The organism is Nocardioides sp. AN3, from assembly GCF_054653495.1.
The window spans coordinates 1-114879 of the sequence record NZ_BAAIGC010000016.1 but is presented as its reverse complement, the minus strand read 5'-3'; the positions used below and the strand labels follow the sequence as shown (position 1 = coordinate 114879).

The window sequence follows — 114879 nt, the reverse complement described above, 5'->3', positions numbered from 1 at the left end:
ATCGACCACATCGAGCCCTACGACCACGGCGCAGGCAAAGACGGGATCAAGCACACGGACAAGGACGACGGCACGGGCGGCACTCGCCGCACAGGCACTGACCGGCCACACTCGCCCGACCACGCCGACGCACAGACCTCCACCGACAACCTCGCACCGTTATGCAGACGCCACCACCGAGCGAAGACCTTCGGCCACTGGAACTACGTCCGACTGAGCCCAGGCGAATACCTCTGGACCAGCAGACACCGCTACCAGTGGATCACCGACACCGACGGCACCCGAGCGGTCACCACGAGAGGCCGCTCCGAACAGCCCTCGGCTCCGCCACCGGAACCATCCGGGTGAGCTGGTACCGGTGCAGCCCAGGCGCGCCCACACTCACCGCACAGGCGCGCGAAGCGACAGCTGGGCGCCAACGGGCGTGCCGGCGACGTCGACGGTCCACGATGCCGCAGCGAGGGACTCGGCGGTGACAGGCCACGCCAACACATAACCGAGGCCGACAGCGGCTCCGACGGTGGCTCCCCACGCGCCTGAGGTGACCTGACCGGCGGGGCGGTCGTCGGCCAGCAGCAGCTCGCCGCCCCACAGCATCACGTCGGGATCCTCGGCGATGACCGACAGGTAGCGTCGAGCCGGAGCACGTCCTGTCTCCCCGAAAGCGGCCGGACGACCGAGGAAGTCCTTCGTCTTCGACAGAGCGAAGGCGAGCCCGGCCTCACGGGGCGTCACGTCAGGGGTCAGCTCCCGCCCGAACACGCGGCGCCCGAGCTCGATGCGCAGCGCATCGATCGTGTTGTAGCCAGCGTCGACGACACCGGCGGCCGATACCTTCTCGTACACGGCCACAGCATCGGCGACCGGCACGAACACCTCCCAGCCGACGGGATGGCTATAGGCCGAGCGCAGGACGATCGTGCCGTCGGGCAGCCCCGCAGGCACGGCCGCTTCGGGTCCGAACACGCCGATGACGGCGTAGTCATCGGTGGCGTCACGCACCACCACGCCGTGCGGGAGGTGACGGTGGAGATGATCGAGGTCACGGTAGGTCGTCGCGGCGGACGAGACGACGAGGAACTGCTCTGCCCCGAGGCGGGTGACCGTCACGTCGGCCTCATAGCCGCCGCGGCCGTTGAGCCAGGGCGTGTAGACCGACGTGCCAGGAGCGACGTCGACGTCGTTCGCGCACACCCACTCCAGGCCGGTGAGGGCGCGTGGACCTGAGACGACGTACTTGCTGAAGGAGGTCTCGTCGAACACCGCGGCCCGAGCGCGACACGCCTGCTGCTCGTCGACACACGCGGCCAGCCACGCGGGCTTGCCCCAGGCGTAGTCGAGTGACGCCGGCCCGAAGACGAGCGGCCGCTCCCAGCCGTTGCGGGAGCCGAACAGCGCCCCCTTCGCGGCCAAGGTGGCGTGCAGCGGCGAGACTCTCTGGGGCCGTGCCGTCTCGAGCTCTCGGTTCGGCCAGGGGATGGCGTAGTGCAACCCGAGCGTCTCGACGACCCGACGCCGCAGGAACGAGACGTCGTTCTGCCAGGGGCCGAACCGGCGTACGTCGACGGCGACCAGGTCCTGCTGAGGCGACCCGGAGACGATCCACTCGGCCAGGGCCTTGCCAGCGCCGCCGGCCGACGCGACGCCGACGGAGTTGAAGCCACAGCCGACGAACAACCCACCGACCTCGGGCGTCTCGCCGAGCAGGAACTGGTTGTCGGGGGTGAACGACTCGGGTCCGTTGTAGAGCTTGCGGATCCCGGTGTGCCCCAGCGCCGGGACGCGCAGCAGAGCCTGCTCCATCAGGACCGAGAAGTGCCCCCAGTCCTCGTCGAGGAGCTGGAACTCGAAGGGGTACGGGATCTGGTCGGGCGAGACCCATGGCTTCGCGTCCGGCTCGAACCCACCGACCACCAACCCGCCGACCTCTTCCTTGAAGTAGGTCCACCCGTCCTGGTCGCGCATGATCGGCAGGTCGGGATGGGTGCCGGCGACCGGATCGGTCACGACGTAGAAGTGCTCGGCCGAGTGCAGCGGCACCACCGTGCCCGCCCTGTCCCCCAGCGCCTTCGACCACTGGCCCGCGCACAGCACGACGACCTCGGCCCGCACCTCGCCTGCATCGGTGTGCACCCCGCTCACACGGCGCCCTGCAGGTGAGTCCTCCACCACCAGGTCGAGGACCCGCACCTTCTCCTCGATCCGTGCGCCCCGCATGCGCGCGCCCTTCGCCAGCGACTGGGTGACGTCGGTGGGGTTGACCTTGCCGTCACCGGGAAGCCAGAGCGCTCCGAGGACGTCGTCCACCTGCATGGGGGGCCACAGCTCGTGGGCCCGGGCAGGCGAGACCAGCTCGGCCTCCAGGCCGTACGCCGCCCCGTTCGCCGCCGTCCGCGCCAGCTGCACCATGCGGTCGGGCGTGCGGGCGAGCACGAGGCCGCCGACGTTGCGGTAGCCCGTCGCGAGCCCCGTCTCGGCCTCGAGCGACGCATAGAGCTCGGCGGAGTAGCGCACCATCGCCGTGCCGCTCTCGCTCGCGCGGAGTGGGCCGACCAGTCCCGCGGCGTGCCACGTCGTCCCGGAGGAGAGCCGACCCTGCTCGAGCAGCAGCACGTCGGTCCACCCGAGGCCGGTGAGGTGGTAGGCCACCGAGCAGCCGACGATGCCGCCTCCGATGACGACGACCCGAGCCCGCTCGGGAAGCTCCGCGGTCACGACGCCACCCGCGCCAGCAGCCGATCGAAGTCGGCCGACCCGAAGATCGCCGCAGCCTTCTCATAGCGCTCCATCCCCCACTCCCAGAAGTCGAACTCGATCGGCGAGGCCGCGGCCTGGATGAAGCCCCACAGCGACCAGCCGTAGCAGCTGCACAGCGCCTGCAGCCGCACCCGGGCCAGGTCGGCGGGAGTCGGGGAGCCGGCGTACGCCTCGACCCACGCGTCGGTCTGCTCCGGCGAGAAGCCGCACTCCGTGGAGGTGTTGCCGAGCTCGAAGAACGCGTCGTTGTTGCCCGAGTACTCGTAGTCGATGATCCACACGCGCTCGCCGTCGTCGAGGAAGTTCGCGGCGAGGAGGTCGTTGTTGCACGGCACTGGGGCTCGCGGGCGCACGGCGAGGGCGCGCCGCACCTCCCCCCACGAGTCGAGATAGGACTCATAGCCGTCCGGCAGCGCGAACCCACGTTGCCGGATCGTCGAGAGGTACGTCGCCTGCCGGGTGAACATGTCGAAGTCTCCGGTGAACCTCGGCCCGGCGTGCAGCGCTCGCACGGCGAGGGCTGCGCGGGTCAGCACGTCCGCGTCGCCGAACGAGTCGTCGCTCAGCGGCTCGGCGTGGAGGTAGGCGATGACCAGCATGCCGAGGTCGGGCCGGTACTCGACGACCGGCGCTGCGACGCCTGCCGCGGCGGCGGCTGTGGTGTTGGCGCACTCCGCGTCACGGTCGATCCCGAGCAGCTCGGCACCGGCCTGCGAGCAGCGCACGACGAGGTCCAGCTCGGGCTCGCGGCCGTCGTCGGAGGTCACCCTCAGGTTCGTGTTCGTCAGTCCGCCCGGCAGCGGTGCGACGCGCCAGGACCGCCCCGCCAGCACGGCGAGACGGTCCAGCGGCTGCAGCATGGAGGGGCCCGGGATCCGGCGTCCAGCGTCAGACAGCGGGCTCGGCGGTGAGCGGCGGTCCGGTCGGCGGCTCAGGCTCGTCGATGGTGTGGATCGGGCCCTTGAACCAGTTCTTGACCGAGGCGTACCACCAGATCGTCAGCAGGAGCAGGGCTCCGAGCGTGACGATCGGCGCGTAGTTGACGAACTTCCACGCGAACGCACTGTTGCCCGGCACGCCGCCCGGCACCGTCGGAAGCATCAGGTAGACCGAGACGACGATGATCTCGACGACCGCGACGATGTTCATCCACTTGTACTTGCGGCCGTTGTTCCAGGCTCCGACCTCGAAGGAGTCACCGTGGCGCCACCGCAGGAAGATGGGGATGGCGAAGGACAGGTAGAGGCCCTGCACCGCGATCGAGGTGACGGCGAAGAAGGCCGTCGGCACGATGATCGGCGCATCCGCGGTGCCGATGTTGACCTTGATGAGCGCCGGAAGCGTCACGAGTGCGGCGAGCACCGCCACCGTGATCACCGCGTTCGCCGGGACCCGCGAGGGCGTCAGCCTGCGCAGGAACCCCGATGCCGGGAGCGCACGGTCGCGGCTGAATGCGAACGTCATGCGGGAGGCCGACGTCAGGCAGGAGGTCGCGCAGAAGAACTGCGCCGACGCGGAGATGAACAGGACGATGCCGGCCCAGTGGCTGTTCATCGCGTGGTTGAACAGGTAGCCGACGCCGCCCCCGCCGACGCCCGCATAGTCCGGGTTTCCCTTGGAGTCGTTGGGGATGGCGAAGGTGACGGCCAGCAGCAGGATGTAGCCGCCGACGGCAGAGTAGAAGATCGACTGCCAGATCCCCTTGGCCGCGCCCATCGCCGCTCCGGCGGTCTCCTCGGAGAGGTGGGCGGAGGCGTCGAAGCCGGTGATCGTGTACTGCGTGAGCAGGAACGAGAGCGGCAGGATGATGAACCAGAAGACCCCACCGGTCGTGCCGCCGTTGTTGAAGCCGGAGTTGTTGAAGCGGTCGGTGAACACCTGGCTGACGCTCATGTGGTGGTCCGGGACGAAGATGAGGATCAGCACGATCGCCGTCGCGCCGACCACGTGCCACCAGACCGAGACGTTGTTCATGATCGCCATGAGGTGGCCGCTGAAGATGTTGAGCACGGCGGTCGCGACCAAGATGATGAGGAACGTGATGAAGACGCGCGTGAGCGAGTAGTTCGCGGCGTACGACGACGAGAACGTGCTGATCGTCAGGTCGATGAAGGTCGCACAGCCGTAGGCGACGCCCGCCGTGACCGCGACCAGGCCGATCCAGTTGAGCCAGCCGGTGTAGAACCCGGCGCGCGCACCCCCGAGCTTCGAGGCCCACCAGTAGATGCCGCCCGAGGTGGGGAACGCCGAGACCAGCTCGGACATCGTGAAGCCGACGATGAGGATGAAGACGCTGAGGATCGGCCACGTCCAGGCGACGGCCGACGGGCCGCCGTTGTTGATCGCCGCCGTGTAGTTCGTCAGACACCCGGCCAGGATCGAGATGATCGAGAACGAGATCGCGAAGTTGGAGAAGCCTGACCACGAACGGGACAGCTCCTGCTTGTAGCCCAGTCTGGCGAGGTGGGCCTCGTCCTCGAGCGAGACGGTTTCATGTCCTTCAGGCATGGTGATCTCCTGCAAGTCGATGGGGTCACACCGAGTTGTCATCGGACGCTAGACCTGCGACGGGTGGGTGTAAACAGGTCGCCTCGAATTTGGTATGAACTCAGACCATTTGACCTCGTCGACGCGTTGACGGGGCCGTCGCCAGAGAACAGACTGACGGCCATGACCCCCGCCCGTCAGGTGAACCCGACGGCGCTGCCGGCGACGTTGCTGCGACCGGTGCGGGGGCACCACGCCTTCGAGGCGTGCGTCGAGCAGCTCGCCACCGCGATCCGGCTGGGGGTCTACCCGCTCGGCAGCACGCTTCCCCCTGAGCGCGACCTCGCGGACCAGCTCGGCGTCTCCCGGGCGACCCTGCGCGAGGCGATGGCGGCGCTCCGGCAGGCGGGGCTCGTCCAGACCACCCGGGGTCGAGGTGGAGGCACGGAGGTCACCCTCAAGCCGCCGACGCCGTCGGCGCGTGCCGCCGCTCGGACGACCCCCGAGCAGCGTGCGGACTGGCTCGACTCGCTGGCGTTTCGACGCATCATCGAGCCCGGCGCTGCCGCGATGGTCGCCGAGGCGGGGCTCGACGACAAGGGCCGCGCCCAGCTGGAGGCGGCCCATGAGGAGGTGGCGGCGGCGACCAAGCCGGCGCGCTATCGGCAGTCGGACTCCCGGTTCCACCTGACGATCGCTGCTCTGACCGGGTCCCACCGGGTCATCGAGGCGGTCACCTCTGTCCAGGCGATGCTGCACGAGATGCTCCTGGCGATCCCGCAGCTCGACACCAACATCGCCCACTCCGACGTCCAGCATGCGGCCGTCGTGCGGGCCATCCTCGACGAGCGGCCCGACCGCGCCCGTCGTGCCATGGAGCAGCACTGCGACGACACGGCCGCGCTCCTGCGCGGCCTCATCACCTGAGGAGAGCCGTGGCCACACTGCGCAACGACCGGCACCTGTCGATGAGCGAGCTGCTCACCGATATCTCGACCGGCGCGATCGACACGGTCGTCGTCGCCTTCACCGACATGCAGGGGCGGCTGCAGGGCAAGCGCCTACATGGGCGCTACTTCGCCGACGTCGTGGTCGAGCACGGCACCGAGGGGTGCAACTACCTGCTCGCCGTGGACGTCGACATGAACACCGTCGACGGCTATGCCATCTCGTCGTGGGACCGGGGGTATGGCGACATGGAGTTCGTCCTCGACGAGCGGACGATCCGCCGTCTCACCCACCTGCCGGGCACGGCGATGGTCCAGTGCGACCTGGTGTGGCCCTCCCCGGATGGAGCACCGCACTCCCCTGTGCTGCAGTCGCCACGGGGCATTCTCCAGCGTCAGCTCCAGCGGGTGGCCGAGCGCGGCTGGACGGCCCTGGCCGGGACGGAGCTGGAGTTCATCGCCTTCGAGGACACCTACGAGCAGGCGTGGGCCTCGGGCTACCGCGACCTCACCCCGGTGAACAGGTACAACGTCGACTACTCCATCCTCGGCACCAGCAGGGTGGAGCCGCTGCTCAGGTCGATCCGCAACCACATGTACGACGCAGGTCTCGACGTCGAGAGCGCGAAGGGCGAGTGCAACCCGGGGCAGCACGAGATCGGGTTCCTCTACGCCGACGCCCTGACCACAGCCGACAACCACGTGGTCTACAAGAACACGGCCAAGGAGATCGCCGCCCAGCAGGGCAAGTCGATCACCTTCATGGCCAAGTACAACCAGCGCGAGGGCAGCTCGTGTCACATCCACCTCTCGCTGCGCGGCGCGGACGGCTCCCTGCTCTTCTGGGACGATGGCAGGCGCAGTGCCACCTACGACCACTTCGTCGCCGGAGTCCTGGCCACCATGGCGGACTTCACGCTCCTCTACGCGCCCAACGTGAACTCCTACAAGCGCTTCGCCGACGGCTCCTTCGCGCCCACGACGATCGCCTGGGGTGAGGACAACCGGACCTGCGCGGTCCGGCTCGTGGGCCACGGTGCGAGCGCGCGCATGGAGAACCGCGTCCCAGGTGCCGACGTCAACCCGTATCTCGCGCTCGCGGCCATGCTGGCCGGGGGCCTGCACGGGATCGAGTCAGAGCTGCCGCTGCAGGATGCCCTGGTCGGGAATGCCTACGCCCTCAGCCACGAGCAGGGACTGCCGACAGTGCCGAACACGCTCCACGCCGCCCGCGAGCTGTTCGCAGCCTCGGAGGTCGCCCGCAAGACCTTCGGCGACGAGATCGTCGACCACTACGTGAACATGGCCGACGTCGAGCTGGCCGCCTACCACGCCGCGGTCACCGACTGGGAGCTGCGGCGCGGCTTCGAAAGGATGTAGATGGCTTCGACGAGCTCGACCAGCGATACGGCGCATTCGACCAGCGACACGCACACGGTCTTCAATCCCGCGACGGCGCAGCCGGTCGTCGAGGTGGCGCTGGCCTCGGCCGAGGACACCGATGCCGCGATCGTCGCCGCCCACGCGGCGTTCGGCCGTTGGAAGGGCGTCGCTCCGGGCGAGCGGGCGAGACTGTTGCGTCGATTCGCGTCGGTCGTCGACGCTCACATCGACGAGCTCGCCGAGCTGGAGGTCCGCAACTCGGGCCACACCTGGGGCAACGCCCGGTGGGAGGCGGGCAACGTCCGAGACCTGCTCAACTACTACAGCGGCGCGCCCGAGCGGATGACCGGCAAGCAGATCCCGGTGCCGGGCGGCGTCGACGTGACCTTCCACGAGCCGCTCGGCGTGGTGGGCATCATCGTGCCCTGGAACTTCCCGATGCCCATCGCGGCCTGGGGGTTCGCTCCGGCGCTGGCCGCCGGCAACACCGTCGTCCTGAAGCCCGCCGAGCTCACCCCACTCACGGCGGTCCGGATCGGCGAGCTCGCGCTGGAGGCCGGCCTGCCCGAGCACGTCCTCACCATCGTCCCCGGTGCCGGCACGGTTGTCGGCGAGCGCTTCGTGACCCATCCTCTGGTGCGCAAGGTCTGCTTCACCGGGTCGACCGAGGTCGGCAAGCGCATCATGGCCGGCTGCGCCGAGCAGGTGAAGAACGTGACCCTCGAACTCGGGGGGAAGTCCTCCAACATCATCTTCGCCGACGCCGACCTCGCTGCGGCGGCCGCTGCGGCGCCGTACGCCGTCTTCGACAACGCCGGGCAGGACTGCTGCGCACGCTCCCGCATCCTGGTGGAGCGCAGCGCGTACGACGACTTCCTCGCACTCCTGGAGCCCGCCGTGTCCGGGCTGCGTGTGCTCGACCCGTCGGATGAGTCCAGCGAGATGGGCCCGCTGATCTCGGCGTCCCAGAAGGACCGGGTCACCGCCTATCTCGACGGCATCGAGGCGATCATCACCGGCTCGGCGCCGGAGGGCCCCGGGTTCTGGGTGCCCCCGACCGTCGTGGCGCTCGACGACACGGACGCTCCGATCTGGCGTGAGGAGGTCTTCGGACCGGTCGTCGCCGTGATGGCCTTCGACGACGAGGCCGATGCGATCGCGAAGGCCAACGACACCGAGTTCGGCCTGTCCGGCTCGATCTTCACCCACGACCTCGGCAAGGGACTCCGTGTCGCGCGGGGCGTCGAGGCGGGCAACCTCAGCGTGAACTCGAACTCCTCGGTGCGCTACTGGACGCCGTTCGGCGGCTACAAGCAGTCCGGGCTCGGCCGTGAGCTCGGACCCGAGGCGCCGTACGCCTTCACCGAGGAGAAGAACGTCTTCATTGCCCATTAGGCACCGCTACGGCCAACGAAAAGAGAGAGCAATGGCAGGACGCATCCAGGACAGGGTCGCGGTCGTCACGGGCGGATGCTCAGGCATCGGCCTGGCCACCGCGCGGCGGTTCGTGGCCGAGGGCGCGAAGGTCGTCGTGGGCGACATCGCGGATGACGCGGGCAAGGCGCTGGTCGACGAGCTTGGCGAGTCGGCGGGCGGCGAGCCGCGCGTCACCTACGTCCACGTCGACGTGACGAGCAAGGAGGAGGTCGACGCGCTGTTCAGGCACGCGAAGGACACCTACGGCTCGGTCGACATCGCGTTCAACAACGCCGGCATCAGCCCGCCCGACGACGACTCGATCCTCACCACCGAGCTCGACGCGTGGCGCCGCGTCCAGGAGGTCAACCTGACGAGCGTCTACCTGTGCTGCAAGGCGGCGCTGCCCTACATGATCGAGCAGCGCCGGGGCTCGATCATCAACACCGCCTCCTTCGTGGCGGTCATGGGCGCAGCCACCTCGCAAGTCTCCTACTCCGCCTCGAAGGGCGGTGTGCTCTCGATGACGCGGGAGCTCGGGGTGCAGTTCGCCCGCGACGGGATCCGGGTCAACGCGCTGTGCCCGGGACCGGTCAACACGCCGCTGCTGCAGGAGCTCTTCGCGAAGGACCCCGATCGCGCGGCCCGTCGCCTCGTCCACATCCCGATGGGGCGCTTCGGCGAGCCCGAGGAGATGGCCTCGGCCGTGTTGTTCCTGGCCTCCGACGACTCGTCCTTCATGACGGCGAACACGTTCCTGGTCGACGGGGGGATCTCCGGCGCCTACGTCACTCCGCTGTGATGCCCTCCGTCGCCCAGGTCGGCGCCGGCCCCCTGATCGGCCTGACGACCTATCGCGAGCAGGCCGTGTGGGGGGTGTGGCACCAGCGCGCCGACCTGCTTCCCTCGCAGTACGCCGGGGCGGTCGAGGCGGTGGGCGGCGTGCCCCTGCTGCTGCCTCCCGTCGCGTCGGAGCACGCCGCCGAGGCCGTCGTCGCGCGCTTGGACGGCCTTGTCATCTCCGGCGGCGCGGACGTCGACCCATCCCGTTACGGCGCGCAGCCGCATCCGCGCACGTCCGGGTGGCGAGTGGACCGGGATGCCTGGGAGCTGGCGCTCCTCGACGCTGCGCAGGCCGTCGGCCTGCCGTTGCTGGGAGTGTGCCGGGGCATGCAGCTCATGGCGGTCCACGCGGGCGGCACGCTCGAGCAGCACACGCCCGACGTCGTCGGGCACGACGAGCACTCCCCCGGCGGTGACGCGTTCGGCACCACGCGCGTGGCGACGCAGGCCGGCAGCAGGTTGGCCGGCCTCGTCGGCGACAAGCTCACCGTCTCCTGCCACCACCACCAGTCCGTCCGCGACGCCCCGGGCTTCCATGCGGTCGCGACCGCCGCCGACGGGTCGCTGGAGGCGATCGAGGCCCCCACCGACAGGTTCTGCGTGGGGGTGCAGTGGCACCCGGAGACGCTTGCCGATGTCGGCCTGCTGGCCGGGCTCGTCGAGGCGGCCCGGGCATACTCTGCCCGGTGAGCCGTCGTGTGCCCCGTCGCGTCCTGATCAGCGCCCACCGCGGCGGCGCGGGATATGAGTCGGCGAACGAGAACACGCTGGCGGCGGTGGAGAAGGCGGTCGCCGAGGGCGTCGAGTACGTCGAGATCGACGTACGCCGTCGACCCGACGGCACGGTCATCGTCCTCCACGACGACCCCGACTCCGGGACGATGACCGTCGACCCGGTGCACTACGACGACCTCCTGCCGGCCCTGCGCCCGGCGTGTGCCCATCTCGATCTCAAGGCTGCCAGCCGCGACGGTCGCGCGGAGATCGACGTCGTACGCCGCGCGCTGGCGGTCCTGGGGCCAGGACCGCATGTGGCGACGACGGGCCGGGTGAGCACCGCCAGGGCCCTGCGGGCGTGGGCGGATGCCGAGCGGGTGGACCTCAAGATCGGTCTGTCGATCGGGGGCACGTTCCCCGGTCGGCCGTGGCGCGAGCAGGTCCGGCGCCACTGGGACCAGCTGTTCCCTTCACCGCGGCTGGAGGAGTCCGGCGCCGACGTGATCGCCGCGCACCACGCACTCGCGTTCATCACCCTGCGGCGGCTGGCGCGGCGCCGTGGCCTCGAGCTCCTCGTCTGGACACCCGACAACCCGGCGCTCCTGTGGTATTGGCTGCGCCCGGGCCGCGCCTGGCTGGTCACGACCAACCACCCCGCCCGGGCCATCGCGATCCGGGCGCGACGGGAGGCTGGCAGAATCGGGACCAGAAAGGGGACGGCATGAGCACGACGCACGGCGCTGAGGCGGTCGAGGACATCCTCGGTGCGCCGTACACCGCCGAGACCATCGCCCTGACGGACGACGACGAGGGGCGCGTCGTCGCCACGCTCGTCAAGCGCCCGGCGGTCCAGGCCACGACGCGCGCGGTGCTCCACGTCCACGGGTTCTCCGACTACTTCTTCCAGACGGGGTTCGCCGAGTGGTGGACCGAGCGGGGCTATGACTTCTACGCCCTCGACCTGCGCAAGTACGGCCGCTCCCTGCTCGAGCACCAGACACCGAACTACGTGACCGATCTGGCGACCTACCACGAGGAGCTCGACGCCGCATGGGAGCGGATCACCGAGCGCGACGGCCACGACCACGTCGTCCTCACCGCGCACTCGACCGGCGGTCTCACGACGCCACTGTGGGCGCACGCCCGACGGCCTCCCGCGCTGGCGGGGATGGTGCTCAACTCGCCCTGGTTCGACCTGCAGGGCTCCACCTTGCTGCGCGTCGTGGGCACACCGGTCATCAACCGGCTGGGCGCCCGGGCACCGAAGCTCCACATCAAGCGGCATGTCAGCGGCGTCTACGCCCGCAGCCTGCACCGCGACCACGCCGGTGAGTGGGACTTCGACCTCGAGCTGAAGCCGTTGAGCTCGTTCCCGGTGTATGCCGGCTGGCTGCGCGCCATCCGCAACGGCCACGCTCTCCTGCACGCGGGGCTGGACGTGCCGGCTCCCGTGCTCGTCCTCTCCTCCGACCGGACGCGGTGGACCGCCCACCTCACCGAGGCCGCCCACACCGCCGACCTCGTGCTGGACGTCAAGCAGATCCGGCAATGGGCGACGTCAGTCGGCAAGCACGTCACCTACATCGCGATCCCCGGCGCCCGTCACGACGTGGTGCTCTCGCGTCCCGACGTGCGCGAGCACGCCTATCGCGAGATCGAGACGTGGAGGGGCGCCTACGTCAGGTGACGCGCTGCGTCACTTGGCCAGCATCGTCACCAGCGCGACGACGCCGACGACCACGATCACCCCGCGCAGCACGTTCGCCGGGAGGCGCCGACCGATCGAGGCGCCGAGCAGACCGCCCATGATCGAGCCGGCCGCGATCAGGCCGACGACGGCCCAGTCCACGTCGGCCACGAACGCGAAGATGAGGCCGGCGACGGCGTTGACGATGGCGGCCAGGACGTTCTTCGTCCCGTTGAGGCGCTGCAGCGTGTCGGCCACGCCGATCCCGAGCACCGCCATGAGCAGGACGCCCTGCGCAGCGCCGAAGTAGCCGCCGTACACCCCCGTGGCGAACACGGCGGCCCAGACCCACCAGTGCTCGCCGCCGGCGTCGCCGTGGTGCGCGGCGACCCAGCGGGAGATGCGCGGGCCGAAGATGACCAGGAGGACGCCGAGCGCGATGAGGGCCGGGACGATGGCCTTGAACGCCTCCGCCGGCAGCACGAGCAGCAAGAGCCCGCCGAGTGCGCCGCCGAGCAGCGAGGCGGTGCCGAGCCGCAGCACCCGCGAGCGTTGCCCGGCGAGCTCACGGCGGTAGCCCCACGCGCCGGCCACCGAGCCGGGCACGAGGCCGATCGTGTTCGACACGTTGGCCACCACCGGCGGGTAGCCGAACGCGAGCAGCGTGGGGAAGGTCAGCAGCGTCCCGGACCCGACGACTGCGTTGATCGTCCCAGCGCCGACCCCCGCGAGCAGGATCGCGGCAGCTTGGAGCGGCGCCACTCAGGCGTCGGCGGACGGATCGGCGGAGGCGCCTTCGTCCGGGTCCGGCACGCGCGCGCCGTTCACGCTGGCGTTCGCCTCGGCGATGGCCTCCTGCACGGCGGCGTCGGCCTCGGAGAGCGCGCGGTCGGGCACGTCGACCGGGGTGGCCGGAGGGCCGAGGTCGACGCGCGTCGCGGGGCCGCCGCTGTTGGCCGGGATGCCCTTCAGGTCCGACAGCGTCGAGCCCAGCCCTTCCAAGGCCTTGCCGATCTCGCTGGGCACGATCCACAGCTTGTTGGAGTCGCCCTCGGCGATCTTGGGCAGCATCTGCAGGTACTGGTAGGCCAGCAGCGACTGGTCCGGCCCACCGTCGTGGATCGCCTGGAAGACCGTCTGAATGGCCTGGCCCTCACCCTGGGCCCGCAGGATCGAGGACTCGCGGTCGGCCTGCGCGCGGAGGATCTGCGCCTCGCGGGCGCCCTCGGCGTTGAGGATGGCGGACTGCTTGTTGCCCTCGGCGGTCAGGATCGCGGACTGCCGCTGACCCTCGGCGGTGAGGATCAGCGCGCGCTTGTCGCGGTCGGCACGCATCTGCTTCTCCATCGCGTCCTTGATGGACACCGGCGGGTCGATGCTCTTGATCTCGACGCGCTTGACCTTGATGCCCCAGCGACCGGTCGCCTCGTCGAGCACGGCAGCGAGGCCGGAGTTGATCTGCTCGCGGCTGGTGAGTGTCTCCTCGAGGTCCATGCCGCCGACGATGTTGCGCAGCGTCGTCATCGTCAGCTGCTCGACCGCCTGGATGTAGTTGGCGATCTCATACGTCGCCGCGATCGGGTCGTTGACCTGGAAGTAGATGACGGTGTCGATCGAGACCGTCAGGTTGTCCTCGGTGATGACCGGCTGGGGCGGGAAGGTGACCACCTGCTCGCGCAGGTCGATCATGTAGCGCACCTTGTCGACGAACGGCATGACGATGTTGAGGCCGGGCGCCAGGGTGCCCTTGTACTTGCCGAAGCGCTCCACGATGCCGGCGCGCGCCTGCGGGATGATCTTGACCGTCTTGGCCAGCAGCACGATCACGAACAGGAAGACCAGCACTGGCACGATCCAGATGGCCACGGTTGCTCCTCAGCTCTCCAGGGTAGGGACGGGGTGCACGTAGGCCGTCGCACCCTTGATCATGAGCACCTCGACGACCTCGCCCGGCTCGATGACGAGCGTCTCGTCGTATGGCTTGGCGGTCCACAGCTCCCCGTCGATCTTGAGCTGGCCCCCTTGGTGGGCGGTGAGCCGGACAGGCGTGATCGCCTGCTTGCCGATCAGCGTCGCGCTGCCCAGCACCAGGTCGGGCCCGCTCTGGAGATGCTTGACGATCTCCGGGCGCACCAGAGCGAGCATCGCGATCGATGCGGCTGCCGCGACGAGGATCTGGACGGCGACGGCGCCCACGAAGACGGACGTCACCATGCCGGCCAGCGCGCCGACCGCGAGCATCGCGAGGACGAGGTCCAGGCTGGCGAGCTCGGCGGTGCCGAGCAGCACCGCGAGGGCCAACCAGGCCGCCCACGGATTCTCACCCAGCCACTGCATACCTCGACCCTAGCGCGGCCGCGCCGCCTCCGTTCGTCCGTTCGAATGCGGCGATCAGGTGTGTCGCCCGGGCCCGTCGCGGTTGCGCGAGCAGAGCGAGCGCGGTCCTACAGAGCGTGACGGGTCCGCCGGCGCGCCGTCCAACGGCCGTCCTCATGGCCCAGCACGAGCGGCATCCCGAACGTCGCCGACAGGTTCGCCTCGGTCAGCTGCTCCTCGAGCAGACCGGCGGCGACGACCCGTCCCTGGCGGAGCATGAGCACGTGGCTGAAGCCCGGCGGGATCTCCTCGACGTGATGGGACACCAGCACCGTGGCCGGAGAGACGGGGTCGTAGGCGAGCGTCGAGAGCGTCGAGACGAGGTCCTCGCGCCCGCCCAGGTCGAGACCGGCGGCCGGCTCGTCGAGCAGCAGGACCTCGGGGTCCACCATCAGCGCCCGCGCGATCTGGACGCGCTTGCGCTCACCCTCGGACAGCGTGCCGAACGTGCGGTCGCCCAGGTGCGGGATCCCGATCTCGACGAGCAGGTCCTGCGCACGGTCGTGGTCGAGGCCGTCGTACTCCTCGCGCCAGCGGCCGAGGACGCCGTAGGACGCCGAGACGACGACGTCGCGCACCGCCTCCGACCTCGGGATCCGCTCGGCGAGAGCGGCGCTGGTCAGCCCGATCCGTGGGCGGAGCTCGAAGACGTCGACGCGGCCCAGTCGCTCGCCGAGGACCTCGACGATGCCTGCCGTCGGGTGCATGAGCGTCGAGGCGAGCTGCATCAGCGTGGTCTTGCCGGCGCCGTTGGGGCCGAGGACGACCCAGCGCTCGTCCTCCTCGACGACCCAGTCGACGCCGTCGAGCAGCACCGCCTGTCCTCGACGGACCGTGACGTCGCGGAACTCGAGGACGGCAGCCATGGGCGGCAGCCTAGCGAGCGCCGGAGCGCTCTCCCCGCAGGACCCACCTACACTCGCTGACCGTGACGGATCGTCGTGAGGAGCAGCGGATCGAGCAGGTCGACGACGGCCTGCCGCTCGCCCTGCGCACCGCCTGGTGGGCCACCGCCTGGCTGCGCGGGCACGTGGTGACTGACCTGCTGCTGGACGCGGTGATCGGCGAGGACGCGACGCATGTGGTCGCTGGGCTGGGAGCGCTGGGGCTGGGCGGTCCCGGCGCCGACGAAGCCGCGGAGGGGCTCGTCGCGGGACTGGGCCGCATCCGCGCCGAGGGCGCCACGGGCTTCGGCCTGGCACTCCCCATCGAGGGCGACCTCGTCGGTCTCGGCGGCCCCACCAGCTTCAACGCCGCCGCGCTGGAGGCCGGACAGGCCGTCATCGTTTCCGGCGCATGGATCGGGCTGGTGCCGGCCCGGGTGGGAGCCGCCGTCACCTGGCAGGCGCACCGGGCGGAGCGCCGACAGCTGCCCGACATCGGCGAGGCGGACCGGATGCTGCGCCGCGAGCTTCCCCGCGCAGCCGACGCGCTCGCGGACCTCGACGTCGCCCGGTGGCGGCCCGAGGCTGCCGACCGCCTCATGAACCTGCGTCACCGTCCACACGTCGCTCCCCCGCCCGGCATCCCCGGTCGATGTGCCGAGCTCGCGGCAAGAGCGCTGCAGGCGGCCGACATCGTCGACCTCGCGCTCGAGGACGACGGGGGCGCGGTGTCGGCATACGAGATCGCGGCACGTCGCCACGCGCTGCTCCCCCTCGACCGCGCGGCTCGGCACGCACTCGTCGCCGCAGGCTCGCCCGAGGCGTGGCCGGAGTGAAGGGCGGTGACCCGAGATGACCACTAGGCTGAGCGCCGCCATGGAACAGCGCCCAGACTCGCTCCTCATCACCCTCACCGGGCGCGACCGCCCCGGCGTCACTCGCGCGGTCTTCGCGCGGCTCGCCGAGGCGGGGGTCGAGGTCCTCGACCTCGAGCAGATCGTGTTGCGTCGCCGGCTGGTGCTCGGCGTGCTGGTGACGGTGCCCGATGACGAGGTGGCCCTGCGCGACGCCGTCTCGCAGACCGCCGACGAGCTCGGCATGCAGGTCGAGACCGTCCGGGGCACCGGTGACAACGCCGTCAAGGCGCACCGCGCTCACGTGACCGTCATCGGAGCACCGCTGCAGGCGACCGCGATGGCGGCCATCACGGGGCGCATCGCGGACGCCGGCGCCAACATCGACCGGATCCAGCGGCTCGCCAGCTATCCGGTGACCGCGATCGAGCTCGCCGTCTCCGGCGCGGCGCCCGACGGGCTCCGGGTCGAGCTGGCGAAGGCGGCCGCCGAGCAGGAGGTGGACATCGCGGTCCAGCCGGCGACCCTGACTCGGCACGGCATGCGGCTCATCGTCATGGACGTCGACTCCACCCTCATCCAGGGGGAGGTCATCGAGATGCTGGCAGCCCACGCGGGCTGCGAGGCCGAGGTCGCGGCCGTCACGGAGCGGGCGATGCGCGGCGAGATCGACTTCGAGGAGTCGCTGCGAGCCCGCGTCGCCCTGCTCAAGGGCGTCCCGGCGTCGGCGATCCACGAGGTCTACGACTCGATCCACCTCAACCCGGGGGCGCGGACGATGGTGCGGACGTTGCGCCGACTCGGCTACCGGTTCGCGATCGTGTCCGGCGGCTTCAGCCAGATCACGTCGCGGCTGGCCGCGGACCTGGGGATCCACTACCAGCGCGCGAACGAGCTGGAGATCTCCGACGGCGTGCTGACCGGCAACATCGTCGGCGAGGTCGTCGACCGCGCCGGCAAGGCCCGGGCTCTGCGGGAGTTCGCCGCCGAGCTCGGCATCCCCGAGGCCGCGACGGTCGCTATCGGAGACGGCGCCAACGACCTCGACATGCTCTCCGCGGCCGGGCTCGGCGTCGCCTACAACGCCAAGCCGGTCGTGCGGTCGCAGGCCCAGGCGGCCGTCAACGTGCCCTACCTCGACACGATCATGTATCTGCTCGGCATCAGCCGCGAGGAGATCGAGGCCGCCGACGCCGAGGCGGGCATCGTGACCCCGGCCCCTCCGATCTGAACCGCGCTCATTCCGTTCGCGCTGCGCCGGAGCTCAGGCGATCTGCTTGTGCGGGATCCTGAGCGCCACGACCGCGGCCAGGAGCGCGGCAGCGGCGCAGAGGGCGAACAGCGAGCGGTACGCCGAACCGGACGGCAGCTCGAACCCGCCGAGGTGGATGACGCTGCCGGCCAGCAGGCTGCCGCCGATCGCCGAGGCGAGCGAGCTGCCCAAGCTGCGGAAGAGCGAGTTGAGCCCGTTGGCGGCGGCCAGCTCGTGGACCGGTGTGTTGGCGTTGATGATGGAGGGCAGGGCGGCGTACCCGATCCCGGTGCCGATGCCGATCACGGTCGAGCCGACGATGATCTGCCACAGGTGCTCGTGGACCGTCATGCGGCCCAGGAAGCCGGCGGCGACGATCGCCGCGCCCAGCGCGAGCGTCTGCGGGCCGCCGCGTGTGGCGATGAGACGTGCTGCCACCGGCGAGAAGAGCAGCATCATGAGGCCGCTCGGCAGCATCACCAGACCACCCACAAGAAGGCTGGAGCCGAAGCCGTAGCCGGTCTGCTCCGGAGCCTCGACGTAGGCGGCGGTCCCGATGAACGAGGCGAAGAGGGCGAAGCCGAAGAGGATCGAGGCCAGGTTGGCGAGGATGATCGGCTCCCGCCGAAGCGCCTGCAGGTCGACGAGAGGCTCCGCGATGCGCGTCTGGGTCCATCCGAAGATCACGAGGAGGAGTGCGGCGAGGGCGAGCAGGCCCCAGACCTTCGCCGAGCCCCAGCCCCAGGCGGAGCTCTGGCTCAGCGGCAGCAGGAGCGAGACGAGGCTCGCGCCCAGGAGGACCGCGCCGACCAGGTCGACGCGGCCGCCGCTGCGGTTCGGCGACTCCGGCACGATGGTGAGGATGCCGACGAAGGCGACGATCCCCACTCCGGTCGTCATCCAGAACAGGGCGTGGAAGTCGGCGTGCTCGGCCACCAAGCCGGCCAGCGGCAGCCCCAGCGCACCGCCGACGCCGAGCATCGCGCTGATCAGGGCGACGGCCGAGCCCACACGCTCACGCGGCAGGAGGCCGGCGAGCAGGCTGATGCCGAGCGGGATCGCGGCGGCCGAGACACCCTGGATCGCGCGGCCGGCGATGAGCAGGCCGATGTTGCTCGTCACCGCGGTCAGCAGTGAGCCCACGACCAGAGAGCCGACCGCGACCAGGAGGAGGAGCCGCTTGCCGAACATGTCACCGAGGCGGCCCATGATCGGGACCGCGACCGCCGCCACGAGCAAGGTCGAGGTCAGCAGCCAGCTGACGGTGCTGGCCGAGGTGTTCAGGTCGGCCGGCAGCTGTCCGAGCACGGGGATGAGGAGTGACTGCGCCAAGGACACGACAAGGGCGCCGAGGCCGACGACGACGAGCTCCAGTCGTGCTCGCGCGGGCGAGGTGTGCGAGGCGATCTCGGCCTCGGTCGCCCCGGACGGCTCGTGCTGCATGACGTGTCCTCTCCTCGTGCATGGATGCGCAGAGCTCATGCTACGACGCTGTGGCACCAAGTGTCATTCTTCGCCATCGGTGCCAGTCGGCGGTACCCTGAGCCAGTGACCACCCTCGAGCCGCCTGTGACCCTCCGCGACCACGCGCGCGAAGCGGTGCGCGCGGAGGTGCAGCGGCAGGCGTGGCTGCTGTTCGCCGAGCATGGCTTCGAGGCGACGACCGTCGACCGGATCGCGGCCGCATCGGGCATGTCCCGTCGCACGTTCTTCCGCTACTTCGCGAGCAAGGACGACCTCGTCCTCTCCCGCATGGTCGAGTCAGGGACGGAGCTGGTCAGCCACCTTGCCGCTCGCCCGGCCGAGGAGTCGCCGTGGGCAGCGCTGCGCGGAGCGTTCCAGGTCATCGTCGAGCGTCAGGTCGCGAACGCGGAGCGGTCTCGCCGGCTCCAGCTCCTGCTGCGCGACGAGCCGGCGGTGCGTGCGACCGTCGAGGAGTGGCGACGCCGCTGGACGGCGCTGATCGCGCCTGTCATCGCGCCACGCATGGCCGACCACGACCAGGCCGACCTGTGCGCGGAGGCCGTGGCCCGCAGCGCCCTGGAGTGCCTCGAGGCGGCGCAGGAGCGTTGGGCCGAGCTCGAGGACGCCGATCTCGGCCGGCTGGTCGACGCGGCGATGGGAGCCGTGGCACCTCTCTGAGCCGTCCTCGGCCGTTTGGTGAGCAGCGCTCAGCCGTGGACGGCGTTGACCTCCAGCAGCTGGGCGCTCCCCTCGGCGAGGTCGGCCCAGGGGCCGTCGTAGGAGAAGACGGCGACCGCGGCCGGCGGGAAGCCCGTCGTCGCGAGCTGTGGCGCTCCGGCCACGTCGAGCACCTGCGCCAGGGAGGCCATCGTCGGGTTGTGCCCGATCAGCACGACCGTCGCGCAGTCCTCCTCCACCGCACGCACGAGGTCGAGCGCCGTGTCCGAGCCCGCCTCGTAGAGGACGCTGTCGACCACGGGTTCGAGAGTCCAGCCCGCTTCACCTGCCAGCGCGTCCCAGGTCTGCCGCGTGCGCCGAGCGTCCGACACGAGGGCTCGGTCGGGGACGACCCCCCGGCCCGCGAGCCATGCGCCGGCGGCCGCGGCGTCCTCGATGCCTCGGTCGGTGAGGACACGCTCGTGATCGGTCGTGCCGTAGGCCTCCGCCTTGGCATGGCGGACGATGACCAGGACGTGGCTCATCTTCCGAGCCTAGTGGGCCGCGACCCTCCGGCGACGGTCACGCTCCCATCGCGTGGAAGCCGCCGTCGACGTGCACGATCTCCCCCGTCGTCGCCGGGAAGAAGTCCGAGAGCAGGGCGCACACGGCACGAGCGGTCGGCTCCTGGTCGGTGTTGTCCCACCCGAGCGGGGCCCGCGTGGTCCACATGTCCTCGAGGTCGGCGAACCCGGGGATCGCCTTGGCCGCCAGCGTTCGCAGGGGGCCCGCCGAGACGAGGTTGACGCGGATGCCGTGCGGACCGAGGTCGCGCGCGAGGTAGCGCGCGCAGGACTCCAGGCCCGCCTTGGCCACGCCCATCCAGTCGTAGGCCGGCCACGCGACCGTCGCGTCGAACGTCAGCCCGACGATGCCCGCCCCCGGAGCGAGAAGGGGGCGCGTCGCCTGGGCGAGGCTCATCAAGGAGTACGCCGAGACCTGCACCGCCTGCGCGACGTCGGGCCACGGCCCGTCGAGGAACTTGCCGCCGAGCAGCGTCTCGGGGTTGCCGTAGGCGATCGAGTGCACCACACCGTCGAGGGCCGCGTCCGCGCCGAGGTGCTCACGCACCTGGTCGGCCAGCCCGGCCAGGTGGTCGGCGTCGGTCACATCGAGCTCGAGGACCGGGGCCTCGGCCGGCAGCCGCTTGGCGATCCGCTTCGTGATCGACAGGGCGCGGCCGAAGTTGGAGATGAGCACCTGGGCACCCTGCTCCTGGGCGACCTTCGCGGTCGCGAACCCGATCGAGCTGTCCATCGTCACGCCAGCGACGAGGATGCGCTTGCCTTCGAGGAGACCCATCTTCTCAGTGCCCCATTCCCAGTCCGCCGTCGACCGGGATGACGGCCCCGGTGACGTAGCCCGCGTCCGCGAGCCAGGTGATGGCGCCGGCGATCTCGTCGACGCTCGCGTAGCGGCCCAGTGGCACCTGGGCCTTGATCGTGCTCTTCTGCTCGTCGGTCAGCACGTCGGTCATGTCGGTCTCGACGAATCCGGGTGCGACGACGTTCGCGGTGATCCCACGACTGCCGAGCTCGCGGGCCAGCGACCGCGCCAGTCCGACCAGGCCGGCCTTCGAGGCGGCGTAGTTGGTCTGTCCGGCGCTGCCGAGAAGCCCGACCACGCTGGACACGAAGATGATCCGGCCGCGACGCAGCCGCAGCATGCCCTTGGCGGCACGCTTGGCAAGCCGGTAGGAGCCCGTCAGGTTCGTGTCGATGACCGAGGACCAGTCGTCCTCGGACATGCGCAGGATCAAGGTGTCGTTGGTGATGCCGGCGTTGGCGACCAGCACCTCCACCGGACCGTGCGCCGCCTCGATCTCGGCGTACGCCGCCTCCACCTGCTCGGGGTCGGTGACGTCACACCGCACGTCGAGAGCGCCCTCGGGCGCTCCGCCGCTGCGGGTGGTCACGGCGACCTTGTCGCCGGCCGCCAGGAACGCCTCCGCGACGGCGCGTCCGATGCCTCGGTTGCCACCGGTCACGAGGACCGACCGGGGCTCCCTCACTGTTGCGCTTGCTCCGCTCTCGCTCACGGTGCCTGAACGTAGTGCTTACCGATAGGTACGCCCAATGAGGAACGTCACGCTCGGCGCGCCGCGACTCACTCGTCCTCGAGTCGGAAGCCCACCTTGAGCCCGACCTGGAAGTGCTCGACGCGGCCGTCCGACACCTGGCCGCGCACCTGCGTCACCTCGAACCAGTCGAGGTTTCGGAGCGTCGCGGAAGCGCGCTCGACGGCGTTGCGGATCGCGGCGTCGATGCTGTCGGGCGAGCTTCCGACGACCTCGGTGAGACGGTAGGTGTGGTTGGCCATGGTTGCCTCCTGTGATGGCGCTGGATGCCGCTGGGGTGATCGCGGTCACACGAGACTAGCGACGTAGAGTGGGGTCATGGCCAGAGTCAGACACCGGGACGAGGCCATCCGCATCACGACTGCAGCCGAGAGCCGCGATCGCGACATCCGCGCCCGGCAGCGTCACTACCTGATCTCCATGTCCATCCGCGTGGTGTGCTTCGTCGGCGCGGTGATCGCTGGCGCCAACGGCATCACGTGGCTGTGGCCGCTCCTGATCGTGGGCGCCATCCTGCTGCCGTACGTCGCCGTGGTCGGCGCCAACGCCGCCCACACCAGGGACGAGGACCTCTCCCTGCCCGACACGGCCTACCGTCGCGAGCTGCCGGGTGGCGACGACGACCAGCCGCGACCGCCCCGGGGAGAGCTGTGAGCCTGGACGACAAGACCGAGGTCGACCTCTGCTCGGCGAAGGGATGCCAGGCGGCCGCGACGTGGCAGCTGCAATGGAACAACCCGAAGATCCACACCGAGGACCGCCGCAAGATCTGGCTGGCCTGTGACGCACATCATCAGTCGTTGAGCGACTTCCTCGGAGCACGCGGCTTCCTGAGGAGCGTGGAGCCGCACGAGCGGGCCCGCTAGCCGCCGATCGAGGACATCGGGCGGTCGGGCTGCAGGAAGGTCGGGTCGTCGATGCCATGCCCGGCCCGCTTCCCGGCCATGGCCGTCACCCATCGCCCGGCCAGCTCCTCGTCGGAGGCGCCGGCGCGCATGGCCGTACGCAGGTCGGACTCCTCGCGGGCGAACAGGCAGTTGCGGACCTGGCCGTCGGCGGTGAGGCGGACGCGGTCGCAGTCGCCGCAGAAGGGACGCGACACCGAGGCGATGATCCCGACCGTCGCCGGGCCGCCGTCGACGGTGAACAGCTCCGCCGGCGCGCTGCCGCGTGGCTCGACGGCCGGCTCCAGCACGAACTCCTTCTCGAGCAGGCGCTGGATCTCGTCGGCCGTCACCATCTGGGTGCGGGACCAGCCGTGCTGTGCATCGAGCGGCATCTGCTCGATGAAGCGTAGGTGGTAGCCGTGGTCGATCGCCCAGCGCAGCAGCTCGGGCGCCTGATCGTCGTTGACGCCGCGCAGCAGGACCGCGTTGAGCTTGACCGGGCCCAGACCGGCCTCGTGGGCGGCGGCCAGGCCGGCGATGACGTCGCGCAGCCGGTCGCGGCGGGTGACGGCGGCGAAGGTCTCGGGGCGGACGCTGTCGATGCTCACGTTGACCCGGTCCAGTCCGGCGTCGGCGAGCGCCGTCGCGGTGCGGGCCAGCCCCAGGCCGTTGGTGGTCAGCGACGTCTCGACGCCCAGGGCGTGGGTGCGTGCGACGATGCCGACCAGGCCGCGGCGGACCAGCGGCTCGCCGCCGGTGAAGCGCACCTCGCGGATGCCGAGCCGCTCGACGGCGATCGTGATGAGGCGCACCACCTCGTCGTCGGTCAGGACCACGTCGGTGGGCAGCCAGTCCAGGCCCTCCGCCGGCATGCAGTACTCACACCGCAGGTTGCACCTGTCCGTGAGCGAGACCCGCAAGTCGGTCGCGACGCGACCGAACCGGTCCGCCAGAGGTGTCGTCTTCACCACACCATCCTAGGTGGCACCGCCCCGCCGGATACACCTCACGCCCACGGCGCGATTAGCCTTGACCGGGTGCGGTCGTTCCGGTTCCTCCTCAGTCGCCGGTGGGCGCTGTTCGCGCTGACCGTCGTGCTGGTCGCCTGGGGCACCTGGTGGCTCGGGCAATGGCAGTTCCACCGGCTGCAGGACCGCAAGGCGAGCAACCAGGTGGTGACCACCAACGAGCGCCGCACGCCTGCTCCACTCGACCAGGTGCTCGGCGTCGGAGACCCCGTCTCGCACGCCGACGAGTGGCGGTTGGTCACCGTGACGGGCACCTACGACCCCGCCAGCACCATCATCTGGCGCTACCGCTCCGATGACTCCGGCGACCCCGGCGTGGATGTGGTCGTGCCGCTGGTCACCTCAGACGGGACGGCGGTGCTCGTCGACCGCGGGTGGCTCTCGACCCAGGGCGACGACAAGCGGCCCGACGTGCCCGCACCGCCGACCGGGCGAGTCACGGTGACCGGCTACGTCCGGGTCGACGGCACGGGCACCAGCACGCGGGTCGACAGCCTGTCGACGCGCGCGCTCTCGTCCACCACCGCCGGACCGGCCATCGGCAGGCCGGTCTACGGCGGGTGGCTTCAGCTCCACAGCGAGGACCCGACGGCGGCGCATCCGCTGGAGGCCGCGGATCTGCCCGACCTCGGGAACGGGCCACACTTCTTCTACGGGCTGCAGTGGTGGTTCTTCGGTGTGCTGGCGGTGTTCGGCTTCTTCTACCTGCTCTACGACGAGTGGCGCACCGGGAAGGGCGACGAGCTCGGCGCCGAGCGTCAGCGCGCGAAGCAGGACCGCAGCAACAGTCGGGCCGCAAAGACGAGCCGCAAGCAGGCGGTCAGGGAGGCCTACCGTGCTGCCCATGAGAAGGAGCGAGCCGAGAAGGAGCGCGCCGGCCGGCAGTGACCGCGCCGGGGCTTCGCATGCGCTCAGCCCGTGACGGGCTCGCGGAGGAACTGGGTCCGGTAGAGCTCCGCATACAGCCCTCCGCGGGCCAGCAGCTCGTCGTGGGTGCCGCGCTGGACGACCTCGCCTGCCTCGACGACCAGGATCTGGTCGGCGTCGCGCACGGTCGAGAGCCTGTGCGCGATCACCAACGAGGTCCGACCGCTCAGCGCGGCGTCGAGCGCGCGCTGGACCGCTGCCTCGGACTCGCTGTCCAGATGGGCCGTCGCCTCGTCGAGCACCACGATCGCCGGTGCCTTCAACAACAGCCGTGCGATCGCCAGGCGCTGGCGCTCGCCGCCGGAGAGCCGGTAGCCGCGGTCCCCCACCACCGTGTCGAGGCCATCGGGCAGCGAGGAGATCAGCGCGGCGATCTGTGCGGCGTCCAGCGCGTCCCACACCTGCTCCTCGGAGGCGTCGGGTCGCGCGTAGAGCAGGTTGGCCCGGATGGTGTCGTGGAACATGTGGGCGTCCTGCGTGACGTAGCCCACCGCGTCCTCCAAGGACTGCAACGTGACGTCGCGCACGTCCCGGCCGCCGACACGGACGGCACCCGCGCCCGCGTCGTAGAGCCGCGCGACCAGGTGCGTGATCGTGGTCTTGCCCGCCCCGGAGGGGCCGACCAACGCGACCATCTGCCCCGGCTCGGCGGTGAAGGTGATGTCGGTGAGCACCGGACCGGTGGGCCGCGTCTCGGTGCGTGCGACCACCTCGAGCGAGGCCAGTGAGACCTCCTCGGCCCGTGGATAGCTGAACGCGACGTGGTCGAACTCCACTCTGGCCGCATCGCCGGGCAGGTCGACGGCCCCCGGCCGCTCCTGGATCGAGGAGGGGAGGTCGAGCACCTCGAAGACCCGCTCGAAGCTGACCAGCGCGGTCATGACGTCGATCCGCACGTTGGACAGCGACTGGAGGGGGCCGAGCAGGCGGACCAGCAGCAGACCGAGCGCGGTGAGCGTGCCGAGGCTGAAGTGGCCCTCGATCACGAGCCATCCGCCCACGCCGTAGACCAACGCCGTCGCCAGCGCCGGCACGAGGGTCATCGCCATCGTGAACATGCGGGTGAGGACCGCGATCCTGACCCCGAGGTCGCGGACCACCGCGGCGCGGGCGGCGAACTGCTCGTCCTCCTCCTCGCGCCGTCCGAACAGCTTCATCAGCAGGGCGCCACCGACGCTGAACCGCTCCGTCATGGCGTTGCCGAGCGCAGCGTTGCCGTTCATCTGCTCCCGGGTCAGGCCGGCGAGCCGGTTGCCCACCCAGCGGGAGGTGACCAGCAGGATCGGGAAGAGCAGGAGGCACAGACAGGTGACCTGCCAGCTCAGCGTGAGCATCGTGATGCCGACGACGACGACGGAGATGAGGCTGGCGACCGTGTTGGACAGCGTCGAGGTGAAGGCTCGCTGGGCGCCGATCACGTCGTTGTTGAGGCGGGAGACGAGCGCCCCGGTCTGCGTGCGGGTGAAGAAGGCCAGCGACTGTCGTTGGACGTGCGCGAACACCCGGGTGCGCAGGTCGAAGATGAGACCCTCGCCGATGCGCGAGGAGAGCCGTCCGCTGAGGATGCCGATGCCCGCGTCGACGATGGCGACAACGGCCATGGCCACCGCCAGCCAGATCACGACCGAGACGTCGTGCCCCAGGATGCCGACGTCGACGATCCGCTTGGTGAGCAGCGGCGTCACGACGACGAGCCCGGCGTCGACGACGGTGAGCGCGAGGAAGGCGGCGATCGGCCGACGATGCGGCCGGGCGAACGCGATGACCCGCCGGACCGTCCCCGGCTCGAGCCGCTGGCCGAGCACGTCGCGGTCCGACCGCAGGTTGCGGTAGACCCCGCCCATGCCCATGTTGCCCGCCATGGCAGTAGTAAACCCGCCGTCACCGACAGCGGCCGCGTCGGGACCCGTCGTAGGCGGCCTCGCGGAGCCTGGAGAGGAACCGAACCGGGCGTAGTCCCGGGTGCTGGTGGAGGTACGGATCGTACGCCGCGGCGTCGTCCCCCGTCGGAGGACCGACCCTCAGCCGCCCGACCGTCGAGGCCCTCCCCGGCAGCGGGCCTGCCTCCGTCCACACGGCGAAGGCGTGCTCGGCCACGGACGTGATCGGGTCCATGCCGGGCGGTACCCGCCTCAGGCCAGCGACACCAGATCGGCGTAGGAGTCGTTCCAGAGGTCCTCGACCCCGTCGGGCAGGATCAGCACGCGGTCGGGCTCGAGTGCCTGCACAGCGCCCTCGTCGTGGGTGACCAGGATGATCGCGCCCTCGTAGCGCCGGATCGCGTTGAGGACCTCCTCGCGCGAGGCAGGGTCGAGGTTGTTGGTCGGCTCGTCGAGCAGAAGCACGTTGGCGGCGCTGACCACCAGCGACGCGAGCGCGAGACGGGTCTTCTCGCCCCCCGAGAGCACACCGGCGGGCTTGTGGACGTCGTCGCCGCTGAAGAGGAACGCGCCCAGGACGGTGCGGGCCTCGGTGTCGGTGAGCTGCGGCGCGGCGGACTGCATGTTGTCCAACACCGAGCGCCCGACGTCGAGGGTCTCGTGCTCCTGGGCGTAGTAGCCGATCTTGAGGCCGTGACCCGGCACCACGAGACCGGTGTCGGGTCGGTCGACGCCGGCGAGGATCCGGAGCATGGTCGTCTTCCCGGCGCCGTTGAGCCCGAGGATGACGACCCGGGAGCCCTTGTCGATCGCGAGGTCCACCGCGGTGAAGACCTCGAGTGCGCCGTACGCCTTCGAGAGGCCCTTCGCCGTGAGCGGCGTCTTGCCACACGGCGCCGGGGACGGGAACTTGATGGCGGCCACCTTGTCGGTCTGGCGCTCCCCCTCGACGCCTGACATGAGCTTCTCGGCGCGCTTCAGCATCTGCTGCGCGGCGGTGGCCTTGGTGGCCTTCGCGCGCATCTTGTTGGCCTGGTCGGTGAGCGTCTTCGCCTTGTTCTGGGCGTTCATCAGCTCACGCTTGCGCCGCGCCTCGTCGGTCTCGCGCTGGGTGAGGTAGTTCTTCCAGCCCATGTTGTAGACGTCGATGACGGCGCGGTTCGCGTCGAGGTGGAAGACCTTGTTGACCGTCTCGGCGAGCAGAGCGTTGTCGTGGCTGATCACGACGAAGCCGCCCTTGTAGGCCTTCATCCAGTCGCGCAGCCACGTGATCGAGTCGGCGTCGAGGTGGTTGGTCGGCTCGTCCAGGATGAGCACCTCGGCGCCCGAGAACAGGATCCGGGCGAGCTCCACGCGGCGTCGCTGACCGCCGGAGAGCGTCTTGAGCTGCTGGTCCATCAGACGGTCCGCGATGCCGAGCGACTGGGCCATCTGCAGCGCCTCCGCCTCGGCGGCGTACCCGCCACCGGCGTCCAGCTCGTCGTGGGCCCGCTGGTAGCGACGCATCGCCCGCTCACGCACGGACGGGTCGTCAGAGCCCATCTCCTGCTCGGCCGCGCGCATCCGGCGGACCGCGTCGTCGAGCCCCCGGGCCGACAGGATCCGCTCCCGGACGACCACCTCCGGGTCCCCGACGCGCGGGTCCTGGGGCAGATAGCCGATGTCCCCGGTGCGGGTGACGTTTCCGGAGGCCGGGAGCAGGTCACCGGCGAGGACCTTGGTGAGGGTCGTCTTGCCGGCACCGTTGCGCCCGACGAGGCCGACCTTGTCACCGGGACCGACCCGGAAGCTCACGTCCTCCATGAGGAGTCTGGCGCCGACGCGGACTTCCAGTTGGTGGGCGGTGATCATGAGGGTCACTAGTCTATGGCGCGGGGTGCTCGCCCCCGAAGTTCACGAGCAGGGGGTCTCGGATGCGCTTCAACCCGAAGGCGCGGTTGGACACCAGCCGCACCCGCGACGTCGGCGGGTCCGGAGGGGGTGGTCTCGGCGGTGGCGGGCTTCCGTTGCCGACCGGGAAGATGGGCGCGGGCGGGATCGTGGTCGTGCTGATCCTGGTCCTCATCAGCCAGTGCACCGGTGTCGGGCCGGACCTCGGCAGCATCCTCGGCGGTGCCGGCGCCAGCACACTCGACACCACCCGCTTCACCGACAACCAGGGCGACACGGGCCGCTACGCCGGCTGCAAGACCGGGGACGACGCCAACCGGAGCGCCGACTGCGCTCTCGTCGCGGTCGAGAACTCGCTCTATGACTACTGGAGTGGCGAGCTGGGCGGGAGGTTCCAGCCGGAGAGCGGCGTCGAGACCTTCAGCGGCGGGGTGAGGACGGGAGGATGCGGCAACGCCACGACCGACGTCGGCCCCTTCTACTGCCCGACCGACCAGACGATCTACCTGGACACCTCGTTCTACCGCGACATGCTCGAGGGCCAGCTCGGCGGCAAGGACGCCCCCTTCGTGCGTGCCTACGTGATCGCCCACGAGTACGGGCACCACATCCAGAACCTGCTCGGCACGATGGGCAAGGTGCGGACCCAGCAGGGCGCGAGGAGCGACTCGGTCAAGCTGGAGCTGCAGGCCGACTGCTACGCCGGCATGTGGGCCCAGGCGGCGCAGACCACGCCCGACGAGAACGGCAACGCGCTCATCTCCGACCTCACCGAGACCGACATCACCGACGCGATCGGCGCCGCCACCACGGTGGGCGACGACTACATCCAGAACCGGATGAGCGGGGGCTCCAACCCCGAGTCCTGGACGCACGGCTCGTCGGCGCAGCGGGTCAGCTGGTTCAAGAAGGGCATGGCCTCGAACAACGACATCGAGGCGGCCTGCGACACCTTCGCCGCGGGCGCGGTCTAGGCCTACCGCTCCAAGAGGGCGCTCACGGCCTCGCTGTGGCGTTGGAGCGCCCGCAGATGTGGGGCGACCGAGGGATGACGGAACTTCGCGGCCAGCGCGCCCTCGCCGCCCGCCACCCGCGCCAGCGCCCAGTCGGCCCGGGTGAAGACCGTGAAGACTGCTGTCACCTGCGCGCCGAGCGTCGCCTGCTCGCGGGTCGCCAGGCCGTCCGGCAGCCCCAGCAGGTAGGCGTCGAGCAGCGGCTCGAACTCCTCGCGCGCCATCAACAGGTAGTAGCCGAGGTCGCCTCCGACCGGTCCGTAGCCGAGCGAGCCCCAGTCCACGGCGATCAGGTCGTCGCCGTCTCGACCGAGGAGGTTGCCCGGCACCGGGTCGCCGTGCTGCGCGACCTGCGGCAGGGCATCGAGCTCCTCGAGGAGGCGGCCGCGCCTGCGCCAGAGCGCGTCGGCGATGTCGCTGGCCGTCGTGCGCCCGAGGGTCGACCAGCCGCCACGTCGCTCGACACGAGAGAGGCGGTCGCGGAGCTGGCCGCGGGCCAGCCACCGGACGTGGGCCAGGTCGGCCCCCGCGAACCGTCCCATCGCGTGCGCGGCGAACAGCCCGCTGTTCGCGGCGTCCTCGACCCAGTCCTGGACGATCGTGAGGCCCTCGGCATCCTCCTCGACCGAGGTCGCAGGCGCCCGCATCCCGGGCGTGCCGTCGACCAGCCCGTACGCCGCGACGTCTGCCGCCCGTCGCCAGTACGCGAAGTGGCGAGGGTCGCTCAGCTCGGCGGGGTCGTAGTCGTCGGGCGCCGCCAGGCGCTTGACCGCCACGGCGCGATCGCCCCGGACCGTGCGCCAGATGCCGACGGTCGAGGTGCCGCTGCCGCCCGGCAGGGCGAGCCACCCCGGCTCGGGCTCCCACATAGGCGCGACGCTAGCCGATGTCGCGCTCGCGGAAGCGCAGCCACGCGCCGGCGACGAGGGCCGCTGCCACGACCGTGAGTCCGATCTCGGGTGCCCACCGCCACGGCTCGGCGGGCATGGGCGGCACGTGGGAGTACGGCGAGAGGCCGGTCAGCCAGGAGGGGAAGCCAGCCAACTCCCCGACGATCGTCAGCGTCAGGAAGAGCACGGGCCATGCCCAGCCGAACACCGCCCACGAGCTGCGCAGGGCGAGGAGGACCATGGCGAGCCCGATGACCACCCAGATGGCAGGCGACCACCCGACTGCGGCCGTCAGGAGGTCCCCTGGGGGCGGTCCGCCGGCGGTCGCGTACCCGATCCACAAGGTGAGCCCCGTGACGACCAGGAGCCACACGGATCCCACGACCGCCACCAGCAGGGCGGCGAGGAGCCAACGGCTTCGCGAGGTGGCGGTGGCGAGCACCGCCTCGGTGCGGCCGCCCGTCTCGTCACTGCCGGCGTGGCTGAGGACGGAGACCGCGAAGCAGCTGACGACGATGGCGACCATCGAGAGCACCGCGGCGAGCATCTGGCCACCGAGCTTGTCGATGAGCTCCTGGGCGGTGCCGGTGTCGAGCAGGTCGTCGAGGCCGGGCGCGATGAACCCGAACAGCAGGCCGAGCACCCCGACGGCGCCGGTCCATACGGCGAGCGCAGGGCCGTGGATCCGCCAGCTCAAGGCCACGACGTCGGCGAGTCTGGGGGATCCGGTCGCCGGGCCCGGCCGCGCCGTGACCAGTCCGGCGCCGAGGTCACGGCGCCCCCGAAGCAGCTGTGCGACCGCGACCATGCCGACGGCGAGCACCGGGTAGAGCAGCAGCACCCACCAGCGTGTGTCGGACCAGGCACGCACCTGGGTGTTCCATCCGAAGGGCGAGCACCAGCTCAGCCAGCTCGCGCCGCTGGCGTCCCCGGCGGCGCGGAGGAGGAAGAGGGCACCGACCACGGCGGCCGCCGCGGCCCCGCAGGTCCGGGCGCTCGCCGAGACCTGGCAGCAGACGGCGGCGATGCCGGTGGCGACGAGGCCGGTGCCGAGCCACACGCAGCCGAACGCGACCGATCCGGCCGGGTCCAGGCCACCCGCGATGTCGGCGAGGGCGATGAGGGCGCCGAGCACGACGGAGAGGGCGAACGACTCGGCGACGGCTCCCATCAGCGGGGCGTCCCGACCGATCGCCGCCCCTCCGGTCAGCTCCGCTCGACCCGACTCCTCCTCGACGCGTGTGTGGCGCCGCACCAGCACCACGAACAGGACGGCCCCGAAGACGGCGTACAGGACCGTCATCTTGGTCATGGCGAGCTCGCCGAGGCTGTGCACGTCGAGGATCGGACCGTAGAGCGCCACGATGGCGGGGCTGTCGTTGATGGCCGTGGCTGCCCGCACCCGCTCCGCCTCGGTGCCGTAGAGGCCGCCGGTCGCGGCGGCGGAGACCCAGCAGACCGCCGCCAGAGCGGCCAGCCAGACCGGGGCGATGATCCGGTCACGCCGCAGGTTCTGGCGCAGCAGCAGGTCGGTGCCTGCGCGAGGCGTCATGGTGCCGAGGTGCGGTAGGCGTCGAGGAAGAGCTCCTCGAGGCTCGGGGGCGTGCTGGTCAGCGCGGTGACGCCCGCGGCCGTCAGCTTCGCGAGGACCTCGGGGAGGGCGGTCGGCTCGACGGTGCAGCTCACCCGCGGTCCGTCGACGGCGACGTCGTGCACGCCAGCCAGCACGCTGAGATCCGGCATCGGTCCGCTGATCGTGGCGGTCACCTTGCTTCGGTGCAGGTGGCGCAGTGAGTCGAGGGTGCCCGTCTCGACGGCGCGACCCTCGCGGATGATGGTCACCCGGGTTGCGAGACGCTCCACCTCGCTGAGGATGTGGCTCGACAGGAGGACGGTGGCGCCGCTCTCGATCGCCTCGGCGACGCACTCGTTGAAGACCTGTTCCATCAAGGGGTCGAGTCCGCTGGTGGGCTCGTCGAGGATCAACAGGTCCGTGGCGGCGGCGAACGCCGCCACGAGCGCCACCTTCTGCCGGTTGCCCTTCGAGTACGCGCGGCCCTTCTTCGTCGGGTCCAGGGCGAACCGTTCGATCAGCTCGTCGCGCCGGGACGCATGTGGGTCGACGCCACGCATCCGCAGCAGCAGGTCGATCGTCTCGCCGCCGCTGAGGTTGGGCCACAGCGAGACGTCGCCGGGGACGTAGGCCAGCCGCCGGTGCAGGTCAGCTGAATCGCGCCACGGGTCGCTGCCGAAGAGCCGCACCTCTCCCCCGCTGGCCCGCACGAGACCGAGCAGGATCCGGATGGTCGTCGACTTGCCGGCGCCGTTGGGTCCGAGGAACCCGTGCACCTCTCCGGCCGTCACCGCCAGGTCGAGCCCGTCCAGGGCACGGAAGGCTCCGAACGACTTCACCAGGCCCCGCGCCTCCGCGACGAGCTCGCTCACGAGGGCGACACTAGGGCTCTGACGAGCAGTTTGGCACCTCGACGCATGCACCTGGGCAACACCGGTCACTGGCGTCACGTGACCGGACGGGCATGGGTGGCCCGGCGCTATCTCGGGTACACCCTCGGCTTCTTCGCCGCGTTCATGCTGTGGCTGCTGCTCAGCGCAGCCTCAGCCCACGCGGACGATGGCGCACGTTCGGATGACGACTCAGGCGCGGGGGTGGCAGCCTCGGCGACGCACCTCGTCCGCGATGTCACGGTGCCGGTGGTCGGCGATACGCGCGCCACGCTCCGACGCACCACCTCGACGGTGCAGACGACGGTCGCTGCCGTACCCGACGCGGGGCTGGAGCCGACCGTGGAGCCGGTGCTGAGCGCCGTCGACCGCACGAGCGACGCGGTCACAGTGGTGAGCGCGTCCGTCGTCGAGCGGCCGGCGCACGTCGGTGTCGGCTTCATTCGTGAGCCGTCGACGGCTGCCACTGAGAGGCCGACGGCGACCTCGTCCAGGCACGTGACGCACCGGGTGCCGGCTCGGTCCGCACACCACGTGGCGGCGAGCCGGACGGAGGTCGTCATGCCGCCGGTGCCCCTGCCCCGCGCCTCGTCGTCGCATGGGTCGTCCGGGATCGTCGCAGTGACGCAGTCCGCCCGCGCGATGGCGCAGGCCGCGGCCCGCTCGCAGCGCGACTCCCTGCCTCTTCCCGAGCCTCAGCGCCCGGCGATCCCCCACGATCAGGTGACCGGTGCGTCCTCCCTCTCGGTCGCATCGGATGCCGCGTTGGCATCCGACGCGCAAGCTGCTGTCGCGCCGCTTCGGTCAACCTTCATGACGCCCGGCGCCGTGTTGATCAGCGCCGCAGACCCGTTGCCCGACTGCTCTCCTGACTGACGCGCGCTGCTGTCGCAGCCAGGTCGCACTCCGCGACACACGTCAGACGAAGGGAACCAGACAGATGCGCACAACTGTGCGCCGTGGCCTGGGCGCGCTCGCGATCGCCGGAGGAATCACGTTCCTCGGCTTCGCGCTGGGCAGCTCCCCGGCTTCGGCAGATGATGGATCGACCGGACAGGGCCTCTCGGCCTCGCTGCCAGTCAGCACGTCCGGCAACCAAGTGACAGTGGTAGGAGATCAGAACACCAACAGCGGCTCGACCGACTCGGGCGCTCCCGTCAGCACACAGCAGACGTCCGACGCGACGGACACGGTGAAGGTCGCCGCTGACAGCAGCGGCGCGGCGGTCTCCGCTCCTGCCACGGTCTCGGACAACCAGGTGACGGTCGTCGGGACGGGGAACTCCAACGGCTCGGCGGGCTCGGCGGGCTCGGCGGGCTCGGCGAGTCGGCAGGATGCCACCGCCAGCGTCGGCTCCGACGGGGTCCACGTCGACGCGCCAGCCGATGCGGCGGGCAACCAGGTGACCGTGATCGGTGACCGGAACACGTCGGGCGGGTCGACCGCCGGGACCGGCGACAACGCGTCCAGCACCAGCGACAATGCTCCGGTCGTGGACGCCCAGGCACCTGTGAATGCCTCGGGCAACCAGATCACCGTGATCGGTGATGGCAACACCACCGGCGGTGCCGCGGGTCCGTCGTCGGGTGCTGGTGCTGGTGCTGGTGGTGGCGCGTCGGGTGGCGCCCTGGCTGACGTCACCGCGCCGCTGGGTGCCGACGGCAACCAGGTCACCGTGATCGGTGATGGCAACACCACCGGCGGTGCCGCGGGTCCGTCGTCGGGTGCTGGTGCTGGTGCTGGTGGTGGCGCGTCGGGTGGCGCCCTGGCTGACGTCACGGCGCCGCTGGGTGCCGACGGCAACCAGGTCACTGTGATCGGTGATGGCAACACCACAGGCGGTGCCGCGGGTCCGTCGTCGGGTGCTGGTGCTGGTGCTGGTGGTGGCGCGTCGGGTGGCGCCCTGGCTGACGTCACGGCGCCGCTGGGTGCCGACGGCAACCAGGTCACCGTGATCGGTGATGGCAACACCACCGGCGGTGCCGCGGGTCCGTCGTCGGGTGCTGGTGCAGGTTCCGTCGCTGCAGCTGGTGGCGGCGCGCCGGGTGGTGCCCTGGCTGATGTCACGGCGCCGTTGGGTGCCGACGGCAACCAGGTCACCGTGATCGGCGATGGCAACACCACCGGCGGTGCCGCGGGTCCGTCGTCGGGTGCTGGTGCAGGTTCCGTCGCTGCAGCTGGTGGCGGCGCGCCGGGTGGTGCCCTGGCTGATGTCACGGCGCCGCTGGGTGCCGACGGCAACCAGGTCACCGTGATCGGGGACGGCAACATCACGGGCGGCGCGACGGGCACGTCCTCGGGCGCCGGTGCCGGCTCTGGTGACACGTCACGGGGCGGCACTGTCGTCGACGTCGTCGCCCCTGCGGAGGCCTCGGGCAACCAGGTGACGGTGGTCGGGGACGGGAACACGACGGCGGGCGCCGGCGGACCTGTCACGGCTCCTGGTGGGAGCGCCGGTGCACCGGGTGGAGCACCGGGCGCGCCGAGCACCGGCGCTGGTGGCTCGGCGAGCGGATCGACGGGCAATGGAGAGACGAGCTCCGCAGGCGCGGGCTCACCGGGCTCGGGGGCGGCGATCGGAAACACCGGCGCCGCCGCTGCGGCGGGCACGCCCGCTGCTCTGGAGCGGGCGGCGGTGCAGCATGGCGCGGGTGCGGTGCCCCGTCGCATCGCCGCGGGTGTCTCGTCGGTGCCGGCTCCATCCGCTCCGCAGTCGGGTCCGATGGACCGGACCTCCCTGCTGACCTGGCTGCCCGTCGGCGGCGTCGGTCTGATGATGCTGGTCGCCTACCGGCGGCGTTGGTCGTCCTGAGAGGAGCGCAGCTTCGACATCTGACCCAGCGCGACGCAGCGGCCGACCGGCCGCGCGCGCCGCCCCGCCGGGGTGAAGGGCGGTGCAGCCTCGCCTGTGGCGGGGTTGGTCTCGGAGCACTGTCAGGTCACAGTCGATTGACTGTGACCTGACAGTGACCCCGCGCGATGTGGTCGTGCCCGGGCGTCCCGGCGCAGCTGGCCCGGAACACAGGATGGCCCGGACCGATCACGGTCCGGGCCACCAGGGCCTGCGTCGTCAGACGGGAGGTCAGTCGTCAGACGTTGAATCCGAGCGCACGCAGCTGCTCACGGCCGTCCGGGGTGATCTTGTCCGGGCCCCACGGCGGCATCCAGACCCAGTTGATGGCGACATCGTTGACCATGCCCTCGAGGGCCTGGTTCGTCTGGTCCTGGATCAGGTCGGTCAGCGGGCAGGCAGCCGACGTGAGCGTCATGTCGATCACGACGTCGGACGACTCGCCGATGTGGACGCCGTACACCAGCCCCAAGTCGACGACGTTGATCCCCAGCTCCGGGTCGACGACGTCCTTCATCGCCTCGGTGACATCCTCGATGGCCAGCGTCGCGCCCTCGGCGACGGTGACGGTCATGACGACGCCACCAGCGGACGCGTCGTCGTGACCGGCGTGGTCGTGACCGGCGTGATCATGACCGGCGTGATCATGACCCGCATGGTCGTGGGTGTGGTCGTGCTGAGTCATCGCTTCTCCTCGGTGCCGGACCCGGCCAGCGACTGCGCGGTGGCGTCCTTCCAGGCCATCCAGCTCAACAGGGCGCACTTGACGCGCGCGGGGAACTTGGCGACTCCCGCGAAGGCGATGCCGTCCTCGAGGACGTCCTCGTCCGGCTCCACGTTGCCCTTGCCCTGCATCAGGGTGAGGAAGTCGGCATGGATCGCCATTGCCTCGTCGACGCTCTTGCCGATCACGAGATCGGTGAGGACCGACGCGGAGGCCTGCGAGATCGAGCAGCCGACGGAGTCGTAGGAGACGTCCTCCACCACTCCGTCCCGCAGGTGGACGCGCAGCGTCACCTCGTCGCCGCAGGTGGGGTTGACGTGGTGCACCTCGGCCTCGAACGGATCGCGCAGCCCCTTGTGGTGGGGGTTCTTGTAGTGGTCCAGGATGATCTCCTGGTACATCGCGTCGAGGTCGGCTTGCGTGCTCATCACCCGTCCAAGCGGAAGTAGGAGCGCGTGTATTCCAGGGCCTCGACGAGTGCGTCGATCTCAGCGGGGGTCGTGTAGAGGTACGACGACATCCGGCTCGAGCTCTGCACACCGAACCGTGCGTGGGCCGGCTTGGCGCAGTGGTGCCCGGCTCGGATCGCCACACCCCGGGAGTCCACGACCTGGGCGATGTCGTGGGGATGCACACCCTCGACCTCGAAGGAGATCGCCCCGCCGCGCAGCGAGGCGTCAAGCGGGCCCAGCACGGTGAGCCCCTTGATCGTCTGCAGCCCCTGCAGGGCATAGCCGGTGATCGCCTGCTCGTGGGCGTGGATGGCGTCCATCCCGACATGGCCGAGGTAGGTCAGCGCGGCGCCGAGCCCGACGGCCTCGACGATGGGCGGAGTGCCGGCCTCGAACTTGTGGGGGATGCCGGCGTACGTCGACCCCTCCATCCGGACCGTCTCGATCATCTCGCCCCCGCCGAGGAATGGCGGCAGCTGCTCGAGGACCTCGCGACGGCCCCACAGGACGCCGATGCCGGTCGGGCCGACCGTCTTGTGACCGGTGAACGCCAGGAAGTCGGGCCGCTCGTCGGGCGTCATCGCGGCCAGGTCGATGCGCAGCTGCGGCGCTGCCTGGGAGGCGTCGACGACGACCAGTGCGCCGACCTCGTGGGCCCGGCGGGCGATGTCGGCGATCGGGTTGATCGTGCCGAGCATGTTCGACACCCAGGTGAGAGTGACGACCTTCGTGCGCTCGTTGATCAGCTCGTCGATGTTCGAGAGGTCGAGCTGCCCGTCGTCGGTCACACCGAACCAGCGCAGCGTCGCACCGGTCCGCTCGGTCAGGAGCTGCCACGGCACGATGTTGGAGTGGTGCTCCATCTCGGTCGTCACGACCAGGTCGCCCGCGCCGAGCGCCAGCGGGCCCCGCGCCCAGGCGAGCGTGTTCGCCACGAGGTTGAGCGCCTCGGAGGCGTTCTTGGTGAAGATGACCTCATCGCGCTCGGGGGCTCCGATGAAGCCGGCCACGACGTCGCGCGCATGCTCGAACGCCTCGGTCGACTCGGCGCCGAGGGCGTGCATCGCGCGCGCGACGTTGGCGTTGTGCCGCTCGAGGTGGTCGACCATGGTGTCGATCACGATCTGCGGCTTCTGCGAGGTGTTGGCGCTGTCGAGGTAGACCAGCGGCAGACCGTCGTGGACCGTGCGCTCGAGGATCGGGAAGTCCTTGCGGACCACCTCGAGCTCAGGCAGCAGACCGGGCAGAGACATCAGACAGCGGCCTTCAGGAACCGGTCGTAGCCGTTGGCCTCCAGCTCCTCGGCGAGCTCGGGGCCGCCGGACTCCGCGACGCGACCGCCGACGAAGACGTGGACGTGGTCCGGCGTCACATAGCGCAGGATGCGGGTGTAGTGCGTGATGAGCAGGACGCCCTTGTTCTCACGCTGGCGGAAGCCGTTGATGCCCTCGGAGACGATCTTGAGGGCGTCGATGTCGAGTCCCGAGTCCGTCTCGTCGAGGATGGCGACCTTCGGGTCGAGCAGGTCGAGCTGAGCCATCTCGTGGCGCTTCTTCTCGCCGCCGGAGAAGCCTTCGTTGACCGAGCGCTGCGAGAAGGTCGGGTCGAGGTTCATCTTCTCCAGGGCGCCGTTGACGTCCTTCACCCAGGTACGCAGCTTCGGCGCCTCGCCGTCGATAGCGGTCTTCGCGGTGCGCAGGAAGTTCGCGACCGAGACCCCGGGGACCTCGACCGGATACTGCATCGCGAGGAACAGGCCGGCTCGGGCCCGCTCGTCGACGCTCATGTCGAGGAGGTTCTCGCCGTCGAGAGTGACGGTTCCCGAGGTGATCGTGTACTTGGGGTGGCCGGCGATCGAGTAGGCGAGCGTCGACTTCCCCGATCCGTTGGGGCCCATGATCGCGTGGGTCTCGCCGTCACCGATGGTGAGCGTGACGCCCTTGAGGATCTCCTTGGGACCGTCCTCGGTCTCGACCGAGACCCTCAGGTCCTTGATCTCGAGCTTGCTCATGCTGGGGTGACTCCGTTTCAGGGGTGGTTCGGGGGTATGTCGTTCAGGTCTGGCGTCGTGCAGGTCAGAGGACCTGCGAGACGTTCTTCTCGAGCTCTGCCTCAACGGTGGCGGTGAGCCGCTCCTCGAGCTCCGGCACGTCGATCTGCCGGATCAGCTCGTTGAAGAAGCCGTGCACCACCAGCCGGCGGGCCTCGGACTCCGAGACGCCGCGCGAGCGCAGGTAGAACAGCTGCTCGTCGTCGAAGCGACCGGTGGCCGACGCGTGGCCGGCGCCTTCGATCTCGCCGGTCTCGATCTCCAGGTTCGGCACCGAGTCGGCCTGGCAGCCGTCGGTGAGCACGAGGTTGCGGTTCTCCTCGTAGGTCTCGATGCCCTCTGCGACCTTGCGGATCAGCACGTTGCCGATCCACACCGTGTGGGCGCCTTCGCCCTGCAGCGCACCCTTGTAGACGACGTGCGACTTGGTCTTCGGTGCCGTGTGGTCCACGAACAGCCGGTGCTCGATGTGCTGACCCTCGTCGGCGAAGTAGAGGCCGAGCAGCTCGGCCTGGCCGCCCGGGCCGGCGTACTCCACCGTGGTGTCGTTGCGGACCACGCTGCCGCCGAAGGTGATGTCGACGTGCTTGAACGTGGCGTCCCGACCGACGCGCACGTGACGGTGGCCGACACGGACGGCGTCGTCCGCCCAGTCGTCGATCGAGACGACCGTGAGCTGGGCGCCGTCGCCGACGATGATCTCCACGTTGTCGGCCAGCGTCGCCGAGCCGGTGAACTGGAAGACCACCGTAGCCTTCGAGAAGTTGCCGGCCCGGAGGACGACGTGCTGCGCCACGGCGGACCCGACGTCGGTGCCGCGGACCTCCACGACCACCGCGCCGTCGACGACCGTCTCCGCCGCCACCTCGACCAAGGTGCTGGTGGGGATCGCCTCGGCGGCGCGTGCCGAGATCCGGTCGGTGGGCACGAAGCCGCTGACGCCGACCAGACCGGCGACGCCGTCGGTCACCGTCACGCCGTCGTGCACGTGGCTGTGGACGTCCAGCTTGCCACCGAACGCGGCGTCCTGGTGGACGCCGCGGAGCCGGCGGAGCGGGGTGAACCGCCAGATCTCCTCGCGACCGGTGGGGACGGCGTGATCCTCGACCCGGAACGATCCCTCCGGGTGGAGATGGCTCTCCACCCTGTCGAGCTCGAGACTGTCCTTGATGCTCTCGAGGGTCGACGTCACCCCACGGCTCCTTCCATCTGCAGCTCGATGAGGCGGTTCAGCTCCAGCGCATACTCCATCGGCAGCTCCTTGGCGATCGGCTCGACGAAGCCGCGCACGATCATCGCCATCGCCTCGTCCTCGGCCATGCCACGCGACATCAGGTAGAAGAGCTGGTCGTCGGAGACCTTCGAGACCGAGGCCTCGTGACCCATGGAGACGTCGTCCTCGCGGATGTCGACGTAGGGGTAGGTGTCCGACCGGCTGATCTGGTCGACCAGGAGCGCGTCGCAGAGCACGTTGGACTTCGAGCCGTGGGCGCCCTCGTTGACCTGGATCAGCCCGCGGTACGACGTCCGGCCGCCGCCACGCGCGACGGACTTGCTCAGGATCGAGCTGGAGGTGTGCGGCGCGGCGTGCACCATCTTCGCGCCCGCGTCCTGGTGCTGGCCCTCGCCGGCGAACGCGATCGAGAGCGTCTCGCCCTTGGCGTGCTCGCCCATCAGGTAGACGGCCGGGTACTTCATCGTGACCTTGGAGCCGATGTTGCCGTCGACCCACTCCATGGTGGCGCCGGCCTCGCAGAAGGCGCGCTTGGTCACCAGGTTGTAGACGTTGTTCGACCAGTTCTGGATCGTCGTGTAGCGCACCCGGGCGTTCTTCTTGACGATGATCTCGACGACCGCGGAGTGGAGCGAGTCCGAGGAGTAGATCGGCGCCGTGCAGCCCTCGACGTAGTGCACGTAGGAGCCCTCGTCGGCGATGATCAGGGTGCGCTCGAACTGGCCCATGTTCTCGGTGTTGATCCGGAAGTAGGCCTGCAGCGGGATGTCGACGTGGACGCCCTTGGGCACGTAGATGAACGAGCCACCCGACCACACGCTCGTGTTGAGCGCGGCGAACTTGTTGTCACCAACAGGGATGACGGTGCCGAAGTACTCCTTGAAGAGGTCCTCGTGCTGCTTCAGCGCCGTGTCGGTGTCGAGGAAGAGCACGCCCTGGGCCTCGAGGTCCTCACGGATCGAGTGGTAGACGACCTCCGACTCGTACTGAGCCGCGACGCCGGCGACGAGGCGCTGCTTCTCCGCCTCGGGGATGCCGAGCTTGTCGTAGGTGTTCTTGATGTCCTCGGGAAGGTCCTCCCACGAGGCGGCCTGCTTCTCCGAGGAGCGCACGAAGTACTTGATGTTGTCGAAGTCGATCGCGCTGAGGTCGGAGCCCCACGTGGGCATCGGCTTGCGGCCGAAGAGCTTCAGGCCCTTCAGGCGCAGGTCGAGCATCCACTGCGGCTCGCTCTTCTTCCCGGAGATGTCGCGCACGATGGCCTCGTTGAGGCCGCGTTGGGCGGAGGCTCCGGCGACGTCCGGGTCGGCCCAGCCGAACTCGTAGCGACCGATGCCCTTCAGCTCCGGGTTGAGTTCTTCGATCGAGGTCATGCGGTGACCTGCTCCTTCTTCCTATCGTTGGTCGAGTGGCCCGAGCCGTGAGGCGAGGACCTGTCGAGACCAGACACCTTGGAGGCGTCCGGGATGCACGTCGTGCACACCCCGTCGCCATGGGCGATCGTCGCCAGCCGCTGAACGTGGGTGCCGAGGACGCCGCTGATCGCCGCGGTCTCGGCCTCGCACAGCTCTGGGAACTCGTGGGCGACGTGCGAGACCGGGCAGTGCTGCTGGCACAGCTGCTCCCCCATCGCGTGTCCGTTCACCACCGGCAGCTCCTTGACGCTCGCGGCGTAGCCCTCGTCGCTGAAGACCCGCGCCAGCGCCTGCGCCGGCGACAGCGTCGGGTCGGCCGCGCTGACCGACTCGAAGCCCTTCTTGATGAACGCGGCACGCCGCCGGGCGAATTCCCGCACGCCCGCCTCGCCGGCGGTCTCGGCGACGAAGCGCAGCGCGGAGACCGCGAGGTCGTCGTACTGCTGGTCGAAGCGCTCGCGCCCGTGCTCGGTGAGCGCGAAGAGCTTCGCCGGGCGGCCGCGCCCGCGATGGGCACCGGGGCGGGGCTCGCGGGGCTCGACGGCCCCCTCCTCGACGAGCTGGTCGAGGTGGCGGCGAACGGCGGCGGGGGTGAGCTCGAGCCGCTCGGCGAGGCCTGCCGCGGTCGAGGGTCCGTTGACGAGGATCGACCGGGCGACGCGCTCGCGCGTCCGCCGATCGGGAGTCTCGTCCATTTTCACAACACCAGTGTGCGCTTATTGCCGACGGCGGTTCAAGCAAGGTGACCCTTACCTGGCCTCCGCCACCCCCTGGTGGTGCGCGCAAGCGGAGGGGTTGTCCGGTCGCGCTGCCGGGCGGCTAGATTCGTCGTGAGCCGAGTCACCTCGCAGATGGAGCCATGATGCCGGGATCGTTGCTGGGAACTGTCGTTCGACGGGTGGAGGACCCCGACCTCCTCGTGGGGAGGTCGACCTTCGTCGACAACCAGCAGGAGGCCGGCCTGCTCCACGCGGTCTTCGTCCGCAGCCCCTTCGCTCATGCCCGCGTGTCCTCGGTGGACACCGACGAGGCGAGCTCGTCGGCTGGCGTCGTCGCGGTGCTCACGGCGCGCGACCTCGAGGGTCGGACCCTGCGCCCGTTCGCCGTGGCCGACAAGCGGCTGGTCCGTCCGCCGCTGGCCACCGACCGGGTGCGGTACGTCGGCGAGCCCGTCGCCCTCGTCGTCGCGGAGACCCGCGCCCAAGCGGTCGACGCCGCCGAGCTCGTCGAGGTCGACTACGACCCGCTGCCGGCGGTCGTCGACATGGAGGAGGCGCTCACCGACGGCGCGCCGTTGCAGTTCGAGGAGCTGGGCAGCAACGTCGCCGCGTCCCGCAAGGACGACGACCAGAGCGACCCATGGCCGCCCGACGCCCACGTCGTCCGGGCGCGGATCGAGAACCAGCGCGTCGCGACCGCTCCGATGGAGGGGCATGCGATCGTCGTGCGTCCCGGCGACCCCGACGGCGGCGACCATGAGCTCTCGATCTGGCTCACCACGCAGCAGCCGCACATGGCACGAGACCAGCTCGCGGACTTCGCGGGGCTTCCGGCCGAGCGCGTCCGACTCGTCGCGCCGCACGTCGGTGGGGCATTCGGCGGCAAGGCCGGGGCCACCGCCGAGCACGCCGCCGTGGTCGCGGCGGCCCAGCACCTCGACCGACCGGTGAAGTGGACCGAGACGCGCAGCGAGTCGATGCTCTCGATGCACGGACGCGGCCAGGTGCAGTACGCCGAGCTCGGTCTGACCGAGGACGGCCGCATCCTCGGCATGCGCCTGCGGCTGATCGGCGACTGCGGGGCCTACGGCGGCTTCGGCGGGACGTTCCCCCTCGGCGGCACCTACCTGATGTCCCAGGGCGTCTACGAGATCCCTCGGATCACCTACGCCGCCATCGCCGCCCTCACCAACACCGCCCCCATGGGCGCCTTCCGGGGCGCTGGTCGCCCGGAGGCGGCGGCGCTGATCGAGCGGCTCATGGACCTCGCCGCCGACGAGCTCGGCCTCGCCCCGGAGGAGATCAGGCGCCGCAACCTCATCCCGAAGGACGGCTTCCCCTACGAGACGGTGACCGGCGCGCGCTATGACATCGGCGACTTCGACCTGCCCCTGCGGGAGGCGCTCGAGATCGCCGACGTGGACACACTCCGGGCCGAGCAGGCTCGGCGACGCGAGGCCGGAGAGGTCAAGCAGCTGGGCATCGGCCTGGCGACGTACGTCGAGATCACCGGCTTCGCCGGGTCCGAGTTCGGCTCCGTGGAGGTCCATGCCGACGGCACGGCGACGGTGAGCGCAGGCACGTCGGCACACGGCCAGGGGCATGCGACCTCGTTCGCCATGATCGTCTCGGACCGTCTGGGGATCCCCCTGGAGCACATCCGGTTCGTCCAGTCCGACACCGCCCTCGTGCGCAGCGGTGGCGGCACTGGCGGCTCGCGGTCCTTGCAGCTCGGCGGCAGTGCCGTCGGACGCGCCGCCGACAAGGTGCTGGACCGGGCCCGTGAGATCGCCGCTCGTCTTCTCGAGGCCAGCGGCGCCGACATCGAGGTCGTCGACGGCGGCTTCGCCGTGCGCGGAGTGCCCGGCGCCACGCTCAACTGGGCCCGGGTGGCCGAGGAGGCCTCGGCCCAGGGCACGCCACTGGCGGACGTCGACGACTTCAAGGCCGACGCGGCCACCTTCCCCTTCGGCTGCCACGTCTCGGTCGTCGAGGTGGACACCGAGACCGGGCTGGTCACTCCGCTGCGGCACGTCGCCGTCGACGACTGCGGACGCGTCCTGAACCCCCTCCTCGTCGAGGGTCAGCAGCACGGTGGCACCCTGCAGGGGATGTCGCAGGCGCTGTGGGAGCACTTCGTCTACGACGCCGAGGGCAACCCGCTGACCGCGACGTTCGCCGACTACACCATGCCCACCGCTGCGGACGCGATCGCCTACGAGGTCTCCACCACCGAGACGCCGACGCCCATCAACCCCCTCGGCGCGAAGGGCATCGGCGAGTCGGCGACGATCGGCTCCACCCCCGCGGTCCAGAACGCCGTCGTCGACGCGCTCTCGCACCTCGGTGTGCGCCACCTCGACATGCCCTGCACGCCCGAACGGGTGTGGCGGGCCATCGCGCAGGCGCAGGCGGGCACACTGCCCGACCCGTGGCGCGAGCCGCCTGCCGCGTTCGAGACCATCCCGTCGGACTCCGAAGGAGGGTCGGTGACGGACAGCGCGGAGATCTAGGGGGTCTGTGCTGACTGCGGTCGCTCCGCTCGCGCGACCGGGGCGCGCCCCGGTGTCCGGGGCACCCGGTTCCCATCCCCGCCCAGCGGGTTCCTACACTTCCCAGGTGCCCGACGCTCCATCCCCTGCCGTCGAGGTCGACGGTCTGGTGATGCGGTATGGCGACAAGACCGCCGTCGACGGGCTCTCGCTCTCAGTCGGACGTGGCTCGATCACCGCTGTGCTCGGCCCCAACGGCGCCGGCAAGACCACCACGCTCGAGACGTGCGAGGGCTACCGCAAGCCGCAGTCCGGCCTCGTGCGCGTCCTCGGGCTCGACCCGATCGCCGACCGGCGCGAGCTGCTCCCCCGCATCGGCGTGATGCTCCAGGGCCAGGGCGCGTGGAGCGGGGTGCGAGCGATGGAGATGCTGCGCCACGTCGCCCGCCTGCACGCGAACCCGCTCGACATCTCGATGCTGGCCGACCGGCTCGGGCTGGACGAGTGCGGACGCACGCCGTACCGGCGCCTCTCCGGTGGCCAGCAGCAGCGGCTCGGCCTCGCGATGGCGCTGGTCGGGCGGCCCGAGATCGTCTTCGTCGACGAGCCGACGGCCGGGATGGACCCGGCGGCCCGGCGTACGACCTGGGAGCTCCTGCGCGAGCTGCGCGAGGACGCGGTGACCGTCGTGCTCACGACGCACTACCTCGAGGAGGCCGAGCAGCTGGCCGACCACGTGCACATCATCGACCACGGCCGGCTCGTGGCGTCGGGCTCGCCCCTCGAGCTGACGCGCGGCGGCACGGCGGCCACCATCCGGCTGGTCGTGACGCGGCCGTTCCCACCGGGAGCGCCGGACTCGCTGCGCGCAGCGCTCGGAGCCGGCACCGAGGTCACCCAGCTCGACGAGCGCAGCCTGATGGTCGCCGGTCCGGCCGACAGCACCACGCTCGCCCGTGTGTCACGGTGGTGCGAGGAGCAGGACGTCCTGCCCGAGTCGCTGACCCTCGGACGCCGCAGCCTGGAGGACGTCTTCCTCGAGATGACCGGACGGGAGCTGCAACCATGACCGCGGGCACGTTCACCCCGCTGCCCGGCAGCGCGCCGCTGCACCGCCAGGTGCTCGCTCAGGCCTCCATGGAGGCCCGACTCATGCTCCGCAACGGCGAGCAGTTGCTTCTCGCCGTGGTCATCCCGGTCATCGTGCTGATCGGCGGCGTCAAGGGCGGTCAGCACCTCAACCTCCACGAGCACCACGCGCTGGTCGACATCTTCACGCCGGGCGTCCTCGCCCTGGCGATCATGTCGACCGCCTTCACCTCGCTGGCGATCGCGACGGGCTTCGAGCGCCGGTACGGCGTCCTCAAGCGGCTCGGCGCCTCCCCGCTGCCCCGGCTCGGCCTGCTGGCGGGCAAGGTGCTGGCCCTGCTCCTGGTCGAGCTGCTGCAGCTGTTCGTGATCGGCGGGGTCGGCCAGCTGCTCGGCTGGACGCCGGAGCCGGGCGTCGTCGGCTTCCTGCTGGCCGTCGTGCTCGGGACCGCGGCGTTCGCCTCGCTCGGACTCTTCGTCGCAGGAGTCCTGCGCGCCGAGGCGACGCTCGCAGCCGCCAACCTGATCTACCTGCTGCTTCTTGCCGGCGGTGCGGTCGTGCTGCCCGCGTCGGCGTACGGCGGCTTCAGCTCCATCGCCACCTGGCTGCCCTCCGGCGCGTTGGGAGAGGCGGTCCGCACCGCCTTCCTCGACGGCGCGGTCGCGTGGCGCGACCTCGGCGTGCTCCTCGGCTGGGCCGTCGTCGGCTCGGTCCTCACCGCTAGGACGTTCACGTGGGAATGACCCAGACCGCCCCCCTCGTCGCCACCAGGCGGCTCGTCCGGCCGCTCGGGTGGGCCACGCTCGTCGCGAACATCACGCTCGTGGTCACGGGCGGGGCCGTGCGCCTGACGGGGTCCGGCCTCGGCTGCCCGACCTGGCCGCGATGCACCGACGCGTCCATGACGCCGCACGCCAACCTCAACGTGCACTCCGCCATCGAGTTCGGGAACCGCACGCTGACCTTCGTGCTCACCGCCATCGCGATCGCGACACTCGTCGCAGCCTGGCAGACCGGGCGACGCGACCTGCGCCTGCTCTCGCTCTGGATCGCTCTCGGCATCCCGGCGCAGGCGGTCATCGGTGGCATCACGGTGCTGACCGACCTCAACCCGTGGATCGTCTCGTTCCACCTGCTGTGCTCGATGGCGATCATCGGCCTGGCCGTGCTGTTCCTGTGGCGCATCGACCACGCCGGCGTGCCCGTCGCGCGCGGCCCCGTCGTGGGACTCGCCTGGGTGACGTTCGGCGCCGCCTGGCTGGTGCTCTACGCCGGGACCGTGGTCACCGGCTCCGGACCTCACGCGGGCGACGCCCACAGCCCTCGCAACGGGCTCTCGCCGCTGCAGATGTCACAGCTCCACGCCGACCTGGTCTTTCTCTTCGTCGGCCTCACCGTCGGGCTCCTCTTCGCCGCCCTGGCGCTGCGCGCGCCGGCCGCGACCGTCCAGGCAGCAGCCGTCCTCCTCGGCGTCGAGGTCGCCCAGAGTGCCATCGGCTTCGTGCAGTACTTCACGAGCCTGCCGATCGTCCTCGTCGGCTTCCACATGCTCGGCGCCGCGCTCATCTCCGCCGCCGTCACGTGGGTGCTCCTGCGGGTCCGCCAGCCTGCCTGATTGTCACGCCGGGGCGGCCCTTCCGCGCGCGGAGACCCCGCGACACGCCGGCGCACTCGGCGTGTCGCGCCAGCGGGCCGCAGCGGGCGGCCCACGTTCCCGCCGCGATGCCGATCGGTCAGCGCGAGATCAGCGGGTCCAGCGCGACGGCGACGAACAGCAGCGAGAGGTAGAGGTTGCTGCTGTGGAACAGGTGCATGGGGCGGATGACGGTGAGGTCCTCGGTGCCGCGCGAGCGGGCGAGCATCCGGTGGGCCTGGACGAGGAAGACCGCGCCGAGGACGACCGCGCAGGCGGTGTAGAAGACGCCCGTGCCGGCCACCGGCCACAGGAGGAGCGAGGTGGCGACCATGACCCAGGAGTAGATGACGATCTGGCGGCCCACCTCGCGAGCGGGCTTGACGACCGGCAGCATCGGGACATCGACGTTGGCGTAGTCCTCGCGATAGCGCAGCGCCAAGGCCCACGTGTGGGGCGGGGTCCAGAAGAACACGACGGCGAAGAGCACGACCGGCGCCCACGAGAGCGAGTCCGTCACGGCCGTCCAGCCGATGAGGGCCGGGAAGCAGCCGGCGATGCCGCCCCAGACGATGTTCTGCGTCGTCCGACGCTTGAGCAGCATCGTGTAGACGAAGACGTAGAACGCGTTCGCTGTGACCGAGAGCACAGCCGAGAGGGGGTTCACGAACGCCCACAGCACCAGCGTGGAGACGACGCCCAGGACCGTGCCGAAGACGAGCGCCGAGCGTGGCGACACGATGTGGCGGGGCAGCGCCCGGCGACGGGTGCGGCGCATCTGCTCGTCGATGTCGCGGTCGTAGACGCAGTTGAACACCGAGGCGGACCCGGCCGAGAGCGTCCCGCCCACCACGGTCGCCAGCACGAGCCCCAGAGATGGGACCCCACGTGCAGCGAAGAACATCACGGGTACCGTCGTGAGGAGGAGCAGCTCGATGACCCGTGGCTTGGTGAGGCCGACGTACGCAGCCACGACGTCCCTGACGGTCGCCCCAGCGGTTTCCTGGCGTTGGACGCGGGGAACCTGCTGGTCGACGTAGGTCACGTGGTGAGTCTAACGCCGGGCATGAGTAGGCTCGGAAATGGCCGTGGAGCCCCCGCATGATCCCGAGAGGAAGCCTGTGAACACCACCACCGAGCTGGAGTGGACCGAACTCGACAAGAAGGCGGTCGACACCGTCCGGGTGTTGGCGATGGACGCGGTCCAGAAGGTCGGCAACGGCCACCCGGGCACTGCGATGAGTCTCGCGCCTGCCGCCTACCTCCTCTTCCAGAAGGTCATGCGCCACGACCCGGCCGACCCGAGCTGGATGGCGCGCGACCGATTCGTCCTCAGCGCGGGCCACAGCTCGATCACGCTCTACATCCAGCTCTACCTCGGCGGCTTCGGCCTCGAGCTCGACGACCTCAAGAGCCTGCGCACGTGGGGCTCGAAGACGCCGGGGCACCCGGAGTTCGGCCACACCGCCGGAGTCGAGGTCACCACCGGCCCCCTCGGCCAGGGCGTCGGGAACGCCGTGGGCATGGCGATGGCCGCCCGGCGCGAGCGCGGCCTGCTCGACCCGACCGCGGGCGAGGGCGACTCGCTCTTCGACCACCACATCTACGCGATCGCCTCCGACGGCGACCTCGAGGAGGGTGTGAGCGGCGAGGCCTCGAGCATCGCGGGCACCCAGGAGCTCGGCAACCTGACCGTCATCTATGACGCCAACCGCATCTCGATCGAGGGCGACACCGACGTCGCCTTCACCGAGGACGTGGCGAAGCGCTACGAGGCGTATGGCTGGCACGTGCAGACGGTCGACTGGACCCACGACCTGACGACGTACGAGGAGGACGTGCCCGCCCTCTACGACGCGATCCGCGCCGCGGAGGCCGAGACCGGCAAGCCATCGCTCATCGTGCTGCGCACGATCATCGCCTGGCCCGCGCCCAAGGCGCAGGGCACCGGCAAGGCGCACGGCTCGGCCCTGGGCGCCGACGAGGTCGCCGCGACCAAGCGGATCCTCGGCTTCGACCCCGAGCGGACCTTCGAGGTCCCCGAGGACGTCCTCGCGCACACTCGCGGCCTGCTCGAGCGCGGGAAGGAGTGGGCCGCCGCCTGGGACAAGGAGTTCGAGGCGTGGACGGCCGCCAACCCCGACAGCGCCCAGATCCTCCACCGCATGAGGCAGCGCGCGGTGCCCGAGGGCCTCGAGGATGCTCTGCCGACCTTCGCTGCCGACGAGAAGGGCATCGCGACCCGCGCCGCGTTCGGCAAGACGCTCAACGCCGTCGCCGACCTCATGCCGGAGCTGTGGGGCGGCTCGGCCGACCTCGCCGAGTCCAACAACACCACCATCGAGGGCGCGAAGTCCTTCATCCCGAAGGAGCGCTCCACCAACCTCTGGGAGGGCGACCCGCTGCAGGGTCGCGTCCTCCACTTCGGCATCCGCGAGCACGGCATGGGCGCGATCATGAACGGGATCGCCCTGCACGGCGGCACCCGCGTCTTCGGAGGGACGTTTCTCACGTTCTCCGACTACATGCGCGGCTCGGTCCGCGTCGCCTCTCTCATGAAGGCGCCGGTCATCTACATCTGGACCCACGACTCGATCGGGCTCGGCGAGGACGGCCCGACCCACCAGCCCATCGAGCACCTGTGGGCGCTGCGCGGCATCCCGGGTCTCGACATCGTGCGTCCGGCCGACGCCAACGAGGTCGCTGCCGCGTGGCTGCAGATCCTCAAGAACTCCGACCGTCCCGCAGGCTTCATCCTGAGCCGGCAGGGCCTCCCGATCTTCCCGCGCGGCGAGCAAGGCTTCGCAACCACCGACAACGTGGCCAAGGGCGGCTACGTGCTCGTCGAGGCCGACGGCGGCCAGGCCGACGTCATCCTCATCGGCACCGGCTCAGAGGTGCAGTTGGCCGTCAAGGCCCGCGAGCAGCTGAAGGCCGACGGGATCAAGGCACGCGTGGTGTCGATGCCCTCGATCGAGTGGTTCGAGCAGCAGACCCAGGCCTACCGTGACCAGGTCCTGCCACCGACGGTGAAGGCGCGGGTCAGCGTCGAGGCCGGCATCCGCCAGGGCTGGCGCGAGTACGTCGGCGACGCCGGCCGCATGGTGAGCATCGAGCACTACGGCGCGTCGGCCGACGCAGCGCGCGTCTTCAAGGAGTTCGGCTTCACTCCGGAGGCAGTGGCGCAGGCTGCGAAGGACAGCATCGACGCCGCGGCCAAGCAGGCATAAGGGGACCCCGTAGTCGCGTTCCACCAACGATCCGAAGGAGAAACTGTGAGCACCCAGAGCGATCGTCTCAAGGCGCTGGCCGATGCCGGCGTGTCCATCTGGCTCGACGACCTGTCCCGTGACCGCATCGAGACCGGCAACCTCGCCGAGCTCGTCAAGGAGAGGTCAGTCGTCGGCGTCACGACGAACCCGACCATCTTCGCGGCCGCCATCGCCAACGGCGAGCGGTACGACGACCAGGTCCGCGCCCTCGTCGCCGACGGCGCCGACGTCGACAGGGTCATCTTCGAGCTGACCACCGAGGACGTGCGCAACGCCTGCGACATCCTGGCGCCGGTCGCCGAGTCCACCAAGGACGACGGCCGGGTCTCGATCGAGGTCGAGCCCACGCTGGCCAACGAGACCCAGGCGACCATCGACAGCGCGAAGGCGCTGTGGGCCGCGGTCGGTCGTCCGAACGCCCTCATCAAGATCCCGGCGACCCTCGAGGGTCTGCCGGCGATCACCGCCGCGATCGCCGAGGGCATCAGCGTCAACGTCACGCTGATCTTCTCCGTCGAGCGTCACCGCGCCGTCATGGACGCCTACCTCGCCGGGCTCGAGAAGGCCAAGGAGGCCGGCATCGACCTGTCCACCATCCGCTCGGTGGCCTCGTTCTTCGTGAGCCGCGTGGACACGGAGGTGGACGCGCGCCTGGAGAAGATCGGCAGCGACGAGGCCCTCGCGTTGCGGGGGAAGGCGGCGGTCGCCAACGCCCGGCTGGCGTACGCCGCCTTCAAGGAGGTCTTCTCCTCCGACCGCTGGGAGGCTCTGGCACAGGCTGGGGCGAACCCGCAGCGTCCGCTCTGGGCGTCGACCGGCGTGAAGAACCCGGCCTACCCCGACACGCTCTACGTCACCGACCTCGTCGTCGCGGACACCGTGAACACGATGCCCGAGAAGACGCTCGAGGCCTTCGCGGACCACGGCGAGGTGCACGGCGACCAGGTGACCGGCAAGAGCGCCGAGGCCCAGGAGGTCTTCGACCGCCTGTCCGCGGCCGGCATCGACATCGACGACGTGTTCCTGACGCTCGAGACCGAGGGAGTCGACAAGTTCAAGGCCTCGTGGGTCGAGCTCCAGGACACCGTGAAGGGGCAGATGGCGCAGGCGGCCGACGCGTGAGCTCCGAGGTCACCGACGGGCCTGTCGATCCGACGACGACCCCGGCGTGGCAGCGGCTGGCCGCGTTGGCTGAGGGCTTCGCCCCCGACCTGCGCGGCTGGTTCGCGCGCGATCCCGACCGCGCCCGCCGGCTGACCTTCGACGCGGCGGACCTCCACGTCGACCTGTCCAAGAGCCTCCTCGACGACGAGGTCCTGGCCGCGCTCCTGAGCCTGGCGGACGAGGTCGGTCTCGCGCAGCGTCGCGAGGCGATGTTCCGCGGCGATCACGTGAACGTGACCGAGGACCGTGCCGTCCTGCACACCGCCCTGCGGCTGCCGGCCGACGCCTCGTCCGAGGAGCGGCCCAGCGTCGACGGCACCGACGTGGTCCCCGAGGTGCACGAGGTGCTCCACCGGGTCTACGACTTCGCCGACCGGGTCCGCTCGGGTGCGTGGAAGGGCGTCACGGGCCAGCGGATCCGCACGGTGGTCAACATCGGCATCGGTGGCTCCGACCTGGGTCCGGTGATGGCCTACGAGGCCCTGACGGCCTACCACCATCCTGAGATCGAGTGCCGGTTCATCAGCAACATCGACCCGACCGACGCGGCGACCAAGCTGGCGGGGCTCGATGCGGAGACCACCCTCTTCATCGTCTCGAGCAAGACGTTCGGCACCCTGGAGACGCTCACCAACGCGCGACTGTGCAAGTCGTGGCTGCTCGAGCAGCTCGGCCTCGGCGTCGACGAGAAGCAGGCGATCGAGAAGCACTTCGTCGCCGTCTCGACGGCCCTGGAGAAGGTCGCGGCCTTCGGCATCGACCCGGCGAACGCGTTCGGGTTCTGGGACTGGGTCGGCGGCCGCTACTCCGTCGACTCCGCCATCGGGACCTCCCTGGTCGTCGCTGTCGGTCCCGAGCGGTTCGGCGAGCTCCTGGCCGGCATGCACGCGATGGACCGGCACTTCCGCACCACCGAGACCGCGTCCAACGTGCCGGCGCTGATGGGCCTGCTCAACGTCTGGTACACCGACTTCCTGGACGCCGAGACGCACGCGGTGCTGCCGTACTCCCAGCTGCTGCACCGCTTCCCGGCCTACCTGCAGCAGCTGACGATGGAGTCGAACGGCAAGAGCGTGCGCTGGGACGGCACGCCGGTGACGACCCAGACCGGCGAGGTCTTCTGGGGTGAGCCGGGCACGAACGGCCAGCATGCGTTCTACCAGCTCATCCACCAGGGCACTCGCCTGATCCCGGCCGACTTCATCGCCTTCGCCAACCCGGCGTTCCCGCTGCGCGACGTCCACGACGGACAGAGCGTCGACGTGCACGAGCTCCTCCTGGCGAACTTCCTCGCCCAGACCCAGGCGCTTGCCTTCGGCAAGACGGCCGACGAGGTGCGGGCCGAAGGGGACCCGGCGCGGCCAGCACCTGAGGCGGTCGTCCAGGCTCGGGTCTTCCCGGGGAACCGGCCGACGGCCTCGATCATGGCCAGCGATCTGACGCCGTCGGTCCTGGGTCAGCTGATCGCCCTCTACGAGCACATCACCTTCACCCAGGGCGTCGTGTGGGGCATCGACAGCTTCGACCAGTGGGGCGTCGAGCTGGGCAAGCAGCTGGCGCTCCAGATCAGCCCGGCGCTGAGCACCCCGCAGTCCGGAGACGCCGACCCGGCGGCCGAGCAGGACGCCTCGACCCGCGGGCTCATCGACTACTACCGCGCTCATCGGCGGTGACCGCTCACGTGGCGACGAACCCGCTGAGGGACCCCCGCGACCGCCGGCTCCCCCGCATCGCCGGCCCTTGCGGTCTGGTGCTCTTCGGGGTCACCGGCGACCTGTCCCGCAAGAAGGTCATGCCGGCCATCTACGACCTGGCCAACCGCGGTCTGCTGCCGCCCGGGTTCGCCCTGACGGGGTTCGCGCGCCGCGACTGGGCCGACCAGGACTTCGCGCAGGTGGTCCACGACTCCGTCAAGGAGCACGCCCGCACGGAGTTCCGTGAGGAGGTGTGGAGGCAGCTGGCCGAGGGCTTCCGGTTCGTGCCGGGCGACTTCGACGACGACGTCGCGTTCGAGAAGCTGCGCCGCACCATCGAGGAGCTGGACGCCGTCCGCGGCACCGGAGGCAACCACGCGTTCTACCTGGCGATCCCGCCGAGGTTCTTCGGCGACGCGGTGGGACAGCTCAAGGAGCACGGCCTGGCCGACCCGTCGGGCGACTCCTGGCGCCGGGTCGTCGTCGAGAAGCCGTTCGGGCACGACCTGGAGTCCGCACGCGAGCTCAACCGCCTGCTCGACAGCGCCTTCCCCGACGGCTCGGTCTTCCGCATCGACCACTATCTCGGCAAGGAGACCGTCCAGAACATCCTGGCGTTCCGGTTCGCCAACACGATGTTCGAGCCGATCTGGAACAACAACTACGTCGACCATGTGCAGATCACGATGGCCGAGGACGTCGGCATCGGAGGCCGGGCCGGCTACTACGACGGCATCGGGGCCGCTCGTGACGTCATCCAGAACCATCTGCTGCAGCTGATGGCCCTCGTCGCCATGGAGGAGCCGACGTCGTTCGAGGCCGCCTCCCTGCGGATCGAGAAGCAGAAGGTGCTGTCGTCGGTCGTCCTGCCCCGCGACCTGTCCCGCCACACCGCCCGCGGTCAGTACGCCGCCGGCTGGGCCGGCGGAGAGAAGGTGGTCGGCTTCCGCCAGGAGGAGGGCATCGCGCCTCGCTCGACGACGGAGACGTATGCCGCCGTCAAGCTCGGGATCGACACCAGACGCTGGGCCGGCGTGCCTTTCTACCTGCGGACCGGCAAGCGGCTCGGGCGGCGTGTGACCGAGGTCGCGATCGTCTTCAAGCGCGCTCCACACCTGCCGTTCGGGGCCTCGTCGACCGAGGAGCTCACCCAGAACGCCCTCGTCATCCGGATCCAGCCCGATGAGGGCATCACGACGCGGTTCGGGTCGAAGGTGCCCGGCACCGCGATGGAGATCCGCGACGTCAACATGGACTTCGCCTACGGGGGCTCGTTCACCGAGTCGTCGCCGGAGGCCTACGAGCGACTCATCCTCGACATGCTCCTCGGCGACCCGCCGCTGTTCCCGCGGCACGAGGAGGTCGAGCTGTCCTGGACGATCCTCGACCCCGTCCTCGACCACTGGGCCGAGCAGGACAAGGCGGGGCGAGGCCCGGAGGAGTACGCCTCGGGCGGGTGGGGACCGGCCATGGCCGACGAGATGCTCGCGCGCGACGGCCGCACGTGGAGGCGACCATGATCTCGATCGAGAACACCAATGCGGCAGGCATCGCCGCCGCGCTCGTGCGCGCCCGCCGGCACGCCGGGTCCCCGGCGATGGGCATGGTCCTCACGCTGGTCATCGTCGTCGAGGAGGAGTACGCCGACGCCGCACTCGACCAGACCCGCCAGGCCTCCCGGGAGCATCCGGCACGTGTGCTCGCGGTCGTGCTGGGCGACAAGCGCGGTCGTGGCTCGGTCAGTGCTGCGGTGGCGATCGGTGACGGCTGGGGCGGGGAGACGGCCCTCATCAAGCTCACCGGCGAGGTCGCCAAGCACCCCGAGTCCGTCGTTCTTCCGCTCCTGCTGCCTGACTCCCCCGTCGTCGTGTGGTGGCCCCACGACGCGCCCACCGACCCCGCGTCCGACCCGCTCGGCCGCCTGGCGCAGCGCCGGATCACCGACAGCGCCTCCGTGGGACGCAACCGTCACCGCGTCCTCGCTGGTCTGTGTGCCGCACACGCCCCCGGCGACAGCGACCTCGCGTGGACGCGGCTCACCCCCTGGCGGGCTCTGCTCGCCGCAGCGCTGGACCAGCATCCGCTCAAGGTCAGCGCCGCGAGCGTCTCGGCCTCGAAGGGCAACCCCAGCGCGGACCTCATGGCCGCATGGCTCGAGGACCGGCTGCGCGTGCCCGTGGAGCGCCACGCGTCGGACGGTCCGGGGATCACCCAGGTCGAGCTGGAGACGAAGGACGGCCCGATCCGCATCTCCCGCCCGGACGGGCGACTGGCGACCTTCACCACCCCCGGCCGCCCGGACCGACCGATTGCGCTGAAGCGCCGTGAGGTTCCCGAGCTCCTCGCCGAGGAGCTGCGCCGGCTCGACGAGGACGACGTCTACGCCGCCACGGCTCGTCGGCTCGCAGACCCCCGCTCGACCAGGAAGAAGGCACGATGACTCAGGACGACGCCCGTGTCGAGGTCCACGAGGACCCTGCCGCTCTCTCGACCGCCGTGGCTGGCGAGCTCCTCAGCAGGGTCGCCGACCTGCAGGCGGCCGGCGAGGTCCCCCACATCGTGCTGACCGGCGGCACGATCGCCGACAGCATCCATCACGAGGTCGCCCGGCTCTCCCCGGAGTCCGGCGTCGACTGGGGCGCCGTCGAGGTCTGGTTCGGCGACGAGCGGTTCGTTGCTCCCGACTCCGGGGAGCGGAACGCCGGTCAGGCGCGCGCCGCCTTCCTCGACGCGGTCGGCGTGCCGACGCACCGCGTCCACGAGATGCCCTCGACGGCGACGGCGGGCGACGTCGACGAGGCCGCCGGGCAGTATGAGGCCGAGCTCATCGAGCGCGGCCCGGCGGTCTTCGACATCCTCATGCTGGGCATCGGCCCCGACGGGCACGTCGCGTCGCTGTTCCCCGGATTCACGCAGCTCGAGGTCACCGACCGCACCACCGTCGGCGTGACCGGCTCCCCCAAGCCGCCGCCGGACCGGGTCAGCCTCACACTCCCGCGTCTCAACAAGGCGGCCTCGGTCTGGTTCCTGGCGTCGGGCGACAGCAAGGCAGACGCCGTCGCCGGTGCACTCGGGGGTCGTGACGTGCGCGACATCCCTGCCGCAGGGGTGACTGGACGCGACGAGACGATCTGGTTCCTCGACCGCGAGAGCGCCTCGAAGCTCTAGACGCCGAGCGCTCGCAGATGACCGCCCTGCTGCGGTTGTCTGCGTCTGCTCGTCAATGACGCAGCGATCATCTGCGACCGCTGGGCGTGCGTCTCAGAAGATGATGTCGCCCGACTTGCGGCGTGAGCGCAGCAGCTGGATCGCCTCGTCGAGGATGACCTCGGCCTCAGCGTCGGAGCGACGCTCCTTCACGTAGGCCAGGTGCGTCTTGTAGGGCTCGATCTTCGGCGCCGGGGGCGGGTTGTCGGAGTCGAGGCTCGCCGGCAGCCCACACTTCGGGCAGTCCCACGAGTCCGGTGCCGTCGCCTCGACAGCGAACGTCACCACCGACCGGTGCTCGTGCGCGCAGAAGTAGGTGACCACCTTGCGTGGTGCGGCGTCGCCGCGCTCGGCCTCACCCATCGGACCGGCACCGACCCGGCTTCCCCGGATCGCGTTGCCTCCACCAGCCACGTCTTCGTCCCCTTCAGATCTTCTCAGTAGGCCTTGAGCAGGCCGAGCGCAATGACACAGGCGAACCAGATGGCGCCGATGCCGACAGTCAGCCTGTCCAGGTTCCGCTCGGCGACGGAGGACCCTCCGAGCGAGCTGGAGACGCCTCCGCCGAACATGTCGGAGAGACCCCCGCCCCGGCCCTTGTGAAGAAGGACCAGCAGGATCATCAGCGCGCTCGCGATGATGAGGATGATGGTGAACACCAGTTCCAGCACGAGAGGGATCCTACGTCACGAGGCGTGATGCTCAGAGCATCGGCATGGCGTAGAACCGACAGATCGCCGAGAACTCCTCGACCTGCAGGCTCGCACCACCCACGAGAGCGCCGTCGACATCCGGTTGGGCCATGATCGCGGCCACGTTGCCGGCCTTCACAGAGCCGCCGTACTGGATGCGGACGGCGTCGGCCGCCTCGTCGCCGTACGTCTCCCGGATCTGCGTGCGGATCGCCGCGCACACCTCCTGGGCGTCCTCGGGGGTGGCGACCTCGCCGGTGCCGATCGCCCACACCGGCTCGTAGGCGATCACCAGCCCGCCGACCTGCTCGGCCGACAGCCCGGCGAGCGATCCGACGACCTGGGTCGTGCAGTACGGCACGTGCGTGCCGGCCTGGCGGATCTCGAGGCCCTCGCCGACGCAGACGATCGGCGTGATGCCGGCCGCTAGCGCCCTCTTCGCCTTCTGGGCGACGAGCTCGTCGGTCTCGGCGTGGTACTGACGGCGCTCGCTGTGCCCCACGACGACGTAGGAGCAGCCCAGCTTGCTGAGCATCCCCGCCGAGATCTCGCCGGTGTAGGCGCCCGACTCGTGGACCGAGACGTCCTGGGCACCGTACCCGATCGAGAGGCGGTCACCGTCGACGAGCGTCTGCACCGACCGGATGTCGGTGAACGGCGGCAGCACGACGACCTCAGCCTGCGCGTAGTCGTGCCGCTTGTCCGACAGCGTCCACGCCAGCTTCTGGACCAGCACCACCGCTTCCTGGTGGTTGAGGTTCATCTTCCAGTTCCCCGCCATCAGCGGGGTGCGACTCGTGCCCATGCTCAGCTCTCCAGGACCGTGATGCCGGGCAGCTCCTTGCCCTCCAGATACTCGAGGCTGGCGCCGCCGCCGGTCGAGATGTGACCGAACGCGTCCTCGTTGAAGCCGAGTGCACGGACGGCAGCGGCGGAGTCTCCACCGCCGACGACAGAGAGCCCGGCGACCTCCGTCAGTGCCTGAGCGACGGCGCGCGTGCCCTCCGCGAAGGCCGGCTGCTCGAAGACGCCCATCGGACCGTTCCAGAACACCGTCCTGGCAGGGCGGACAGCGTCGGCGAAGGTGACGCCCGACTCCGGCCCGATGTCGAGCCCGAGGGCGTCGGCCGGGATCTGCGTCGCGGCGACGACCCGCGCCGAGCCCTCGTCGCCGAAGCTGTCGGCCACGACGATGTCGGTCGGCAACAGGATCTCGACGCCGGACCTCTCGGCCCGGTCGAGGTAGCCGAGGACCGTGTCGATCTGGTCCTCCTCGAGGAGGCTCTTGCCCACTTCATGCCCCTGAGCCTTGAGGAACGTGAAGACCATGCCGCCTCCGATGAGCAGCTTGTCGGCCTTGCCCAGCAGGTTGTCGATGACGCCCAGCTTGTCCGACACCTTCGAGCCGCCGAGCACGACCACATAGGGCCGCTCGGGCGTGTCGGTCAGGCGCCGCAGCACGTCGATCTCGGCGGCCACCAGTCCGCCCATGGCGTGCGGCAGACGCTCGGCGACGTCGTAGACCGACGCCTGCTTGCGGTGCACCACGCCGAAGCCGTCGGAGACGAAGGCGTCGGCAAGGGCGGCGAGCTCGTCGGCGAAGGCACCGCGGACGGCGTCGTCCTTGGAGGTCTCGCCCGCGTTGAAGCGAACGTTCTCCAGTAGCGCCACCTGGCCGTCGGCCAGCTGGTCGACCGTGGTGCGTGCCGACTCGCCCACCGTGTCCGTCGCGAACGCGACCGGTGAGCCCAGCAGCTCGCCGAGCCGCGCGGCGACGGGCGCGAGCGAGTACGCCGCGTCGGGCGCGCCGTCCGGGCGCCCGAGATGCGCCGTCACGATCACGCGTGCGCCGGCCTCGGACAGGGCCCGGATCGTCGGCAGCGAGGCGCGGATGCGCCCGTCGTCGGTGATCTCACGCTTGCCCGCGGCGCCGTCCTTGAGCGGGACGTTGAGGTCGGAGCGCACGAGGACACGCTTGCCCGCGACGCTCTTCAGGAACTCCGGGTCGAGCCCGTCGAGGCTGTTCAACTCCGCGGCCGGCCTCAGAGCGTCTTGCCGACGTAGTCGATCAGGTCGGCAAGACGGTTGGAGTAGCCCCACTCGTTGTCGTACCACCCGGCGACCTTGACCTGGTTGCCGATGACCTTGGTGAGCGGCGCGTCGAAGATGCAGGAGGCCGAGTCGGTCACGATGTCGGAGGAGACGATCGGGTCCGTGGAGTAGCGCAGGATGCGGCCGTCCGCGGCGGCCTTGACGATCTCGTTGATCTCGTCGACGGAGGTCTCGCGCGAGGCCTCGAACGACAGGTCGGTGAGCGAGCCGGTCGGGGTCGGGACCCGCAGCGCGTAGCCGTCGAGCTTGCCCTTGAGGTCGGGCAGGACCAGGCCGATCGCCTTCGCGGCGCCGGTCGAGGTCGGCACGATGTTGAGCGCCGCCGCACGGGCACGGCGCAGGTCCTTGTGGATGTTGTCCTGCAGGTTCTGGTCGGCCGTGTAGGCGTGGACGGTCGTCATCAGGCCCTTGACGATGCCGATGCCGTCGTTGAGAGCCTTCGCCATCGGCGCGAGGCAGTTGGTCGTGCAGGAGGCGTTGGAGATCACCGTGTGCTGCTCGGGGTCGTAGATCCCCTCGTTGACGCCCATCACGATCGTGGCGTCCTCGTTGCTCGCCGGCGCCGAGATGATGACCTTCTTCGCGCCGCCCCCGTCGACGTGCGCACGCGCCTTGGTGGCGTCGGTGAAGAAGCCGGTGGACTCGACGACGACGTCGACGCCGAGGTCCGCCCACTTCAGGGCGGACGGGTCGCGCTCCTCGAACGCCTTGATCTCCTTGCCGCCCACGATGATCGCGTCGTCGGTCGAGGAGACGGTGGCGTCGAGGCGGCCGAGGATCGAGTCGAACGTCAGCAGGTGAGCGAGCGTCGCGTTGTTGGTGAGGTCGTTGATCCCGACGATCTCGATGTCGAGACCCGAGGCGCGCACGGCGCGGAAGAAGTTGCGGCCGATGCGGCCGAATCCGTTGATGCCTACCCGAACGGTCACTGCTACTCCTGGAGTCTGAGGCGCGTTTAGTCACGCCATCGAAAGGACGGCCACGACCCTACCCACTACCAGCTGGTAGACCGACCGCGGTCTCGCAGTTTTGGATTTGCGCCTCCGCTGCGGAGCTCAGTCGTCCACCAGCATGTCGGGCGTCAGGACCGCCTCGGTGTCGGGGATGCCGAGCTCCTCGGCGCGCTTGTCGGCCATCGCGAGGAGGCGGCGGATCCGGCCGGCGATGGCGTCCTTGGTGAGCGCCGGGTCGTGCAGCTGGCCGAGCTCCTCCAGCGACGCCTGCTTGTGCTCGAGGCGCAGGCTGCCGGCCTGGCGCAGGTGGTCGGGGATCTCGTCGCCGAGGATCTCCAGCGCCCGCTCGACGCGGGCGCCGGCCGCCACGGCCGCGCGGGCTGACCGGCGCAGGTTGGCGTCGTCGAAGTTGGCCAGCCGGTTCGCCGTCGCCCTCACCTCGCGGCGCATCCGGCGCTCCTCCCAGGCCATGAGCGACTCGTGCGCTCCCAGACGCGTGAGCAGCTGCCCGATGGCGTCGCCGTCGCGGATGACGACGCGGTCGACGCCGCGAACCTCACGCGCCTTGGAACCGATGCCGAGCCGGCGCGCAACGCCGACGAGGGCGAGCGCAGCCTCGGAGCCCGGGCAGGTGACCTCCAGGGAGGACGAGCGACCCGGCTCGGTCAAGGAGCCGTGGGCGAGGAACGCGCCACGCCAGGCGGCGACGGCGTCACACGCCGCGCCGGCGACGACCGCGGGCGGCAGCCCGCGCACCGGCCGGCCACGCTGGTCGAGGAGACCGGTCTGACGGGCCAGCGCCTCTCCTTCGCGGGTGACGCGGACGATGTAGCGGCTGCCCTTGCGGATGCCGTTCGCCTGCACGATCGTCACCTCGGCCTGATGGCCGTAGACATCCGCGATGTCGCGCCGGAGCCGTCGAGCGGCCGCGCCGGTGTCGAGCTCGGCTTCGACGACGATGCGTCCGTTGACGATGTGCAGGCCGCCCGCGAAGCGCAGCGTGGAGGCCACCTCGGCCTTGCGGCAACAGGTCTTCGTGATCTGCGTGGCCGAGAGCTCCGCCTTGACCTGTCCCGTCATCGCCATGGCTGCGATCCTTTCACGTGCGTCAACAACTCCTCGCAGCTTCGGCGAAGGTCGATCAGGGTCTTCCGAGCGCCGTGTGAGGGCCTTCAGCCGGACATGATCGCCGCATACGCCGCGGCGAGCTTGACCGGGTCATGTCGAGGGGTGCCGTCCCCGAGACTCACGTCACCCAGCACGAGCCGGGCACCGCAGGCCTCGACCGCCTCCTCCAGCTCGGCGAGCCCGTCGGCCACCGACGACGCGTCGGCGAGGACGGTGTCGACGGTGAGGGCCGGGGCGTGCTCGAGGAGCACCGCGAGATGGTCGGCCGGGCCGAACCCCCGTGTCTCACCGGGCTGCTCCGCGAGGTTGAGCACGACGACGACGCGGGCGTCGGTCGCCGCGAGCGCGTCGCGCAGCGCGGGCACCATCAGATGCGGGATGACGGAGGTGAACCAGGACCCCGGTCCGAGGAAGACCCAGTCGGCGCCGGCGATGGCGTCGAGGGCAGCCGGCGCCGCCGGAGGATCGTCGGGAACGAGTGCGATCGAGTCGATGACGCCGTCGGTGGTGGCGACCTCGACCTGCCCGCGGACGGCGAGCAGGGCGTCGGTGTCTCCCGGCACGAGCCCGCGCACCTGCGCGGTGATGTCCATCGGGGTGAGGGCCATCGGCAGCACACGGCCCTTGGCGCCGAGCAGCCGTCCGACCCAGTCGAGCGCGGTCACGTGGTCGCCGAGCAGCTCCCACAGCCCGACGATGAGGAGGTTGCCGAGGTTGTGGCCGTTCATCTCGCCGTCGCCGGCGAACCGGTGCTGGAGCACCTCGGCCCATGTGGTCCCCCAGTCGTCGGATCCGCACAGGGCAGCGAGCGCCATCCGCAGATCGCCCGGCGGAAGGACGTCGAACTCCCGGCGCAGGCGACCCGACGAGCCGCCGTTGTCGGCCACGGTCACCACGGCCGTGAGCTCGTCGACCGTGAGGTCGTCGACGAGGGCCCGGAGCGCGGACAGTGAGGCGTGCAGGCCGTGGCCGCCGCCGAAGGCGACGACGGCCTGGGCGCGGTCGTGCGATGAGCCGGGTGCCGCGTCTGTCATTCGCGCCCCAGGTCGCGGTGGAGGGCCTGGGCGACGAGCCCTCGGTCTTGCAGTCGCCGAGCGATCTCCTCGGCCATGGCGACGCTGCGGTGCTTGCCTCCCGTGCAGCCGAGCGCGACGCGCATGAACCGCTTGCCCTCGCGCAGGTAGCCCTCCGCCACGCCGGCGAGGACGGGCACGTAGCCGTCGAGGAACTCGCGGGCGCCGGGCCGGCTGTAGACGTACGCCGCCACCTGCGGGTTGTCGCGCCCGTTGCCGGGACGCAGCTCGGGCACCCAGTGGGGGTTGGGCAGGAAGCGCATGTCCGCGACGAAGTCGGCGTCGATCGGGATCCCGTACTTGAAGCCGAAGCTGATGACGGTCACCCGCAGGCGGGTCGTGTCGGGCGTCCCGAACGCGTCGGCGATCCGGTCGGTGAGCTGGTGGACGTTGAGGTTCGAGGTGTCGATCACCAGGTCGGCGAGCGAGCGCAGGTCGGCGAGCACGATCCGCTCGCGTTGGAGGCCGTCGAGCAGCCGGCCCGACCCCTGCAGCGGGTGCGGCCGGCGTGCGGCCTCCTGGCGGCGCACGAGGACCTCGTCGGTCGCATCCAGAAAGACGAGTGTCGCCTTGCGGCCGGTGCCCTCGTGGACGAGCGCACGACCGATCTCGTCGAAGAACGAGCCCGACCGCACGTCGACGACGACCGCGATCGGCTGCTGGCGGCCACGACTGTCGTCGACCAGGCGGACGACATCGGGCAGGAGGGAGGGCGGCAGGTTGTCGATGACGAAGAAGCCGAGGTCCTCCAGCTCCTTCGCGGCGGTGCTCCGACCGGCACCGGTCATGCCGGTGACCACGACGAGCTCGCCGGTGGCCTCCTCGGCGGGCTGCTCGGCCACGGGTTCGCTCACTCAGGTCTCCTCGACTTCACCGGTCGCCGTGTTCACGGCGATGCCGGCGCCATTCTTGTCGACCGCAGACTTGATCGACGCGGCGGTGGCCGGACCGATGCCCGGCACCGCGCCGATCTCCTCGACGGTCGCGGCGCGCAGCTTGCGGAGGGACCCGAAGTGCTTGAGCAGCGTCCTGCGACGTACTTCCCCGAGGCCCGGCACGTCGTCGAGCATGCTCTCGACCATCGACTTCGACCGTCGCGAGCGATGGTGGCTGATGGCGAAGCGGTGCGCCTCGTCGCGCACCCGCTGCAGCAGGTAGAGGCCCTCCGAGGAGCGGGGCAGGATGACCGGGTCGGCTTGCCCGGGGAGCCAGACCTCCTCCAGCCGCTTGGCGAGGCCGCAGACGGGCACATCGTCGATCCCGAGCTCGTCGAGGGCGCGCACGGCGGCCGCCACCTGGGGCGCGCCGCCGTCGACGACGACCAGGCCGGGTGCGTAGGCGAACTTGCGGGGCCGCCCTGTCTCGGGGTCGACGAGCATCGGGCCGTGGGCGCCGTCGATCTCCGTCGACGGCACGGACGTCGCCTGCTCGTCGAGAAGGCGCCTGAAGCGCCGGGTGATGACCTCGTGCATGGCCCGGACGTCGTCGGAGCCCTCCTGGCCGCGGATCACGAACCGGCGATACTCCGACTTGCGCGCGAGGCCGTCCTCGAAGACCACCATCGAGGCGACGATCTCCGAGCCCTGCAGGTGCGAGATGTCGTAGCACTCGATCCGCAAGGGCGCCTCAGGGAGCTCGAGGGAGTCGCGCAGCTCCTCGAGCGCCTGGTTGCGGGTGGTGAGGTCGGAGGCTCGCCTGGTCTTGTGCAGCGCCAGCGTCTGGCCGGCGTTGCGGGCGACCGTCTCCAGCAGCGTCCGCTTGTCGCCCCGCTGCGGCACGCGCACCTGGACGCGGCTGCCCCGCAGGTCGGAGAGGAGGTCCTCCGCGACCTCGGGCTCGGGCGGCAGGGCGGGGACCAGGACCTCGCGCGGAATGGACTCCGGGTCCCCCGCGTAGAGCTGGAGCAGGAAGTCCTCGACCAGCTTGTCGGTCTCCCCTTCGTCGACCCGGTCCGCGACCCACCCACGCTGACCGCGGATGCGCCCGCCCCTGACGTGGAAGACCTGGACCGCCACCTCGAGCGGGTCCTCCGCGAGAGCGATCACGTCGGCGTCGGCACCGTCGCCGAGCACGACGGCCTGCTTCTCCAGGGCACGTTGCAGCGCGCCGAGGTCGTCTCGCAGGCGCGCGGCCCGCTCGAACTCGAGGGCCTCGCTGGCGGCATACATCTCCTTCTCGATCCGGCGCACGAACCCTGCCGTGTGGCCGCCCATGAAGTCGCAGAAGTCCTCGACGATCGCGCGGTGGTCCTCGGGGCTGATGTTGCCCACACACGGCGCACTGCACTTCTCGATGTAGCCCAGGAGGCAGGGCCGGCCGACCTGCTGGCTGCGCTTGAAGACGCCGTTGCTGCACGACCGCATCGGGAAGACGCGCAGGAGGACGTCGACGGTCTCTCGGATCGCCCACGCGTGGCTGTAGGGCCCGAAGTAGCGCGTGCCCTTGCGCTTGGCGCCGCGTCCGACCATCACGCGCGGGAAGTCCTCGGAGACGGTGACGGCGAGCCACGGGTAGGACTTGTCGTCGCGATACTTCACATTGAACCGCGGGTCGAACTCCTTGATCCAGGAGTACTCCAGCTGGAGCGCCTCGACCTCGGTGTTCACCACGGTCCACTCGACGCTCGCGGCGGTCGTCACCATGGTCGCCGTGCGCGGATGAAGGCTCGCGAGGGGCTGGAAGTAGTTCGACAGCCGCGCGCGCAGGTTGATGGCCTTGCCGACGTAGATGACCCGGCCCTTCGGGTCCCGGAACCGGTAGACGCCGGGCTGCGTCGGGATGTCGCCGGGCCGGGGTCGGTAGGTCCTCGGGTCGGGCACGAACCAACCCTACGGCGGCGCTCCGACAGCCCGGCGAGGACCACCACCTGCCCCGAAGAGGCGATGGCGACGCCTCGTGTCAGACGTGCGTCATTACTGCAGTAAGTTACTGTTATTAATGTGAAGCGGGATCCCTACGGCAACTTCCTGACGACGAGCGACAACGCCGCGGCGGCATACCGTCGTGGCCTGTGCGACGTGCTCCGCCTGCGGGCGGGGGCCATCGACCACCTGGCGGAGTCCATCGCCCACGATCCGACCTTCGCGCTCGGCCATGCGGCCCTCGCGCTGCTCGGCCACGAGATGTGCGCGCCCATCGACGTCCCGGCCCGCATGGAGGCCGCCGCCCTGCACGCCCATCGGGCGAGTGACCGCGAGCGCAGCCACGTCCACGCCGTCGGCGCCCACCTAACGGGAGACTCCCGCCCGTTGGTCGCCCACCTCGCGGCGTACCCCCTCGACGCGCTGCTGCTCTCCACCGCCGTGCCGACGATCGCCTTCGCCGGCGTCACCGAGGTCCCCGAGGAGGCATGGGCGATCGTGGAGCGATGTCGGCCGGCCTACGGCGACGACTGGTGGTTCTCCGGTCTACTGGCGTTCGTCCGCCAGGAGCAGCACCGCTACGACGAGGCGATGGAGCTCGCGGTGTCCTCGCTGGCGATCGAGCCCGGTGCCGGTCACTCGGCGCATGCACGGGCGCACGCGCACTACGAGACCGGCGACCACGCGGCCGGCCTGGCCTGGATGCACGCCTGGGTGACCGGCGACGGTGCCGCGACCGACTCCCTGTCCCACTTCTCCTGGCACGCGGCCCTCCATGAGCTCTCGCTCGGTGACCTCGACGCGGTACGGCGTCGCTACGAGACCCAGCTCCAGCCCGGGAACGCGCTCGGGTGTCGAGCGCTCGTCGACTCCGGATCGCTGCTCTTCCGATGGGCTCTCACGCCTGGCGCCGCCGACGTGCCGCCGATCTCCGAGGTCGTCGGCGTGACCGGGCGGGACACGATGGAGCGCCCCGCGACGCCGTTCCTGGCGATGCACGTCGCGGTGGCCCACCTCGGCAGTGGCGACGCCGGGGCCCTGGACCGCCTCGCCCTGTGGGCGGCTCGCCACGAGCATGCGACGCAGCGGGAGGTCGTCGCGCCGCTGGCCCGAGCGCTCGCGCTGATGGTGACGGGCCGCTGCGGCGAGGCCGCGACCGCGCTCGCGACGCTGTCTGGGCAGGTACGCCGGCTCGGCGGCTCCGACGCCCAGCGGGAGATCATCGAGGAGGCCCAGATCGCCGCCCTGCTCCGAGCGGACCGGTGGGACGAGGCCCGCACGCTGCTCGACCACCGGCTCGACCGCCGCCGGTCGCCCCGGGACGAGGCTTGGCGGGTCGCGACGTCACCCGTCCGCCGCCGACGCAGCGTCATGCCGATCGTGGAAGCGGTTGCTCCGTCCGCATGACGTCCGGCGACTACGCGACCGTGATCTCGCCGTTGGCGACGCTGATCTCGACCTTCGGCAGTGGCTGGCGAGCCGGACCGCCCTCGACGGAGCCGTCGGTGATCGAGAACCTGCTGAAGTGGCAGTTGCAGTCGATCGCCTTGTCCCGCACCTCGGCGAGCTGGCAGCCCTGATGGGTGCACGTGGCGCTGAAACCCTTGAAGGTGCCGGCCTCCGGCTGCGTGACGACGATGTTCAGGTCGCCGTAGATCTTGCCGCCGCCGACGGGCACGTCGGAGGTCGGACCGACGGCGGTGCCGGCGGCCGGCCCACTGGGCGACGACCCCGAGCCGGATCCTGTGCCTGCGCTGCCCGCCCCGCCACCGCAGGCGGCGAGCACGGGAAGGGTGACGGTCAGCCCGGCAGCGCCCGTCAGCGCGGAGCGGCGGGTCAGCTTGTCGGCCATGTCAGCTCGCCTTCCGCGCCCGACGGCGAGTCGCCTTGGGCGCAGACCCCGCTCGTCCGTTGAGCAGCGGGCGGAGGAACTGCCCCGTGTGCGAGCCGGGGTGAGCGGCCACATCCTCCGGCGTGCCCTCGACGACCACCGTGCCCCCCTTGTTGCCACCCTCCGGACCCATGTCGATGATCCAGTCGGCCGTCTTGATCACGTCGAGGTTGTGCTCGATGACGAGGACGGTGTTGCCCTTGTCGACCAGGCTGGAGAGCACGCCGAGGAGCTTGCGGATGTCCTCGAAGTGCAGACCGGTGGTCGGCTCGTCCAGCACATACACCGTGCGGCCGGTCGAGCGCTTCTGCAGCTCACTGGCGAGCTTGACGCGCTGCGCCTCGCCGCCGGACAGCGTCGTCGCCGGCTGGCCCAGCCGGACATAGCCCAGTCCCACCTCGAGGAGGGTGTTGAGGTGGCGGGCGATCGCGGGGACCGCCGCGAAGAAGTCGACGGCCTCCTCGATCGGCATGTCGAGCACCTCGCCGATGTTCTTGCCCTTGTAGTGGACCTCGAGCGTCTCGCGGTTGTAGCGCTGCCCGTGGCACACCTCGCACGGGACGTAGACGTCGGGCAGGAAGTTCATCTCGATCTTGATCGTGCCGTCACCGGCGCAGGCTTCGCAGCGGCCGCCCTTGACGTTGAACGAGAAGCGACCCTGCTGGTAGCCGCGCATCTTCGCCTCGGGCGTCGAGGCGAACAGCTTGCGGATGTGGTCGAACACGCCCGTGTAGGTCGCCGGGTTGGACCGCGGCGTCCGGCCGATCGGGCTCTGGTCGACGTGGATGACCTTGTCGACGTGCTCGAGCCCGGTGATCGTCCGGTGCCGGCCCGGGATGGTGCGGGCGCCGTAGATCTGCTTGGCCAGCGAGGTGTAGAGGATGTCGTTGACCAGCGTCGACTTGCCGGACCCCGACACACCGGTCACCGCGAGGAAGACGCCCAGCGGGAACGCGACGTCGATGCCCTTCAGGTTGTTCTCCTTCGCGCCGCGCACGGTGAGCTCGCGTCCCTTGGTCGTCGGACGACGCACGGCGGGCACCGGGATCTCGCGCTTCCCCGCGAGGAACTGGCCGGTCAGGGACGAGGCGTTCTCATAGAGCTCCTTCACCGTGCCGCTGTGCACCACGTGGCCGCCGTGCTCGCCGGCGCCGGGGCCGATGTCGACCACCCAGTCGGCGACGCGGATCGTGTCCTCGTCGTGCTCGACGACGATGAGGGTGTTGCCGAGCTCCTTGAGCCTGACGAGGGTCTCGATCAGCTTGGCGTTGTCCCGCTGGTGCAGGCCGATCGACGGCTCGTCGAGGACGTAGAGCACGCCCACGAGGCCCGCGCCGATCTGGGTGGCCAGCCGAATGCGCTGGGCCTCGCCACCCGAGAGGGAGCCGGAGGGGCGGTCGAGGGAGAGGTAGTCCAGCCCGACGTCGAGGAGGAACTGGAGGCGCTCCTGGATCTCCTTGAGCACGCGTGCGGCGATCTGCCGCTCACGGCCACTGAGCTCGACCGAGCGCAGGTAGTCCGAGGCGGCGTCGATCGGGAGGGCACAGACCTCGGCGATGTTCTTGCCGCCATGCTCCTTCGGGCCGAGCGTGACGGCCATCGACACGGGCTTGAGCCGGCTGCCGCCACAGGTCGGGCACGGGACCTCCCGCATGAAGCCCTCGAAGCGCTCCCTGCTGGTGTCGGACTCCGCCTCGCGATGGCGGCGCTCGACGTAGGACCGGACGCCTTCGAACTCCGCGTCGTAGGCCCGCTGCCGCCCGTAGCGGTTCGTCGTGACCACGTGGACCTTGCGCACGTGCCCGTCGAGGATGGTCCTCTGCGCCTTGGCCGGCAGGTCCTCCCACGGCGTGTTGAGGTCGAAGCCGACCTCCTTGCCGAGAGCTCCGAGCAGCCGCAGGAAGTAGTCGGAGATGTGCGCATGGCTCCAGGGCTGGATCGCGCCCTCCCCCAGGGTCGCCTGAGGGTTGGGGATGACGAGCTCGGGGTCGACCTCCATCCGCGTGCCCAGACCGTGACAGGCAGGACAGGCGCCGAACGGCGAGTTGAACGAGAACGACCGCGGCTCGAGGTCGTCGGTGTCGATGACGTGGTCGTTGGGGCACGACATCTTCTCGGAGAACTTCAGTTCAGTGCCGTCGTCCACGAAGTCGATGAGGACGAGACCACCGGCCAGCTCCAGCGCCGTCTCGACGGAGTCGGTGAGGCGCCGCTTCGAGGACGTCTTGACCTGGAGACGGTCGATGACCACCTCGATCGTGTGCTTCTTCTGCTTGTCGAGCTTGGGCGGGGTGTCCAGGGTGTGCGTCTCGCCGTCGACGCGTGCGCGCGAGTAGCCCTGGCTCTGCAGCTGGGAGAACAGATCGACGTACTCCCCCTTGCGGCCCCGGATGACCGGCGCGAGCACCTGGAAGCGCTTGCCCTCCTCGAGCGCCAGGATCCTGTCGACGATCTGCTGGGGCGTCTGCCGCTCGATGGGCGCACCGCAGGTCGGGCAGTGCGGCCGACCGGCACGCGCGTAGAGCAGGCGGAGGTAGTCGTAGACCTCGGTGATCGTGCCGACGGTCGACCGCGGGTTCTTGGACGTCGACTTCTGGTCGATGGAGACGGCCGGGCTGAGACCCTCGATGAAGTCGACGTCGGGCTTGTCCATCTGGCCGAGGAACTGACGCGCATAGGCCGACAGCGACTCGACGTAGCGACGCTGACCCTCGGCGAAGATCGTGTCGAAGGCGAGGCTCGACTTGCCCGAGCCTGACAGGCCGGTGAAGACGATCAGCGCATCCCGTGGGAGGTCGAGGGAGACGTCCTTGAGGTTGTGCTCCCGGGCGCCCCGGATGATCAGCTGGTCGGCCACTGTTGCTGTTGCCTCTTCCTCGATCTGGTCGACCCGCAGACCCCGAGTCGAACAAGTGTTCGTGATGCTACCAGGCGGGTCCGACAGTCCCGGTCTCCGCGAAGTGGCACGATGCTCTCCGTGAGCCACCCCACTCCGACTGCGGACCTGGTCCGCACTGCCTCCCAGCGTCTGGTGCGCACCGTTGATTCCCTGGCGCCCGAGGCGTGGGCACGGCCCAGTCTGCTCCCCGGATGGCAAGTCGCGCACGTCGTCGCGCATGTGGCGCTCAACGCCGAGGCTCTCGCCGGTGTCATCGTCGGCTCGGTGGAGCGTCGCCCGGTGACGATGTATGCGTCGTTGGAGGCGCGCGACGAGGACATCGGACGGCTCGCCGACGCGGACCCCGCTGAGCTGCGCGACCGGCTGATGGCGTCGGTGACGAGGTTCGACGCCGCGCTCACGACCCTGCCCGACGAGCTCGGCGGCACCATGATCGAGCGCACGCCCGGCTCCGTGCGCCGCTTCCCGCTCGGGGCTGTCGCCTCCATGCGTCTGCGCGAGGTCGAGATCCACCACGCGGACCTGCACCAGGACTACTGCCCGGCCGACTGGCCCGAGGCGTTCACGCGCATGCTGCTCGACCATGAGTCCAAGCACCACGCCGGGACCGGCTTCCGCGTCGTGGCGACGGACCTGGATGGCTCGTGGGACTTCGGCACACCCGGGCCGACGGTCACGGGGCTCGGGCACGAGCTCGCCTGGTGGGCCACTGGGCGGGCGCCATATCCGGGGTCGGACGGACCCACCAGTGACGACGGCGTGCTGCCGGGAATCGAGGCGATGTGACATACACAGGCGTGGTCCGCCCTGGCGGCCTGTACGACGGACGCGACCTGCTCCACCTGACGATCCACAAGGTGGCGGTCGACCCGAAGATGTCGAACAACTGCTATTTGCTGCGGTGTCGGCACACCGGGGCGCAGGTGCTGATCGATGCGGCTGCCGAGTCCGAGCGGCTGCTCCCGTGGATCGGCGCGGCCGGCCTCGACGCCGTCGTGACCACCCACCAGCACTGGGACCACCACCGTGCACTCGCCGACGTCGTCGCCGCCACCGGCGCCCAGACGATCGCGGGCGAGCCGGACGCCGCCGCGATCACCGAGCAGACCGGGGTGGCGATCACCCGGACGGTCGGTCAGGGCGACCGCGTCAGCGTCGGCGACTCCGAGCTCGAGGTGATCGCGGTGCGCGGCCACACACCGGGCTCGATCTGCCTGCTCTACGACGACCCGGCCGGCCCGCCGCACCTGTTCACGGGCGACTCGCTCTTCCCCGGCGGGGTGGGCAACACGCGCGGCGACGCGGGCGCGTTCGAGCAGCTGATCAACGACGTCGAGGAGCGCATCTTCCAGCGGCTGCCCGACGAGACGTGGTTCTATCCGGGGCACGGCAACGACTCCACCCTCGGCGCGGAGCGACCGCACCTGGCGGAGTGGCGCGAACGCGGCTGGTGACCGCCGGCTCCGTGGCCGTCAAGCGCCTCCGCGGACCGGCTCACTACGCTTCGGCGCATGGAGAGGGCGCTGATCATCGGCGAGGCACTCGTCGACATCGTCCACGCTGGCGGCGTGGTCACCGAGCACCCGGGCGGCAGCCCGGCCAACGTCGCGGTCGCGCTGAGCAGACTGGGGCGCGCGACGACACTGCTGACCGAGTACGCCGACGACCGGCTCGGTGCCCTCATCGACGCCCATCTGCGCCGGGAGGGTCTCGAGGTCGTGCGCCAGGAGCCGCAGTCGGGGCGCACGTCGAAGGCGGACGCGCGCCTCGGCCCGCACGGCGCTGCCGACTACGACTTCGACCTGGCCTGGAGCGTCCGGCCGTGGCGGCCAGACCGTGAGCCGCTCGTCGTGCACACCGGCTCCCTCGGCGCGGTGCTGTCCCCCGGCGCCGCGAGCGTGCTCCTGCTGCTCGACGCGCTCCGCAGCGACGCGACGGTGACCTACGACCTCAACATCCGAGCCGGCGCGATGGGACCTCTGGACGGCATACGCACGGCGGCTCTCGCCGTCGTCGGGCGGGCCGACGTGGTGAAGGCATCGGACGAGGACCTGGCGGACCTCTTCCCCGAGCTCGACACGCGGGACGCGGCGGAGCTGCTCCTCGCGCACGGCCCGGCAGCGGTCGTCGTCACCCGAGGCGGTCAGGGAGCCACGGCGGTCACCAGACAAGGCAGCGTCGACGTCGAGGCGCCCCCGGTGAGGGTGGCCGACACGATCGGGGCAGGTGACTCGTTCTGCGCCGCCGTCATCGACGAGCTGTGGGAGCTCGGCGTGCTGGGTGGTGAGGCCCGCGACGCCCTCCGAGGGCTCGGCGAGGAGGGCTGGCGCAGGGTCCTCGAGCACGCGACGGCCGCCGCGGCGATCACCGTCACACGGCCCGGTGCCGATCCGCCGCGCCGAGGTGAACTGCCGTAGGGTCAGGCGTGTGATCGAGCTCCGCACCCCCACGCAGATCGAGCAGATGCGGCCGGCCGGCCGCTTCGTCGCCGACGTCCTGACCGCCCTGCAGGAGAGGGCGGCTGTGGGTGTGAACCTGCTCGAGCTCGACGAGCTCGCTCACCAGATGATCAAGGACCGGGGCGCCGAGTCGTGCTACATCGACTACCACCCGAGCTTCGGCGCGATGCCCTTCGGCAAGGTGCTCTGCACGAGCGTCAACGACGCGGTGCTGCACGGACTTCCCTACGACTACGCGCTGCAGGACGGCGACCTCCTCAGCGTCGACTTCGCGGCGAGCGTGGACGGCTGGGTCGCGGACTCGGCGCTGAGCGTCGCCGTCGGCACTCCTCGGCAAGAGGACCTCGACCTCATCGAGACGACGACGCGTGCGCTGGAGGCCGGCATCGCGGCGGCTCGTCCCGGCAACCGGATCGGCGACATCTCCTCGGCCATCGCGGGGGTCGCCCACGCTGAGGGGCTGAGGATCAACACGCAGTTCGGCGGCCACGGCGTCGGCCGGACCATGCACGGCGACCCGCACATCCCCAACGACGGCCGTGAAGGACGCGGCTTCAAGCTGCAGCCCGGGCTGGTCATCGCCATCGAGCCGTGGTTCCTGCACACCACCGACGAGATCTACACCGACGCCGACGGCTGGACGCTGCGCAGCGCCGACGGCTCGCGCGGAGCCCACATGGAGCACACCGTCGCCGTCACGGCGGACGGTCCCCTGGTGCTCACCGCCCGCGGCTAGGTCGTTCCTCCGGTTCGGCGGCGGCCGCCACCTCGTCCGCGGCGACAGACTCGTCCTCGTGGACGTACTTGCCGCCCGCGATCCAGGAGGCAGCGGCGCCGAGCACGCACATGAGGGCTGCGGTCCCGAAGACCACGACGAGGCCCCGGTGGAACGGCTCCGACATCAGCTCGGGGAAGAACCGCTTGCCGGTGAGCGTCGCCAGGTCGGGCGTGCCGAGCGGCACCCCGGCGACGGAGAGCTGGTCGAGGATGGTCTGGATCGGGTTGAACCCGAGGAACGAGGCGAACAGCGACGCGACGGGCGGCATTCCGCCGGCGGCCTCCGCGGCCCGGGCCGACACGCCGTGCTGCTGCAGTCCCCCGGTCAGCGTGGTCGGCAGTTGTGCGGCCAGCCCCGCGATCATCAGTGAGAAGAACACGCCGATCGACAAGGACGCGCCCGAGTTGAAGAAGGTGCCCCGCATGCCGGAGGCGGCGCCGCGCTGGTCGGCGGGGACCGAGTTCATGATCGCCGCGACGTTGGGCGCTGCGAACAGCCCCGACGCGAGGCCGTTGACCAGCAGGAGAGCCCCGAAGGTCCAGTACGGGAAGTCGACCGGGACCACGAGGAAGCCCACGAACGTCAGCGCGACCAGCAGCATCCCGCCCGTGGCGAAGAGGCGAGCGCCGAAGCGGTCGGACAAGACCCCGGAGAGGGGTCCGGCGACCAGGAAGCCCACGGTCAGCGGCAGGAGGTAGACGCCGGCCCACAGGGGCGTCGACTCGAATGAGTAGCCGTGCAGCGGCAGCCAGATCCCCTGCAGCCAGATGATCAGCATGAACTGCATGCCGCCGCGCGCCACCGACGAGAACAGGCCGGCGAGGTTGCCCGCCCAGAAGGGCCGGATCCGGAACAGGCTCATCGCGAACATCGGATCGGCCACGCGCGTCTCGATCCAGCAGAAGAGGCCCAGGACCGCCACCCCGCCGATGAGACCCGCCAGGATCCACGGGTTGGTCCAGCCCATCGTGTGGTCGCCGTACGGCTGGATGCCGTAGGTGATCGCGACCAGGATGGCCGTCAGGCCCGTGGCGAAGGTGAGGTTGCCGGGGATGTCGAGGCTCCCCTGACGGCGTACGCCGGTCTCGTGGAGCGAGCGGTAGGACCAGATCGTGCCGAGGACGCCGATCGGCACCGAGACCCAGAAGACGAGGCGCCAGTCGACCTCGGACAGCACTCCACCGACGATGAGGCCGATGAAGGAGCCTGCCACCGCCGCAACGTTGTTGATCCCGAGCGCCATCCCCCGCTCGCGTGCCGGGAAGGCGTCGGTGAGGATCGCCGCGGAGTTGGCGAAGAGCATGGACCCTCCGACACCCTGGATGATCCGTCCGACGATCAGCCACATCGCTCCGGATCCCCCGTGCAGCGGGTCCAGCGACAGGAAGATCGAGGCGAGGGAGAAGACGACGAAGCCGAGGTTGTAGATCCTGACCCGGCCGAACATGTCGCCGAGCCGGCCGAGCACGACCACCAGGACCGCGGACACGACCAGGAAGCCCATGATCATCCACAGCAGGTAGCTGACGTTGCCCGCCTCGAGGGGATCGAGCCGGATGCCCTTGAAGATCGCCGGCAGCGAGATGATGACGATGGAGCTGTTGATCGTCGAGATCAGGATGCCGAGCGTCGTGTTGGACAGCGCCACCCACTTGTAGTGCGGATGGTCCGCGGCGACACGCTGACGAGGCGAGGGGGCGGGCACGACGACCACGATAGTTAGCATTGCTAAGCAATGGACGGTGGGATCGCCCCTCGAACGGCGCCGGGTCCCTAGGCTGCCCGCATGCACGTCTACACGGAGGCCATCGACCGGATGGCGCGCGCCCTCGCCGACCTCTGCCTCGACCGGCTCGCCATGCAGGCGCCCCTCGACGAGACGCTCACCCCCGAGCAGCTGATGGAGCGCGCCGGACAGACCGTGACGGACGCGGGCATCGGCCAGGACGAGGCGCTGCGACTGTGGGAGCACGTCCTGGCGCCGGCCTGCCTCTCGATCGACCATCCGCGCTACCTCTCGTTCATCCCGGGAGCACCGAGCAAGGCGGCGGCCGCGTTCGACATGCTCGTGGGCGCGTCCAGCGTGTACGCCGGCAGCTGGCTCGAGGGCTCCGGCGCGGTCTTCGCCGAGAACCAGGCGCTGCGGTGGATCGCCGACCTCGCCGGCCTCCCCGCAGAGGCGGGCGGCGTGTTCGTGCAGGGCGGCACGATCGGGAACCTGTCCGCCCTGGTGGCGGCTCGCGCCGCGGTGCAGCACCGGCGCGGATCCCGGCCGCAGCGGTGGGCCGTCGTGCTCACCGACGAGACGCACTCCTCGGTCAAGCACGCACTGGAGTCGGTGATGGACGTCGACGTCGTGCTCATCCCGGGCGACGAGCGGGGCCGGCTGACCTCCGGGGCGATCCGCGACTGGCTGGCGACCGCGTCGGACGTCCAGCGCGACTCGATCTTCGCCGTCGTCGCGACCGCGGGCAGCACCAACCTCGGGGTCGTCGACGACCTGGCCGGCATCGCGGACGTGGCCGCGGAGCAGGGCTGGTGGTTCCACGTCGACGGCGCGTACGGCGGCGCCGGGCTCGCGGCGCACTCGGTGCGTCGCCTCTACGACGGCATCGAGCGGGCGGACTCGTTCATCGTCGACCCCCACAAGTGGCTCTTCGCGCCGTTCGACTGCTGTGCCCTGCTCTACCGCGACCCGGTGTTGGCCCGTGCCGCCCACACCCAGAAGGCCGGCTACCTGGACCCGGTGACCGTGGAGGGCGAGTGGAACCCGAGCGACTTCGCCATCCAGCTCACCCGGCGCGCCCGCGGACTGCCCTTCTGGTTCTCCCTCGCCGTTCACGGCACGCAGGCGTACGCCGACGCCGTGGAGCGGACGCTGTTCGTCACTCGGTCGGGCCGGGCGCTCATCGAGGCGGCCGACCACGTCCGGCTCCTGGTCGAGCCCGACCTGTCGGTGCTGATCTTCGAGCGCGTCGGCTGGGGCGACGCGGACTATGCGACGTGGAGCAGGAGGCTCCTCGACGAGGGTCACGCCTTCGTGACGCCGACCCGCCACCACGGCAAGGTCTGCACCCGCTTCGCGGTCGTGAACCCGCTCACCAGCGTGGACGACTTGGCAGGGATCCTCGAGTCGATGCGCTGAGCAACCCCGCAGCCTCGCCCCGGACGCGACGTTGAGACACTGGCTGCATGAGCGACAGTGCCCGCGACCTCGCCAGGCGTCAGGCCGACGTCCTCGAGTTCGAGCGCTCGTGGTGGTCGCATGCCGGCGCGAAGGACGAGGCGATCCGGGAGCGGTTCGGCGTGAGCGCCGGCGACTACTACCGTGCGCTCGCCGAGATCATCGACGACCCCGACGCCGTCGCACATGACCCGCTGCTCGTGCGGCGGCTGCGCCGCCAGCGCGTCACCCGGCGACGGACCAGGTCCGCTCGCCGGCTCGGCGACCTCAACGGCTGACCCCACCCGCCCTAGCCCGTTCGGACTAGTCCCACCACCCGTCCGGACTATCTTCGCGAGAGTTCGCCGGTTTTCGTGGAGGGCGCGGAATCCGGCCGGTAGAGTCCCCTTCACTGAGCCGCTGGTGACCCGAGACGCCAGCGGTTCAGTGCATTTCCGCGGCCGATCTCCGGGGCCGCCGGTCAGCCCTCCTCGGTGGCCAGGTCCTCGTCGTGCGTGCCGGGCCGCGGCGCCCAGGGGAGCTCCTTCGCAGGCCGGACCACGACGAGCCGGTCCCCGCGCGCGAGCTGCGTGACGACCGGGTCGAAGTAGCGGAACACGCGCTCGTCGCGGACGACGGCGATCACCTGGTCCGGGAGCTGCTGCGGCTGCTTGCCGACTTCCCCGACGAGCAGGTCGCGCTCAGCCACCTCGAGCCCCTCGCCGTAGGTCAGCAGGTCCTCCATCACCGACCCGAGCGTCGGCGAGAGCGACGAGAGGCCGAGCAGGCGTCCGACCGCGTCGGAGGACGTGATGACGGAGTTGGCGCCCGACTGCTTCATGAGCGGGGCGTTCTCCTGCTCCCGGGCAGCGGTGACGATCCACGCGTCGGGGTTGAGCTGGCGGACCGTGAGCGTGGTGAGCACGTTCGTGTCGTCGCGGTCGGTGGTGATGATGACCTGGTCGGCCGTCGCGATGCCGGCGCGGTTGAGCACGTCGCGGCGCGTGGCGGTGCCGGTCACGACCGCGAGCCCGTCGGCATGAGCGTCCTCGAGCGCCGCCTTGCTCGGGTCGACGACGACGATGGCGTCGCGCTCGAGGCCGTTGTTGAGCAGCGTGCCGACGGCACTGCGTCCCTTGGTGCCGTAGCCGACGACGACGACGTGATGGGCCATCTTCTTCCTCCAGCGGGCGACCCGCATCTGCTCCCGGCCGCGGCTGGCCAGCACCTCGATGGTGGTGCCGATCAAGAGGGCGAGGAAGGCGATCCGGGCGGGGGTGATGACGAACGCGTTGATGAGCCGCGCATGGTCGGACGTCGGCGCGATGTCGCCGTAGCCCGTCGTGCTGAGCGTGACCGTCGTGTAGTAGATCGCATCGATCAGACTCAGGCCGCCGTCGTTGGCGTCGCGGTAGGACGCATGGTCGATGTAGACGATCAGCACGACGCCGACGAGGATCAGCAGCGCGAACAGCATCCGGCGGGTCAGGTGCCACCACGGGGAGCGGATGTGTTCGGGCAGCGCGACGCGACCGGTCCCTGACACCTCGTCGGCCGAGCCGCGCCGAGCCGCGTCAGCGCGGGGATCGTCGGGCACGGCACTACCGTAGTGGCATGACCGCGCCGTCTCGCGAAGGCATCCGCACCGTGCTCAACCAGGCCCCGCTCCTCGCCGGCCACAACGTGGTCACGGGTGATGACGCGCTTGCGGAGGCCATCGTCCGGCACGGGTCGCAGGAGTGCCTCGAGTCCCTGGTCCCTCTGGGCTTCGAGGCGGGCTCGGCCGAGGCGCGCCAGCACGGCATGCTCGCGAACCAGCACGAGCCGGTGCTGACGCCGTACGACCGCTATGGCAACCGGATCGACGAGGTCGCCTTCCACCCCTCCTGGCACTGGCTCATGGAGCGCGCGGTCGGCCATGGTCTCGCGGCTGCCCCCTGGGAGGCGGACATCGCCACGGACGAGGGCCGGCACGCCCACGTGCGACGTGCGGCCGGGTTCTTCGCCTGGTCCCAGACAGAGCCGGGTCACGGCTGCCCCCTCTCGATGACGTACGCCGCCGTCCCGGCACTGCGCGCCGACGAGGCACTCGCCAAGGAGTGGACGCCGCTCCTGGCCTCGCGCAGCTACGACCCTGGCCTGCGGCCGGCGTCGGAGAAGCTCGGCGCCCTCGCCGGCATGGGGATGACCGAGAAGCAGGGCGGCTCGGACGTCCGCGCCAACCTCACCCAGGCGCACCCGACGTCCACCGAGGGCACCTACACCCTGCACGGGCACAAGTGGTTCACCTCGGCGCCGATGAACGACGTCTTCCTCGTGCTCGCCCAGGCGCCCGGGGGGCTCACGTGCTTCGTCCTCCCGCGTGTCCTCCCGGACGGGACACGCAACCGTCTCGACGTCGTCCGCCTCAAAGACAAGCTCGGCAACCGCTCCAACGCCTCCTCCGAGCTCGAGCTCGACGGGACGCTCGCGTTCCGCCTCGGCGACGAGGGCCGGGGCGTACGCACGATCATCGAGATGGTGGCGGCGACCCGGCTCGACTGCGTCCTCGGCTCCGCATCCCTCATGCGGCGCGCCGTCGCCGAGGCGTCGTGGCACGTCGCCCACCGGTCCGCCTTCGGTGGCCCGCTGGCCGAGAAGCCGCTCATGCAGAACGTCGTCGCCGACCTCGCCGTGGAGTCAGAGGCGGCGACCGCGTTGGCGATCCGCCTCGCCGCCTGCGTCGACAAACTCGCGGACCCGCATGAGGCGGCTCTGCGCCGGATCGGCCTGCCGCTGGCGAAGTTCTGGGTCTGCAAGCGCACGCCGGGCGTGGTGGCCGAGGCACTGGAGTGCCTCGGCGGCAACGGCTACGTCGAGGAGTCCGGTCTTCCCCTGCTCTATCGGGAGGCCCCGCTGAACTCGGTGTGGGAGGGCTCCGGCAACGTCAACGCCCTCGACGTGCTGCGGGCCCTCGCGCGTGAGCCGGAGGTGCTCGACGCCTACCTGACCGAGGTCGGCCGCGCCCGCGGAGGCGACGCTCGCCTCGACGCCGCGATCGACGACCTCCTGGTCCTGCTCGGCTCGCTCTCCCCCGACGCCATGGAGGTCTCCGCCCGACGGCTCGCCGGTCGCATGGCCGCCGTGCTCCAGGGCTCGCTCCTCGTGAGACACGCGCCCACGGAGGTCGCGGACGTCTTCTGTGCGTCTCGCCTGGCGTCTGGTCACGACGGGACCTACGGCGCACTCGCCGGCGGTGACCTGGCCTCGATCGTCGCCCGCACGACGCCGAGCGTCTGAGCGGCCCCGGGCCGCTAGCGTCGTCCACGTGAGTCCTCGCACGAGCTCGGGCGTGCGGCTGGGCACGCCCACCGGCCGGGCCGTCATCGCCGCCGCCGTGCTCGGCTCCGGCATGGCGATGCTCGACGGGACGGTCGTCAACGTCGCGCTCCGCACGATCGGCGAGGACCTCGGCGCCAGCCTGCCGCAGCTGCAGTGGACGACCAACGCCTACCTGCTCACCCTTGCGAGCCTGATCCTGCTCGGCGGCTCGTTCGGCGACCGGTTCGGACGGCGCCGGGTCTTCGTGGTGGGCGTGGTGTGGTTCGCCGCGGCCTCACTGATCTGCGGCGTCGCACCCGATCCTGCCGTGCTCATCGCCGCACGTGCCCTGCAGGGCGTCGGCGGCGCACTGCTGACCCCGGGCAGCCTCGCGATGATCCAGGGTGCGTTCGTCCGCGACGACCGTGCTCCCGCCATCGGCGCCTGGTCGGGTCTGGGCAGCATCGCCGCGGCGATCGGGCCGTTCGTCGGCGGTGGGCTGGTGGCCTACGCCAGCTGGCGGTGGATCTTCCTGCTCAACCTGCCGATCGCCGTCGCGACGGTGATCATCGCCGGGCGTTGCGTACCCGAGACTCGGGACCCACACGCGTCCTCGCGGTTCGATCTGCCCGGAGCGTCGCTGGCGGCCGTCGCGCTCGGCGGGACGACGTACGCCCTCATCGAGTGGGGCAGCGCCGCGGCCTGGGTGGCCGCCGTCGGCGGTATTCTCGCCGCGGTCGCCTTCGTCGTGGTGGAGGCGCGGGTCCGCGAGCCGATGCTGCGCCTGGAGCTGTTCCGCGACCTCACCTTCAGCGCGTCGAATCTCATGACGCTGCTCGTCTACGGCGCCCTCGGTGCGATCAGCTTCTTCGTCGTCATCGAGCTGCAGACGGTCAGCGGCTGGACGGCTCTTGCAGCAGGCGCCGCCTTCGTCCCGATGACACTGATCATGCTCTTCCTCGCCCCGGTCGGCGGCCGCCTCGGACAGCGCATCGGACCGAGGATCCCGATGACCGCAGGGCCGCTCGTCATGGCCGCCGGGACCCTGGGGATGCGTCGCATCGGGCCCGAGGTGAGCTACGTGCGGGACGTGCTGCCGGCGATCGTGGTCTTCGGGCTCGGTCTCGCACTCATGGTGGCACCGCTCACCGCTACGGTCCTCGCCGCGGCTCCTGACGAGCACGCCGGGATCGCCAGTGGCGTCAACAACGCCGTCGCGCGCGCCGGGTCGCTGCTGGCGGTCGCCGCCCTCCCGATCGCCGTCGGGCTCCACGGCGGCGAGTACGCCGACCCCGGCGTCTTCGACCGGTCCTTCGACGAGGCGATGGCCCTCTGTGCGGCCCTGCTCGCCGGGGGTGGCGTGATCTCGTGGTTCACGATCCGTCGGCAGGTGCTCGCCGACGGGTGAAGGATGTCAGGCGTGATCACCCTGGACCCGCAGGCGCCGGAGCCGCCGTTCGAGCAGATCCGCGCACAGCTCGAGGCTCGGATCGAGGACGGCACGCTGGCGGCGGGGTTCCGGCTCCCGACCGTGCGCGGCCTGGCCGACGACCTCGGCGTGGCCGCCAACACGGTCGCCCGCTCGTATCGCGAGCTCGAGCAGGCCGGTCTCATCGAGACCCGCGGACGGGCGGGCAGCTTCGTGGCGGGCGCCGGCGTCGATCGCGAGGCACGGGCCGCCGCCGCGGCGTACGTCGCCAAGGTGCAGGCGCTCGGCATCGGCGAGGACGAGGCGGTCAAGCTGGTGCGGCGGGCGCTCGGCCGGTGACAGCGAGCGCGTCCGCGCTCAGCCGGCGTCCTTCCAGGGGTTGTGGTCGGCGAGGATCTTGTCGACGCGAGCCTGGTCGAGCCGGGAGACGACGTACTGGCTCTCCTGTGCGTCCCTCACGCACTTGGCGAGTGAGAAGGCGGACGTCGTGAGATAGAGCGTCGCGAGCGCGAGGAACGCCTTGGGCCAGCCGGCCGCGGGCAGGTAGTAGATCGCGGCCAGCATGGCGAGCAGGGCGGCGCCGAAGGCGATGGCCGACTGCGCGTAGAAGGCGGTGGTGTTCTTGGTGGCGGTGGGGGTCTCCATGTCACGAGTCTCGGCGCGCCGGGGTGCGAGGCGACATCCGTACGGATACTCAAACAGGTGCGACACTGCGGCCTGTGAGCTCGTGGTCCTCGCCTGCGGCGACAGCTGTCGAGAGCAGGCTGTTCCGCGCGCTGGCGGTCCTGCGCGTCGTCGTCCTGGTCAATGCGATCGGACTGAGCGTCTACCGCCTCGACAACGTCCGCCATCAGGCGGCCCTCGTCATCTGCCTGCTGGTCATGGTGGCGTGGACGGCCTTCGCGATCTGGGCGTACGCCGAGCCGCGGCGCCGAACCGCCGCATTGCTGGTCGCCGATCTCGCGATCGCCCTGGCCCTCCTGCTCGTGACGCCCTGGGTCAAGGGCGCGGGCTTCCACGCGACGGTCCCCGGCTTCTGGATCGTGGGAGCGTTGCTGGCGTGGGCCATCCACTACCGGGTGGTCGGCGGCCTCGTCGCCGGTGTCCTGTTCGCCGTCGTGGACCTCTCGCTGCGCGAGACGATCCGGCAGTCCGACTACAACAACGCGTTCCTGCTCGTCATCAGCGGACCGATCGTGGGGTTCATGTGCGGCTCCCTGCAGCAGATGGCCACGGAGCGCGACGCGGCCGAGCGGGCCGCCGCGATGGCCGTGGAGCGTGCCCGCCTGGCCCGGGCGGTGCACGACGGCGTGCTGCAGGTGCTCGCTCTCGTCCAGCGTCGCGGTCGCGAGGTCGGCGGGGACCTGGCCGTGCTCGGCGAGCTCGCCGGAGAGCAGGAGCGGCAGCTGCGGCGCCTGATCCGCGCGGAGGACACCGTGGCCGCCGACCCGGCAGGCGAGAGCGTCGACCTCGTCACCGAGCTGGCCGTCCTCGAGCGCAGTCCGGTGGTCACGGTGTCGACGCCTGCCTTCCCGGTCCTGGTCCCGGCCGGCGTGGCGCAGGAGATCGTCGCCGCCGCGCGCGCCTGCCTCGACAACGTGCGCCGTCACGTGGGCGAGGAGGCACCCGCCTGGGTCCTCCTGCAGGCCTTTCCGGACCGCATCGAGCTCTCGGTACGCGACGACGGCCCAGGCATCCCGACGGGGCGCCTCGCCGAGGCGCAGGCGCAGGGCCGACTCGGGGTCTCGGAGTCGATCCGTGGACGCATCGCCGACCTCGGCGGCACGGCTGAGGTGGCCACAGGCAGCTTCGGCACCGAATGGGAGCTCGTCGTGCCACGGGCCGCCTCCGAGCTCGGGACGACGGCGTGACCACGACCGAGTCGACCGCGCTGCGGATCATGGTGGTCGACGACCACCCGATGTGGCGAGACGCCGTGGAGCGTGACCTCGCCGCGGCGGGCCACCAGGTCGTCGCCGTGGCCGCGACCGGGCGCGAGGCACTCGCACGCTTCGCTGCCGCACGCCCTCGCGTGGTCGTCCTGGACCTTCAGATCCCTGCCCCGGACGGCGTTCAGGTCACGGCGGAGATGGTCCGCCAGGACCCGGCGGTCCGGGTGCTCGTCCTCTCGGCGTCGGGCGAGCACAGCGACGTCCTGGCCGCCGTGACCGCGGGGGCGACGGGCTATCTGGTGAAGTCGGCGTCTCGCGAGGAGCTGCTGGCGGCGGTCGAGCGGGTGGCGGAGGGAGACCCTGTCTTCACGCCGGGACTGGCCGGCCTGGTGCTGGGTGAGTTCCAGCGCCGCTCCGAGGAGCCGGACCCGACCGAGCCGCAGCTCACCGAGCGGGAGACCGAGGTGCTCCGGATGGTCGCGAAGGGGATGTCCTACCGCCAGATCGCCGATCGGCTGGTCCTGTCGCATCGGACGGTGCAGAACCACGTGCAGAACATCCTGCGCAAGCTCCAGATGCACAACCGCGTCGAGCTGACCCGCTATGCGATCGAGCGCGGACTCGATGGCGACTGACACGCCTGCCTCCGGGTGCGGCATGATCCGCCCATGACCGACCTGGGTGGCCTGGCCCGTCCTGTGCTGACAAGCGAGGACGCGGCGCAGATCGCCGCCCGTCTGTGGGGCCTGACCGGGCCGATCACGGAGCTCGGCAGCCAGCAGGACCGCAACTTCCGGGTCGAGGCGGCAGGTGGGTCCGTCGTCCTCAAGGTCGCGAACGCGTCCGCCCGGCGATCCGAGCTCGAGGCCCAGCACGCGGCTCTCGACGCCGCTGCAGCCGCGGGCCTCCGCGTGCCCGCGGTCGTGCCGTCGCTGACCGGGGAGCCGGTCGAGACGGTCGAGGTCGGTGGGCAGCGCCTTCTCGTGCGTGTGCTCACCTACGTCGACGGCACTTCCCTGCTCGAGCTGACGGGCTTCGACGTCGACCGGTGCCGACTCCTCGGCGCGACGGCCGGCGCAGTCGTCGCCGCCCTCGCGCACGTCGAGCACCCGGGCACCCGGCGGCGCAGCCAGTGGGACCTGCGGCTCGCCGCGGACGTCCTGGCCTCGCTCGAGGGCCATCTTCCGACGCACGTCCGTGCGGAGCTGCTCGAGGCGACCGCGGATGCGGGAGACCGGCTCGGAATCGTCGCGGCCGAGCTTCGCGAGCAGGTGATCCACGGCGACCTCACCGACGACAACGCGGTGCTGGGCGACCACGGGGACGTCGGTGTGATCGACTTCGGCGACGTGATGACCAGCTGGCGGGTGGCCGAGCTCGCGGTCACGGCGAGCAGCGTGCTCGGCAAGACCTCCGACGACGTGAGCGCCGTCCTGGCTGTGGTCGAGGCGTTCACGGGCCGGGCGATGCTCACCGACGCCGAGCTGAGCGCCGCCTGGCCGCTCATGGTCCTGCGGACCGGCGTACTCGTCGCCAGCAGCGCGGAGCAGGTCGATCTGGATGGCGGCAACGACTACACGCAGGCGCGTCAGGCCGAGGAGGTGCGCGCCTTCCAACGGGCCGCCGCGCTCGACGCCGACGAGATGACGTGGCTGATCCGAGCCTCTGGGCAGAGTCTGACGCAGCCGCCCCTGCCCCGTCTGCTCGAGGCCGAGCTGGCCCCGCTCGACCTGTCGGTGACCAGTCCCTTGCTCGACGACGGGGCGTGGCTCGATGAGGGCGTCGAGGCGCGTCTGCTCGGGCCGGGCACGGTCACACGGTACGGCGAGTATCGGCTCACCCGGGCCACGCCGCTGGCTCGTCGCAACACCAGCAAGGTCCTGGCCCTCGGGGTGCAGGTGGCGCTTCCGGTCGGCACGCAGCTCTCGACGCCACCTCACGGTGTGCTCCTCGACGGTGTCGACGAGGCGGGCGTCACCGTCGAGCCGGTGATCATGGTGCAGGCGTGCACGCTGCCCGGGCGGCCGCCGGCCTTCGTCACCCCGCACGCCGCGAACGTCTGGCGACGCCTCTGCCCGGACCCCTCGCCGCTCCTCGGACTCGATCTTGCGGTCGCCGAGCCCCATCCTGAGCGCCTGCTCGCCCGTCGCGACGCCTACGTCGCCACGGTCCAGGAGCACTACTACGACGCGCCCCCGCAGATCGAGCGAGGCTGGCGTGAGCACCTGGTGGACACCCGAGCACAGGTCTATGTCGACGTCGTGAACAACGTGGCGACCACCGGCCACGCGCATCCGGCGCTGACCGCGGCGGCGACGCGGCAGTGGTCGCTCCTCAACACCAACTCGCGGTTCCACTACTCGGCCGCCGTCGAGCTGGCGGCGCGTCTGGCGAACCTCGCTCCCGACGGGCTGGACCAGGTGTTCCTCGTCAACAGCGGCAGCGAGGCCGTCGACCTCGCCCTGCGTCTCGCGCTCACCGCCACCGGCCGCCCCCGCATCCTGGCCGCCCGCGAGGCCTACCACGGGTGGACCGTCGGCGCGGACGCCGTCACCACGAGCCTGGGCGACAACCCTCGTGCGCTCGAGACGCGGCCCGACTGGGTCGAGCTCATGGACGCGCCGAACGCCGTTCGCGGCACCCACCGAGGACCGCGGGCGGCCGCTGGCTACCTCGCCGACCTGGAGGTGCAGCTGGCCGGCCTCGACACCAGCCGGATCGCGGGGGTGATCCTCGAGCCGATCTTCGGCAACGGCGGCGGCGTCCTCCTCCCCGATGGCTACCTTGCCGGCGTCTTCGACCGCGTGCGCGCACTCGGCGGCCTCTGCATCAGCGACGAGGTGCAGATGGGATATGGGCGGCTCGGGCACCACTTCTGGGGCTTCGAGCAGCAGGGCGCGGTGCCCGACATCATCACGGTGGCGAAGGCGATGGGCAACGGGCAGCCGCTCGGTGCGGTGCTCACCACGCGCGCGGTCGCCGGGGCATTCGCGGCCGAGGGCAGCTTCTTCTCCTCCGCCGGCGGCTCCCCCGTCAGTTCGGCGATCGGCCTGGCGGTCCTCGACGTGATGGCCGCCGAGCACCTGCAGGAGAACGCCAAGGCCGTCGGTGACGCGCTCAGGTCCGGGCTCGACCGGCTTGCGGCGACGCACGACGTCATCGGCGCCGTGCACGGACTCGGGCTCTACCTCGGCGTCGAGCTGGTCACCGATCGCGAGTCGTTCACGCCCGCGACCGGCGTCGCCCACGACGTGTGCGAGGCGCTGCTCGAGGAAGGCTGCATCGTGCAACCGACCGGTGACTTCAAGAACGTGTTGAAGATCAAGCCGCCGCTGGTCATCAACGCCGACTCCGCGCTGTTCGTGGTCGACGCTCTCGACCGGGTGCTCCGGACGTGGTGAGGCTCAGCGTGACCCTGGGGTCACGCTGAGCTTCACGAGGATCGAGCGCCTCAGCTGAGGTCGAGGCCGGGGTAGAGCGGGAACCTGCCCATCAGCTCGGCGGCGGCGGCCTTGGTCTTCTCAGCGACGCCGTCGGCGATCACGTACGACGCCTTGGACGGCGCGCCCGCAGACGTGGTGCCCGGCGAGGTGCTCTTCAGGACGTTGACGATCAGGTCGGCGACCTCGTCGAACTCGTCGGCGCCGAGTCCGCGTGTGGTCAGCGCCGGGGTCCCGAGGCGGATGCCCGAGGTGTACCACGCGCCATTCGGGTCGGCCGGGACGGAGTTGCGGTTGGTGACGACGCCGGAGTCGAGCAGCGCGGACTCCGCCTGGCGGCCGGTGATCCCGAGCGGCGAGACGTCGAGCAGCACGATGTGGTTGTCGGTGCCGCCCGTCACGAGCTTGATGCCGCGCTTGAGGAAGCCCTCGGCGAGCGCTTGGGCGTTGTCGGCGATGCTCTGCGCATAGGTCGCGAACTCGGGCCGGCGTGCCTCGGCGAACGCCACCGCCTTGGCTGCCATCACGTGTGAGAGCGGACCGCCGAGCACCATCGGGCAGCCCCGGTCGACCGACGGCGCATACTCCTCGGTGGCGAGGATGAAGCCGCCGCGGGGCCCCCGCAGCGACTTGTGAGAGGTCGAGGTCACGACGTGGGCGTGCGGGACCGGGTCCTCGTCGCCGGTGAAGACCTTGCCGGCCACCAGGCCGGCGAAGTGCGCCATGTCGACCATGAGCGTGGCGCCGACCTCGTCGGCGATCTCGCGCATCTTGGCGAAGTTCACCCGGCGCGGGTAGGCGGAGTAGCCGGCCACGATGATGAGCGGCTTGAACTCGCGGGCCTTCGCCGCCAGGGCGTCGTAGTCCAGCAGCCCGGTCTCCGGGTCGGTGCCGTACTGCTGCTGGTGGAACATCTTGCCGGAGATGTTCGGCCGGAAGCCGTGCGTCAGGTGGCCGCCCGCGTCCAGGCTCATGCCGAGGAGGCGCTGGTTGCCGAGCTCGCCGCGCAGGCGCTCCCAGTCCGCCTCCGAGAGGTCGTTCATGTTCTTGACGCCGGCGTCCTGGAGCCACGGGCCCTCGACACGGTGGGCGAGGATCGCCCAGTAGGCGGTGAGGTTGGCGTCGATGCCGGAGTGCGGCTGGACGTAGGCGTACTCGGCACCGAACAGCTCACGTGCGTGCTCGGCGGCCAGGGCCTCGACGGTGTCGACGTTCTGGCAGCCGGCGTAGAACCGGTGGCCCACGGTGCCCTCGGCGTACTTGTCGCTGAACCAGGTGCCCATCGTCAGCAGGACGGCAGGCGAGGCGTAGTTCTCGCTCGCGATGAGCTTGAGGGAGGCCCGCTGGTCGGCGAGCTCCTGCCGAGTCGCCTCGGCGATGCGGGGCTCGACGGAGGCGATGACCTCCAGAGCCTGGGTGTAAGCGCTGCTCGTCAGGGCGTTCAGGTCGGCCATGAGCCTGAGCCTAGTGAGGCTGTCGAGGGCCGACCAATCCTGAGTCGCGCCTGAGTCACGGGCCCTCGCAGTGTGATGTGTATCGCAGGACACGGTGCGAGACGTGGCTCGCGTCTCGCATATTGGTCAGACGTCTCAGTAAACGAGACAGCGAGTTGTGGGACCCCGGTCCGAAGACTGAGACTGCTTGACATGGTCACTGCTGCAACACATGCGCACCTCGTGGTTCGTCGCCACGTGGACCTCGGGCGCACCCGCAGCATGATGTGTTGGCCTCGCTGACCACGCGACCTTTCTCATTCTGACGGTTGTCGCGCCGCCGGTGTTGCGGCGCCCTCAGCGAAGGACCTTGACTCCCCATGCCTGATCTGCGGTACAAGCCCGAGTTCGCCAAGCGCACCGAGATCCCGCGGCCGAAGCGGGGCGAGGGCCAGTGGGCCCTCGGCTTCACCGAGCCGCTGAACAAGAACGAGCAGTCGAAGAAGGACGACGACCCGCTCAACGTGCGGGCGCGCATCGTCAACATCTACTCCAAGCGAGGCTTCGACTCGATCGACCCCGCCGACCTGCGTGGCCGCTTCCGCTGGATGGGCCTCTACACCCAGCGCAAGCCCGGCATCGACGGCGGCAAGACGGGGACCCTCGAGGAGGAGGAGCTCGACGACCGCTACTTCATGATGCGCGTGCGCACCGACGGCGCGCTGCTGTCGCCGGCAGCCGTCCGGGCCCTCGGTGAGATCGGCCGGGACCACGCGCGGGACACCGCGGACGTCACCGACCGCGAGAACATCCAGTTCCACTGGATCGAGATCGAGGACGTCCCGTCGATCTGGGAGAAGCTCGAGTCCGCCGGCCTGTCGACCCTCGAGGCCTGCGGTGACAGCCCCCGCCCGTTCCTCGGCTCGCCCGTTGCCGGCGTCGCCAAGGACGAGATCATCGACGGCAGCTGGGCGCTCGAGGAGATCAAGCGTCGCTACCTGGGCGACCCCCGCTTCTCGAACTTCCCGCGCAAGTTCAAGACCGCGCTCACCGGCCACCCGTCCCACGACGTCGCTCCCGAGGTCAACGACGTCGCGTTCGTCGGCACGATCCACCCGGAGCACGGGCCCGGCTTCGACCTGTGGGTCGGCGGCGGCCTGTCGACCAACCCCCACCTGACGGAGAAGCTCGGCGTCTGGATCCCGCTCGACGAGGTCCCGGACGCATGGGAGGGCGTCGCCGGCATCTTCCGCGACTACGGCTACCGCCGACTGCGGTCCAAGGCGCGACTCAAGTTCCTCGTCGCCGACTGGGGCAAGGAGAAGTTCCGGGAGGTTCTCGAGAACGAGTACCTCGGTCGCACTCTCGTCGACAACCCCTCGCCGGCCTCGCCGCTGGGGCACCGCGACCACATCGGCGTGCACGAGCAGAAGGACGGCAATCTCTACGTCGGCGTCGCGCCCACCGTCGGTCGTGTCTCGGGCACGCTGCTCGTCGAGCTGGCCGACGTCATCGAGCAGTTCGGCGCGTCGGGCGCCCGCCTCACGCCGTACCAGAAGATCGTCGTGCTGGGCGTCGCGCCGGACAAGGTCGACGCGCTCGTCGACAGCCTCGAGGCGATCGGGCTCTCGGCTCGTCCGTCGAACTGGCGCCGCAACACGATGGCGTGCACCGGCATCGAGTTCTGCAAGCTCGCCATCGTGGACACCAAGCAGCGGGCCACCGACCTCATCGCCGAGCTGGAGCGGCGCCTGCCCCACCTCGACGTGCCCATCACCGTGAACGTCAACGGCTGCCCCAACGCCTGCGCACGCACACAGGTGGCTGACTTCGGCCTCAAGGGCCAGCTCGTCCTCGACGACGACGGCAACCAGGTCGAGGGATTCCAGGTGCATCTCGGCGGTGCGACTGGTCTGGAGGCGAACTTCGGGCGCAAGCTCCGCGCCCACAAGGTGACGAGCTCCGGGCTGGACGACTACATCACCGCGGTCGTCACCAACTTCCTGGCCGACCGACACCAGGGGGAGCACTTCGCCGCATGGGTCGCCCGTGCCGATGAGGAGCTGCTCCGTGGCGAGAGGGTCCTTCAGGAGGTCACCGCATGAGCACCGCGACGACAGTGGCGGCGCGCAGCTTCAAGGGCGCGCACACCGAGGGCCGGACGCCCGAGGAGCTGCGGGAGATCGTGTCCCACTGGGGCGCCGAGCTCGAGCTCGCTCCGGCGGAGACCATCATCGAGTGGGCCGCGGCGACGTTCGGCGACCGGTTCTGCGTCACCTCGTCCATGGGTGACGCCGTGCTCGCGCACCTCGCAGCGAAGGTCGTCCCGGGCGTCGACGTCGTCTTCCTCGACACCGGCTACCACTTCATCGAGACGATCGGCACCCGCGACGCCGTGGCGGCGACCCTGGACGTCAACCTGATCACCATCACTCCGACCCAGACGGTGGCCGAGCAGGACGCGACGTACGGCAAGGACCTCTTCCGCACCGACCCGGACCTGTGCTGCAAGCTGCGCAAGGTCCAGCCGCTGCAGGAGTCACTCGCCGAGTACGACGCCTGGGCGACCGGACTGCGCCGCGCCGAGACGCACAACCGCGTGATCGCCCCCGTCATCGGGTGGGACGCCAAGAAGGGCAAGGTCAAGGTCTCGCCGATCGCACGGTGGTCCGATGAGGAGATCGAGCGCTACATCCTCGAGAACGGTGTGCTCGTCAACCCCCTCACCTACGACGGCTACCCGTCCATCGGCTGCGCCCCGTGCACGCGCCGCGTCGCCCCCGGCGAGGACCCGCGCAGCGGGCGCTGGGCCGGCACCGGCAAGACCGAGTGCGGCATCCACACCTGACCTCCCTTCCCCGGTTCCACAGAGCCCCTCCGCAGCACGAAAGGCGGCACACCATGGCTGCTCCCGCTCTCATCGCCCTGGCGCACGGGTCGCGAGACCCGCGCTCGGCGGCCACCATCACCGCGCTCGTCGACGAGGTGCGCACGCAGCGCCCCGACCTGCGCGTGGCCGAGGCGTTCCTCGAGCTCGCCTCTCCGGCGTTCCACGACGTCGTCGACACCCTGGTCCGGGAGGGCCACGACGAGATCGTCGTCGTCCCGCTCCTGCTCACCGAGGCCTACCACGCCAAGGTCGACGTCCCGTCGGTCGTCGCCGAGGCGAGCGAGCGTCACCCGTCGGTCAAGATCCGCGCCACAGCGGTGCTCGGCCACGAGGCCCGGTTCCTCGAGATCATCGACCAGCGACTGCGGGCGGCACTGACGAAGGCGCGCGTGCGTGAGCTCGACGCTCTCGTGCTGGCCGCCGCCGGGTCGAGCGACCCGCTCGCGAACGCCTCGGTCGCCCGGCTCGCTCGGCTCTGGGGCGCCCACCACAAGCTCCCGGTCGTGGCGGCGTACGCTTCGGCCACTCCCCCGGCCACCGGCGAGGCGGTGCGGGCGTTCCGCGCCGAGGGCCGTCGCCACATCGCGGTCGCGTCGCTGTTCCTGGCGCCGGGGTGGCTGCCGGACCGCGCCGCCGAGCTCGCCCTCGAGGCGGGGGCGATCGCCGTTGCGGAGCCTCTCGGTGCTCACCCTGAGCTGGCCCGGACGATCCTCGCGCGCTACGCCGTCGGCGCCGTCGAGCTCGTCCCCGTCTAGACGACCTGTGAGTGGAGCAGACGCTCGAGCTCAGCCTGGGGGTCGCTGGTCACGCCGCCATGGACGGGGCCGGGCTGGAGGACGGTGCTCCGGGGCGCCTTGAGGAAGCCGAAGCGTGAGCTCTGGGTGTCTCCCAGCACGCGCACGCCGTACGCCGTCGCTCGGATCGCCTCGCCGTAGTCTCCGTGCGCCTCGCCGGCACACACGAGCTCGACGGCCTCGAGGGCGGCTCTCACCGCGGCGACGTCGAGATCGGGCGAGAGCGCGCGCAGACGCTGCTCGTCGAGTCGCCACGCGCAGCTGAGGAACTCGCGCTCAGGGCAGTAGAGCACCACGCCGACGTTGACGAACTCCTCGCGCTGTACTCGGGGGACGCAGCGCAGCACCGTGTACTGGTAGGGCGAACGGGTCTGGCTCATGCCGGCAACCACCCGCGGCCCTGGTCCAGCCGTGCCCGCAGGAACGTCACGTAGCGCTCTCGCACGGCTGCGGGCTCGTCGGCACCCGGGACGGGCTCGAGCCAGCCTTCAGGCACGTCGGCGAGGGCCTGGACGAGCTCGTCGTGTCCCAGCATTGACGCGAGCTGCTTGTCCTGCTCACGTGCCTGCTCGGTGTAGGCACGGAGCACGTGCTCGGAGGTGTCGTAGGGCTGCGCCGCGAACCGGTCCGGGCTGCCGGCGCCACCTGGCCAGGAGTGGTGGAAGTAGAGCGAGGCGCCGTGGTCGATCGCCTGCATCGTCCCGCCCCACACCAACAGGTTCGGGTTGCGCCAGCTGCGGTCCACGTTGGCGGTCAGGGCGTCGAGCCAGAGCACGCGCCCGGCCAGCTCAGGGTCCGGGTCGTAGGCGGCGTCGTATCCGAACGCCCCCGGAAGGAAGTCGATGCCGAGGTTCGACCCGCTGCTGGCGCTGAGCAGGTCCTGGACCTCCTCGTCGGCCTCGTAGCGAGCGATCTCGGGATCAAGGTCGAGCTCGACCTGCACCGGGGTCGGGATGTCGAGGGCGCGAGCCAGGCCGGCCACGATCACCTCGGCCACCAGCACGCGCAGGCCCTGCCCCGCGCCGCGGAACTTGCAGACGTAGGTGCCGAGGTCGTCGCCCTCGACGATCCCGGGAAGGCTTCCGCCTTCGCGAAGCGGAGTGACATACCGAGTGACGCGGACCTGCTGCAGCGTCACTCGCCCTTCCTTCCGATCGTGTCGGCCGCCAACCGCCTGCGCTCCGCCTCCACATCGAAGTCTGCGGGCGGCCAGTCCAGGTCCAGCCCGTCGAGCGCCTCCTCGAGCAGGAGGGCGATCGCGAGATTGCGATACCACTTCTTGTCGCTCGGCACGACGTGCCACGGCGCCCACTCGGTGCTTGTCCGCTCGAGGGCGATCTCGTAGGCCTTGTTGTACTCCCACCAGAGCTGGCGCTCGTCGACATCGCCTGGGTTGTACTTCCAGTGCTTCGTCGGATCGTCGAGCCGGGCGAGGAGTCGCTCCTTCTGCTCCTCGGGCGAGATGTGCAGCATGCACTTCACGATCACCGTGCCCTCGTCGACCAAGCGACGCTCGAAGTCGTTGATCGCCCCGTAGCGCCTCTCGATCTCCTCCGGCGGTGCGAACGACCGCACGCGTGCGATCAGCACGTCCTCGTAGTGCGACCGGTCGAAGACGCCGAGGTAGCCCCGTTGAGGCACCGCCCGCTCGATGCGCCAGAGGAAGTCGTGGGCACGCTCCTCCTCCGTCGGGGCCTTGAACGAGGTGATCTTCAGCCCCACAGGGTCCACGAGGCCGACGGTGTGCTTGAGGACGCCGCCCTTGCCGGAGGTGTCCATCCCCTGCAGCACGAGCAGCACCCGCGGTGCGTCCGCGAGCTCGCGCTGCGCGTAGAGCTTGGTCTGCAGGTCGAGGAGTGTCGGGCCGAGGTCGGCCAGTGCCTCCTCGCCGTCCGCCTTCTTGCCGTCGAAGCCGGGCGTCGCTTCGGGTGAGAACGTCGAGAGGTCGACCCGCCCGGCGGGGACGCGGAGGTCGCGCAGAAGGCTCACGCGTCGGATTCTGGCATGCCGTCTATCTCACTCCGGACCACGGCCATCGCGAGCCCCGCCGGGTAGCCCTTGCGTCCGAGCATCCCGACGAGGCGTCTGGCCTTCGTGACGTCGTCGAGCCGGCTCATCGTGCGCAGCTTGCGCTTGACCAGGGCTCGGGCGGCGGCCTCCTCGGAGGCGGGGTCGAGCTCGTCGAGAGCCTGGCGGGCCGCCTCGTCGGGGACGCCCTTGCGGCGCAGCTCCTGCGCGAGGGCGCGCCGGGCGAGCCCCTTCGAGGACTGTCGACTCGTCGTCCACTGCCGCGCGAACGCCTCGTCGTCGATCAGGCCGACCTCTTCGAAGCGGTCGAGAAGGCGGGTGGCGACGTCCTCCGGCACGTGGCGCTTCGCCAACCTCTCGGCCAGCTCCCGACGGCTGCGTGCCTGGCCGGTGAGCTGGTCGAGGAGGATCGTGCGCGCGACCGACTCGGCGTCGGCCGGTGGCCCGAGGGCCTCCTCGTCCTCAGGCGGGGGCACGGAGGCCGAGCGCCCCGCCCACGCCTCGACGCCGAGGCTGACGTCCCCGACCCAGTCGGGGACGTCAGCGCTCGACCAGGGATCAGAAGTCATCGACACCGAGGGGAGCGGCCGGGAGGTCAGCGCCCTCGGGGGTGTCGACCGTCGGGCCGACGCCCAGCTTCTCCAGGATCTTCTTCTCGAGCTCGTTGGCGAGATCGGGGTTGTCCTTGAGGAAGTTGCGGGCGTTCTCCTTGCCCTGGCCGAGCTGGTCGCCGTCGTAGGTGAACCAGGCGCCGGCCTTGCGGATGAGACCGGCCTCGACGCCCACGTCGATCAGGCCGCCCTCACGGCTGATGCCCTTGCCATACATGATGTCGAACTCCGCCTGCTTGAACGGCGGGGCGACCTTGTTCTTCACGACCTTCACCCGGGTGCGGTTGCCGACCATGTCGGTGCCGTCCTTGAGCGTCTCGATCCGGCGCACGTCGAGACGCACCGAGGCGTAGAACTTCAGCGCCCGACCACCGGTTGTGGTCTCCGGCGAGCCGAACATGACGCCGATCTTCTCGCGGAGCTGGTTGATGAAGATCGCCGTGGTGCCCGCGCCGTTGAGGGCACCGGTCATCTTTCGCAGCGCCTGGCTCATCAAGCGCGCCTGGAGGCCGACGTGGCTGTCGCCCATCTCGCCCTCGATCTCGGCGCGCGGGACGAGCGCCGCGACCGAGTCGATGACGATGAGGTCGAGCGCGCCGGAGCGGATCAGCATGTCCGCGATCTCGAGCGCCTGCTCCCCCGAGTCGGGCTGGCTGACGAGCAGCGCGTCGGTGTCGACGCCCAGAGCCTTCGCATAGTCCGGGTCGAGCGCGTGCTCGGCGTCGATGAAGGCCACCACACCGCCGCCGCGCTGGGCGCTGGCCACGGCGTGCAGCGCAACGGTGGTCTTGCCGGAGGACTCAGGGCCGTAGATCTCCACGACGCGGCCGCGCGGGAGCCCGCCGATGCCGAGCGCGACATCCAGGGCGATCGCACCGGTGGGGATCACCTCCAAGGGGGCGCGGGAGTCGTCTCCCAGTCGCATCACCGACCCCTTGCCGAACTGCTTCTCGATGTTGGCGAGTGCGGCGTCCAGAGCCTTCTCGCGGTCTCCACCAGCCATGGAGGTCGTCCTTCCTTCGTGCGTCTTCGCGGTCGCTTTTCCTCGTGTTCTCGTCATCGAGGAGGACGCTAGACGAGACCACCGACAACGCTCGAACCGCACTGCCAGCGGCTGTGGATCACGTCGACCAGCGCACCACCTGTGCCGCCAATCTAGCCCGAACAGATGTTCGATCCGACTATTCTCCCGGCGTGTCGCCGTTCAGCGCTCGCTGGCGGGCAGACCCAGGGTGTGGTGCACCGCCCGCCAGACCTCCTTCGGGGTGAAGCCTGCGTCGAGGGCTTGGCGAGCCGTCCGCCCGCCTAGGTCGCTCATGACGAACTGGTCGGCCCAGACCTCGTAGTAGCCCGGGCCGAGCGCCCGCTCCATCCGCGCCCAGAACTCCGTGTGCCTCACTGCTCTCCTCGATCCGGTGGAACGTCGTGCGTCATGTCAGCAGCAGCCTCTCCAACCGGCGTCGGACCAGGAGCAGACCACCGACGCCCAGCGCGAGGAGGTAGAACACCGAGACCAGGGAACCCCAGGTCAGCGAGCCCGTGCTGAGCTCCCGGCAGAGCACCACCCCACGGTAGAGGGGGGTGCACTCCACCACCCAGCGCAGCCAGTCGGGGTAGGCGGTGACCGGGAAGAACGTCGCTGAGAACAGGAACATGGGCAGCATGCCCAGCGTGACGTATTCGAAGTCCTGCCATGACCGCATGAAGGTGGTGAGCGCCATGCCCACGGCACCGAAGGCGAGCCCGATGAGCAGGGCCGCAGGCACGACCAGGACCGCCCACCAGGAGCCGACCAGTCCCATGGCCAGCATGACCACGACGAAGGCGGCCGAGTAGGCCCCACCGCGCAGCAGTGACCACGCCAGCTCGCCGCGCGCGACGTCGAGGGTGGTCAGCGGCGTGGCCAGCATCTGGTCGAAGAGCTTGCTGTACTTCAGCTTGAAGAAGAAGTTGAAGGTGGCATCCAGCAGCGCCCCGTTCATGGCGGAGGCGGCCAGCATCCCAGGCGCGACGAACTCGCGGTAGCCGATCGGCTGACCGTTGAACGTGAAGCCGTGCACGAGGGTGCCGACGCCGATGCCGATCGAGAGCAGGTAGAAGACCGGCTCGAGGAAGCCCGTGGCGAACACCGCCCACGCCCGGCGGTAGGCCAACAGGTTGCGGTGGAGCAGCAGCGAGACCGCCTCCCCCGCGCGCACGGGCCGCGCGACCGCCGCGTTCAAGGCGGCGTTGACGAGGGCCATCAGGTCACCAGCCGTCGGGTCAGCCGGCGCACGGTCCAGCGCCAGCCCACGACCGCGAGGACGCTCAGGTAGACGACGTGGAACGCCGCCCAGCCCCAGTCCACCTCACCCAGCACGAGCATCCGGGTCAGATGGACGCCCTGCCACAAGGGCGTCACCTTCGCCAGCCCCTCGAGCACGGGCCCGAGGTTGTCGATGGGGAAGAACGTGCCGGAGAAGAGCGTCAGCGGGATCATGCCGAGCCGGAAGACCAGCGAGAAGGCCGACTCGTCCGTCAGCCCCGCGGCGAACCCGAACATGGGCGCGGCGAAGGCCAGGCCCACCAGGAGCTGGACGGGAAGCGCCACGATCGTGCCCCACACGGAGTAGAAGACGCCGAAGGGCGCGAGCACGAGGAGGAACACACCGCACGAGAACAGCACGCGCACGAGGATGAAGCCGAGCTGAGCCAGGACGATCTCGCCGACCGTGAGCGGCGAGGCGATCATCGAGTAGTAGATGCGCTGCCACTTCACCATGCCCATGACGGGGTAGGTCGTCTCGCTGAACGCGATCGTCATCGCCTGGACGGCGACCATCCCAGGAGCGACGAACGCCAGGTAGGAGGACGCCCCGTCCAGGCCGGCCGGACCGACCGTCACGAAGCCGCCCAGCAGCACCCCGATCGCCACGACGTAGAAGAACGGCGTCACGAACGACGTGATGACACCGCCCTTCCACGTCCGCTTGTAGACCGTGACCCAGTAGTCGACGAGACGCAGCGCGCCGCTCAGCGGGGACGTGAGGGTGCTCATCACTCGACGAGGCTCCTGCCGGTGAGCCGGAGGAAGACGTCCTCGAGGGTGGCTCGCCGCACGAGGCTCGTCTCCGGACGCAGACCACGCGAGAGCACCTGGCCGAGTGCATGCTCACCGTCGTCGGTGTAGAGCAGCAGGCGGTCCGGCAGCACCTCGATGCGCTCAGCCAGGTCCTCGACCTTCGCCGCCACGGCCTCGTGCTCGCCGACGCCGAACCGCACCTCCGCGACCTCACGGGTCGAGTAGCGCTCGATGAGGTCGCGAGGCGATCCCTCCGCCACGATGAGCCCCTTGTCCATCACCACCAGCCTGTCGGCCAGCTGCTCGGCCTCGTCCATGTAGTGGGTCGTGAGCACGAGCGTGACGCCCTGCTGCTTGAGGCGGAAGAGCCGGTCCCAGATGACGTGGCGCGCCTGCGGGTCCAGCCCGGTCGTCGGCTCATCGAGGATGAGGATCTCGGGCCGGTTGATCAGGCTCCGCGCGATCGTCAGGCGCCGCTTCATGCCGCCCGACAGGTCCTCGACCTTCGCCCGGGCCCGGTCGGTCAGCTGGACGAAGTCCAGCAGCTCCTCGATGCGCCCCTTGACCTCTCCTCGGGGCAGCCCGAAGTAGCGTCCGTAGACGTAGAGGTTCTCCCAGACGTTCAGCTCGGTGTCGAGGGTGTCCTCCTGGGGGCAGACTCCGATCCGTGCCCTGATCTCGGCGCCGTGCGTCGCCGGGTCCAGCCCGAAGATGCGCAGCTCTCCCCCGCTCACCGGAGAGACGCAGCAGATCATCCGCATGGTGCTCGACTTGCCGGCGCCGTTGGGACCGAGGAACCCGAACGCGACACCGCGGCGCACGTCGACGTCGATGCCGCGCACGGCCTCGAGCTCGGAGCCCGGCTTGCCGAAGGACTTGCGCAGGTCGCGCGCCCAGATCATCGACGCCGCCGGCCCGGCGGCCGGATCCATGGGAGCCGAGGTCATGGGTTCGGGCACGATGCCGACCCTAGGACGACGCGCCGACAAGCGGAAACGCAGGGTGTGCGGCGGGCAGGCAGCGGGCGACCCTGTCGGCGCGCCGGGCTGTCGGTGCCGTGCGTCAAGATGGCGGCATGGCTCTCGACCGCTTCAGCGAACCGACACGCACCTGGTTCTCTGCCGCCTTCGCGGAGCCGACCCCTGCCCAGGAGGGCGCGTGGGAGGCCATCAGCAAGGGCCGTCACGCCCTGGTCGTCGCGCCGACGGGCTCGGGCAAGACGCTGAGCGCCTTCCTGTGGGCGGTCGACCGGCTGTTGACGCAGCCACTGCCGGAGAAGGCCCGGCGCACGCGGGTGCTCTACGTCAGCCCGCTGAAGGCGCTCGCGGTCGACGTGGAGCGCAACCTGCGCACGCCCTTGGTGGGCATCCGGCAGACGGCCGAGCGGCTGGGTGCGACTGCGCACGAGGTCCGCGTCGGCGTGCGGTCGGGAGACACGCCGGCCAACGAGCGGCGGCGTCTCACCACGACGCCTCCCGACGTTCTCATCACCACTCCCGAGTCGCTCTTCCTCATGCTCACCAGCCAGGCACGGGAGTCCCTCCGAGGCGTCGAGACCGTCATCCTCGACGAGGTGCACGCCGTCGCGGGCACCAAGCGTGGGGCTCATCTCGCGGTGACACTCGAGCGCCTCGACGCCCTGCTCGAGACGCCCGCGCAGCGCGTCGGGCTCTCGGCCACCGTGCGCCCGCTCGAGGAGGTCGCCCGCTTCCTGGGCGGCAGCCGGCCCGTCGAGATCGTCGCACCGCCCGCCTCGAAGCAGTGGGACCTGCAGGTCGTGGTGCCGGTCGAGGACATGACCGCCCCGGAGGAGTACGACGAGGAGGCCGGCGACCCCCAGCGCAGCAGCTCGCTGTGGCCGCACGTCGAGGAGCGGGTGGCCGAGCTCATCGGCCAGCACCGGTCGACGATCGTCTTCGCCAACTCGCGCCGGCTCGCCGAGCGCCTCACAGCGCGGCTCAACGAGATCGCATCGGAGGCATCGCGCGACGCGGGACCAGCCGCCCAGCTCATGGGCCAGGCCGGTCAGAGCCAAGGCGCGGAGACCGTCATCGCCAAGGCGCACCACGGATCAGTCTCCAAGGAGCAGCGCGCCCTCATCGAGGACGACCTGAAGGCCGGTCGGCTCCCCGCAGTGGTGGCCACCAGCAGCCTGGAGCTCGGCATCGACATGGGGTCGGTCGACCTGGTCGTGCAGATCGAGTCGCCCCCGAGCGTCGCGAGCGCCCTGCAGCGCGTCGGTCGCGCCGGCCACCAGGTCGGGGAGGTCTCGCGCGGGATCCTCTTCCCGAAGCACCGCGGCGACCTGGCGCAGACCGCGGTGGCGGTCCAGCGGATGCGCACCGGTGCCATCGAGTCGCTGAGCGTCCCCGCGAACCCGCTGGACGTCCTCGCCCAGCAGGTCGTCGCGGCGACGGCCATGGATGCCTGGGACACGGACGAGCTCTTCGACCTCGTGCGCCGCTCCGCGCCGTACTCCTCGCTTCCGCGCAGCGCCTTCGACGCGACCCTCGACCTGCTGGCCGGCCGCTATCCGAGCGACGAGTTCGCCGAGCTGCGCCCGCGCATCGTCTGGGACCGGGTGACGGGCACCCTCACCGGCCGCCCCGGGGCGCAGCGTCTGGCGGTCACCAGCGGCGGCACCATTCCCGATCGGGGCCTCTTCGGCGTCTATCTCGCCACCGGCGAGGGCCCGGGACGTCGGGTGGGCGAGCTGGACGAGGAGATGGTCTACGAGTCCCGGGTCGGGGACGTGTTCGCGCTGGGCGCGACGAGCTGGCGCATCGAGGACATCACTCACGACCGCGTCCTGGTGACGCCTGCTCCGGGCGTGCCCGGCCGGCTGCCCTTCTGGAAGGGCGACACCCTCGGTCGACCCGCGGAGCTCGGGGAGGCGATCGGCGCCTTCACCCGCGAGCTGGCGGCGCTCCCGCCGGCGGCGGCCGAGGCCCGCGCGCGGGAGGGCGGACTCGACGAGTGGGCCGCCGGCAACCTCGTCACCTACCTGAGCGAGCAGAGCGAGGCGACTCGGGTCCTGCCGAGCGACACGACATTGCTGGTCGAGCGTTTCCGTGACGAGCTCGGCGACTGGCGACTCGTCGTCCACTCCCCCTACGGCACTCCGGTGCATGCTCCGTGGGCCCTGGCGATCAATGCGCGGCTCCGCGAGCGCTATGGCGTCGACGGTCAGGCGGTGGCCTCGGACGACGGCATCGTCATCCGCATCCCCGACACCGACGCGGAGCCGCCGGGCACCGACGTCGTGGTCTTCGACCCGGGCGAGATCGAGGACATCGTCACGACGGAGGTCGGCGGCTCGGCTCTCTTTGCCAGCCGCTTCCGTGAGTGCGCCGCCCGCGCCCTCCTGCTGCCCCGTCGCGATCCGGGCCGGCGCAGCCCGCTCTGGCAGCAGCGACAGCGCTCGGCCGCCCTGCTCCAGGTCGCCGCGCAGTTCCCCTCCTTCCCGATCGTCCTCGAGGCGGTGCGGGAGTGCCTCCGCGACGTCTACGACCTGCCGAGTCTCGTGGCGCTGTTGCGTCGCGTCGAGCGTCGCGAGGTGCAGGTGGTCGACGTGGCGACCACCGCCCCCTCCCCCTTCGCGCGGAGCCTGCTCTTCGGCTACGTCGCCCAGTTCATGTACGAGGGGGACTCCCCCATCGCCGAGCGGCGTGCCGCCGCGCTGTCGCTGGACCAGGGTCTGCTCGCCGAGCTGCTCGGCCGGGCCGAGCTGCGCGAGCTTCTCGATCCCGAGGTGCTCGTCGAGCTCGAGGCAGAGCTCCAGCGCCTCGCGCCCGACCGGCGCGCCCGCGACGCCGAAGGAGTGGCCGACCTGCTCCGGCTGGTCGGCCCGCTGAGCACCGACGAGGTGCACCAGCGCTCCGCGGCAGAGGCCGGGACGTGGCTGCAGGACCTCGCCGCTGCCCGCCGGGTGGTGAGCGTTCGGGTCGCGGGCGACCAGAGGTGGGCCGTGGTCGAGGACGTCGGCCGTCTGCGTGACGGCCTGGGCGTGGCCGTGCCGCCCGGAGTGCCGGCCGCCTTCACCGAGCCGGTCGAGGACCCGCTCGGCGACCTCGTCTCGCGCTTTGCCCGCACGCACGGGCCGTTCACGGCCGACGAGGTCGCGGAGCGGCTGGGCGTCGGTGTGGCCGTGGTCAGACACACCCTGCAACGCCTGGCAGCACGCGGCCGGGTGCTCGACGGTGAGTTCCGGCCCGCCGGCGTGGTCGGCGGTCAGGAATGGTGCGACGCCGACGTGCTGCGGACGCTGCGACGCCGCTCCCTCGCGCGGCTGCGTCATGAGATCGAGCCGGTGGAGCCGGCCACGCTCGGCCGGTTCCTTCCCGCGTGGCAGCGGGTTGCCGCGAGCTCGAAGGGGCTCCGGGGCATCGACGGGGTGCTCGCGGTCGTCGACCAGCTCGCCGGGTGCCCCGTGCCGGCGAGCGCGCTCGAGCCCCTCGTGCTGGCTGGCCGCGTGGTCGACTACGAGCCCGCCTATCTCGACGAGCTGATGGCGACCGGAGAGGTGCTCTGGGCGGGGCACGGCACGCTTCCCGGAGCCGACGGCTGGGTGTCGCTCCATGCTGCTGACAGCGCCGACCTCAGCCTTCCTGAGCCCCTGCCACTCGCCGATCTCGACCACCGCGACATCGAGCTGGCAGATGCGGTCGTCGACGCACTGGCGCCCGGGGGCGCGTGGTTCTTCCGACAGCTCTCCGACGCGGTCGGCGCGCAGGACGATGCTCGCCTCAGCGGCGTGCTCTGGCACCTCGTGTGGGCCGGCCGGATCAGCAACGACACCCTCGCCCCGGTGCGCGCGCTCACCGGCTCCGGCACGCCTGCGCATCGCACCCGGCGCCAGCCGCCGCGAGCCAGACTCAGCGGCGGACGAGCTCGACTGCCGGCCCGATCGGGGCCGCCCGAGACGGCCGGACGGTGGGCGCTGCTGCCGCAGATCGACCCCGATCCGACCCGTCGGGCACACGCGGCCGCCGAGCGCCTGCTGGAGCGGCACGGCGTCGTGACCCGCGGCGCCGTCGTCAGCGAGCGGGCTCCCGGCGGGTTCGCGGCGGTCTACAAGGTGCTGAGCGCCTTTGAGGACTCCGGGCGAGCTCGTCGGGGCTACTTCATCGAAGGGCTGGGCGCCGCCCAGTTCGGCACCGCGGGCGCCGTGGACCGACTGCGGACCTACGCCCCGAGGCCCGACGACCCGTCCAAGCCCGCGGCCGTGGCACTCGCTGCGACCGACCCCGCCAACCCCTTCGGCGCCGCACTGCCCTGGCCGCCCTCCGAGGGTCACAAGCCGGGACGCAAGGCGGGCGCGCTCGTCGTCCTCGTCGACGGGCACCTCGTCCTCTACGTCGAGCGCGGTGGACGGACACTGCTGACCTGGTCGGAGGACGCCGAGCAGCTTGATCCGGCGGCCGAGGCGCTGGCAGAGGCGGTACGCCGCGGCGCCTTGGGCCGTCTGACCGTCGAGCGAGCCGATGGCGACCGTCTGCTCGGCTCCGGTAACACGCCACTGCGACGTGCCCTCCAGTCCGCAGGCTTCGTCGCCACCCCCAAGGGGCTCAGGATCAGCGATGCCCGAAGGTGACGCCGTCCTCCGGACCGCCCGACGACTCGACAAGGCGCTCACCGGACGTGTGCTGACGCGAACCGATCTCCGGGTGCCTCGCTTCGCCACCGTGGACCTGGCCGGTCAGACGGTCTCAGGCACCGTGACCCGGGGCAAGCATCTCCTCACCCGCATCGGAGAGGAGTGGACGCTGCACACACATCTGAAGATGGAGGGCTCCTGGGCGACGGTTGCTCCGCGACAGCGGTGGCCGAAGCCGGCCCACACGGCGCGCGTGGTGCTCGAGACGGCTGAGGTGCATGCCGTCGGCTTCCAGCTCGGGATCGTGGAGATGATCGCCCGGACCTCGGAGACGTCGGCGTTCGCCTACCTCGGGCCCGACGTGCTGGGACCGGACTGGGACGAGGAGGAGGCGGTGCGCCGTTTGGGCGGCCATCAGGACCAGCCGATCTTCGACGCCCTGCGCAACCAGACCAGTCTGGCCGGCGTCGGCACGATGTGGGCGGCGGAGATCTGCTTCACGATGGGCGTGCACCCGACCACTGCCGTCCGCGACGTGCCAGACCTGGCGCGCATGGTGCGCGTCGCCCACCTCAAGCTGACCCAGGCCGTGCAGAGCCGGCCGCCGCTCAACGCGGTCTACGGGCGCGGACGAGCGCCCTGCCGCAGGTGCGGCACCCCGGTCGACCGACTGGAGATGGGCGAGGAGGGTCGACTGAGGCCGGCGTACTTCTGTCCGCACTGCCAACCGGCGATCACCTGAAGTTCGGGATCCGACCCCCGAGCGCCTGGCCTTAGCGTGGCGCCCATGCACGGCGGTGTCCTCGCGGTCTTCATCACCGTGGTCGGCGCGCGTGCGCTGGTGCCTCTGACGATCCCGAAGTGGCCGCTGCCAGGCGTGCTGGCCTCGCTCGTCCTCGACGCGGTCGACCACTCGATCTTCCAGGCGTTCGGGTACGACCCACCCGCCTACCAGGGCTACGACAAGGCGATGGACACCTACTACCTTGCGATCGCCTACATGGCGACCTTGAGGAACTGGTCGACGCTGCCCGCCTTCTCGGTGAGCAGGTTCCTCTACTTCTACCGCCTCGTCGGGGTCGTCGCGTTCGAGCTGACCCAGGTCAGGGCACTGCTGCTGGTCTTCGCGAACACCTTCGAGTACTTCTTCATCGCCTACGAGGGCCTTCGGACGCGGTGGGACCCGCGTCGTCTGGGCCTGCGCCGGTGGGTGTGGGTCGCGGGCTTCATCTGGGTGGTCATCAAGCTCCCGCAGGAGTGGTGGGTCCATGTCGCGCAGCTCGACTTCACCGACGAGCTCGCCGCGCACCCGTGGTTCGGCCCGCTCATCCTCGTCGCACTGGGCGTGCTGGCGCTCGTTCTCTGGTTCGTCGTGCGGCCGCGCACGGCGCCTCCCGACTGGCCGCTGAGACTGAGCGCCGACCCGCTCCCCGAGCCGATCGACACCGCGGCGGAGGCAACTGCCTGGACGGCTCGGACCACGCCGCTGCTCTCCTGGGCGACGCTGGAGAGGGTCGTGTTGGTCGGCCTGCTCTCGGTGCTCTTCGCGCAGGTGCTGCCGGGCGTCGACGCGAGCGCCCTCGAGGTGTTCGTCGGGGTGAGCGTCTTCGTCGTCATCAACGTGGCGATGGCGCTGGCCGCCTATCGGCGCTCGCTGTCCCTGGAGTCGCTCGCGGTGACGTTCTTCGTCCGCGCGGCGGTCAACACGGCGCTCGTGGTCGTCGAGGGCCTCGTGCTGGACCAACTCGGCGGGTCACTCACCTTCGGGCACGCACTGTTCTTCGTGCTGCTCATCAGCCTCGTGACGACCATGCACGAGCGCTGGTATCCGGTCTACGACTGGCGGCGCACCCACGAGGGATCGGGGCCGGCACCGCTCCACGAGACGCCGCGTGAGCGAGAGGCGACCTAGGCCCGAGCTAGGCCGCGGACGCCACGACCTGGGAGCCGGTGGCACGCACCGGGATCGGCGTGGGGGCGGTTGCGGCCTCTTCGACGGCGACCGCGTGCGAGACCTGTCGCAGCACCTCGGAGAGGCGCACGTCGAGGGCGCTGCACAACGAGGCGAGCAGCTCGGAGGACGCCTCCTTCTGGCCGCGCTCGATCTCGGAGATGTAGCCGAGGCTGACCCGTGCCTCCGCGGAGACCTCGCGCAGCGTCATGCCGCGCTCCATCCGCTGAGCGCGGAGCACGTCGCCGAGAAGTCGACGGAACAGCACCATGCGGACTGCCTCCTCACATCGGGCCGCCATCCGGCCTTCATCTTGCCTCGCCACCACGGTGACGCTGACCCAACGCTACCTGAGAGCAGTCTGTTCCCGCAGGCGCGCCTCCAGCGCGGCGAGGACCACCTCGCACGTGCTCTCCTGGATCTCGGTGCGGTCCCCCTCGAGCTGGCGCCTCTCGGAGGTGAGAAAGCCGGGGCCGGCCAGCCCGACATACACCGTGCCCGCGGGCTGGTCCTCCTGCGAGTCCGGGCCGGCCACGCCCGTGGTCGCCAGCCCGTACGTCGCGCCGGTGGTGGCGCGGACCCCGCTGGCCATCGCCTCGGCGCACTCCGCGGAGATCACGCCGTGGGTCTTCACGATGGCCTCGTCGACGCCGAGCATCGAGACCTTGAGCTCGGTGGCGTAGGTCACTGCGCCGCCGAGGAACGTCTCCGACACGCCGGGGATGTCGGTGAATCGCACGGCGAGCCGGCCGCCGGTCAGCGACTCGGCAGTGGCGACCGTGCTGCCTTCCGCGCGCAGCAGGATGTGGACGCGGGTGCCGATGTCTGTCACGACGCCGATGGTAAAGCGCCGCTGGTCGGCCTCGCGCCCGCCATCGGCTCGATGAAGGTGCCTAGGCCGAGCGGAGTGCGTGGCGCTGCCTCCAGACGCCCGCGAAGAAGGTGTAGCCCGACCAGAGCGTGAGGGCGACCGCGACCGCCAGGCACGCCTCGAAGCCGTAGAAGAGAACCTCGCCCGGGACGTGAAGCCACTCCGGGAGGTCAGGATCGCGCAGCGGCAGGCACAGGCCGCCCAGCGCGACCGCCTGCACCGCGGTCTTGATCTTGCCGAGCTGGTCGGCGGGGATGACGACCCGCTTGAGAATCGAGAGCCGCAGCAGCGTCACGCTCCACTCGCGCAGGAGGACCACGATCGTCACCCACCACCAGATGTCGCCGACGATCGACAGGCCGATGAACGCCATGCCGGTGATCGCCTTGTCGGCGATCGGGTCGGCGATCTTGCCGAAGTTGGTGATCAGGTTGTGCTTGCGCGCGAGGTCGCCGTCGATCTTGTCCGTGATCATGGCGACGACGAAGATCGCCCACGCGAGCACCCGGAGCGAGGCGTTGTCGCCGCCCTGAGCCAGCAGTGCCCAGCCGAAGAACGGCACCAGGACGATGCGCAGTGTCGTGAGCACATTGGGCACATTGAGGTTGCTGACCTGGCGCTCCGTCATCACACGACCTTCGCGACCAGGTCGACGCCGTCGGTGGCGACGACCACCGCTCGCACGAACTCCCCGACGCTCGCGGAGGAGTCCAGCACCGTCGTGGAGCCGTCGACCTCCGGACCCTGATGCGCGGCGCGGCCGGACGTCCCGTCCGTGACGGACTCGATCAGCACGTCGACGTGCTCCCCGATGCGCTCCTCGGCTCGTTGGGAGTTCAGCTCCTCGACGAGGGCCTGCACGTGCTCGTAGCGGGCCCGAACCTCGTCCTCGTCGAGCTTGAGCTCGTCGGGGAAGCCGGCCGCCTCGGTGCCGTCCTCGTCGGAGTAGCCGAAGACGCCCGTGACGTCGAGGCGTGCCGCGACCAGGAAGTCGCAGAGGATCGCGAGATCCTCCTCGGTCTCCCCGGGGAAGCCGACGATCACGTTGGACCGCACACCGCCCTCCGGCGCGTAGGAGCGGACCTTCTCCAGCAGCCCGAGGAAGCTGTCCGGGTCGCCGAACCGCTTCATCCGCCGCAGGACCACGTTGCTGGCGTGCTGGAACGAGAGGTCGAAGTAGGGCGCGACCCCCGGCGTGGTGGCGATCGCCTCGATCAGACCCGGTCGGGTCTCAGCCGGCTGCAGGTAGGAGACCCGGACCCGCTCGATGCCGTCGACTGCCGCGAGCTCCGGGAGCAGCGTCTCGAGGAGCCGCAGGTCGCCGAGGTCCTTGCCGTACGACGTCGAGTTCTCGCTCACCAGGAACAGCTCGCGCACGCCCTGACCGGCCAGCCACTGCGCCTCGTGGAGGATGTCACTGGGACGGCGGCTGACGAACGAGCCGCGGAAGCTGGGGATCGCGCAGAAAGTGCATCGCCGGTCGCAGCCGCTCGCGAGCTTGAGGGGCGCCCACGGCCCGTCGTCGAGTCGAGCCCGCACCTCGTCGAACCCGGGGGTCGACACCGCGGAGGCGTCACGTTCGACCGGGCTGATCGGCAGCAGAAGGCGCCGGTCCTGCGGCGTGTGCGGGTGGTGGGCCTCGCCGCTGACGATCGCGCGGAGCTTGGCGGCGATGTCCGGGTAGTCGTCGAAGCCCAGGACCGCATCGGCCTCCGGCAGGCTGTCCGCCAGCTCCTTGCCGTAGCGCTCGGCCATGCAGCCCACGGCGACGACTGCCTGCGCTCGGCCCCCCTTGTTGGCCGAGCTCTTGAGGTCGGCTGCCTCCAACAGGGTGTCGACGGAGTCCTTCTTGGCCTGCTCGACGAAGCCGCAGGTGTTCACGACGACGGTGTCGGCCTCGGCGGGGTCGGTGACGAGCCGGAACCCTCCCGCAGAGAGTCGGCCGGCGAGCTCCTCGGAGTCCACCTCGTTGCGGGTGCACCCGAGGGTCACCATGGCCACGGAAAGCTGCGTGTCAGTCGTCATGATCGGGGTTCACCCTAGCCGCGCGGCGAGTACCCCGACGAACCCGGACGGCCGCGCGCGGGACGTCATGCGGACGGTGCAAGCGGTTGCTCCGTCCGCATGACGTCCGCTGGCGCCTAGTTCGACCCGTATGTCTGCTGGGCGGCCCGGCCGGTCTCGCCGACGGCCTCGGGCTTGCCTCCGTCGACGGCGACGGTCGTCGACCCGTCGGAGGCCTGGACGCGCACGGGCGGCGAGGCTCGGAGCGTCTTGGACTGTCCGAACGCCAGCGAGCCGGAGAAGACGACGTCGCCGCCCCCGTCGCGGACGACGACGTCGGCTCCCCCACCGGCCGCGGTGATCGTCACCGGGACCGCCGCTGCAGGCTTGCCGTAGGGGTTCCCCGTGCCCGCCGAGCCGCTGCCGAGGCTCGGAGCGGGCGGCGGGGCGGTGGTCGACCCGTCGAAGACCAGGCGCGCGACCGACCACGCCAGCACGATCGCCATCACCGCGGCGACCAGGACGGACCAGTTCGGGCCGCCCTTCATCCGGCGGATCGGCCCGCCGGCGCCGGTGGCAAGCTCGGCCTCGAAGACGCGGCGCGGGTCGATGGGGGCGTCGGCGTAGGTGGCGTCGTAGGCCGTCAGCAGGGGGGCGACGTCGACACCCAGGACCCGGGCAAGGGTGCGCAGATGGCCCCGGGCATAGAAGTCACCGCCGCACGGGCCGAAGTCGTCGACCTCGATCGCCTCGATCACGTGGGGGCGGATGCGGGTGCGATCGGCGAGCTGGTCGACCGACAGACCGATGCGGGTGCGGGCGGCCGCCAGCTCCGGCCCGATGACCGGGTCGGCCGCCGGAGTCGGGCCGAGGTCGTCGATGACGAGCGGCTCGACCGGCTCGCCGGGACGGGCGATCGGCGTGACCCCGTCGAGGTCGTCGATGACCGGTCGCCGCAGCTCGCCCGCCTCCGGCAGGGAGGTGCGGGTCTCGTCGTCCCGCTCGGAGGGGTCGAGCTTGAGCGCGTTGGCGCCGATCGTGGAGTAGTCATGGGTGACCTCGGCCCGCACGGCCGTCAGCGGCTCACGCAGCGGTGACGGCGTCGGGCTCGCCACGGCCGGCCGCTCGGCCGTGTCGGACAGCGCGTCACGCTCGACGGCACGGGTCGGCTCGGCGGCCTGGTCAGCGGTCTGGTCGGCAGCGGTCTGGTCAGCGGCGTCGTCGGCCACGTCCGGATCGATCTCGACGATCGTGGTCTTCTCGCCGGCTAGGTCCGCCAGGCGTGTCGAGAGCTCTCCGGTGCCGCCTGCGACGACGGTCGCCAGTCCGAGCGGCACAGCGAAGGGGGCGCCGTAGAGCCGCTGGGACAAGACAGCGTGCCGGCGACCCGCGGCGGGCAGCGCGGCCAGCTGGGCCTCGTCGTCCTCCGGCAGGAGGACGAGCCGGCCGTCGCGCCACCAGGAGCGGCGTGGGAGGTGCTCGACCTCGTCGAGGTCGCGCCACGGGATGCCCTGCCACACGCGGCCCAGACGCACCCGCACCCCGTGCTCGTCGGCGACCAGCAGGGGCGTGCGAGCGTCCCACGCGGTCAGCAGCTGGTAGGCCGCGACCGCGAGCAGGACGATCGCGAGCACGATGTCGACCGCGCCGGCATGGCGGACGAGAAAGGCCAGCGCCAGTGCACCGGCCAGTCCGCCGACAACCGCCGCGAGGCGGCCGTTGCGGCTGATCTGGACGTCGCCGCTCCTCGTTGTCCTCTTGTTCTCGGCCTTCACAGCTCCCCCTGCAGCGTTGCGATCACACTGTCGAGCTCATCGGGCTTGACGAGCACGTCTCGCGCCTTCGACCCCTCGCTCGGGCCCACCACTCCCCGGCTCTCCATGATGTCCATCAGGCGGCCCGCCTTGGCGAACCCGACGCGCAGCTTGCGCTGCAGCATCGAGGTCGAGCCGAACTGCGTCGACACGACCAGCTCGATGGCCTGGATGACGAGCTCGAGGTCGTCGCCGATGTCGTCATCCAGCTCGCGCTTCGATGAGGCCGAGGCGGTGACGTCGTCGCGGTACGACGGCTCGAGCTGCGTCTTGCAGGCCTTCACGACCCCGGCGATCTCGGCCTCCGACACCCAGGAGCCCTGGACGCGGATGGGCTTGGAGGCGCCCATGGGCAGGAAGAGGCCGTCACCCTGGCCGACGAGCTTCTCGGCACCCGGCTGGTCGAGGATGACGCGGCTGTCGCCGAGCGACGACGTCGCGAAAGCCAGCCGCGACGGCACGTTGGCCTTGATCAGTCCGGTGACGACGTCGACCGAGGGCCGCTGCGTCGCGAGCACGAGGTGGATGCCGGCCGCGCGGGCGAGCTGGGTGATCCGGACGACCGAGTCCTCGACGTCGCGCGGGGCGACCATCATCAGGTCGGCGAGCTCGTCGACGATGACGAGGAGGTAGGGGTACGGCGCCAGCTCCCGCTCGCTGCCCGGCGGCACCTCGACCTTGCCCGCGCGGACCGCCTTGTTGAAGTCGTCGATGTGGCGGAAGCCGAAGTTGGCCAGGTCGTCGTAGCGCATGTCCATCTCGCGCACGACCCAGGCCAGCGCCTCGGCGGCCTTCTTCGGGTTCGTGATGATCGGCGTGATCAGGTGCGGGACGCCCTCGTAGGCGTTCAGCTCCACCCGCTTGGGGTCGACCATGATCATTCGCACCTCGTCGGGCGTGGCCCGCATGAGGATGGAGGTGATGAGCGAGTTGATGAATGACGACTTGCCGGAGCCCGTGGCACCCGCGACCAGCAGGTGCGGCATCTTGGCCATGTTGGCGACGACGAAGCCGCCCTCCACGTCCTTGCCCAGGCCGGCGACCATCGGGTGGTGGTCGCCGCGGGCGGTGCCGGAGCGCAGCACGTCGCCCAGGGAGACGATCTCCTTGTCGAGGTTCGGGATCTCCACGCCGACGGCGGACTTGCCCGGGATCGGGCTGAGGATCCGGACGTCGGCACTCGCCACGGCGTAGGCGATGTTCCTCTGGATGTTGGTGATCTTCTCGACCTTCACGCCGGGGCCGAGCTCGACCTCGTAGCGCGTGACGGTCGGGCCGCGGGTGTAGCCGGTGACCGCGGCGTCGATGTTGAACTCGTCGAGCACCTGGGTGAGGCGGCCGACGACGTCGTCGCTGGCCTTGGAGCGTGCCTTGTGCGGCGAGCCCTGCTTGAGCAGGTCGTTGCCCGGAAGGGTGTAGGTGACGTCGCCGGACAGCGACAGCTGCTCCACACGCTGCGGCAGCGGGCTGTGCGGCGGCGGCTCCAGCTCAGCCTTCTCCTCGGGTCGATCCTGGCGCGCGCCGGGCCTGGCCCGACGGACGGTCGGCTCGACCGGTGCCTCCGGGGCGTCCGCGACCTCCGACATCACACCGCCCGCTCGCGCTGCGTCCTCGGTCGGGAGCCCGTCGACGGCTCCGTCTCCTGTCGGGGCGAACGGGTCGTCGGCGAAGAGCTGGTCGAGATCGACCTTGCTGCCACGGCGACGACGCTTGCGCATCTCCCTGTCCTCGAGCACGGGGGTGTCGTAGGCCGGGTCGCCCATCTCGGGGTCGATGAACGAGTCGTCCATCTTCTTCTTCGCGGCGTTCCGGCGCCGCGCGATGGGCTGGGTGTCGTGCGGCCCGACGGAGAACTCGTCCTCCTCCTCGTGCTCGCGGCCCAGTGCTCGGTCGCGGAGGGTCGCGAGTTTCTCGGGCACCTGGTAGAGCGGGGTGGACGTCACGACGAGCACGCCGAAGAAGGTCAGGAGGAGCAGCAGCGGGACGACGACGTACGCCGACCGCAGCAGGTCCAGGAGCAGGGCGCTGACGACGTACCCGATCGCGCCGCCGGCCTCCTGAAGCGACGCCGCGTTGCCGCCCTGGGGCTGGGGGTTGCCGTTGGCGATGTGCACGATGCCGAGGACGCCCAGACTGAGCGCCGACCAGCCGATGACCTGGCGACCCGCGGGGCCGGTGCTCTCGGGGTCGCGCATGGTGCGGGCGGCGACGTAGACCAGTGCGAGCGGGACGAGCCAGCCGACCTTCCCGACGCTGCCGGTCACGATCGTGCGGACGAAGCCCAGGACGCCACCCTCGATGCCGAACCAGACCGCTCCGGCGACGACGAGAGCCAGCCCGAGGATGAAGAGCCCGACACCGTCGCGGCGGTGCTCGGGCTCCAGTTCACGGGCACTGTGGCCGACGCTTCGTGCCAGCGTGCCGATGCCGTGGGCGACGGCGAGCCACACGGCGGCCACTCCGCGCAGGAGCGCGACGAACAGGCTGGCGACGGGACCCCGGCCGGTGCGGACGGCTCGTGGCGCGGGGCGACGCATGCTGGCGCCCCTCGCCGCGGGCTTGCGAGCGGTGCGGGACGTGGATCGTGTCGTGGTGGAACCGGTGCTCCGGGCGCGGCTGCTCGGTGCACGACCCTTGGATGAGGACGTGCTCTTGCTCCGCGACCCCGGCGGGGAAGACGTACGGGTCGCCATGAGACCAACCTATTTCAGAACCACACCCGTCACAGGGATCACAACAGTGCGTGTCGCGGTGAGTCGGCGCGCGGCTGGGTACCTCCCAGATCCACACCACCGCGGATCTGGGAGGGCCCGTGACCGAGCAGCGTGGACATGAGCGGAGCGCCGCCGACGTACGACACGACATGGTGCGGCTGTTGATCGAGAAGGTCCGCCGCGACCCCTATCCGTCGGGGACGATGATGGACCTCATCGAGGAGATGCTTGCGCCGGAGGACGTCCCCGTCTACGCCGGCGCACTGATGGAGAAGATCCAACAGGACGAGTTCCCCAGCCTGGATCTGATGACGCGCGTCAGGGACCTCGCCTGACCCACCACTGCGGACGGACTGCGGTTTGGGACCAAGGTCCCAGGGTACCGACCGGCCAGAGCAATGAGGGATTGCTCACACACGCGAGCAGGGTTTGCGCACGGGTCTCGTGCGCGGTCCTGCACAAGGGAGGACACATGCCTTCGACATCGAGGGTGGCGGCCGCCGTCGCCGCCGGCTACATGCTGGGCCGCACCAAGAAGCTGAAGCTGGCCATCACGGTGGGGACCATGCTGGCCGGCAAGCGCCTGGCTAGCAAGGACACCGGAGCGCTGCTCCGCACGCTGAGCGAGAACCCTGAGATCAAGAGGCTCGAGGACCAGTTGCGTGGGCGCCTCATGGACGCTGCGAAGGCCGCAGCCGTCAACGTCGCGACCTCGCGGGTCGAGGCGATCACGGCCTCGCTGCGCGACGGCGGCGCCAAGGACGAGGACTCCGAGGAGGAGGACGAGTACGACGAGGACGAGTACGCCGACGAGGAGACGGACGAGCCCGAGGACTCCGACGAGTCGGACGAGCCCGAGGACTCCGACGAGTCGGACGAGGAGCCGCGGCGGCCGAGGAAGGCCGCAGCGAAGAAGTCGCCCGCCAAGAAGGCACCCGCGAAGCGAGCGCCGGCCAAGAAGGCGCCCGCCAAGAAGACCGCGGCCAAGAAGACCGCTGCGGCGGGGTCCGCCGCGAAGAGGACCTCCTCGAGAGCGACGACGACGAAGGGCGCGGCGAAGAAGACGACCGCGCGCTCGAGGGGCTGATCAGGATGGCGAACAACCAGGCCAGCGACCGCCTCAAGGAGGCGTCCGGCGAGCTGCTGAAGGTCGTCGGCGACCGGGCGATGAACTTCGTGTCCAACTCGGCAGGAGGGCTCACCGACCGCCTCGAGGATGTCGCCGGGGGCGGCCCCGTCTCCGGTCTCGTCGGCGGCGCCCTTCGCTCGAAGGCCGAAGGCAAGTCGGCCGCGGGCGGCGCTTTGAAGGGCGCGATGTCGGGTCTGAAGGACAAGATCACCGGCGGAGGTGGCGGCAAGGGCAAGGGCAAGCCCGAGACGAAGGCGACCACCATCCTCGAGGACATCGACGTCGGCGTGCCCGTCTCGGTGGCGTACAACCAGTGGACCGAGTTCGCCAGCTTCCCGCAGATGATGCGGAAGGTCGAGAAGGCCGAGGCCGAGAGCGAGACGAAGATCAACTGGAAGGCGCAGATCTTCTGGTCGCACCGTTCGTGGGAGGCCTCGATCGTCGACCAGGTGCCGGACGAACGGATCGTCTGGAAGTCGAAGGGCCAGAAGGGACACGTCGACGGGGCCGTGACCTTCCACGAGCTCGCGCCGAACCTGACGCGGGTCTCTCTCACGCTCGAGTACTTCCCGCAGGGACTCTTCGAGCGCACCGGCAACCTCTGGCGGGCTCAGGGGCGACGCGCGCGCTCTGAGCTGAAGCGCTTCCGTCAGCACGTCATGACCCAGACGGTCCTCGACGAGGACAGCCTCGAAGGGTGGCGCGGCGAGATCCACGATGGCGAGGTGACCAAGTCTCACGACGACGTGGTCGAGGAGGAGCAGCGCGAGCAGGACGAGCGCGCCGAGGACCAGCCCGATGAGGGCGCCGAGGACGCGTACGAAGACTCCGACGAGGGCGAGGAGCCCGAGGACGAGTACGACGAGGGCGCCGAGGACGAAGGCGAGCCTGAAGACGAGGACGAGGAGTCCGAGGAAGGCGCCGAGGACGAGGCCGAGCCCGAAGAGGAGCCCGAGGACGAGTACGACGAGTCCGACGAAGGCGCCGAAGACGAGGCCGAGCCCGAAGAGGAGCCCGAGGACGAGTACGACGAGTCTGACGAGGACGCCGAGGACGAAGGCGCGCCCGAAGAGGCCG

The 114879-nt window shown here is 70.6% G+C and carries 104 protein-coding genes and 1 pseudogene; 49 read left to right on the top strand and 56 right to left on the bottom strand.

Translation table 11 applies throughout. From position 1 onward, the window contains the following. Window positions 1–348: pseudogene (locus ACYQ1K_RS17750) on the top strand (hypothetical protein); the annotation flags it as partial. Window positions 349–381: 33 nt separating this feature from the next. Here the strand turns inward: ACYQ1K_RS17750 and ACYQ1K_RS17745 are convergent. From ACYQ1K_RS17745 to ACYQ1K_RS17735, 3 genes are read right to left on the bottom strand one after another with little or no spacing between them, the layout of a single operon-like run. Then, the gene (locus ACYQ1K_RS17745) at window positions 382–2715 is read right to left on the bottom strand and encodes a GcvT family protein (RefSeq protein ID WP_459984480.1); all 2334 of its coding nucleotides are present in this window, start codon (window positions 2713–2715) and stop codon (window positions 382–384) included. Next, window positions 2712–3617: an LPS biosynthesis choline kinase gene (locus ACYQ1K_RS17740; RefSeq protein WP_459984478.1), complete on the bottom strand. Its 906-nt coding sequence runs from the start codon at window positions 3615–3617 to the stop codon at window positions 2712–2714. Before ACYQ1K_RS17740 ends, ACYQ1K_RS17745 begins: the two co-directional genes overlap by 4 nt. A gap of 28 nt (window positions 3618–3645) precedes the next feature. Then, entirely contained in the window at window positions 3646–5265 is a 1620-nt protein-coding gene (locus ACYQ1K_RS17735; protein ID WP_459984477.1) for an amino acid permease, read from the bottom strand. A gap of 162 nt (window positions 5266–5427) precedes the next feature. Here ACYQ1K_RS17735 and ACYQ1K_RS17730 point away from each other — a divergent pair, with 162 nt between their 5' ends. Genes ACYQ1K_RS17730 through ACYQ1K_RS17700 form a run of 7 tightly spaced genes read left to right on the top strand, consistent with a single transcriptional unit; the run spans window position 5428 to window position 12237 of the window. Beyond that, window positions 5428–6171: a FadR/GntR family transcriptional regulator gene (locus ACYQ1K_RS17730; RefSeq protein WP_459984476.1), complete on the top strand. Its 744-nt coding sequence runs from the start codon at window positions 5428–5430 to the stop codon at window positions 6169–6171. Between the two features lie 8 nt (window positions 6172–6179). Further along, window positions 6180–7571, top strand: a complete 1392-nt coding sequence (locus tag ACYQ1K_RS17725) for a glutamine synthetase family protein (RefSeq protein ID WP_459984474.1) — start codon at window positions 6180–6182, stop codon at window positions 7569–7571. Continuing rightward, complete coding sequence (locus ACYQ1K_RS17720; protein WP_459984472.1) at window positions 7572–8969, top strand: aldehyde dehydrogenase family protein; 1398 nt, start codon at window positions 7572–7574, stop codon at window positions 8967–8969. It abuts the gene before it with no gap. Between the two features lie 31 nt (window positions 8970–9000). Further along, complete coding sequence (locus ACYQ1K_RS17715; RefSeq protein WP_459984470.1) at window positions 9001–9792, top strand: 3-oxoacyl-ACP reductase; 792 nt, start codon at window positions 9001–9003, stop codon at window positions 9790–9792. Continuing rightward, on the top strand, window positions 9792–10523 hold the full coding sequence (locus ACYQ1K_RS17710; protein WP_459984468.1) for a gamma-glutamyl-gamma-aminobutyrate hydrolase family protein: 732 nt from the start codon (window positions 9792–9794) through the stop codon (window positions 10521–10523). The genes ACYQ1K_RS17715 and ACYQ1K_RS17710 overlap by 1 nt, the downstream gene beginning before the upstream one ends. Beyond that, entirely contained in the window at window positions 10520–11275 is a 756-nt protein-coding gene (locus ACYQ1K_RS17705) for a glycerophosphodiester phosphodiesterase (protein WP_459984467.1), read from the top strand. Before ACYQ1K_RS17710 ends, ACYQ1K_RS17705 begins: the two co-directional genes overlap by 4 nt. Beyond that, on the top strand, window positions 11272–12237 hold the full coding sequence (locus ACYQ1K_RS17700; RefSeq protein WP_459984466.1) for an alpha/beta hydrolase: 966 nt from the start codon (window positions 11272–11274) through the stop codon (window positions 12235–12237). Before ACYQ1K_RS17705 ends, ACYQ1K_RS17700 begins: the two co-directional genes overlap by 4 nt. Window positions 12238–12246: 9 nt before the next feature. Here the strand turns inward: ACYQ1K_RS17700 and ACYQ1K_RS17695 are convergent, their stop codons facing one another. The 4 genes from ACYQ1K_RS17695 to ACYQ1K_RS17680 form a co-directional block, all read right to left on the bottom strand. Then, window positions 12247–12999, bottom strand: a complete 753-nt coding sequence (locus ACYQ1K_RS17695; protein ID WP_459984464.1) for a sulfite exporter TauE/SafE family protein — start codon at window positions 12997–12999, stop codon at window positions 12247–12249. Continuing rightward, window positions 13000–14103: an SPFH domain-containing protein gene (locus ACYQ1K_RS17690; RefSeq protein WP_459984463.1), complete on the bottom strand. Its 1104-nt coding sequence runs from the start codon at window positions 14101–14103 to the stop codon at window positions 13000–13002. A 9-nt stretch (window positions 14104–14112) separates the two neighbouring features. Then, window positions 14113–14574: an NfeD family protein gene (locus ACYQ1K_RS17685; RefSeq protein WP_459984461.1), complete on the bottom strand. Its 462-nt coding sequence runs from the start codon at window positions 14572–14574 to the stop codon at window positions 14113–14115. A gap of 107 nt (window positions 14575–14681) precedes the next feature. Further along, the gene (locus tag ACYQ1K_RS17680) at window positions 14682–15479 is read right to left on the bottom strand and encodes an ABC transporter ATP-binding protein (RefSeq protein ID WP_459984460.1); all 798 of its coding nucleotides are present in this window, start codon (window positions 15477–15479) and stop codon (window positions 14682–14684) included. Between the two features lie 62 nt (window positions 15480–15541). On the opposite strand from ACYQ1K_RS17680, the gene ACYQ1K_RS17675 reads away from it, so the two are divergent. Both ACYQ1K_RS17675 and serB read left to right on the top strand, forming a co-directional pair. After that, on the top strand, window positions 15542–16333 hold the full coding sequence (locus ACYQ1K_RS17675) for a hypothetical protein (RefSeq protein WP_459984458.1): 792 nt from the start codon (window positions 15542–15544) through the stop codon (window positions 16331–16333). Between the two features lie 40 nt (window positions 16334–16373). Next, window positions 16374–17582: a phosphoserine phosphatase SerB gene (gene serB / locus ACYQ1K_RS17670; RefSeq protein WP_459984456.1), complete on the top strand. Its 1209-nt coding sequence runs from the start codon at window positions 16374–16376 to the stop codon at window positions 17580–17582. A gap of 33 nt (window positions 17583–17615) precedes the next feature. Here serB and ACYQ1K_RS17665 read toward each other — a convergent pair whose 3' ends face one another. After that, window positions 17616–19046, bottom strand: coding sequence for an MFS transporter (locus ACYQ1K_RS17665; RefSeq protein ID WP_459984455.1), 1431 nt, complete (start codon window positions 19044–19046; stop codon window positions 17616–17618). Window positions 19047–19151: 105 nt separating this feature from the next. Between ACYQ1K_RS17665 and ACYQ1K_RS17660 the strand changes: the two genes are divergently transcribed. Then, window positions 19152–19745, top strand: coding sequence for a TetR family transcriptional regulator (locus ACYQ1K_RS17660; RefSeq protein ID WP_459984453.1), 594 nt, complete (start codon window positions 19152–19154; stop codon window positions 19743–19745). 29 nt (window positions 19746–19774) lie between these two features. Here ACYQ1K_RS17660 and ACYQ1K_RS17655 read toward each other — a convergent pair whose 3' ends face one another. The 4 genes from ACYQ1K_RS17655 to ACYQ1K_RS17640 all read right to left on the bottom strand — a co-directional run bounded on the left by ACYQ1K_RS17655 (window position 19775) and on the right by ACYQ1K_RS17640 (window position 22103). Next, window positions 19775–20269 carry a SixA phosphatase family protein gene (locus ACYQ1K_RS17655; RefSeq protein WP_459984452.1) on the bottom strand — a complete coding sequence of 165 codons (495 nt, stop codon included), beginning with the start codon at window positions 20267–20269 and terminating at the stop codon, window positions 19775–19777. 37 nt (window positions 20270–20306) lie between these two features. Further along, a complete protein-coding gene (gene fabI, locus ACYQ1K_RS17650; RefSeq protein WP_459984451.1) occupies window positions 20307–21086 on the bottom strand; it encodes an enoyl-ACP reductase FabI in 780 nt (259 codons plus the stop codon). Between the two features lie 4 nt (window positions 21087–21090). Beyond that, complete coding sequence (gene fabG / locus ACYQ1K_RS17645; RefSeq protein WP_459984450.1) at window positions 21091–21822, bottom strand: 3-oxoacyl-ACP reductase FabG; 732 nt, start codon at window positions 21820–21822, stop codon at window positions 21091–21093. A 68-nt stretch (window positions 21823–21890) separates the two neighbouring features. Next, a complete protein-coding gene (locus tag ACYQ1K_RS17640; RefSeq protein WP_459984449.1) occupies window positions 21891–22103 on the bottom strand; it encodes a dodecin in 213 nt (70 codons plus the stop codon). Between the two features lie 76 nt (window positions 22104–22179). Between ACYQ1K_RS17640 and ACYQ1K_RS17635 the strand changes: the two genes are divergently transcribed. Together ACYQ1K_RS17635 and ACYQ1K_RS17630 are read left to right on the top strand one after the other, a co-directional pair. After that, on the top strand, window positions 22180–22515 hold the full coding sequence (locus ACYQ1K_RS17635; protein WP_459984448.1) for a DUF3099 domain-containing protein: 336 nt from the start codon (window positions 22180–22182) through the stop codon (window positions 22513–22515). Continuing rightward, window positions 22512–22727: an acetone carboxylase gene (locus tag ACYQ1K_RS17630; RefSeq protein WP_459984447.1), complete on the top strand. Its 216-nt coding sequence runs from the start codon at window positions 22512–22514 to the stop codon at window positions 22725–22727. Before ACYQ1K_RS17635 ends, ACYQ1K_RS17630 begins: the two co-directional genes overlap by 4 nt. Here the strand turns inward: ACYQ1K_RS17630 and moaA are convergent. Then, the gene (gene moaA, locus ACYQ1K_RS17625; RefSeq protein ID WP_459984446.1) at window positions 22724–23719 is read right to left on the bottom strand and encodes a GTP 3',8-cyclase MoaA; all 996 of its coding nucleotides are present in this window, start codon (window positions 23717–23719) and stop codon (window positions 22724–22726) included. The two genes, ACYQ1K_RS17630 and moaA, sit on opposite strands and share 4 nt — an antisense overlap. 66 nt (window positions 23720–23785) lie before the next feature. Here moaA and ACYQ1K_RS17620 point away from each other — a divergent pair, with 66 nt between their 5' ends. Next, entirely contained in the window at window positions 23786–24664 is an 879-nt protein-coding gene (locus ACYQ1K_RS17620; protein ID WP_459984444.1) for an SURF1 family cytochrome oxidase biogenesis protein, read from the top strand. A 23-nt stretch (window positions 24665–24687) separates the two neighbouring features. Here the strand turns inward: ACYQ1K_RS17620 and ACYQ1K_RS17615 are convergent, their stop codons facing one another. After that, window positions 24688–26565, bottom strand: coding sequence for an ABC transporter ATP-binding protein (locus ACYQ1K_RS17615; RefSeq protein ID WP_459984442.1), 1878 nt, complete (start codon window positions 26563–26565; stop codon window positions 24688–24690). 270 nt (window positions 26566–26835) lie between these two features. Beyond that, a complete protein-coding gene (gene abc-f / locus ACYQ1K_RS17610; protein ID WP_459984440.1) occupies window positions 26836–28434 on the bottom strand; it encodes a ribosomal protection-like ABC-F family protein in 1599 nt (532 codons plus the stop codon). A gap of 62 nt (window positions 28435–28496) precedes the next feature. Here abc-f and ypfJ point away from each other — a divergent pair, with 62 nt between their 5' ends. Next, a complete protein-coding gene (ypfJ, locus tag ACYQ1K_RS17605; RefSeq protein WP_459984438.1) occupies window positions 28497–29447 on the top strand; it encodes a KPN_02809 family neutral zinc metallopeptidase in 951 nt (316 codons plus the stop codon). 2 nt (window positions 29448–29449) lie between these two features. Here ypfJ and ACYQ1K_RS17600 read toward each other — a convergent pair whose 3' ends face one another. Genes ACYQ1K_RS17600 through ACYQ1K_RS17590 form a run of 3 tightly spaced genes read right to left on the bottom strand, consistent with a single transcriptional unit; the run spans window position 29450 to window position 32821 of the window. Continuing rightward, on the bottom strand, window positions 29450–30355 hold the full coding sequence (locus tag ACYQ1K_RS17600; RefSeq protein WP_459984437.1) for a phosphotransferase: 906 nt from the start codon (window positions 30353–30355) through the stop codon (window positions 29450–29452). A 10-nt stretch (window positions 30356–30365) separates the two neighbouring features. Continuing rightward, window positions 30366–31928: an ABC transporter permease gene (locus ACYQ1K_RS17595; RefSeq protein ID WP_459984435.1), complete on the bottom strand. Its 1563-nt coding sequence runs from the start codon at window positions 31926–31928 to the stop codon at window positions 30366–30368. After that, a complete protein-coding gene (locus ACYQ1K_RS17590) occupies window positions 31925–32821 on the bottom strand; it encodes an ABC transporter ATP-binding protein (protein ID WP_459984434.1) in 897 nt (298 codons plus the stop codon). The genes ACYQ1K_RS17595 and ACYQ1K_RS17590 overlap by 4 nt, the downstream gene beginning before the upstream one ends. A 78-nt stretch (window positions 32822–32899) precedes the next feature. Here ACYQ1K_RS17590 and ACYQ1K_RS17585 point away from each other — a divergent pair, with 78 nt between their 5' ends. Continuing rightward, window positions 32900–33715, top strand: a complete 816-nt coding sequence (locus tag ACYQ1K_RS17585) for a hypothetical protein (protein WP_459984432.1) — start codon at window positions 32900–32902, stop codon at window positions 33713–33715. Window positions 33716–33779: 64 nt separating this feature from the next. Beyond that, entirely contained in the window at window positions 33780–35651 is a 1872-nt protein-coding gene (locus ACYQ1K_RS17580) for a hypothetical protein (RefSeq protein WP_459984431.1), read from the top strand. Window positions 35652–35928: 277 nt separating this feature from the next. Here ACYQ1K_RS17580 and ACYQ1K_RS17575 read toward each other — a convergent pair whose 3' ends face one another. From ACYQ1K_RS17575 to ACYQ1K_RS17545, 7 genes are all read right to left on the bottom strand, one after another. Beyond that, window positions 35929–36264: a metal-sulfur cluster assembly factor gene (locus tag ACYQ1K_RS17575; protein ID WP_459984489.1), complete on the bottom strand. Its 336-nt coding sequence runs from the start codon at window positions 36262–36264 to the stop codon at window positions 35929–35931. A 107-nt stretch (window positions 36265–36371) separates the two neighbouring features. Continuing rightward, complete coding sequence (gene sufU, locus ACYQ1K_RS17570; RefSeq protein ID WP_459984430.1) at window positions 36372–36842, bottom strand: Fe-S cluster assembly sulfur transfer protein SufU; 471 nt, start codon at window positions 36840–36842, stop codon at window positions 36372–36374. Next, a complete protein-coding gene (locus ACYQ1K_RS17565; protein ID WP_459984428.1) occupies window positions 36842–38119 on the bottom strand; it encodes a cysteine desulfurase in 1278 nt (425 codons plus the stop codon). The genes sufU and ACYQ1K_RS17565 overlap by 1 nt, the downstream gene beginning before the upstream one ends. After that, window positions 38119–38877 carry a Fe-S cluster assembly ATPase SufC gene (sufC, locus tag ACYQ1K_RS17560; protein ID WP_459984426.1) on the bottom strand — a complete coding sequence of 253 codons (759 nt, stop codon included), beginning with the start codon at window positions 38875–38877 and terminating at the stop codon, window positions 38119–38121. Before sufC ends, ACYQ1K_RS17565 begins: the two co-directional genes overlap by 1 nt. Window positions 38878–38941: 64 nt before the next feature. After that, on the bottom strand, window positions 38942–40108 hold the full coding sequence (sufD, locus tag ACYQ1K_RS17555; RefSeq protein ID WP_459984424.1) for a Fe-S cluster assembly protein SufD: 1167 nt from the start codon (window positions 40106–40108) through the stop codon (window positions 38942–38944). Further along, window positions 40105–41523, bottom strand: coding sequence for a Fe-S cluster assembly protein SufB (sufB, locus tag ACYQ1K_RS17550; protein WP_459984423.1), 1419 nt, complete (start codon window positions 41521–41523; stop codon window positions 40105–40107). Before sufB ends, sufD begins: the two co-directional genes overlap by 4 nt. Then, a complete protein-coding gene (locus ACYQ1K_RS17545) occupies window positions 41520–42260 on the bottom strand; it encodes a helix-turn-helix transcriptional regulator (protein ID WP_459984422.1) in 741 nt (246 codons plus the stop codon). Before ACYQ1K_RS17545 ends, sufB begins: the two co-directional genes overlap by 4 nt. Before the next feature lie 203 nt (window positions 42261–42463). On the opposite strand from ACYQ1K_RS17545, the gene ACYQ1K_RS17540 reads away from it, so the two are divergent. The 4 genes from ACYQ1K_RS17540 (at window position 42464) to ACYQ1K_RS17525 (ending at window position 47481) form a co-directional block, all read left to right on the top strand. Next, window positions 42464–44797 carry a xanthine dehydrogenase family protein molybdopterin-binding subunit gene (locus tag ACYQ1K_RS17540; protein ID WP_459984421.1) on the top strand — a complete coding sequence of 778 codons (2334 nt, stop codon included), beginning with the start codon at window positions 42464–42466 and terminating at the stop codon, window positions 44795–44797. Window positions 44798–44903: 106 nt separating this feature from the next. Beyond that, window positions 44904–45845 (top strand): ABC transporter ATP-binding protein, encoded by a 942-nt coding sequence (locus tag ACYQ1K_RS17535; RefSeq protein ID WP_459984419.1) that lies wholly within the window; start codon window positions 44904–44906, stop codon window positions 45843–45845. Next, the gene (locus ACYQ1K_RS17530; RefSeq protein WP_459984418.1) at window positions 45842–46609 is read left to right on the top strand and encodes an ABC transporter permease; all 768 of its coding nucleotides are present in this window, start codon (window positions 45842–45844) and stop codon (window positions 46607–46609) included. Before ACYQ1K_RS17535 ends, ACYQ1K_RS17530 begins: the two co-directional genes overlap by 4 nt. Then, window positions 46606–47481: a COX15/CtaA family protein gene (locus ACYQ1K_RS17525; RefSeq protein WP_459984487.1), complete on the top strand. Its 876-nt coding sequence runs from the start codon at window positions 46606–46608 to the stop codon at window positions 47479–47481. The genes ACYQ1K_RS17530 and ACYQ1K_RS17525 overlap by 4 nt, the downstream gene beginning before the upstream one ends. Before the next feature lie 118 nt (window positions 47482–47599). Here the strand turns inward: ACYQ1K_RS17525 and ACYQ1K_RS17520 are convergent, their stop codons facing one another. Continuing rightward, window positions 47600–48544 carry a heme o synthase gene (locus tag ACYQ1K_RS17520; protein WP_459984416.1) on the bottom strand — a complete coding sequence of 315 codons (945 nt, stop codon included), beginning with the start codon at window positions 48542–48544 and terminating at the stop codon, window positions 47600–47602. A gap of 37 nt (window positions 48545–48581) precedes the next feature. Between ACYQ1K_RS17520 and tkt the strand changes: the two genes are divergently transcribed. Genes tkt through pgl form a run of 6 tightly spaced genes read left to right on the top strand, consistent with a single transcriptional unit; the run spans window position 48582 to window position 56797 of the window. Further along, a complete protein-coding gene (gene tkt / locus ACYQ1K_RS17515; RefSeq protein ID WP_459984414.1) occupies window positions 48582–50729 on the top strand; it encodes a transketolase in 2148 nt (715 codons plus the stop codon). Between the two features lie 45 nt (window positions 50730–50774). Then, window positions 50775–51893 (top strand): transaldolase, encoded by a 1119-nt coding sequence (tal, locus tag ACYQ1K_RS17510; protein ID WP_459984413.1) that lies wholly within the window; start codon window positions 50775–50777, stop codon window positions 51891–51893. Next, a complete protein-coding gene (pgi, locus tag ACYQ1K_RS17505; RefSeq protein ID WP_459984411.1) occupies window positions 51890–53608 on the top strand; it encodes a glucose-6-phosphate isomerase in 1719 nt (572 codons plus the stop codon). The genes tal and pgi overlap by 4 nt, the downstream gene beginning before the upstream one ends. After that, window positions 53605–55149 (top strand): glucose-6-phosphate dehydrogenase, encoded by a 1545-nt coding sequence (zwf, locus tag ACYQ1K_RS17500; protein ID WP_459984410.1) that lies wholly within the window; start codon window positions 53605–53607, stop codon window positions 55147–55149. The genes pgi and zwf overlap by 4 nt, the downstream gene beginning before the upstream one ends. After that, window positions 55146–56069 carry a glucose-6-phosphate dehydrogenase assembly protein OpcA gene (locus ACYQ1K_RS17495; RefSeq protein ID WP_459984408.1) on the top strand — a complete coding sequence of 308 codons (924 nt, stop codon included), beginning with the start codon at window positions 55146–55148 and terminating at the stop codon, window positions 56067–56069. Before zwf ends, ACYQ1K_RS17495 begins: the two co-directional genes overlap by 4 nt. Next, window positions 56066–56797 carry a 6-phosphogluconolactonase gene (gene pgl, locus ACYQ1K_RS17490; protein ID WP_459984407.1) on the top strand — a complete coding sequence of 244 codons (732 nt, stop codon included), beginning with the start codon at window positions 56066–56068 and terminating at the stop codon, window positions 56795–56797. Before ACYQ1K_RS17495 ends, pgl begins: the two co-directional genes overlap by 4 nt. 93 nt (window positions 56798–56890) lie before the next feature. Here the strand turns inward: pgl and ACYQ1K_RS17485 are convergent, their stop codons facing one another. The 9 genes from ACYQ1K_RS17485 to uvrC form a co-directional block, all read right to left on the bottom strand. Then, on the bottom strand, window positions 56891–57250 hold the full coding sequence (locus tag ACYQ1K_RS17485) for an RNA polymerase-binding protein RbpA (protein WP_459984404.1): 360 nt from the start codon (window positions 57248–57250) through the stop codon (window positions 56891–56893). 23 nt (window positions 57251–57273) lie between these two features. Further along, window positions 57274–57504, bottom strand: coding sequence for a preprotein translocase subunit SecG (gene secG / locus ACYQ1K_RS17480; RefSeq protein ID WP_459984485.1), 231 nt, complete (start codon window positions 57502–57504; stop codon window positions 57274–57276). 34 nt (window positions 57505–57538) lie between these two features. Beyond that, entirely contained in the window at window positions 57539–58333 is a 795-nt protein-coding gene (gene tpiA / locus ACYQ1K_RS17475) for a triose-phosphate isomerase (protein ID WP_459984402.1), read from the bottom strand. A gap of 2 nt (window positions 58334–58335) precedes the next feature. After that, complete coding sequence (locus ACYQ1K_RS17470) at window positions 58336–59556, bottom strand: phosphoglycerate kinase (RefSeq protein WP_459984400.1); 1221 nt, start codon at window positions 59554–59556, stop codon at window positions 58336–58338. A gap of 14 nt (window positions 59557–59570) precedes the next feature. Then, the gene (gene gap / locus ACYQ1K_RS17465) at window positions 59571–60569 is read right to left on the bottom strand and encodes a type I glyceraldehyde-3-phosphate dehydrogenase (RefSeq protein WP_459984398.1); all 999 of its coding nucleotides are present in this window, start codon (window positions 60567–60569) and stop codon (window positions 59571–59573) included. 126 nt (window positions 60570–60695) lie between these two features. After that, window positions 60696–61679 carry a DNA-binding protein WhiA gene (gene whiA, locus ACYQ1K_RS17460; protein WP_459984396.1) on the bottom strand — a complete coding sequence of 328 codons (984 nt, stop codon included), beginning with the start codon at window positions 61677–61679 and terminating at the stop codon, window positions 60696–60698. Window positions 61680–61765: 86 nt separating this feature from the next. Continuing rightward, entirely contained in the window at window positions 61766–62755 is a 990-nt protein-coding gene (locus tag ACYQ1K_RS17455; RefSeq protein ID WP_459984395.1) for a gluconeogenesis factor YvcK family protein, read from the bottom strand. Continuing rightward, window positions 62752–63648 carry an RNase adapter RapZ gene (rapZ, locus tag ACYQ1K_RS17450; protein ID WP_459984394.1) on the bottom strand — a complete coding sequence of 299 codons (897 nt, stop codon included), beginning with the start codon at window positions 63646–63648 and terminating at the stop codon, window positions 62752–62754. The genes ACYQ1K_RS17455 and rapZ overlap by 4 nt, the downstream gene beginning before the upstream one ends. Then, window positions 63649–65613 (bottom strand): excinuclease ABC subunit UvrC, encoded by a 1965-nt coding sequence (uvrC, locus tag ACYQ1K_RS17445; RefSeq protein WP_459984393.1) that lies wholly within the window; start codon window positions 65611–65613, stop codon window positions 63649–63651. Window positions 65614–65733: 120 nt separating this feature from the next. Here uvrC and ACYQ1K_RS17440 point away from each other — a divergent pair, with 120 nt between their 5' ends. Next, window positions 65734–67062 carry a tetratricopeptide repeat protein gene (locus tag ACYQ1K_RS17440; protein ID WP_459984392.1) on the top strand — a complete coding sequence of 443 codons (1329 nt, stop codon included), beginning with the start codon at window positions 65734–65736 and terminating at the stop codon, window positions 67060–67062. Window positions 67063–67072: 10 nt separating this feature from the next. On the opposite strand, the gene ACYQ1K_RS17435 is transcribed toward ACYQ1K_RS17440, so the two are convergent. Further along, window positions 67073–67507 (bottom strand): Rieske (2Fe-2S) protein, encoded by a 435-nt coding sequence (locus ACYQ1K_RS17435; RefSeq protein ID WP_459984391.1) that lies wholly within the window; start codon window positions 67505–67507, stop codon window positions 67073–67075. Between the two features lies 1 nt (window position 67508). After that, a complete protein-coding gene (uvrA, locus tag ACYQ1K_RS17430) occupies window positions 67509–70403 on the bottom strand; it encodes an excinuclease ABC subunit UvrA (RefSeq protein ID WP_459984390.1) in 2895 nt (964 codons plus the stop codon). Window positions 70404–70523: 120 nt separating this feature from the next. Here uvrA and ACYQ1K_RS17425 point away from each other — a divergent pair, with 120 nt between their 5' ends. The 4 genes from ACYQ1K_RS17425 to map are packed head-to-tail and all read left to right on the top strand — an operon-like array spanning window position 70524 to window position 73640. Next, complete coding sequence (locus tag ACYQ1K_RS17425; protein WP_459984389.1) at window positions 70524–71231, top strand: maleylpyruvate isomerase family mycothiol-dependent enzyme; 708 nt, start codon at window positions 70524–70526, stop codon at window positions 71229–71231. Then, window positions 71228–71899 carry an MBL fold metallo-hydrolase gene (locus tag ACYQ1K_RS17420; RefSeq protein WP_459984388.1) on the top strand — a complete coding sequence of 224 codons (672 nt, stop codon included), beginning with the start codon at window positions 71228–71230 and terminating at the stop codon, window positions 71897–71899. The genes ACYQ1K_RS17425 and ACYQ1K_RS17420 overlap by 4 nt, the downstream gene beginning before the upstream one ends. A 57-nt stretch (window positions 71900–71956) precedes the next feature. Beyond that, window positions 71957–72862, top strand: a complete 906-nt coding sequence (locus ACYQ1K_RS17415) for a PfkB family carbohydrate kinase (protein ID WP_459984387.1) — start codon at window positions 71957–71959, stop codon at window positions 72860–72862. A gap of 10 nt (window positions 72863–72872) precedes the next feature. Further along, complete coding sequence (map, locus tag ACYQ1K_RS17410; protein WP_459984386.1) at window positions 72873–73640, top strand: type I methionyl aminopeptidase; 768 nt, start codon at window positions 72873–72875, stop codon at window positions 73638–73640. Here map and ACYQ1K_RS17405 read toward each other — a convergent pair. Further along, window positions 73624–75387 carry an MFS transporter gene (locus ACYQ1K_RS17405; RefSeq protein WP_459984385.1) on the bottom strand — a complete coding sequence of 588 codons (1764 nt, stop codon included), beginning with the start codon at window positions 75385–75387 and terminating at the stop codon, window positions 73624–73626. The two genes, map and ACYQ1K_RS17405, sit on opposite strands and share 17 nt — an antisense overlap. A gap of 81 nt (window positions 75388–75468) precedes the next feature. Here ACYQ1K_RS17405 and ACYQ1K_RS17400 point away from each other — a divergent pair, with 81 nt between their 5' ends. Then, entirely contained in the window at window positions 75469–76827 is a 1359-nt protein-coding gene (locus ACYQ1K_RS17400; RefSeq protein ID WP_459984384.1) for a pyridoxal phosphate-dependent decarboxylase family protein, read from the top strand. Window positions 76828–76874: 47 nt separating this feature from the next. Beyond that, a complete protein-coding gene (locus ACYQ1K_RS17395) occupies window positions 76875–77144 on the top strand; it encodes a DUF3263 domain-containing protein (RefSeq protein ID WP_459984383.1) in 270 nt (89 codons plus the stop codon). Window positions 77145–77326: 182 nt separating this feature from the next. Here the strand turns inward: ACYQ1K_RS17395 and ACYQ1K_RS17390 are convergent, their stop codons facing one another. Beyond that, complete coding sequence (locus ACYQ1K_RS17390; RefSeq protein ID WP_459984483.1) at window positions 77327–78322, bottom strand: potassium channel family protein; 996 nt, start codon at window positions 78320–78322, stop codon at window positions 77327–77329. A 137-nt stretch (window positions 78323–78459) separates the two neighbouring features. On the opposite strand from ACYQ1K_RS17390, the gene ACYQ1K_RS17385 reads away from it, so the two are divergent. From ACYQ1K_RS17385 to ACYQ1K_RS17375, 3 genes are read left to right on the top strand one after another with little or no spacing between them, the layout of a single operon-like run. Continuing rightward, complete coding sequence (locus tag ACYQ1K_RS17385; RefSeq protein ID WP_459984382.1) at window positions 78460–80124, top strand: acyl-CoA dehydrogenase family protein; 1665 nt, start codon at window positions 78460–78462, stop codon at window positions 80122–80124. A gap of 28 nt (window positions 80125–80152) precedes the next feature. Further along, the gene (locus ACYQ1K_RS17380) at window positions 80153–81553 is read left to right on the top strand and encodes an MFS transporter (RefSeq protein WP_459984381.1); all 1401 of its coding nucleotides are present in this window, start codon (window positions 80153–80155) and stop codon (window positions 81551–81553) included. Window positions 81554–81565: 12 nt separating this feature from the next. Beyond that, window positions 81566–81913, top strand: coding sequence for a GntR family transcriptional regulator (locus tag ACYQ1K_RS17375; RefSeq protein ID WP_459984380.1), 348 nt, complete (start codon window positions 81566–81568; stop codon window positions 81911–81913). 18 nt (window positions 81914–81931) lie between these two features. Here the strand turns inward: ACYQ1K_RS17375 and ACYQ1K_RS17370 are convergent, their stop codons facing one another. Further along, window positions 81932–82219 carry a YiaA/YiaB family inner membrane protein gene (locus tag ACYQ1K_RS17370; protein ID WP_459984379.1) on the bottom strand — a complete coding sequence of 96 codons (288 nt, stop codon included), beginning with the start codon at window positions 82217–82219 and terminating at the stop codon, window positions 81932–81934. A gap of 74 nt (window positions 82220–82293) precedes the next feature. Between ACYQ1K_RS17370 and macS the strand changes: the two genes are divergently transcribed. The 3 genes from macS to ACYQ1K_RS17355 are packed head-to-tail and all read left to right on the top strand — an operon-like array spanning window position 82294 to window position 86867. Then, the gene (macS, locus tag ACYQ1K_RS17365; RefSeq protein ID WP_459984378.1) at window positions 82294–83445 is read left to right on the top strand and encodes a MacS family sensor histidine kinase; all 1152 of its coding nucleotides are present in this window, start codon (window positions 82294–82296) and stop codon (window positions 83443–83445) included. 29 nt (window positions 83446–83474) lie between these two features. Continuing rightward, entirely contained in the window at window positions 83475–84101 is a 627-nt protein-coding gene (locus ACYQ1K_RS17360; RefSeq protein ID WP_459984482.1) for a response regulator, read from the top strand. 33 nt (window positions 84102–84134) lie between these two features. After that, a complete protein-coding gene (locus ACYQ1K_RS17355) occupies window positions 84135–86867 on the top strand; it encodes an aminotransferase class III-fold pyridoxal phosphate-dependent enzyme (RefSeq protein ID WP_459984377.1) in 2733 nt (910 codons plus the stop codon). A 50-nt stretch (window positions 86868–86917) separates the two neighbouring features. Here the strand turns inward: ACYQ1K_RS17355 and ACYQ1K_RS17350 are convergent, their stop codons facing one another. Beyond that, window positions 86918–88360, bottom strand: a complete 1443-nt coding sequence (locus ACYQ1K_RS17350) for a glycine hydroxymethyltransferase (RefSeq protein ID WP_459984376.1) — start codon at window positions 88358–88360, stop codon at window positions 86918–86920. Window positions 88361–88719: 359 nt separating this feature from the next. Here ACYQ1K_RS17350 and ACYQ1K_RS17345 point away from each other — a divergent pair, with 359 nt between their 5' ends. Genes ACYQ1K_RS17345 through ACYQ1K_RS17335 form a run of 3 tightly spaced genes read left to right on the top strand, consistent with a single transcriptional unit; the run spans window position 88720 to window position 91984 of the window. Next, on the top strand, window positions 88720–90444 hold the full coding sequence (locus ACYQ1K_RS17345; protein ID WP_459984375.1) for a nitrite/sulfite reductase: 1725 nt from the start codon (window positions 88720–88722) through the stop codon (window positions 90442–90444). Further along, complete coding sequence (locus ACYQ1K_RS17340) at window positions 90441–91187, top strand: phosphoadenylyl-sulfate reductase (RefSeq protein WP_459984374.1); 747 nt, start codon at window positions 90441–90443, stop codon at window positions 91185–91187. Before ACYQ1K_RS17345 ends, ACYQ1K_RS17340 begins: the two co-directional genes overlap by 4 nt. A 53-nt stretch (window positions 91188–91240) precedes the next feature. Then, the gene (locus ACYQ1K_RS17335; RefSeq protein ID WP_459984373.1) at window positions 91241–91984 is read left to right on the top strand and encodes a sirohydrochlorin chelatase; all 744 of its coding nucleotides are present in this window, start codon (window positions 91241–91243) and stop codon (window positions 91982–91984) included. On the opposite strand, the gene ACYQ1K_RS17330 is transcribed toward ACYQ1K_RS17335, so the two are convergent. The 9 genes from ACYQ1K_RS17330 to ACYQ1K_RS17290 all read right to left on the bottom strand — a co-directional run bounded on the left by ACYQ1K_RS17330 (window position 91981) and on the right by ACYQ1K_RS17290 (window position 98682). After that, window positions 91981–92403: a DUF3037 domain-containing protein gene (locus ACYQ1K_RS17330; RefSeq protein WP_459984372.1), complete on the bottom strand. Its 423-nt coding sequence runs from the start codon at window positions 92401–92403 to the stop codon at window positions 91981–91983. The genes ACYQ1K_RS17335 and ACYQ1K_RS17330 overlap by 4 nt on opposite strands. After that, on the bottom strand, window positions 92400–93161 hold the full coding sequence (locus tag ACYQ1K_RS17325) for a HipA family kinase (protein ID WP_459984371.1): 762 nt from the start codon (window positions 93159–93161) through the stop codon (window positions 92400–92402). Before ACYQ1K_RS17325 ends, ACYQ1K_RS17330 begins: the two co-directional genes overlap by 4 nt. Then, window positions 93158–94012, bottom strand: a complete 855-nt coding sequence (locus ACYQ1K_RS17320; protein WP_459984370.1) for a PPK2 family polyphosphate kinase — start codon at window positions 94010–94012, stop codon at window positions 93158–93160. The genes ACYQ1K_RS17325 and ACYQ1K_RS17320 overlap by 4 nt, the downstream gene beginning before the upstream one ends. Further along, window positions 94009–94620 carry a regulatory protein RecX gene (locus tag ACYQ1K_RS17315; RefSeq protein WP_459984369.1) on the bottom strand — a complete coding sequence of 204 codons (612 nt, stop codon included), beginning with the start codon at window positions 94618–94620 and terminating at the stop codon, window positions 94009–94011. Before ACYQ1K_RS17315 ends, ACYQ1K_RS17320 begins: the two co-directional genes overlap by 4 nt. Then, window positions 94610–95665, bottom strand: a complete 1056-nt coding sequence (gene recA, locus ACYQ1K_RS17310) for a recombinase RecA (RefSeq protein WP_459984368.1) — start codon at window positions 95663–95665, stop codon at window positions 94610–94612. The genes ACYQ1K_RS17315 and recA overlap by 11 nt, the downstream gene beginning before the upstream one ends. A 201-nt stretch (window positions 95666–95866) precedes the next feature. Continuing rightward, window positions 95867–96061, bottom strand: coding sequence for a DUF3046 domain-containing protein (locus tag ACYQ1K_RS17305; RefSeq protein WP_459984367.1), 195 nt, complete (start codon window positions 96059–96061; stop codon window positions 95867–95869). A 31-nt stretch (window positions 96062–96092) separates the two neighbouring features. Beyond that, window positions 96093–96905, bottom strand: a complete 813-nt coding sequence (locus ACYQ1K_RS17300) for an ABC transporter permease (RefSeq protein WP_459984366.1) — start codon at window positions 96903–96905, stop codon at window positions 96093–96095. Further along, window positions 96905–97699: an ABC transporter permease gene (locus ACYQ1K_RS17295; RefSeq protein WP_459984365.1), complete on the bottom strand. Its 795-nt coding sequence runs from the start codon at window positions 97697–97699 to the stop codon at window positions 96905–96907. The genes ACYQ1K_RS17300 and ACYQ1K_RS17295 overlap by 1 nt, the downstream gene beginning before the upstream one ends. Further along, a complete protein-coding gene (locus ACYQ1K_RS17290) occupies window positions 97699–98682 on the bottom strand; it encodes an ABC transporter ATP-binding protein (protein ID WP_459984364.1) in 984 nt (327 codons plus the stop codon). The genes ACYQ1K_RS17295 and ACYQ1K_RS17290 overlap by 1 nt, the downstream gene beginning before the upstream one ends. 116 nt (window positions 98683–98798) lie before the next feature. On the opposite strand from ACYQ1K_RS17290, the gene ACYQ1K_RS17285 reads away from it, so the two are divergent. From ACYQ1K_RS17285 to ACYQ1K_RS17275, 3 genes are read left to right on the top strand one after another with little or no spacing between them, the layout of a single operon-like run. Further along, complete coding sequence (locus tag ACYQ1K_RS17285; protein WP_459984363.1) at window positions 98799–103316, top strand: ATP-dependent helicase; 4518 nt, start codon at window positions 98799–98801, stop codon at window positions 103314–103316. Further along, the gene (locus ACYQ1K_RS17280; protein WP_459984362.1) at window positions 103303–104061 is read left to right on the top strand and encodes a DNA-formamidopyrimidine glycosylase family protein; all 759 of its coding nucleotides are present in this window, start codon (window positions 103303–103305) and stop codon (window positions 104059–104061) included. Before ACYQ1K_RS17285 ends, ACYQ1K_RS17280 begins: the two co-directional genes overlap by 14 nt. Before the next feature lie 45 nt (window positions 104062–104106). Beyond that, window positions 104107–105231, top strand: coding sequence for a hypothetical protein (locus ACYQ1K_RS17275; RefSeq protein ID WP_459984361.1), 1125 nt, complete (start codon window positions 104107–104109; stop codon window positions 105229–105231). 7 nt (window positions 105232–105238) lie between these two features. On the opposite strand, the gene ACYQ1K_RS17270 is transcribed toward ACYQ1K_RS17275, so the two are convergent. From ACYQ1K_RS17270 to ACYQ1K_RS17245, 6 genes are all read right to left on the bottom strand, one after another. Further along, complete coding sequence (locus ACYQ1K_RS17270) at window positions 105239–105541, bottom strand: helix-turn-helix domain-containing protein (RefSeq protein WP_459984360.1); 303 nt, start codon at window positions 105539–105541, stop codon at window positions 105239–105241. 75 nt (window positions 105542–105616) lie between these two features. Beyond that, window positions 105617–106102: a CinA family protein gene (locus ACYQ1K_RS17265; protein WP_459984359.1), complete on the bottom strand. Its 486-nt coding sequence runs from the start codon at window positions 106100–106102 to the stop codon at window positions 105617–105619. A gap of 61 nt (window positions 106103–106163) precedes the next feature. Further along, complete coding sequence (gene pgsA, locus ACYQ1K_RS17260; protein WP_459984358.1) at window positions 106164–106769, bottom strand: CDP-diacylglycerol--glycerol-3-phosphate 3-phosphatidyltransferase; 606 nt, start codon at window positions 106767–106769, stop codon at window positions 106164–106166. Beyond that, window positions 106769–108166: a 30S ribosomal protein S12 methylthiotransferase RimO gene (gene rimO, locus ACYQ1K_RS17255; protein ID WP_459984357.1), complete on the bottom strand. Its 1398-nt coding sequence runs from the start codon at window positions 108164–108166 to the stop codon at window positions 106769–106771. Before rimO ends, pgsA begins: the two co-directional genes overlap by 1 nt. A gap of 116 nt (window positions 108167–108282) precedes the next feature. Then, entirely contained in the window at window positions 108283–109920 is a 1638-nt protein-coding gene (locus ACYQ1K_RS17250; RefSeq protein WP_459984356.1) for a helix-turn-helix domain-containing protein, read from the bottom strand. Further along, window positions 109917–112652 (bottom strand): FtsK/SpoIIIE family DNA translocase, encoded by a 2736-nt coding sequence (locus tag ACYQ1K_RS17245; protein WP_459984355.1) that lies wholly within the window; start codon window positions 112650–112652, stop codon window positions 109917–109919. The genes ACYQ1K_RS17250 and ACYQ1K_RS17245 overlap by 4 nt, the downstream gene beginning before the upstream one ends. A 119-nt stretch (window positions 112653–112771) precedes the next feature. Between ACYQ1K_RS17245 and ACYQ1K_RS17240 the strand changes: the two genes are divergently transcribed. The 3 genes from ACYQ1K_RS17240 to ACYQ1K_RS17230 form a co-directional block, all read left to right on the top strand. Then, the gene (locus ACYQ1K_RS17240; RefSeq protein WP_459984354.1) at window positions 112772–113008 is read left to right on the top strand and encodes a hypothetical protein; all 237 of its coding nucleotides are present in this window, start codon (window positions 112772–112774) and stop codon (window positions 113006–113008) included. A gap of 137 nt (window positions 113009–113145) precedes the next feature. Next, window positions 113146–113760: a hypothetical protein gene (locus tag ACYQ1K_RS17235; RefSeq protein ID WP_459984353.1), complete on the top strand. Its 615-nt coding sequence runs from the start codon at window positions 113146–113148 to the stop codon at window positions 113758–113760. A 5-nt stretch (window positions 113761–113765) separates the two neighbouring features. Beyond that, on the top strand, window positions 113766–114879 hold a 1114-nt coding region (locus ACYQ1K_RS17230; protein WP_459984352.1), incomplete at its 3' end, for an SRPBCC family protein.

Coding starts and splice junctions, on each gene's coding strand:
- ACYQ1K_RS17740 (WP_459984478.1), bottom strand. CDS start 3,617: ATGCTGCAGCCGCTGGACCGTCTCGCCGTGCTGGCGGGGCGGTCCTGG.
- ACYQ1K_RS17735 (WP_459984477.1), bottom strand. CDS start 5,265: ATGCCTGAAGGACATGAAACCGTCTCGCTCGAGGACGAGGCCCACCTC.
- ACYQ1K_RS17730 (WP_459984476.1), top strand. CDS start 5,428: ATGACCCCCGCCCGTCAGGTGAACCCGACGGCGCTGCCGGCGACGTTG.
- ACYQ1K_RS17720 (WP_459984472.1), top strand. CDS start 7,572: ATGGCTTCGACGAGCTCGACCAGCGATACGGCGCATTCGACCAGCGAC.
- ACYQ1K_RS17715 (WP_459984470.1), top strand. CDS start 9,001: ATGGCAGGACGCATCCAGGACAGGGTCGCGGTCGTCACGGGCGGATGC.
- ACYQ1K_RS17710 (WP_459984468.1), top strand. CDS start 9,792: ATGCCCTCCGTCGCCCAGGTCGGCGCCGGCCCCCTGATCGGCCTGACG.
- ACYQ1K_RS17700 (WP_459984466.1), top strand. CDS start 11,272: ATGAGCACGACGCACGGCGCTGAGGCGGTCGAGGACATCCTCGGTGCG.
- ACYQ1K_RS17685 (WP_459984461.1), bottom strand. CDS start 14,574: ATGCAGTGGCTGGGTGAGAATCCGTGGGCGGCCTGGTTGGCCCTCGCG.
- ACYQ1K_RS17680 (WP_459984460.1), bottom strand. CDS start 15,479: ATGGCTGCCGTCCTCGAGTTCCGCGACGTCACGGTCCGTCGAGGACAG.
- serB (WP_459984456.1), top strand. CDS start 16,374: ATGGAACAGCGCCCAGACTCGCTCCTCATCACCCTCACCGGGCGCGAC.
- ACYQ1K_RS17665 (WP_459984455.1), bottom strand. CDS start 19,046: ATGCAGCACGAGCCGTCCGGGGCGACCGAGGCCGAGATCGCCTCGCAC.
- ACYQ1K_RS17655 (WP_459984452.1), bottom strand. CDS start 20,269: ATGAGCCACGTCCTGGTCATCGTCCGCCATGCCAAGGCGGAGGCCTAC.
- fabI (WP_459984451.1), bottom strand. CDS start 21,086: ATGGGTCTCCTCGAAGGCAAGCGCATCCTCGTCGCTGGCGTGACGATG.
- ACYQ1K_RS17640 (WP_459984449.1), bottom strand. CDS start 22,103: ATGGCCAACCACACCTACCGTCTCACCGAGGTCGTCGGAAGCTCGCCC.
- ACYQ1K_RS17635 (WP_459984448.1), top strand. CDS start 22,180: ATGGCCAGAGTCAGACACCGGGACGAGGCCATCCGCATCACGACTGCA.
- ACYQ1K_RS17615 (WP_459984442.1), bottom strand. CDS start 26,565: ATGGCGGGCAACATGGGCATGGGCGGGGTCTACCGCAACCTGCGGTCG.
- abc-f (WP_459984440.1), bottom strand. CDS start 28,434: ATGATCACCGCCCACCAACTGGAAGTCCGCGTCGGCGCCAGACTCCTC.
- ypfJ (WP_459984438.1), top strand. CDS start 28,497: ATGCGCTTCAACCCGAAGGCGCGGTTGGACACCAGCCGCACCCGCGAC.
- ACYQ1K_RS17600 (WP_459984437.1), bottom strand. CDS start 30,355: ATGTGGGAGCCCGAGCCGGGGTGGCTCGCCCTGCCGGGCGGCAGCGGC.
- ACYQ1K_RS17595 (WP_459984435.1), bottom strand. CDS start 31,928: ATGACGCCTCGCGCAGGCACCGACCTGCTGCTGCGCCAGAACCTGCGG.
- ACYQ1K_RS17580 (WP_459984431.1), top strand. CDS start 33,780: ATGCGCACAACTGTGCGCCGTGGCCTGGGCGCGCTCGCGATCGCCGGA.
- ACYQ1K_RS17575 (WP_459984489.1), bottom strand. CDS start 36,264: ATGACCGTCACCGTCGCCGAGGGCGCGACGCTGGCCATCGAGGATGTC.
- sufU (WP_459984430.1), bottom strand. CDS start 36,842: ATGAGCACGCAAGCCGACCTCGACGCGATGTACCAGGAGATCATCCTG.
- ACYQ1K_RS17565 (WP_459984428.1), bottom strand. CDS start 38,119: ATGTCTCTGCCCGGTCTGCTGCCTGAGCTCGAGGTGGTCCGCAAGGAC.
- sufC (WP_459984426.1), bottom strand. CDS start 38,877: ATGAGCAAGCTCGAGATCAAGGACCTGAGGGTCTCGGTCGAGACCGAG.
- sufB (WP_459984423.1), bottom strand. CDS start 41,523: ATGACCTCGATCGAAGAACTCAACCCGGAGCTGAAGGGCATCGGTCGC.
- ACYQ1K_RS17545 (WP_459984422.1), bottom strand. CDS start 42,260: ATGGACGAGACTCCCGATCGGCGGACGCGCGAGCGCGTCGCCCGGTCG.
- ACYQ1K_RS17530 (WP_459984418.1), top strand. CDS start 45,842: ATGACCGCGGGCACGTTCACCCCGCTGCCCGGCAGCGCGCCGCTGCAC.
- ACYQ1K_RS17525 (WP_459984487.1), top strand. CDS start 46,606: ATGACCCAGACCGCCCCCCTCGTCGCCACCAGGCGGCTCGTCCGGCCG.
- tkt (WP_459984414.1), top strand. CDS start 48,582: ATGGCCGTGGAGCCCCCGCATGATCCCGAGAGGAAGCCTGTGAACACC.
- ACYQ1K_RS17495 (WP_459984408.1), top strand. CDS start 55,146: ATGATCTCGATCGAGAACACCAATGCGGCAGGCATCGCCGCCGCGCTC.
- pgl (WP_459984407.1), top strand. CDS start 56,066: ATGACTCAGGACGACGCCCGTGTCGAGGTCCACGAGGACCCTGCCGCT.
- tpiA (WP_459984402.1), bottom strand. CDS start 58,333: ATGGGCACGAGTCGCACCCCGCTGATGGCGGGGAACTGGAAGATGAAC.
- whiA (WP_459984396.1), bottom strand. CDS start 61,679: ATGGCGATGACGGGACAGGTCAAGGCGGAGCTCTCGGCCACGCAGATC.
- ACYQ1K_RS17455 (WP_459984395.1), bottom strand. CDS start 62,755: ATGACAGACGCGGCACCCGGCTCATCGCACGACCGCGCCCAGGCCGTC.
- ACYQ1K_RS17435 (WP_459984391.1), bottom strand. CDS start 67,507: ATGGCCGACAAGCTGACCCGCCGCTCCGCGCTGACGGGCGCTGCCGGG.
- ACYQ1K_RS17415 (WP_459984387.1), top strand. CDS start 71,957: ATGGAGAGGGCGCTGATCATCGGCGAGGCACTCGTCGACATCGTCCAC.
- ACYQ1K_RS17400 (WP_459984384.1), top strand. CDS start 75,469: ATGCACGTCTACACGGAGGCCATCGACCGGATGGCGCGCGCCCTCGCC.
- ACYQ1K_RS17395 (WP_459984383.1), top strand. CDS start 76,875: ATGAGCGACAGTGCCCGCGACCTCGCCAGGCGTCAGGCCGACGTCCTC.
- ACYQ1K_RS17390 (WP_459984483.1), bottom strand. CDS start 78,322: ATGCTGTTCGCGCTGCTGATCCTCGTCGGCGTCGTGCTGATCGTCTAC.
- ACYQ1K_RS17385 (WP_459984382.1), top strand. CDS start 78,460: ATGACCGCGCCGTCTCGCGAAGGCATCCGCACCGTGCTCAACCAGGCC.
- ACYQ1K_RS17370 (WP_459984379.1), bottom strand. CDS start 82,219: ATGGAGACCCCCACCGCCACCAAGAACACCACCGCCTTCTACGCGCAG.
- ACYQ1K_RS17360 (WP_459984482.1), top strand. CDS start 83,475: ATGGTGGTCGACGACCACCCGATGTGGCGAGACGCCGTGGAGCGTGAC.
- ACYQ1K_RS17355 (WP_459984377.1), top strand. CDS start 84,135: ATGACCGACCTGGGTGGCCTGGCCCGTCCTGTGCTGACAAGCGAGGAC.
- ACYQ1K_RS17350 (WP_459984376.1), bottom strand. CDS start 88,360: ATGGCCGACCTGAACGCCCTGACGAGCAGCGCTTACACCCAGGCTCTG.
- ACYQ1K_RS17345 (WP_459984375.1), top strand. CDS start 88,720: ATGCCTGATCTGCGGTACAAGCCCGAGTTCGCCAAGCGCACCGAGATC.
- ACYQ1K_RS17340 (WP_459984374.1), top strand. CDS start 90,441: ATGAGCACCGCGACGACAGTGGCGGCGCGCAGCTTCAAGGGCGCGCAC.
- ACYQ1K_RS17335 (WP_459984373.1), top strand. CDS start 91,241: ATGGCTGCTCCCGCTCTCATCGCCCTGGCGCACGGGTCGCGAGACCCG.
- ACYQ1K_RS17330 (WP_459984372.1), bottom strand. CDS start 92,403: ATGAGCCAGACCCGTTCGCCCTACCAGTACACGGTGCTGCGCTGCGTC.
- ACYQ1K_RS17315 (WP_459984369.1), bottom strand. CDS start 94,620: ATGACTTCTGATCCCTGGTCGAGCGCTGACGTCCCCGACTGGGTCGGG.
- recA (WP_459984368.1), bottom strand. CDS start 95,665: ATGGCTGGTGGAGACCGCGAGAAGGCTCTGGACGCCGCACTCGCCAAC.
- ACYQ1K_RS17300 (WP_459984366.1), bottom strand. CDS start 96,905: ATGGCCCTCGTCAACGCCGCCTTGAACGCGGCGGTCGCGCGGCCCGTG.
- ACYQ1K_RS17295 (WP_459984365.1), bottom strand. CDS start 97,699: ATGAGCACCCTCACGTCCCCGCTGAGCGGCGCGCTGCGTCTCGTCGAC.
- ACYQ1K_RS17285 (WP_459984363.1), top strand. CDS start 98,799: ATGGCTCTCGACCGCTTCAGCGAACCGACACGCACCTGGTTCTCTGCC.
- ACYQ1K_RS17280 (WP_459984362.1), top strand. CDS start 103,303: ATGCCCGAAGGTGACGCCGTCCTCCGGACCGCCCGACGACTCGACAAG.
- ACYQ1K_RS17275 (WP_459984361.1), top strand. CDS start 104,107: ATGCACGGCGGTGTCCTCGCGGTCTTCATCACCGTGGTCGGCGCGCGT.
- ACYQ1K_RS17270 (WP_459984360.1), bottom strand. CDS start 105,541: ATGGTGCTGTTCCGTCGACTTCTCGGCGACGTGCTCCGCGCTCAGCGG.
- pgsA (WP_459984358.1), bottom strand. CDS start 106,769: ATGACGGAGCGCCAGGTCAGCAACCTCAATGTGCCCAATGTGCTCACG.
- rimO (WP_459984357.1), bottom strand. CDS start 108,166: ATGACGACTGACACGCAGCTTTCCGTGGCCATGGTGACCCTCGGGTGC.
- ACYQ1K_RS17245 (WP_459984355.1), bottom strand. CDS start 112,652: ATGGCGACCCGTACGTCTTCCCCGCCGGGGTCGCGGAGCAAGAGCACG.
- ACYQ1K_RS17235 (WP_459984353.1), top strand. CDS start 113,146: ATGCCTTCGACATCGAGGGTGGCGGCCGCCGTCGCCGCCGGCTACATG.